This is a genomic window from Aeromonas sp. 30P (assembly GCF_051919805.1).
Taxonomy (GTDB): Bacteria; Pseudomonadota; Gammaproteobacteria; order Enterobacterales; family Aeromonadaceae; genus Aeromonas; species Aeromonas veronii.
In genome coordinates this window covers 2,306,243-2,421,585 of record NZ_JBQBEA010000001.1, presented here as the reverse complement: position 1 = coordinate 2,421,585, position 115,343 = coordinate 2,306,243, and the positions used below count along the sequence as shown (strand labels likewise).

Annotated in this window: 94 protein-coding genes, 1 tRNA gene and 3 pseudogenes (2 of these 98 running past the window's edge); 31 read left to right on the top strand and 67 right to left on the bottom strand. The window is 59.0% G+C overall.

The features are described from left to right. Nucleotides 1-155, top strand: a pseudogene (locus tag ACTG2B_RS11110) (ATP-binding cassette domain-containing protein); it begins 633 nt to the left of the window's first position. After that, nucleotides 155-796, top strand: a complete 642-nt coding sequence (locus ACTG2B_RS11105) for an ATP-binding cassette domain-containing protein (RefSeq protein WP_439995777.1) — start codon at nt 155-157, stop codon at nt 794-796. The pseudogene ACTG2B_RS11110 and the gene ACTG2B_RS11105 overlap by 1 nt, the downstream one beginning before the upstream one ends. A gap of 358 nt (nt 797-1,154) precedes the next feature. On the opposite strand, the gene hypB is transcribed toward ACTG2B_RS11105, so the two are convergent. Continuing rightward, a complete protein-coding gene (gene hypB / locus ACTG2B_RS11100; RefSeq protein WP_439996928.1) occupies nt 1,155-2,039 on the bottom strand; it encodes a hydrogenase nickel incorporation protein HypB in 885 nt (294 codons plus the stop codon). Between hypB and ACTG2B_RS11095 the strand changes: the two genes are divergently transcribed. Beyond that, complete coding sequence (locus ACTG2B_RS11095) at nt 1,926-2,288, top strand: hypothetical protein (RefSeq protein WP_439995775.1); 363 nt, start codon at nt 1,926-1,928, stop codon at nt 2,286-2,288. The two genes, hypB and ACTG2B_RS11095, sit on opposite strands and share 114 nt — an antisense overlap. Here the strand turns inward: ACTG2B_RS11095 and hypA are convergent. The 21 genes and pseudogenes from hypA to ACTG2B_RS10990 form a co-directional block, all read right to left on the bottom strand. After that, a complete protein-coding gene (hypA, locus tag ACTG2B_RS11090; protein ID WP_045526958.1) occupies nt 2,266-2,607 on the bottom strand; it encodes a hydrogenase maturation nickel metallochaperone HypA in 342 nt (113 codons plus the stop codon). The genes ACTG2B_RS11095 and hypA overlap by 23 nt on opposite strands. 69 nt (nt 2,608-2,676) lie before the next feature. Continuing rightward, nucleotides 2,677-3,681, bottom strand: a complete 1,005-nt coding sequence (gene hypE, locus ACTG2B_RS11085; protein WP_439995773.1) for a hydrogenase expression/formation protein HypE — start codon at nt 3,679-3,681, stop codon at nt 2,677-2,679. Beyond that, a complete protein-coding gene (gene hypD / locus ACTG2B_RS11080; RefSeq protein ID WP_439995771.1) occupies nt 3,678-4,790 on the bottom strand; it encodes a hydrogenase formation protein HypD in 1,113 nt (370 codons plus the stop codon). The genes hypE and hypD overlap by 4 nt, the downstream gene beginning before the upstream one ends. Further along, complete coding sequence (locus ACTG2B_RS11075) at nt 4,784-5,035, bottom strand: HypC/HybG/HupF family hydrogenase formation chaperone (protein WP_043819819.1); 252 nt, start codon at nt 5,033-5,035, stop codon at nt 4,784-4,786. The genes hypD and ACTG2B_RS11075 overlap by 7 nt, the downstream gene beginning before the upstream one ends. Nucleotides 5,036-5,040: 5 nt before the next feature. Next, nucleotides 5,041-7,479, bottom strand: coding sequence for a carbamoyltransferase HypF (gene hypF / locus ACTG2B_RS11070; protein ID WP_439995770.1), 2,439 nt, complete (start codon nt 7,477-7,479; stop codon nt 5,041-5,043). Next, nucleotides 7,476-9,370: pseudogene (gene selB, locus ACTG2B_RS11065) on the bottom strand (selenocysteine-specific translation elongation factor). Before selB ends, hypF begins: the two are co-directional and overlap by 4 nt. 4 nt (nt 9,371-9,374) lie before the next feature. After that, nucleotides 9,375-10,853, bottom strand: a complete 1,479-nt coding sequence (selA, locus tag ACTG2B_RS11060; RefSeq protein WP_439995768.1) for an L-seryl-tRNA(Sec) selenium transferase — start codon at nt 10,851-10,853, stop codon at nt 9,375-9,377. A 314-nt stretch (nt 10,854-11,167) separates the two neighbouring features. Further along, nucleotides 11,168-11,259, bottom strand: a tRNA-Sec gene (locus tag ACTG2B_RS11055). Nucleotides 11,260-11,472: 213 nt separating this feature from the next. Then, complete coding sequence (locus tag ACTG2B_RS11050; RefSeq protein ID WP_439995767.1) at nt 11,473-11,688, bottom strand: hypothetical protein; 216 nt, start codon at nt 11,686-11,688, stop codon at nt 11,473-11,475. Continuing rightward, nucleotides 11,670-11,963: a hydrogenase maturation protease gene (locus ACTG2B_RS11045; protein WP_439995765.1), complete on the bottom strand. Its 294-nt coding sequence runs from the start codon at nt 11,961-11,963 to the stop codon at nt 11,670-11,672. Before ACTG2B_RS11045 ends, ACTG2B_RS11050 begins: the two co-directional genes overlap by 19 nt. Beyond that, the gene (locus ACTG2B_RS11040; RefSeq protein WP_054544741.1) at nt 11,963-12,376 is read right to left on the bottom strand and encodes a formate hydrogenlyase maturation HycH family protein; all 414 of its coding nucleotides are present in this window, start codon (nt 12,374-12,376) and stop codon (nt 11,963-11,965) included. The genes ACTG2B_RS11045 and ACTG2B_RS11040 overlap by 1 nt, the downstream gene beginning before the upstream one ends. Continuing rightward, the gene (locus tag ACTG2B_RS11035; protein ID WP_005333324.1) at nt 12,369-13,184 is read right to left on the bottom strand and encodes an NADH-quinone oxidoreductase subunit B family protein; all 816 of its coding nucleotides are present in this window, start codon (nt 13,182-13,184) and stop codon (nt 12,369-12,371) included. The genes ACTG2B_RS11040 and ACTG2B_RS11035 overlap by 8 nt, the downstream gene beginning before the upstream one ends. Continuing rightward, nucleotides 13,184-13,762 carry a formate hydrogenlyase complex iron-sulfur subunit gene (locus tag ACTG2B_RS11030; protein ID WP_439995763.1) on the bottom strand — a complete coding sequence of 193 codons (579 nt, stop codon included), beginning with the start codon at nt 13,760-13,762 and terminating at the stop codon, nt 13,184-13,186. Before ACTG2B_RS11030 ends, ACTG2B_RS11035 begins: the two co-directional genes overlap by 1 nt. A 9-nt stretch (nt 13,763-13,771) precedes the next feature. Further along, a complete protein-coding gene (locus tag ACTG2B_RS11025; protein WP_040065714.1) occupies nt 13,772-15,490 on the bottom strand; it encodes a hydrogenase large subunit in 1,719 nt (572 codons plus the stop codon). A gap of 80 nt (nt 15,491-15,570) precedes the next feature. Next, the gene (locus ACTG2B_RS11020) at nt 15,571-16,524 is read right to left on the bottom strand and encodes a respiratory chain complex I subunit 1 family protein (protein WP_005345231.1); all 954 of its coding nucleotides are present in this window, start codon (nt 16,522-16,524) and stop codon (nt 15,571-15,573) included. Between the two features lies 1 nt (nt 16,525). Continuing rightward, the gene (gene hyfB, locus ACTG2B_RS11015; RefSeq protein ID WP_439995760.1) at nt 16,526-18,397 is read right to left on the bottom strand and encodes a hydrogenase 4 subunit B; all 1,872 of its coding nucleotides are present in this window, start codon (nt 18,395-18,397) and stop codon (nt 16,526-16,528) included. Then, nucleotides 18,397-19,062, bottom strand: a complete 666-nt coding sequence (locus ACTG2B_RS11010; protein WP_201885969.1) for a 4Fe-4S dicluster domain-containing protein — start codon at nt 19,060-19,062, stop codon at nt 18,397-18,399. The genes hyfB and ACTG2B_RS11010 overlap by 1 nt, the downstream gene beginning before the upstream one ends. A gap of 606 nt (nt 19,063-19,668) precedes the next feature. Then, a complete protein-coding gene (gene kup / locus ACTG2B_RS11005; RefSeq protein WP_104014706.1) occupies nt 19,669-21,537 on the bottom strand; it encodes a low affinity potassium transporter Kup in 1,869 nt (622 codons plus the stop codon). 540 nt (nt 21,538-22,077) lie between these two features. Further along, a complete protein-coding gene (locus ACTG2B_RS11000; protein WP_439995758.1) occupies nt 22,078-23,241 on the bottom strand; it encodes a DUF3800 domain-containing protein in 1,164 nt (387 codons plus the stop codon). Between the two features lie 132 nt (nt 23,242-23,373). Further along, nucleotides 23,374-24,228, bottom strand: a complete 855-nt coding sequence (locus tag ACTG2B_RS10995) for a hypothetical protein (protein ID WP_439995757.1) — start codon at nt 24,226-24,228, stop codon at nt 23,374-23,376. A gap of 181 nt (nt 24,229-24,409) precedes the next feature. After that, on the bottom strand, nt 24,410-24,736 hold the full coding sequence (locus ACTG2B_RS10990; RefSeq protein WP_439995756.1) for a hypothetical protein: 327 nt from the start codon (nt 24,734-24,736) through the stop codon (nt 24,410-24,412). Nucleotides 24,737-24,893: 157 nt separating this feature from the next. Between ACTG2B_RS10990 and ACTG2B_RS10985 the strand changes: the two genes are divergently transcribed. The 5 genes from ACTG2B_RS10985 (at nt 24,894) to fdhD (ending at nt 31,556) form a co-directional block, all read left to right on the top strand. Further along, entirely contained in the window at nt 24,894-25,493 is a 600-nt protein-coding gene (locus ACTG2B_RS10985) for a 4Fe-4S dicluster domain-containing protein (RefSeq protein ID WP_439995755.1), read from the top strand. 46 nt (nt 25,494-25,539) lie between these two features. Then, nucleotides 25,540-27,684 (top strand): formate dehydrogenase subunit alpha, encoded by a 2,145-nt coding sequence (gene fdhF / locus ACTG2B_RS10980; protein WP_439995753.1) that lies wholly within the window; start codon nt 25,540-25,542, stop codon nt 27,682-27,684. A gap of 96 nt (nt 27,685-27,780) precedes the next feature. Further along, nucleotides 27,781-28,179, top strand: a complete 399-nt coding sequence (locus ACTG2B_RS10975; RefSeq protein ID WP_181224240.1) for a hypothetical protein — start codon at nt 27,781-27,783, stop codon at nt 28,177-28,179. Between the two features lie 417 nt (nt 28,180-28,596). Beyond that, nucleotides 28,597-30,729 (top strand): sigma 54-interacting transcriptional regulator, encoded by a 2,133-nt coding sequence (locus tag ACTG2B_RS10970; protein ID WP_421285981.1) that lies wholly within the window; start codon nt 28,597-28,599, stop codon nt 30,727-30,729. Next, nucleotides 30,726-31,556: a formate dehydrogenase accessory sulfurtransferase FdhD gene (fdhD, locus tag ACTG2B_RS10965; RefSeq protein WP_439995751.1), complete on the top strand. Its 831-nt coding sequence runs from the start codon at nt 30,726-30,728 to the stop codon at nt 31,554-31,556. Before ACTG2B_RS10970 ends, fdhD begins: the two co-directional genes overlap by 4 nt. Before the next feature lie 105 nt (nt 31,557-31,661). Here the strand turns inward: fdhD and asd are convergent, their stop codons facing one another. Next, nucleotides 31,662-32,774, bottom strand: coding sequence for an aspartate-semialdehyde dehydrogenase (gene asd / locus ACTG2B_RS10960; RefSeq protein ID WP_439995749.1), 1,113 nt, complete (start codon nt 32,772-32,774; stop codon nt 31,662-31,664). Between asd and ACTG2B_RS10955 the strand changes: the two genes are divergently transcribed. Beyond that, entirely contained in the window at nt 32,688-33,062 is a 375-nt protein-coding gene (locus ACTG2B_RS10955; RefSeq protein ID WP_439996977.1) for a hypothetical protein, read from the top strand. The genes asd and ACTG2B_RS10955 overlap by 87 nt on opposite strands. Nucleotides 33,063-33,135: 73 nt before the next feature. Here ACTG2B_RS10955 and ACTG2B_RS10950 read toward each other — a convergent pair whose 3' ends face one another. The 3 genes from ACTG2B_RS10950 to ACTG2B_RS10940 form a co-directional block, all read right to left on the bottom strand. Then, nucleotides 33,136-34,443, bottom strand: a complete 1,308-nt coding sequence (locus ACTG2B_RS10950; protein ID WP_439996927.1) for a D-amino acid dehydrogenase — start codon at nt 34,441-34,443, stop codon at nt 33,136-33,138. A gap of 157 nt (nt 34,444-34,600) precedes the next feature. Continuing rightward, complete coding sequence (locus ACTG2B_RS10945; protein WP_439995748.1) at nt 34,601-36,121, bottom strand: cryptochrome/photolyase family protein; 1,521 nt, start codon at nt 36,119-36,121, stop codon at nt 34,601-34,603. Next, nucleotides 36,121-36,285 (bottom strand): DUF2256 domain-containing protein, encoded by a 165-nt coding sequence (locus ACTG2B_RS10940; protein ID WP_236563252.1) that lies wholly within the window; start codon nt 36,283-36,285, stop codon nt 36,121-36,123. The genes ACTG2B_RS10945 and ACTG2B_RS10940 overlap by 1 nt, the downstream gene beginning before the upstream one ends. A gap of 460 nt (nt 36,286-36,745) precedes the next feature. On the opposite strand from ACTG2B_RS10940, the pseudogene ACTG2B_RS10935 reads away from it, so the two are divergent. Then, nucleotides 36,746-38,130: pseudogene (locus ACTG2B_RS10935) on the top strand (tryptophanase). A 132-nt stretch (nt 38,131-38,262) separates the two neighbouring features. Here ACTG2B_RS10935 and cdd read toward each other — a convergent pair. The 3 genes from cdd to ACTG2B_RS10920 all read right to left on the bottom strand — a co-directional run bounded on the left by cdd (nt 38,263) and on the right by ACTG2B_RS10920 (nt 40,384). Then, the gene (cdd, locus tag ACTG2B_RS10930; RefSeq protein ID WP_005333283.1) at nt 38,263-39,147 is read right to left on the bottom strand and encodes a cytidine deaminase; all 885 of its coding nucleotides are present in this window, start codon (nt 39,145-39,147) and stop codon (nt 38,263-38,265) included. A 197-nt stretch (nt 39,148-39,344) separates the two neighbouring features. Next, the gene (locus ACTG2B_RS10925) at nt 39,345-40,031 is read right to left on the bottom strand and encodes an LrgB family protein (RefSeq protein ID WP_042658234.1); all 687 of its coding nucleotides are present in this window, start codon (nt 40,029-40,031) and stop codon (nt 39,345-39,347) included. Next, the gene (locus tag ACTG2B_RS10920; RefSeq protein WP_005333279.1) at nt 40,028-40,384 is read right to left on the bottom strand and encodes a CidA/LrgA family protein; all 357 of its coding nucleotides are present in this window, start codon (nt 40,382-40,384) and stop codon (nt 40,028-40,030) included. The genes ACTG2B_RS10925 and ACTG2B_RS10920 overlap by 4 nt, the downstream gene beginning before the upstream one ends. Nucleotides 40,385-40,545: 161 nt before the next feature. On the opposite strand from ACTG2B_RS10920, the gene ACTG2B_RS10915 reads away from it, so the two are divergent. Further along, nucleotides 40,546-42,255 carry a glycoside hydrolase family 36 protein gene (locus ACTG2B_RS10915; RefSeq protein WP_439995746.1) on the top strand — a complete coding sequence of 570 codons (1,710 nt, stop codon included), beginning with the start codon at nt 40,546-40,548 and terminating at the stop codon, nt 42,253-42,255. Nucleotides 42,256-42,333: 78 nt separating this feature from the next. Here ACTG2B_RS10915 and ACTG2B_RS10910 read toward each other — a convergent pair whose 3' ends face one another. Beyond that, on the bottom strand, nt 42,334-42,834 hold the full coding sequence (locus tag ACTG2B_RS10910; RefSeq protein ID WP_005333277.1) for a hypothetical protein: 501 nt from the start codon (nt 42,832-42,834) through the stop codon (nt 42,334-42,336). 155 nt (nt 42,835-42,989) lie between these two features. Further along, a complete protein-coding gene (gene sbcB / locus ACTG2B_RS10905; RefSeq protein WP_270656905.1) occupies nt 42,990-44,417 on the bottom strand; it encodes an exodeoxyribonuclease I in 1,428 nt (475 codons plus the stop codon). Nucleotides 44,418-44,757: 340 nt separating this feature from the next. On the opposite strand from sbcB, the gene ACTG2B_RS10900 reads away from it, so the two are divergent. The 3 genes from ACTG2B_RS10900 to ACTG2B_RS10890 are packed head-to-tail and all read left to right on the top strand — an operon-like array spanning nt 44,758 to nt 48,025. Further along, the gene (locus tag ACTG2B_RS10900) at nt 44,758-46,071 is read left to right on the top strand and encodes an anaerobic sulfatase maturase (protein WP_439995744.1); all 1,314 of its coding nucleotides are present in this window, start codon (nt 44,758-44,760) and stop codon (nt 46,069-46,071) included. Nucleotides 46,072-46,074: 3 nt separating this feature from the next. Then, a complete protein-coding gene (locus ACTG2B_RS10895) occupies nt 46,075-47,190 on the top strand; it encodes a tetratricopeptide repeat protein (protein ID WP_439995743.1) in 1,116 nt (371 codons plus the stop codon). A 34-nt stretch (nt 47,191-47,224) separates the two neighbouring features. Further along, complete coding sequence (locus tag ACTG2B_RS10890; protein WP_439995741.1) at nt 47,225-48,025, top strand: formylglycine-generating enzyme family protein; 801 nt, start codon at nt 47,225-47,227, stop codon at nt 48,023-48,025. Here ACTG2B_RS10890 and ACTG2B_RS10885 read toward each other — a convergent pair. From ACTG2B_RS10885 to ACTG2B_RS10850, 8 genes are all read right to left on the bottom strand, one after another. Next, nucleotides 48,022-48,957, bottom strand: a complete 936-nt coding sequence (locus ACTG2B_RS10885; RefSeq protein WP_439995740.1) for a LysR family transcriptional regulator — start codon at nt 48,955-48,957, stop codon at nt 48,022-48,024. The two genes, ACTG2B_RS10890 and ACTG2B_RS10885, sit on opposite strands and share 4 nt — an antisense overlap. 187 nt (nt 48,958-49,144) lie before the next feature. Beyond that, complete coding sequence (locus tag ACTG2B_RS10880) at nt 49,145-50,527, bottom strand: BatD family protein (RefSeq protein ID WP_439995738.1); 1,383 nt, start codon at nt 50,525-50,527, stop codon at nt 49,145-49,147. Beyond that, the gene (locus ACTG2B_RS10875) at nt 50,508-52,238 is read right to left on the bottom strand and encodes a VWA domain-containing protein (RefSeq protein WP_439995736.1); all 1,731 of its coding nucleotides are present in this window, start codon (nt 52,236-52,238) and stop codon (nt 50,508-50,510) included. The genes ACTG2B_RS10880 and ACTG2B_RS10875 overlap by 20 nt, the downstream gene beginning before the upstream one ends. Further along, the gene (locus ACTG2B_RS10870) at nt 52,235-53,278 is read right to left on the bottom strand and encodes a vWA domain-containing protein (RefSeq protein ID WP_439995734.1); all 1,044 of its coding nucleotides are present in this window, start codon (nt 53,276-53,278) and stop codon (nt 52,235-52,237) included. The genes ACTG2B_RS10875 and ACTG2B_RS10870 overlap by 4 nt, the downstream gene beginning before the upstream one ends. Beyond that, a complete protein-coding gene (locus tag ACTG2B_RS10865) occupies nt 53,271-53,723 on the bottom strand; it encodes a DUF4381 family protein (RefSeq protein WP_439995733.1) in 453 nt (150 codons plus the stop codon). The genes ACTG2B_RS10870 and ACTG2B_RS10865 overlap by 8 nt, the downstream gene beginning before the upstream one ends. Before the next feature lie 46 nt (nt 53,724-53,769). Beyond that, entirely contained in the window at nt 53,770-54,753 is a 984-nt protein-coding gene (locus ACTG2B_RS10860) for a DUF58 domain-containing protein (RefSeq protein WP_439995732.1), read from the bottom strand. 8 nt (nt 54,754-54,761) lie between these two features. Continuing rightward, the gene (locus tag ACTG2B_RS10855; protein ID WP_439995730.1) at nt 54,762-55,739 is read right to left on the bottom strand and encodes an AAA family ATPase; all 978 of its coding nucleotides are present in this window, start codon (nt 55,737-55,739) and stop codon (nt 54,762-54,764) included. A gap of 143 nt (nt 55,740-55,882) precedes the next feature. Then, on the bottom strand, nt 55,883-57,421 hold the full coding sequence (locus tag ACTG2B_RS10850; protein WP_223849303.1) for an arylsulfatase: 1,539 nt from the start codon (nt 57,419-57,421) through the stop codon (nt 55,883-55,885). An 844-nt stretch (nt 57,422-58,265) separates the two neighbouring features. On the opposite strand from ACTG2B_RS10850, the gene ACTG2B_RS10845 reads away from it, so the two are divergent. The 5 genes from ACTG2B_RS10845 (at nt 58,266) to rplY (ending at nt 65,627) form a co-directional block, all read left to right on the top strand. Beyond that, the gene (locus ACTG2B_RS10845) at nt 58,266-59,543 is read left to right on the top strand and encodes an HD domain-containing phosphohydrolase (RefSeq protein WP_439995728.1); all 1,278 of its coding nucleotides are present in this window, start codon (nt 58,266-58,268) and stop codon (nt 59,541-59,543) included. A gap of 120 nt (nt 59,544-59,663) precedes the next feature. Next, nucleotides 59,664-60,086 carry a CBS domain-containing protein gene (locus ACTG2B_RS10840; RefSeq protein WP_005333273.1) on the top strand — a complete coding sequence of 141 codons (423 nt, stop codon included), beginning with the start codon at nt 59,664-59,666 and terminating at the stop codon, nt 60,084-60,086. 239 nt (nt 60,087-60,325) lie between these two features. Continuing rightward, on the top strand, nt 60,326-64,240 hold the full coding sequence (gene hrpA / locus ACTG2B_RS10835; RefSeq protein ID WP_439995726.1) for an ATP-dependent RNA helicase HrpA: 3,915 nt from the start codon (nt 60,326-60,328) through the stop codon (nt 64,238-64,240). Between the two features lie 95 nt (nt 64,241-64,335). Continuing rightward, entirely contained in the window at nt 64,336-65,223 is an 888-nt protein-coding gene (locus tag ACTG2B_RS10830) for a hypothetical protein (RefSeq protein ID WP_439995725.1), read from the top strand. 116 nt (nt 65,224-65,339) lie between these two features. Continuing rightward, nucleotides 65,340-65,627 carry a 50S ribosomal protein L25 gene (rplY, locus tag ACTG2B_RS10825; RefSeq protein WP_005360320.1) on the top strand — a complete coding sequence of 96 codons (288 nt, stop codon included), beginning with the start codon at nt 65,340-65,342 and terminating at the stop codon, nt 65,625-65,627. A 106-nt stretch (nt 65,628-65,733) separates the two neighbouring features. Here the strand turns inward: rplY and ACTG2B_RS10820 are convergent, their stop codons facing one another. Beyond that, on the bottom strand, nt 65,734-66,126 hold the full coding sequence (locus ACTG2B_RS10820) for a MerR family transcriptional regulator (protein WP_129504111.1): 393 nt from the start codon (nt 66,124-66,126) through the stop codon (nt 65,734-65,736). A 122-nt stretch (nt 66,127-66,248) separates the two neighbouring features. On the opposite strand from ACTG2B_RS10820, the gene ACTG2B_RS10815 reads away from it, so the two are divergent. After that, a complete protein-coding gene (locus tag ACTG2B_RS10815) occupies nt 66,249-67,424 on the top strand; it encodes a thiolase family protein (RefSeq protein ID WP_439995724.1) in 1,176 nt (391 codons plus the stop codon). On the opposite strand, the gene ACTG2B_RS10810 is transcribed toward ACTG2B_RS10815, so the two are convergent. The 11 genes from ACTG2B_RS10810 to ACTG2B_RS10760 form a co-directional block, all read right to left on the bottom strand. Then, entirely contained in the window at nt 67,421-68,644 is a 1,224-nt protein-coding gene (locus tag ACTG2B_RS10810; RefSeq protein WP_005333249.1) for an EAL and HDOD domain-containing protein, read from the bottom strand. The genes ACTG2B_RS10815 and ACTG2B_RS10810 overlap by 4 nt on opposite strands. A gap of 115 nt (nt 68,645-68,759) precedes the next feature. Further along, complete coding sequence (locus ACTG2B_RS10805; protein WP_439995722.1) at nt 68,760-70,046, bottom strand: outer membrane protein transport protein; 1,287 nt, start codon at nt 70,044-70,046, stop codon at nt 68,760-68,762. 252 nt (nt 70,047-70,298) lie between these two features. Beyond that, entirely contained in the window at nt 70,299-71,636 is a 1,338-nt protein-coding gene (locus ACTG2B_RS10800; RefSeq protein ID WP_179901558.1) for an outer membrane protein transport protein, read from the bottom strand. Nucleotides 71,637-72,038: 402 nt separating this feature from the next. Continuing rightward, on the bottom strand, nt 72,039-72,818 hold the full coding sequence (locus ACTG2B_RS10795) for a DUF3379 domain-containing protein (protein WP_257123077.1): 780 nt from the start codon (nt 72,816-72,818) through the stop codon (nt 72,039-72,041). Then, nucleotides 72,811-73,410, bottom strand: a complete 600-nt coding sequence (locus ACTG2B_RS10790) for a sigma-70 family RNA polymerase sigma factor (RefSeq protein ID WP_257123076.1) — start codon at nt 73,408-73,410, stop codon at nt 72,811-72,813. Before ACTG2B_RS10790 ends, ACTG2B_RS10795 begins: the two co-directional genes overlap by 8 nt. Nucleotides 73,411-73,423: 13 nt before the next feature. Beyond that, entirely contained in the window at nt 73,424-74,935 is a 1,512-nt protein-coding gene (locus tag ACTG2B_RS10785; RefSeq protein WP_439995720.1) for a hypothetical protein, read from the bottom strand. Nucleotides 74,936-74,955: 20 nt separating this feature from the next. Beyond that, nucleotides 74,956-76,407 (bottom strand): VWA domain-containing protein, encoded by a 1,452-nt coding sequence (locus tag ACTG2B_RS10780; RefSeq protein ID WP_439995719.1) that lies wholly within the window; start codon nt 76,405-76,407, stop codon nt 74,956-74,958. Beyond that, nucleotides 76,398-77,390: a VWA domain-containing protein gene (locus ACTG2B_RS10775; protein ID WP_429200396.1), complete on the bottom strand. Its 993-nt coding sequence runs from the start codon at nt 77,388-77,390 to the stop codon at nt 76,398-76,400. The genes ACTG2B_RS10780 and ACTG2B_RS10775 overlap by 10 nt, the downstream gene beginning before the upstream one ends. Beyond that, complete coding sequence (locus ACTG2B_RS10770) at nt 77,387-77,926, bottom strand: DUF4381 family protein (RefSeq protein ID WP_429200397.1); 540 nt, start codon at nt 77,924-77,926, stop codon at nt 77,387-77,389. Before ACTG2B_RS10770 ends, ACTG2B_RS10775 begins: the two co-directional genes overlap by 4 nt. Further along, entirely contained in the window at nt 77,911-78,813 is a 903-nt protein-coding gene (locus tag ACTG2B_RS10765; protein WP_429200398.1) for a DUF58 domain-containing protein, read from the bottom strand. The genes ACTG2B_RS10770 and ACTG2B_RS10765 overlap by 16 nt, the downstream gene beginning before the upstream one ends. Then, on the bottom strand, nt 78,804-79,754 hold the full coding sequence (locus ACTG2B_RS10760; RefSeq protein WP_439995717.1) for an AAA family ATPase: 951 nt from the start codon (nt 79,752-79,754) through the stop codon (nt 78,804-78,806). Before ACTG2B_RS10760 ends, ACTG2B_RS10765 begins: the two co-directional genes overlap by 10 nt. Before the next feature lie 182 nt (nt 79,755-79,936). Here ACTG2B_RS10760 and fadI point away from each other — a divergent pair, with 182 nt between their 5' ends. Together fadI and fadJ are read left to right on the top strand one after the other, a co-directional pair. Then, complete coding sequence (fadI, locus tag ACTG2B_RS10755; RefSeq protein ID WP_439995715.1) at nt 79,937-81,247, top strand: acetyl-CoA C-acyltransferase FadI; 1,311 nt, start codon at nt 79,937-79,939, stop codon at nt 81,245-81,247. Beyond that, nucleotides 81,247-83,394, top strand: coding sequence for a fatty acid oxidation complex subunit alpha FadJ (gene fadJ, locus ACTG2B_RS10750; RefSeq protein WP_139459275.1), 2,148 nt, complete (start codon nt 81,247-81,249; stop codon nt 83,392-83,394). The genes fadI and fadJ overlap by 1 nt, the downstream gene beginning before the upstream one ends. Nucleotides 83,395-83,555: 161 nt before the next feature. Here fadJ and ACTG2B_RS10745 read toward each other — a convergent pair whose 3' ends face one another. The 4 genes from ACTG2B_RS10745 to ACTG2B_RS10730 all read right to left on the bottom strand — a co-directional run bounded on the left by ACTG2B_RS10745 (nt 83,556) and on the right by ACTG2B_RS10730 (nt 90,811). After that, complete coding sequence (locus ACTG2B_RS10745) at nt 83,556-85,076, bottom strand: SpoVR family protein (protein ID WP_421349539.1); 1,521 nt, start codon at nt 85,074-85,076, stop codon at nt 83,556-83,558. A 9-nt stretch (nt 85,077-85,085) separates the two neighbouring features. Continuing rightward, complete coding sequence (locus ACTG2B_RS10740; protein ID WP_005360363.1) at nt 85,086-86,357, bottom strand: YeaH/YhbH family protein; 1,272 nt, start codon at nt 86,355-86,357, stop codon at nt 85,086-85,088. A gap of 23 nt (nt 86,358-86,380) precedes the next feature. Continuing rightward, entirely contained in the window at nt 86,381-88,303 is a 1,923-nt protein-coding gene (locus tag ACTG2B_RS10735) for a PrkA family serine protein kinase (RefSeq protein WP_005333223.1), read from the bottom strand. Between the two features lie 591 nt (nt 88,304-88,894). Beyond that, entirely contained in the window at nt 88,895-90,811 is a 1,917-nt protein-coding gene (locus tag ACTG2B_RS10730; protein ID WP_439995713.1) for a RecQ family ATP-dependent DNA helicase, read from the bottom strand. Between the two features lie 355 nt (nt 90,812-91,166). On the opposite strand from ACTG2B_RS10730, the gene sstT reads away from it, so the two are divergent. Then, nucleotides 91,167-92,417, top strand: a complete 1,251-nt coding sequence (sstT, locus tag ACTG2B_RS10725) for a serine/threonine transporter SstT (protein ID WP_139473892.1) — start codon at nt 91,167-91,169, stop codon at nt 92,415-92,417. 564 nt (nt 92,418-92,981) lie between these two features. Here sstT and ACTG2B_RS10720 read toward each other — a convergent pair. The 3 genes from ACTG2B_RS10720 to pabB form a co-directional block, all read right to left on the bottom strand. After that, complete coding sequence (locus ACTG2B_RS10720; RefSeq protein WP_005345325.1) at nt 92,982-94,280, bottom strand: serine/threonine transporter; 1,299 nt, start codon at nt 94,278-94,280, stop codon at nt 92,982-92,984. Between the two features lie 216 nt (nt 94,281-94,496). Continuing rightward, a complete protein-coding gene (locus tag ACTG2B_RS10715) occupies nt 94,497-95,063 on the bottom strand; it encodes a CoA pyrophosphatase (protein WP_439995711.1) in 567 nt (188 codons plus the stop codon). A 42-nt stretch (nt 95,064-95,105) separates the two neighbouring features. Beyond that, the gene (pabB, locus tag ACTG2B_RS10710; RefSeq protein ID WP_439996925.1) at nt 95,106-96,389 is read right to left on the bottom strand and encodes an aminodeoxychorismate synthase component I; all 1,284 of its coding nucleotides are present in this window, start codon (nt 96,387-96,389) and stop codon (nt 95,106-95,108) included. Between the two features lie 294 nt (nt 96,390-96,683). On the opposite strand from pabB, the gene ACTG2B_RS10705 reads away from it, so the two are divergent. Further along, nucleotides 96,684-98,210 (top strand): fumarate hydratase, encoded by a 1,527-nt coding sequence (locus ACTG2B_RS10705; RefSeq protein WP_005351759.1) that lies wholly within the window; start codon nt 96,684-96,686, stop codon nt 98,208-98,210. Between the two features lie 203 nt (nt 98,211-98,413). On the opposite strand, the gene ACTG2B_RS10700 is transcribed toward ACTG2B_RS10705, so the two are convergent. After that, a complete protein-coding gene (locus ACTG2B_RS10700; RefSeq protein WP_005333203.1) occupies nt 98,414-98,992 on the bottom strand; it encodes a PhnA domain-containing protein in 579 nt (192 codons plus the stop codon). A 183-nt stretch (nt 98,993-99,175) separates the two neighbouring features. Between ACTG2B_RS10700 and ACTG2B_RS10695 the strand changes: the two genes are divergently transcribed. The 4 genes from ACTG2B_RS10695 (at nt 99,176) to ACTG2B_RS10680 (ending at nt 103,662) form a co-directional block, all read left to right on the top strand. Beyond that, nucleotides 99,176-100,396, top strand: a complete 1,221-nt coding sequence (locus ACTG2B_RS10695) for a methyltransferase (RefSeq protein ID WP_439995710.1) — start codon at nt 99,176-99,178, stop codon at nt 100,394-100,396. Nucleotides 100,397-100,703: 307 nt separating this feature from the next. After that, nucleotides 100,704-102,167 (top strand): chitinase, encoded by a 1,464-nt coding sequence (locus ACTG2B_RS10690; protein WP_439995709.1) that lies wholly within the window; start codon nt 100,704-100,706, stop codon nt 102,165-102,167. 468 nt (nt 102,168-102,635) lie between these two features. Then, a complete protein-coding gene (locus ACTG2B_RS10685) occupies nt 102,636-103,022 on the top strand; it encodes a GFA family protein (protein WP_115523031.1) in 387 nt (128 codons plus the stop codon). Between the two features lie 31 nt (nt 103,023-103,053). Then, nucleotides 103,054-103,662 carry a histidine phosphatase family protein gene (locus ACTG2B_RS10680; protein WP_429200404.1) on the top strand — a complete coding sequence of 203 codons (609 nt, stop codon included), beginning with the start codon at nt 103,054-103,056 and terminating at the stop codon, nt 103,660-103,662. A gap of 131 nt (nt 103,663-103,793) precedes the next feature. Here the strand turns inward: ACTG2B_RS10680 and ACTG2B_RS10675 are convergent, their stop codons facing one another. Both ACTG2B_RS10675 and smrB read right to left on the bottom strand, forming a co-directional pair. Further along, the gene (locus tag ACTG2B_RS10675; RefSeq protein ID WP_439995708.1) at nt 103,794-105,089 is read right to left on the bottom strand and encodes a sensor domain-containing diguanylate cyclase; all 1,296 of its coding nucleotides are present in this window, start codon (nt 105,087-105,089) and stop codon (nt 103,794-103,796) included. A 57-nt stretch (nt 105,090-105,146) separates the two neighbouring features. Next, complete coding sequence (smrB, locus tag ACTG2B_RS10670) at nt 105,147-105,671, bottom strand: endonuclease SmrB (protein WP_021230158.1); 525 nt, start codon at nt 105,669-105,671, stop codon at nt 105,147-105,149. A gap of 82 nt (nt 105,672-105,753) precedes the next feature. Between smrB and prmB the strand changes: the two genes are divergently transcribed. Both prmB and aroC read left to right on the top strand, forming a co-directional pair. Continuing rightward, entirely contained in the window at nt 105,754-106,689 is a 936-nt protein-coding gene (prmB, locus tag ACTG2B_RS10665) for a 50S ribosomal protein L3 N(5)-glutamine methyltransferase (protein WP_439995706.1), read from the top strand. A gap of 12 nt (nt 106,690-106,701) precedes the next feature. Further along, a complete protein-coding gene (gene aroC / locus ACTG2B_RS10660) occupies nt 106,702-107,790 on the top strand; it encodes a chorismate synthase (protein ID WP_005351780.1) in 1,089 nt (362 codons plus the stop codon). 111 nt (nt 107,791-107,901) lie between these two features. Here aroC and ACTG2B_RS10655 read toward each other — a convergent pair whose 3' ends face one another. Further along, the gene (locus ACTG2B_RS10655) at nt 107,902-108,732 is read right to left on the bottom strand and encodes a substrate-binding periplasmic protein (RefSeq protein ID WP_013723771.1); all 831 of its coding nucleotides are present in this window, start codon (nt 108,730-108,732) and stop codon (nt 107,902-107,904) included. 347 nt (nt 108,733-109,079) lie between these two features. Here ACTG2B_RS10655 and ACTG2B_RS10650 point away from each other — a divergent pair, with 347 nt between their 5' ends. Then, entirely contained in the window at nt 109,080-110,480 is a 1,401-nt protein-coding gene (locus ACTG2B_RS10650; RefSeq protein WP_439995705.1) for a DEAD/DEAH box helicase, read from the top strand. 118 nt (nt 110,481-110,598) lie between these two features. Here ACTG2B_RS10650 and ACTG2B_RS10645 read toward each other — a convergent pair whose 3' ends face one another. The 5 genes from ACTG2B_RS10645 to cra form a co-directional block, all read right to left on the bottom strand. Further along, nucleotides 110,599-111,249 carry a hypothetical protein gene (locus tag ACTG2B_RS10645; RefSeq protein ID WP_439995703.1) on the bottom strand — a complete coding sequence of 217 codons (651 nt, stop codon included), beginning with the start codon at nt 111,247-111,249 and terminating at the stop codon, nt 110,599-110,601. Nucleotides 111,250-111,365: 116 nt separating this feature from the next. Continuing rightward, complete coding sequence (locus tag ACTG2B_RS10640; protein WP_421300832.1) at nt 111,366-111,752, bottom strand: MAPEG family protein; 387 nt, start codon at nt 111,750-111,752, stop codon at nt 111,366-111,368. A 219-nt stretch (nt 111,753-111,971) separates the two neighbouring features. Continuing rightward, on the bottom strand, nt 111,972-112,529 hold the full coding sequence (locus ACTG2B_RS10635) for a hypothetical protein (protein WP_439995702.1): 558 nt from the start codon (nt 112,527-112,529) through the stop codon (nt 111,972-111,974). Nucleotides 112,530-112,780: 251 nt separating this feature from the next. Beyond that, a complete protein-coding gene (locus ACTG2B_RS10630; RefSeq protein ID WP_439995700.1) occupies nt 112,781-113,974 on the bottom strand; it encodes an aromatic amino acid transport family protein in 1,194 nt (397 codons plus the stop codon). Nucleotides 113,975-114,522: 548 nt separating this feature from the next. Continuing rightward, a protein-coding gene (cra, locus tag ACTG2B_RS10625) for a catabolite repressor/activator (RefSeq protein WP_439995699.1) crosses the window boundary here: on the bottom strand, nt 114,523-115,343 show its 3' portion. The gene runs 166 nt beyond the window's last position; the window shows 821 of its 987 coding nt (coding positions 167-987); its start codon lies beyond the right edge, outside the window; its stop codon occupies nt 114,523-114,525.

The window sequence follows — 115,343 nt, the reverse complement described above, 5'->3', positions numbered from 1 at the left end:
TCGCCGATCGCATCGTGGCGCTCCATCAGGGACAAGTAAGCGACACCTTGAGCTGCCACCATCTGCGTCAGGGGCAGGGGAGCGAGATGCTCCGCGCCCACTGGCAGGCGCTGCCGGAGTTCAACGCGCTCTTCTCTGTGCCGGAGGTTTCCTGATGTTGGAAGTACGAAATCTCACTATCGCTCAGGGGGAACGCCCCCTCTGGCAGAGGTTATCGCTGACGGTGAAAGCGGGCGAACGGCTCGGCATCTCCGCTCCGAGCGGTTATGGCAAGACCACCCTGGGGCGGGTATTGGCGGGTTGGCAACCGGTTGGGGCCGGCGGGCAGATCCTGCTGGATGGGCAGCCGGTGCCTGAGCAGGTAAAAGGCTATAACCCCATCCAGCTGGTGCCCCAGCACCCGGAGCTCACCTTCAATCCCTATCGCACCACCGGGCAGGCGCTCTGGGATGTATGGCGCCCCGATGACGCCATGCTGGCCCGCTTTATGGTCAAGCCTGTGTGGCTCGGTCGTAAACCCGGTCAGCTCTCCGGTGGCGAGCTGGCCCGCATCGCGCTGCTGCGCGCCCTCGATCCCCGCACTCGTCTGCTGATTGCCGACGAAGTGACCGCCCAGCTGGATCCGCAGATTCAGCGTCAGCTCTGGCAGGAGTTGATGATTGAGTGCGAGCTGCGCGGGCTTGGCATGGTCATCTTCAGTCACCAGCAGGCGCTGTTGCGCCAGATCTGCTATCGGGTGCTGCGCTTTGGTGAGCCGCCTGCGGAGCAGGAGGCGATGGCCCGTAGCGTCGCCTGAGGATTGGCTTCCCCCTCATCCCCAACCCTTCTCCCGAAGGGGAGAAGGGAGCGGAAGGTGCCATCTCACCACGCTCAGGGTTTAGGGTTTGGAAAATCTCGGGGTTTAAGAATATGGCTGGTTGTTTTGCTCGAAGCGCCCCCTGAGGCGTTTGAGGGAGTCGTATAGTTGCAGCATGCTGTCGGCATCCACAAACCGGTTCCCTCTCCCTGGGGAGAGGGCCAGGGTGAGGGGATGCGAGTATAAAACGCTGGCCATTCTGTACAGAGAGAACCGTTGGCAAAGTGCGCAGATAAAGAGAGGGAGGCATTAGCCTCCCTCTCTTGTTTTCTACCGTTATCAGCGGTGTTTAACCGGTTCAGGCACTGGCCAGCCAGTTCAGCCAGGCATCCATCCCTTCCCCCGTGGTGGCGCTGACCTGGATCACCTGGATATAGGGGTTGACCCGTTTGGCGTTCTCGATGCAGCGGGCCACGTCAAAGCTGACGTAGGGCAGCAGATCGATCTTGTTGATCACCATCAGCTGGGCGGCGGCGAACATGTCCGGGTACTTGAGGGGCTTCTCTTCCCCCTCGGTGACGGAGAGGATCGCCACCTTGTACTTCTCGCCGAGATCGAAGCTGGCGGGGCAGACCAGATTGCCGACGTTCTCGATAAAGAGGATGCCCCCTTCATTGGCGGGCAGCTGGTGGCAGGCGTCGTGAACCATTTTGGCGTCCAGATGGCAGCCCTTGCCGGTGTTGATCTGCACGGCAGGGACGCCAGTAGCACGAATGCGATCCGCATCGGCGCTGGTCTGCTGATCCCCTTCGATTACCGCGCAGGGGCGCTTGTTGGCCAGCTGGCGCAGGGTTTCGCACAGCAAGGTGGTTTTGCCTGAACCCGGGCTCGATACCAGATTCAACACCAGCTGGGCCGCCTCGTCGAAGTGTTCGCGGTTATGGGCCGCCAAGGCATTGTTCTTGGCCAGCACATCCATCTCGATGGCGATCAGCTGGCGCTGCCCCATACCGGGCACCGACAATCCCGCTTCCCCTTTGCCATAGTGCAGATCACCCTGCTGATGGTCATGGTCATGGTCATGGTCATGGTCATGGTCATGGTCATGGTCATGGTCATGGCAGTGATCATGGGGATGCGTGTGGGAATGGCCGTGCTCATGAGATTGGGCATGATCATGATGATGGTCGTGGGAGTGATCATGGTGGTGCTCATGGGGGTGATCATGACCCTCGTGGCTTATGGGAGCTCGCACCCCGTGGTAGTGGTGATGGACATCCCCCTGATGGTGATAGTGGTGGTGAATGATCAGGGTTCGCGGCGCACTCTGCTCGTGATCATGATGGTGATGGGCGTCATGACCATGATGGTGGTCGTGTTCATGACCATGTTTATGGTGATGTTCATGCTCGTGATCGTGCTCATGGCCGGCGATCCGCGCCTGGCCGCATCCGCATACGCTACACATATCAACTTACCTCGATGTCGGTGATGCGCAGGCTATCACCCTGCGCGACTCGTAATTTGTACCCACCACACTCGGGACAGGCCTGCCCGCGCTCGGTGAGGGTGACCGTCTGGTTGCAGTCGTAACACCAGGCCTCTGCCGCCTGGTGTTGAAAGTGAAGCTGGGCCCCTTCGACGGCGGTGCCCTTGGCGGCTGCCTCGAAACAGAAGGCAATGGTATCCGGGTCGACGCAGGAGAAGCTGCCGACCTCGAGCCAGAGGGCGGTCACCCTGGTAAAGCCCCGCTGGGTGGCCTGCTCGGCCGCCAGATCGATGGCGGCCATGGCCAGAGACATTTCGTGCATGGTGGCTCCTTAACCGATATGGGGAGGAGCAGTGACTCCTCCCTGTAATTGACGGAACGGCATGGCTGCTCAACAGATCCGCGGCAGCAGCTCCCCCTGCGGCAGCTCCAGATAGCGGCGGCTGCCCCAAGGGTTGCTCAGGATCACCTTGTGGCGATCGCTCGCCTGCACCACGCCGATCTGGCTGGCGGCGGAGTTGAATTGCCGCAAGATGCCAAGCGCGTCCTGCGCCTGTTCGACAGGCAGGGCCAGCACCATGGTTCCCTCGTTGGCGAGATCATGGGGCTCGAAACCGTAGAGCTCGCACAGGCCGCGCACCGGATCGCACACCGGAATGGCGGACTCCTCCAGCTCGATGGCCACTTGGGAGGCGCTGCTCCACTCGTTGAGCACGGCGGCAAGGCCACCGCGGGTGGCGTCGCGCAGGGCGTGAGGGGTAATCCCCGCTTTTAGCAGCGCTTCTACCTGCGGCCAGAGGGTGGTGCAGTCGCTCTTGAGATCAGATCCCAGTTGCAGGGCGTCGCGGGCCATCAGGATGCAGGCGCCGTGGCTGCCGATATCCCGCGACACCAGGATGGCGTCACCGGCTTTGAGGTTGCGCACCGAGATGCCCCGGCTCTGCTCAGGCAGCGGGAAGGTGCCGACCCCGCTGGTGTTGATAAAGATCTTGTCGGCTGCCCCCTTGGGCACCACCTTGGTGTCGCCGCAGACGATGCGGGCGCCGCTCTTGGCAAGCTCAGCCGCCATCGACTCGACGATGCGGGCCAGATCGGCGTAGGGAAAGCCCTCCTCGATGATAAAGCTGCAGCTCAGATACTCTGGCTTGGCCCCCATCATGGCGAGATCATTGACCGTGCCGGCGATGGCCAGCTTGCCGATATCACCCCCCTCGAAGAAGAGCGGCGAGACGGTAAAGCTGTCGGTGGTGAAGGCGACGGGGCCGCTCACCGGCAGCAGGGCGGCATCTTCACCGCGCAGCAGGATCTCGTTGCCAAAGTGGCGAAAGAATAGCTGGTTGATCAGCTGATTCATCTCGACACCGCCGCCGCCGTGGCTTAACTGAATTTCTCTCATTGGATCCCCATATATCGGTAGTAGGCATTGCAGGCCCCTTCGGAGCTGACCATGCAGCTGCCCATGGGCTGGGTCGGGGTGCAGCCCCGGCCAAAGACTTTGCACTGGTTCGGTTTGGCCAGGCCGCGCAGGATATCGGCGCACTGGCACGCCTTGTGGTCATCGATGGGAGTCTGATTGAGCGCGAAGTGACGCTCTGCATCGCGCTTGGCAAATGCATCGCGCAGGCGCAGGGCGGAGGCGTTGATATCCCCCAGACCTCGCCAGCGAAAGTGCTCGCGGGTCTCGAAAAAACGCTCAACCAGCTGCTGGGCGGCTTTATTGCCGCTGGCGGTGACGGCGCGGCTGTATTGCACCTCCAGCGCGTAGCGACCCTCCACCTTCTGGCGCACCATCATCAAGAGCGCCTCCATCACGTCCACAGGCTCGAAGCCGCTCACCACCACCGGCACCTGATAACGATCGACGATGGGCAGGTAGATATCGGCGCCGGTGATGACGCTGACGTGGGAGGGGCCGATAAAGGCGTTCACCTTGGCAACGCCGTCGGCCATCACCGCATGAATGGCGGGGGGCACCAGCACATGGTTGATATGAAACAGCAGGTTCAGGGCCCCTTGCTCTTCAGCTGCAGCCAGCAAGGCGGCGGTCATCGGGGTAGAGGTCTCGAAACCGATGGCGAAGAAGACCACGGTTTTCTCCGGGTTTTCTTTGGCGATACGCAGGGCATCGAGGGGGTCATAGACCGGGCGGATATCGCTCCCCTTGGCGCGCTGCTGGGCCAGCGTGCCTTTGGAGCCCGGCACCCGGATCATGTCCCCCAGGGTGACCAGAATGACGCTGGGCTGGCTAGCCAGCTCGATGGCCTGATCGATGCGCTCTTTTGGCATGATGCAGACCGGGCAGCCGGGGCCGTGGACAAACTCGATGCTGGCTGGCAGCAGCTGGTGTAGGCCGTACTTCATGATGGTGTGGGTATGGCCGCCACACACCTCCATCACCCGCAGCGGCTCGGGCAGATCCTTGGCCAGTTCTGTAATTTGGGCGGCGAGGGCACGGATCACCTCGGGCTGGCGAAAGCCCTGAAACAGGTCATTTAAGGTCAGCATGGCAAGATATCCTGTTTGGGCATCAGGGCCACCATCTGGCGGAAGCTCTCGAGGCTGGCCTGCGCCTCCTCTTCGTCAATCTTGCTCATCACAAAGCCGATGTGGAGCAGCACATAGTCGCCAATGTTGAGAGGCTCTTCGAGCAGCATGCAGCTGACGCGCCGCTGCACCCCCAAGGTATCGACGGTGACGCAGTTATCTTCGGGGTGCAGCTGCACCACCTGAGAGGGGATGGATAGACACATGGATTTCAGGACTCCGACAAGGTGGCACAGCCGGTGGTGACAGGCTGGTGCGTGGCAAGATGGTGGATGGCAAACCAGAGCTGACCGGCGGCGATGCCACCGTCATTGAGTGGCAGGGTTTCGCTGGTCAATACCTGCCGGCCAGCGGCTTCGAGAGCGGGCACCAGCTGGTCCATCAGCACCCGGTTTTGAAAGACGCCGCCCCCGAGCGCCACCGGATAGCCGGGGAAGCGTTCGGCCAGGGCAACCACCAGATTGCTGATGGCGCGGATAAAACCGGCGGCCAGGCTGGCGGTGGAGGTGCCTTGGCGCCGCTCGCTGACAAGGGTATTGATGAGCTCGGCCCACTCGATATGCAGTGGCCCCTCTGCTGATTGGCTGAGATCAAAGGCGAGGGGGAAGGGCTGTTCATCGGGGGTCAGCTGCAAGGCAGCCGCCTCTAGCAAGAGTCCCGCTTCGCCCTCGTAATCCGGGGTGTCGATCACCCCCAAGAGCGCCGCCACCGCATCGAACAGCCGCCCGATGGAACTGGTGTAGGGGGCGTTGCGACCCAACTGCCAGAGCTGGTGCAGATTGCTGATCCGCTTAACGGGCAGTTGCTTGATCAACGGAATATCGAGGGCACCGATCTGCTCAGGGCTGTGCGATTCAAACAGCAGCCCCAGCAGTTGACGTACCGGCTCGCGGATGGCCGCCTCGCCGCCGATCAGCTTGAAGGGGGCAAGGTGGGCAACCAGCTCAAATCCCTGAACGTCTGCGATCAGCAGCTCGCCGCCCCAGAGGGTGCCGTCATCGCCAAGGCCGGTGCCATCGAAGGCAACACCCAGCACCGGGCCTGTGATGTTGTGCTCGGCCATCACTGCCAGCAGGTGGGCGTGATGGTGCTGCACCTCGAGGTGGGTCGCACCCTGATCGCGGCAATAGCCCTTGGCCCACTGATGGCTGAGGTAGCCGGGGTGGCGATCCGAGACCAGAACTTCGGGTTTGAGATCGTAGAGATCGCGAAAGGTCGCCAGGGTCTGCTCGAAGTGCTCCTGCATCGGCAGGCTGTGCAGATCGCCTATATAGGGGCTGTAGATGCGCTGGCGGCTGAAGGCGAGCGCCAGCTGGTTCTTCTGTTGAGCCCCGACAGCCAAGAGCGGCGCCTTGACCGCCTCTTTCAGGCTGGGGGTGCAGGGGGCATAGCCCCGGGCGAGGCGCAACGTCTGGCGTCGCCCGCCTGCCCACTGCACCAGACTGTCGTCGCAGGGATGCAGGATAGGGCGGTTGTGATCCAGGATGCCGTCAATCTCGCGGCCGAGCTCCCTGACCACCGCCTCGCACTCGATAAGGATCGGGCTGCCGCGACCATTGGCGCTGGTGGCCACCAGCGGCATGGCGCAGGCATCCAGCAGCAGCTGATGGAGCGGGGTATAGGGGAGCATGATGCCAAGGTAGGGAATGCCGGGGGCGATCCCCTCGGCCAGCGGTATGGCCGACTGTCGGGATTCTGAGAGCCGATCATCGTTAATGCGCTTGCGCAGCAAGGTGATGGGTCTGGCCTGAGAGGTGAGCAGCTTCCACTCTGCCTCGCTGCCGGTGACATGCAATTTGGCCTCGGCCAGGGAGCCCATCATCACCGCCAGCGGCTTGCGTTCGCGCCGTTTGAGCATTCGTAATCTGGCAACACTCTGTTCATTGCGGGCATCACATATCAGGTGATAACCCCCCATCCCCTTGACCGCAATCAGCGCCCCCGCCTGCAGGGCGCTGGCAGCGGCCTTCAGGGCATCCTCGCGCTCGGCCAGGGCATCGCCGAGGCCGCTGCGCCAGGTCAGATGCGGCCCGCACTCGGGGCAGCTCACCGGCTGGGCGTGGTAGCGTCTGTCCAGCGGGTTTTCATAGGCCGCCGCACAGCGCGGGCACATGGCAAAGCCTGCCATGGCTGTGTGGGGGCGGTCGTAGGGGAGGCGGTGGATGATGGTGTAGCGCGGGCCGCAGTGGGTGCAGTTGGTAAAGGGGTACTGGTGGTGGCGATCGTTGGGGTTGGCCACATCCGTGGCACACGCCTCGCACATCCCCTGATCCGGCGAGATGGCGACCGTGGCCGCACTCTGCTGCTGGCTGGCTTTAATTCGAAACTGGCCATGAAATTGGCCATCGAAGTCGGGATCATGAGCAAGGGGCAGCTCCCGCTCGCTGAAATGATCGATGCGGCTAAGCGGCGGCGCCAGTTCCCGCAGTTCGCGGGCAAAGCTGGCGAGCTGCTCGGGCGATCCTTCGGCGCCAATGGTGACGCCGTTGGCATCGTTCAGCACATAACCGGCAAGGCTGTGGCGCAGCGCCAGTCCATAGACGAAGGGGCGAAAGCCGACCCCCTGCACTATACCGTCGATATGAAACTCGCGGCGTAGCCGGTTGGCCGCATGACTCGGAGAGATAGAAGGGGCAATGGTGGCGCTCATGCCGGCTCCATCTCATCTTGAGTCTGCGGCAAACGCAGCACCCGGCGCTCGTTCTCCTCGCGTCGTACCCAGCCATCCATCTCCATGCGCAGGCAGAACGGAATGGCGTATTTGCGCGACAAACCGGTGATCTCCTTGAGGGATGCCATGTCGATCAGATCTCCCACCTGCTGGCCCGCCAGCACGGCGGCGACCATCTGGTTGTAAAGCTCGGCGTCGTAGTAGATGGGGCCATCGAGCTGCACCAGATACTTGAGTCGCGCCAGATTGCGCAGCTGCTTTTGCAACGCGCCTTTTTGTTGCAAGCCCTGCTGCAGGGCTGCGGGCAGCTTGCGGGTGATAAAGGGATCCAGCTCCACGCCGCCGGGGCCCAGTTTACCGGGCTCGTAACCCTCCTTGCCTTGATCTCGCACCACCTTGAGCACCAGCTGCGCCTCTTCCCCCAGATCATCTTCCGACTCGCCGCTACCCGGTTGCCACTTGTCATGGTGCAGACGAATGAGCTGCTCGCTTTTGAGCTGCTGGAGCAGGGCCTGAGTGACCGGCAGGGCGATGCCAAAGCGGGTTGCCAGCTCGGCGGCACTCAGCGGTTCGCTGGCCAGCGTGGCGAGCAGCTGGTCGCGGCTTTGGGCCAGCCAGCAGTTATCCAGAAGCCACTCACCGAGGGGGGTGACCTGCTCTGGCCGCTGGTCAAAGCGGCTGGCCAGCACATAGCCATTGAGGCCAAGCTGCAGGGTGGCCGGGTTGTAGTGCTCGAGCTCATCAGGCAGCTCACCGAGCAGGGTGTGCAGCGCCTTGCGTCTGGCGGGGTGGATGTCGCCGCACCAGACGATGCGGGCGCCGTGCAGCAGTTCGCTGCTGCCGTGGCGAATGATGGCGAGCGGCTGGCCAAAGAAACAGGGGATGGGGCTGGTAAAGATCAGCCGCGCCAGCCGGGTATCCTTGATGGGAACAAAACGGGCCCGGCCATGCCAGCTGCCAAGGGCCACCTCGACCTCCTTGTTGTGCAGAGAGGGGCGCAGTGTCTTGCTACTCAGGCTCTCGGCGTTGAGTCGCACGATAAGGTGGGTTGCCGTCTCGCACTGGCCAGTGGCGCTGGTGAGGCAGTGACCGCGTGCCACCTCCTTGTGAGGCACTTTTTTAAGGCCCACCGCCACCCGGCAGACGGCGCCGATCTCGTCGACGCTCTGGTGATAGGCCTGCAGGGAGCGCACCTGCACCTCCCGATCGGCGGGGTAGAGGCGCAGCTGTCTCCCACCTTGAGGCTGCCCTGCTGCAAGGTGCCGGTCAGCACAGTGCCGGTACCGTTGGCGGTAAAGACCCTGTCTACATAGAGGCGCGGGGCGGCCTGCTCGCGGGGGACATGATGCTCGGCCATATCCCCCAACTGGCGCACGATGGCGGCGTGCAGGGCTGCCATATTCTCGCCGGTTTTGGCGCTGACGCTGACGATATCGGGCACCATGCCGCTTTCGTCCATTACCCGCTCCAGCAGGCTCTCTTCCAACAGCAAAAGCTCGTCGGGGGAGACCAGATCGCACTTGTTGATGCAGACCAAGAGGCGCGGCACCCCCATCGCCTTGAGCAGGCGCAGGTGATCGCCGGTCATCGGCATCCACCCCTCGTCGGCGGCAATCACCAGCAGCACCAGATCCAGACTCCAGAGCCCCGCCACCATATTGCGGATATAGCGCTCGTGGCCGGGCACGTCGATGACGCCTATGGTGTTGCCCTGACCGTCGTCGAAGTGGGCAAAGCCGAGATCCTGGGTCATGCCAATGGCCTGCTCGTGGGCACGGGCGGTGGTGATGCCGGTGAGGGCCTTGATCAGCAGGGTCTTGCCGTGATCCACGTGGCCTGCAAGGCCGATAACGGCGCGATAGGGGGTCATGGGATCAGGGCTCCTCGGTCGCATTTGTTGCATTGAACGGGGCGGGCAGCAGCAATTCCTTGAGTTGGGCGATCAGCAGTTCCATCTCGGTCGGCAGCAGGGTGGCCATATTGAGCAGCACCTTCTGCTGGCGCACGGTGGCGATGACCGGCACCGGCAGTTCGCGCAAATCGTCGAGCAGCTGCTGGGCCGGGCGCGGGTCGGTGCACTCCAGCGCAGGGGCCGGATAGAACTCGTCCGGCAAGGTGCCACCGCCCACCACCAGCTGGGCGGGGACCGGCACAAAACAACCGGGCAGGGCGGCCATCAGCTGGTCGGATCTCGCCTGCATGGCGGCCGGATTGCTCAGGGTGCGATGGGCGATACCCTCGCCGACGGGAGATTTGTTGAGCTTGTGAATGAGCAGGCGTTCGAGCAGGGAGTAGACGATGCGGCTCGGGCGGAAGGTACGCATCATGGGGTGCTTTTCCAGCCGCTTGATAAGGTCGCTGCGGCCGCTGATGATGCCCGATTGCGGGCCACCCAGCAGCTTGTCGCCGGAGTAGCAGACCAGATCCGCCCCCGCCTTGATGTACTGGCGCACCGAGGTTTCATCCGGCGCAAACTCTTCGGTGGTCAAGCCGGAGCCCTGATCCACCGCCAGCACCACGTGCTCGGGGAGGGCGCGGGCCACCTCGCCGATATCGGGGGATTCGGTAAAGCCGCGAATGGCGAAATTGGATCTGTGCACCATCAGCACCAGCGCGGTCTGATCGGTGATGGCATCGAGGTAATCTTTGGCGGTAGTGATATTGGTGGTGCCCACCTCCACCAGTTTGGCGCCGGAGAGGGCCAGAATATCGGGGATGCGAAAGCCGCCGCCAATCTGGATCTGCTCGCCGCGCGAGACGATCACCTCGCGCCCCTTGGCTACCTCCTGCAGCAGCAAAAAGAGCGAGGCGGCGTTGTTGTTGACCACCAGCGAATCCTCGGCCTGGGTGAGGCAACGTAGCAGGGGGGCGATCAGCCCCTTGCGTCCGCCGCGTTTGCCGGTGGCGAGATCCAGCTCCAGATTGTTGTAGCCGGTGTTGAGGTCACGCACCTCATCCCACAGTTCGGCACTTAACGGCGAACGCCCCAAATTGGTATGCACCAGGGTGCCAGTGGCGTTGATCACCCGGGTTTGACGCTGGCGCAACTGCTGTTGGCAGCGTTTGGCAATCAGCGCCTCGATCTGCTCGGGGGCAACGCCATGCTGGCGAAACGCCTCGCTCTGGCGCAGCTCGCTCAGGGTGTCGCGCACCGCCTGAGTCACCAGCGGGCGGCTCAGCGTATCGATAAACCCGGCGAGAAAGGGTTGCTGCAGCAGCTGTTCCACTTGTGGCAAACGGCGCGTTTGTTGCTGGCTGGGCTGTTGCTGAGAATCTGGCTGTGAATCGTCGGTAGCCTGACCTGATGCAGGCTGGCGGTGGGGGATGGCTGGCGCGTGAGACGAGTTCGGCATGGGATTACCAGTGCAGTGCGTGGGTTCGGGAGGCGCACCGGTTTGCCGATAGAGAGGCCGAGCTGACGGGTTATGGCACTGCTGGCGATTTGCGGATGACTGCAAACTGGATGCATCAATGAGCGGGTATAAATTAATGCTGCATCGATGCTGATAAATTAATTTTTGGCCAGCGAGATAACCTGAGTTCGGATTATATTGGCAAGCGGCAAGCACCTTTTTTAAGGTATTACTTCAAACATATTGAACAAACAATGGAAATAACATCCAGGCCGAAAAATTCAGCGAGAGAGTATTTGTTCAATAGATAAATTTGGCGGAAGAGGCAGGAATCGAACCTGCCAAAGCCTTCTCGGCTCACATCGGTTTTGAAGACCGAGGAGGCCACCAGACCCCATCAACTTCCGTAACGGTCGCCATTTTGTGGCAAATTTCTGTGACTGGCAACGCTTTTTTTGTCATAAAAAATCGAGAGTTAGCGATTTTTTGAAAAAAGCAAAGAACCTTGTTTTATATCAAGTTCAGCACAATTATCCCGATGTTTTTAATTTAACATCGGGCCTCGATCACATTGCCGGAACCGTCGGTCAATAACGGTCGTTAACAACTCGCTAAATAATCACCTCTTGGAATTGTCAATATTCCACTGCTCCAGTTTATCTATTAACAAGTCGGTATCTTTGGCTGCATCAAGATGCTGATAAAGATAATCCATCGCCTCGCTCACCATCTCGGTCATCGGGAAGGAAAACGCCACGATGGCCGGTTGTACCCCGACAAAGATCACCTCGGGGACAAAGGTCTTGAGCTCGTCGATCAGGAAATTGAGCGGCATATTGTGGGTCGAGAAGATAAACATTTCGGCGATGGTCTCGGGGGGATCACCTGCAGGGTTCCCGCCTTCTCGCCGATCTCGGCGGCATCCACCAGCACCACTCGCTCCGGTTGCAGCTCCCGCACCTTGTAGACCACATTTTCCGGCGCGATGCCGCCGTCGATATGGATCCAGCCGGGCAGGGGGGCGGCTTGCAGCTTGTCGGCGAGATAGGGGCCGGCACCGTCGTCCCCCATCATGGCATTGCCCACGGTCAACACGAGATTGCAGCCCATCAGCGGCTCCTTACCATCAGGTACATATGGGGGTCGTTAAAGAGGGCGGTGAGCTGATCCATAAAGGTGTTGGTCCAGCCCAGCTCCTGCTCATCGAGCACGCCTTCGGCTTTGCGCAGTCGGTCGAAGGCGCAGGCCAGCATATGGCAGTGCTCGCGATAGATGGTGATCTCGCCAAAGGTGAGAAACCCCTCCATCTTGCGGCGCGCTTCACTTCCCTCTGGCAGCTTGGCCACCCAGTCGCGATAACCGGTCAGCGAGCAGACCAGGTCTGCTCGCAGGCAATCGACGATGCCGAGGTGGTGGCCGATGGCGAGGCTGTAGTACATCACCTCCCTGGCCTCTTCCGGCACGTCGAACTGCTCGTCGACGAACTTGCGCGAGAGGCGATAGAAGAAAACCTCGTCAGCCATGTACCGCCTCTCCCTTGCCGGCCGCCCGGTTGAGACAGGCGTTTGCGAGGTTGTTGACGATCTCCGAGAGGCGCGGATCGTCGTGCTGATCGAGGTAGCTCTGGATGCGCAGATCCACATCCTGCTGGGTCGCCCCTTCGAGCAGGGCCATAAACTCGTCGGCGATGATCCGCCCCTGACGGTAACCGGCCATGCGGCGCGCTTCGCGTTCGATCATCACCCGGATTTCATTGGGGATGCCGGTGTGGCGCAGTTCGACCCGCTCACCCGGTTGCACCTCGTGGCTGGTGGCTTTGAGTTTTTGCTCAAGCAGGCCGAGCGCCACCGCAAAGCCGTAGATGGTGGCTGCCGGAGTGGGGGGGCAGCCGGGGATATAGACATCCACCGGCACGATCTTGTCGGTGCCGCCCCAGACGCAGTAGAGGTCGTGGAAGATGCCACCGTCACAGCCGCAGGCGCCGTAGGCGATGCAGATCTTGGGATCGGGCGCCGCCTCGTAGGCACGCAGGGCTGGCACCCGCATCGCCCGCGTCACAGCGCCGGTAAAGAGCAGGATGTCGGCGTGGCGCGGGGAGGCGACCACCTTGATGCCGAAACGCTCGGCATCAAACAGCGGGGTGATGGTGGCGAAGATCTCGATTTCGCAGGCATTGCAGCCGCCGCAATCGACCCGGTAGACATAGGCTGAACGGCGAATGTCCTTGAGCAGGGTCTTCTTGAGTTTGGTGATCTCGGGATCCTGTGCCAGCGGCACGGCGCGGGTATGGGCATGGCCGACAACCGGTTCTATGCCTTTGATCTTGCTCATCACATCCACTCCTTTTGTGCGGCCATCGGTGTGGCTATCGGTGTGATCAGGGCCGAGTCAGGCTGGCTCAGCATGCTCTGTTTTCGTTTGCAGTCGGGGCAGTGGTGCAGTCGCTCTGGCGGCGCTAGCGGCTTGGCATCGCGAGCCAGCGGCGTGCCTGCCTGCTTGAGGGTGTCCTCCACCAGCGCCACCAGCTTGCTCGGGGCAAAGTAGATGCCGCACAGGGTGCAGGGGGCCAGCGCGAAGCGGGCCTCCTCATAGAGATCCGCCTTGTTGGTTACCGCCAGCTCGAACTCGGGGGAGAGGGCGATGGCGCGGGTCGGGCAGACCTCCTCGCAGCGGCCGCAGAAGATGCAGCGCGCCATGGAGATCTCCCAGCGTCGTTCGCCGGTCTCCATATCCACTTCCATAACCAGCGCATTGGCCGGGCAGGCTTTGGTGCAGGCGGCGCAGGCGATGCACTGATCCGCCTGATATTTGGGTTTGCCGCGAAAATCCCGGTTCACCTCGTAAGGAGCGAAGGGGTACTTGGCGGTCGGGGTGCCAGCCTTGAGGATGGTCTTGAACAGCTTGATCATGATGACCCCTTATTTCAGCGGAGAGTTTTTGCGATCGATGCCGTAGCGCTCGATCTCCTTGTAGGAGACCACGGTGGATTTGCCCTTCTTGGGGTCGACCAGGGTGACCCGGTCGGTACAGGAGTAGCAGGGATCCAGACTACCGATGATGAGCGGCGCATCCGCCACGGTATTGCCGCGCAGCATGTAGCGCAGAGCAGGCCAGTTGGCGTAGGTGGCGGCGCGGCAGCGCCAGCGGAACAGCTTCTGGTTATCCCCGGTCATGCTCCAGTGCACGTTCTCGCCACGGGGCGCTTCGGTAAAGCCCAGCGCAAACTTGCCCGGCTGATAGGTGAAGCCTTCGGTCAAAAGCGGCCCTTCCGGCAGGTGCTCAAGACCAAACTCAATCATGTCGAGGGAGTCGTAGAGCTCGTGGATCCGCACCAGCACCCGGGATTGCACATCGCAACCCGCCTTGGTCTGGATCTCCATCGGCAGCTCGCGGTAGCCGGCAAAGTCGTGGACCCGGCGCACGTCGCGCTTGAAGCCGCTCGCCCGCACCATGGGGCCGACGCAGCTGAAATCGCGGGCAATCTGCGGCTCGAGCTTGCCGATACCGATGAGGCGGGAGGAGATGTTGGCGGTATCCAGCAGCATGGCCACCAGGGGTTTGAGCTCATCACGGAGCTCGCGCACCAGTTGGGCACCCTTGATGCGATCTTCCTTGAAGATGTCGCGGCGTACCCCGCCAATCAGGTTGAGGCCGTAGGTCTTGCGGGCGCCGGTGAGCAGCTCGGCCAGGGTCATGGATTTTTCCCGCACCCGGAAGAATTGCATAAAGCCGGTGTCGAAACCGGTGAAGTGGCTCGACAGGCCGATGTTGAGGATATGGCTGTGCAGGCGCTCCACCTCCAGCAGCACGGCGCGGATCATCTTCGCCCGCTCCGGCACCGGAATGCCCATGGCGTTCTCCACCGAGGTGGTGTAGGCGACGCTATGGGTAAAGCCGCAGATGCCGCAGACCCGGTCGGTCAGGAAGGCCACTTCGTTGTAGCCCATCCGGGTTTCCGCCAGCTTCTCCATGCCGCGATGGACATAGAAGAGGCGGTAGTCGGCATCGATGATGTCTTCCCCATCGACGAACAGACGAAAGTGGCCCGGTTCGTCCGAGGTGATGTGCAGCGGGCCGACCGGCACGATGCGGTTGGCATCACTGCCGAGCTCGTTGACGAAGGGGTAGGTCTCGGTGTCGGTGGTGGGCATCGGGCGCTGGCGATAATCCATGGCGTCCTTGCGCAGGGGGTGGATATCCTCCGGCCAGTCGTCCGGCAGTACCAGACGGCGTTCGTCCGGCAGGCCGATGGCGCGCAGGCCGTACATGTCGCGGATTTCCCGCTCGCCCCATACCGCTGCCGGAATGGTCGGGGTGATGGAGGGGTACTCCTGGGTATCGGCATCCACCAGCACCTTGACGGTGATCCAGCACTTGGTGTCGCCCTCCATGGAGAAGACGTGGTAGACGGCGAAGTGGCCGTTGAGGCTGCGCTCGTCATTGGCAAAGGAGAGCGGAAGCCAGCCCCCCAGCTGATGGAAGATCAGGCTGGCCGTCTCGACCAGACTGGTGGGTTTGACGGTAATGGTGGCCTGATCGGCGGTTTGCCACTCCTCGTCGACGATGGCGTGGGGCAGTTGTGCTCGCACCTGCTGGATGTAGTCGCAGCCGATGCGATCCGAAATGGCGATGGTCATGCAGTTCTCACTTTAATGTTCGGGAATGAGCATTCACAAATGATGAAATCGGAAAAAGTTGCTGTGCTGGCGGGCATGATTCAGATCCCGACCAGATAGGCGAGCAGCGCCAGCAGGGCCAGCCCCAAGCCGTAGCGGGTGAGCTTGTGGGTGCGCACGAACTGGGTACGTGCCATGGCGTTTTCGATGATGCCAGCCAGCAAAAAGGCCACCAGCAGCTTGCAGGCGAGGATCAGCGCTGCGCCGATGAGCGCAGGCAGACTCCAGTTGGCCGCCTTGCCGAAGGGGAGGAAAATCACCAGAAAGAGCTGCACTACCACCAGTTGCTTGAGGCCGATGGAGAGCTTGAGCAGGGCCAGCCCCGCACCGGAGTACTCGGTGAGTGGCCCCTCCTGCAGCTCCTGCTCGGCTTCGGCGCAGTCAAAGGGCAGTTTGCCCATCTCGACAAACACCGCGAAGGCGCAGGCGGCACCGGCCAGCAGGGTGGCGATGGGCGCGGCCAGTGGCTGGGTCGCCACATAGCTGCTGATGTTGCCCAGATCCGAGCTGCCCACCATCATCGCCATGATGAAGCAGGCGAGCACCAGAATGGGCTCTACCAGAATGCCGAGAGTCAGTTCGCGGCGGGCGCCGATCCCTGCAAACATGCTGCCGCTGTCGAGCCCCGAGAGGGAGAAGAAGAAGCGGAAGATGGCGAACAGATAGATATCGGTGATGAGATCCCCGGCGATGGGGAAGGGGGACTCGTGAGTCAGGGTCGGCAGCGCCATCCCTACCAGCAAGAGGGCGGCGATGAGTAGCGCAGGCATCAGGTTGAAGATGATGCCGGCAGGCTCGGGGGTCACCTCCTGACGGCGCAGGAGTTTGGCGATATCCCGGTAATCCTGCAGCAGGCCCGGCCCCTGACGGGAGTGCATCTTGGCTCGCAGCACCCGGTTGAAACCGGTGGCGAGCGGCGCCAGCGCCAGCATGGCGATGGCCTGGGTCAGGGCGAGGGCAACCATGCCCCAGCTCGGCATTTCAAGAACAGGCATATCAGACTCCTACAGCCATCAGGATAAAGAGCGCCAGCACCACGCCGTGCAGCAACCAGCCGGTTGTCCCGCTGGTATCGCTCACCCCGTGCAGGGCGCTGGCCAGATCGAGCTGCGGCTGCTTGCGATAGAGCGGCGCGCAGAGTCGGCGCAAGGTGTGGGTGACACCGCCAGAGGTGAGGCTCATGCGCTCCTCATAGGCGTAACCACAGGCCCACGGGGTGCCAGCGTGACGACGACCCAGCTTGGGGCCCTTGAAGATGGCCAGTACCAGCAACGGGATGAGGAACAGACCCAGCAAGGTGATGGCGATAACGGGCGGGGAGAGGATCGCCTGGCTGCTATCGAGTGGCAGCAGGGTGGCGCCGGTGGTCACGTTCATTTGGCCGCTTACCAAGGCTTGGCCATAGCTGGCGATATGGGGGGCAATCCAGGGGGCGCCCAGACCCAGCACCAGACAGACCGCGGCCAGCAGCAGGGTGCCTGCCACCATGGCGCCCGGTACTTCGCGGGCGTGGCTCGCCTTCTCGCTGCGCGGTGCGCCGCAGAAGCAGATGCCATACACCTTGACGAAACACATCACCGCCATGGCGCCGGTCACAGCCAGCATCACTACCGCGAGCGGCGCGACGACGGAGGTGCCGAGCTTGGCCATGGAGAGCAGCGACTGATAGATAAACCACTCGCTGACAAAGCCGTTGAGCGGCGGCTGCGCCGAGATGGCCATGGCACCGATGAGGAACGCCAGCGCAGTCCAGGGCATCAGCTTGGCCAGCCCCCCCATCTTGTCCATGTCACGGGTGTGCAGGCGGAACATCACCGAGCCGGTGCCCATAAAGAGCAGGCTCTTGAAGATTGCGTGGTTGAGCAGGTGATAGAGAGCGCCGAGCAGCCCCAGCACCACCAGTGCCGGCTGCTGGTTGGCGATGCCGATCATGCCGATCCCCATCCCCATCAGGATGATGCCGATGTTCTCCACCGTGTGGTAGGCGAGCAGCCGCTTGAGATCGTGCTCGGCCAGCGCAAACAGCACCCCGAGCACCGCCGAGCAGGCACCGAAGATCAGCACCACATAGCCCCACCAGAGCTGGCTGGCGCCGAGAAAATCGATGCTGACCCGCAAAATGCCAAAGAGACCCAGCTTCACCATGACGCCGGACATCAGCGCCGAGATATGGGAGGGCGCAACGGGCTCGGCCACCGGCAGCCAGCCGTGCAGCGGCACGAAACCGGCGCGCAGGCCAAAGCCGCAGAAGCTGAGCAGAAACACCAGAGAAGCCAAACCGCCCGTCAGATGGTGCTCGCGCAGCGCGGCGAACTCCAGCGAGCCAGATTCGCGGCAGAGCAGCCAGAAGGCGATCAGCATCAGCGCCATGCCGATATGGTTCATCACCAGATAGAGGCGGCTCTGTTTGGCGGCCTCGGGGTTGGTCTTGACCAGCCAGTAGGTGGTGAGGGTCACCAGCTCGTAGCAGAGCAAGAAACCGAGCGCATTGTCGGCCAGTACCATACCCACCATGGCAAACAGGAAGAGGTTCATTAGTGCGCCGATGGCCACATCGCCCTTGCCCTGATATTCGCGGATATAGGCAAAGGAGTAGAGGGCGACGGCGACGCCGACGGTGCTAATCACCAGCAGCATCAGCGCGGAGAGCATATCGAGGTGCACCGAGCCCAGCAGCCAGAGCTGGCCGTCGACGGGGGCGCCTTGGGCAAAGATCTGGAGGGCGGCGACCAGACCCGCGAGTGACCCCAGCAGGGCAAAGCCGCTATTGAGGCGGTTGGCCAGTGCGGGCAGCTTTTGCAGCAGCAAACCGGCGGCAGCGCCCAGCAAAAAGAGCAGGAGCGTGGCCATAACAAGGGGGGACAACATCAGCACGCTCCCTCTGTGGTGGATAAATCGGATGCAGGGAGCGCCGTGGCAGGCGCCGAGAAGGCAGAGGCCCCTTGCGGGTTGGTGTCGGCCGCTTGCTGGCGACGGATACGGGCGGCGCGTTCGGTGTCGCCGTCATTGACCAGCTTCAGTGCCTGGGAGGGGCAGGCACCGACACAGGCCGGGCCGTCGGCGCGAAACTCGCACAGGTCGCACTTGACGGCGATGCTGCGCACCCCCGGCTCCCAGCTCAGCAGATCCTCGCCAAAGCAGCGCAGGCCGGCGGAGGTGGAGGGGTTGCTGGAGCGGATGGAGCAGGGGATATAGGTGTCGTAACTGGTGGCCACGGCCACCGGACGGCTGCCGCCGCTCTGGATGGCGCCAAAGGGGCAGGCCACGGCGCAGAGATTGCAGCCGATGCAGAGTGACTCGTTGAGTTGCACGCAATCGCCGGTCTGGCGAATGGCCTCGACCGGGCACACCTTGATGCAGGGGGCATCGTCACAGTGACGGCACTGAACCGGCATGGTCGCCTGCTCGTGTCGCATAACGGTTAAACGGGGGGCTTGCTGCAAACCTTGCGCCTTGTGTACCTCGCTGCAGGCCGCCATACAGGTGCCACAGCCGATACAAAGCTTGGGGTCAGCGATAACGAAGCGGTTCATAGCCTACCTTGTCGTGTCGCGAACGGAGAAAGTAGGGGCAGGTTGGCAAGATACGGGCCAGATTGGTTTTTGCAGCGAAATTGGTTTTAAGTGGCTGTTTTTAAATAAATAAAAATATTCGTGTGGTTGGATGAACGCGCTGATGTGGCTGTCGAACTGTGACGTTCGTCACTTGTGACGAAGCCCCCAAGAGGGTTCGTCACCTTGGAAAACGCAGCATAAGCAGGGTGCAATGAACGCAGTGAATTGCACCGCTATCAAATATGTTCGCGGTGCACGGCGCTGCGCTTGTTGCACCCTACGGCGGTGGTCTGTTCGGATAGAGGCCGCCTGTTTTGAAACCGTAGGTTCGATTAGCGAAGCGTAATCGGACGCACGATAACGCAAATATATCGGCAGCATGCCGGGAACAGGGGCAATGAACGACGTGAATAGCACCGTTTGCAGCATATGGTCGCCGTGGTTTGCTCCCTTCTCCCCTTGCGGGAGAAGGGCTGGGGATGAGGGGGTCGGTCATTGGGGTTAACGGAAAAGAAGAGGGAGGCCAATGCCTCCCTCTCTATTTGCTGACGTTTTCAATGCCATCAAGAGGCCATCAACACGCCATCAGATATCCACCTGCGATCCCAGCTCGATAACCCGGTTGGGCGGGATCTCGAACTGATCCGGGGCCCGCAGGGCGTTGCGCTGCAGCAGCATAAAGAGCTTGCCGCGCAGATAGAGATACCAGGGGCGGTCTTTCATGATGAGCGACTCGTGGGCCATAAAGAACGAGGTCTCCATCATCCGGCAGCTGAGCCCCTCGGCGTTGCAGCGGTGGAAGATCTCCTCCACGTTCGGGGTCTCGCGCCAGCCGTAGCTCGCCACCACCCGCCAGAAGGTGGGGGAGAGCTGCTCGATGCAGACCCGGCGCACATTGTGGACGTAGGGGACATCCTCCACCCGCAGGGTGAGCAGGATGATCCGCTCGTGCAGCACCTTGTTGTGCTTGAGGTTGTGCAGAAGCGCATGGGGGATCACGTTGACCACCCGCGACATATAGACGGCAGTGCCGGCCACCCGGGTCGGCGGGGATTTTTCCAGCGAGGCGATCATCGGCTCAAGGGAGTTGCCGTGCTCGTTCAGGCGACGAATAAGCTGGAAACGCTCGCTCTTCCAGCTGGTCATCACGGTGAACATCACCGCGCCCAGAGTGAGCGGCAGCCAGCCGCCGGAGAAGATCTTGGCGAGGTTGGCGGCAAACAGCGGCACGTCGATACAGAGCAGCGCGGCAAACAGGATGGCCACCAGATACTTGTTCCAGTGCCAGCTGTTCTTGGCCACCGAGCAGGAGAGGATGGAGGTGAGCACCATGGTGCCGGTCACCGCGATGCCGTAGGCCGCCGCCAGATTGCTGGAGTGCTCGAAGCTCATGATGACGATCACCACCGAGATATAGAGCATCCAGTTGATGACCGGAATATAGATCTGGCCGGACTCCTGCTCGGAGGTGTGAACGATGCGAATGGGGGAGAGATAACCGAGCCGCACCGCCTGCCGGGTCAGCGAAAAGACCCCGGAGATCACCGCCTGCGAGGCGATCACCGTCGCCATGGTTGCCAGCAGCAGCAGCGGCACCAGCGCCCATTTCGGCGCGAGCAGGAAGAAGGGGTTGGCAATGGCGGCGGGATTGCTCAGCAGCAGCGCACCCTGACCGAAGTAGTTGAGCACTAGGGAGGGCAACACCACGATAAACCAGGCGAGGCGAATTGGATTCTTGCCAAAGTGGCCCATATCCGCGTAGAGCGCCTCCACCCCTGTGATGGCCAGCACCACGGCGCCGAGGGCAAAGAAGGAGGTGGTCTGGTACTGGACAAAAAAGCGCACCGCCCAGATGGGGTTGAGCGCACCCAGCACCTCGGGGTTGTGGATGATGCCGCGCAGCCCCAGCACCGCCAGCGTCATAAACCAGATCAGCATGATGGGGGCAAACAGCTTGCCCACCATGGCTGTGCCATGTTTCTGGATGGCAAACAGCAGGGTCAGCACCAGCACCGAGAGGGTGACGATATAGGGGTCGAGGGCGGGGGTGAGAATGCTCAGACCCTCGATGGCCGACATCACCGACATCGCCGGGGTGATCACCACCTCGCCATAGAAGAAGCTGCCGCCAATCAGGCCGAGGATGATCAGCAGCGGCGTCCAGCGGGTGGAGGCGTTGCGGGTCGCCAGCGACATCAGGGTGAGAATGCCACCCTCGCCGGCGTTGTCGGCCCGCATCACAAAGGAGAGGTACTTGACCGACACCACCAGGATCAGCAGCCAGAAGATCAGCGAGAGAAAGCCGAGAATGGAGGCCGGCTCGACGCCGAACCCGAATTGACCTGACAGGCACTCGCGCAAGGTATAGAGCGGGCTGGTGCCGATATCGCCATAGACTACGCCAATCGCCGCCAGCATGACGCCGGACATGGCTTGTTGTTTATCACAGTTCATGAGTTCATCTTGTCAGTTTGATGTTTACACGTTTGCCACAGCAGATCGCCCCGAACACATCAGGTATGTGTGGATACAACATCGGGGGAAATCAAAGGATTGCGATGGGAAGGGAGCTAATCGGATATAAAGATGCGTTTCATGGGACACAGTCTGTTCATCTGTCGTTAAGCTTATAATGACACACACTCTGCGGGTTCATGCTCAGGTATAAATAATCAAAACGTCCTTTTGAGTAAGGTTATTAATTGGCCGTTGATTGAAATATTCATGCGCTCTGCGGGCAACCGTTTGTTTTATCTGGGGAAGTGGTTTGGCCACTATTTTTTACCGGGTTGAGTGAAAAACAGACGATAAAATAGTGACTAATTAATTGCTGGCAGGACGGCAAAGGGGAGGGTGATGGGTAGCAATGGAGTCTTTATTTTGTCAGGGGAAAGGTAGGGTACAATGAATGAAAGAAATTGCAGCGCAAATTAAAAACGTAATAGGTGCAATGCACTGCACTTATTGCACCCTACGATAATCTACCGACACCAGTTAGTTTTTCTTATAATGATCTGCTTCTAAAGCTGCTGTAATATATCTAATAAACTCCCCGATACCTTCTGTCAAATTAATGCCATTTTTACTTCGGTCAACCAACTCATATAGTAAGACTAAATTCCTTTTTACCTCTAATTTATTTAGATCAATGTGATCGTAGTCGTGAAACACACTGCCGAATATTACACTATCTTCTATCATGTTACGCCATTTTATTGCATATTCATCAGTGTTGGTGTTGTCACATGCATAGGCAAATGCTGCAGCTATTGCATCTGCTAGTTGTACTCCGTGAACAATTTTAGAGTCTACTAAATTGAGTGGTTCTTTTAAGTTAAATGTGATGGGCGAGGCGATTCCAGCAATATGTGTAAACTGCTTATCTTCACGGTTTACCATGACATTAAAAATTTCTTGGTCATCACTTAATGGTTTGGAGTGGTCACAGTAAGCTGTTATCTCATCATATTTTTGCCCCCATTCTGCAAGGAGGCTAAATAGTGCGGTATTAGTTAAATCTAAAACCCATTTTCCTGATTTATCACCAATATAGCCATCAAGTTCATCAATTATCGATTTTTTATTATATATTGCGAATTCGCAAATTTTTTCTAAAACGGGGGTTATCCCTGAATCAATAGAGTCTGAAAACAAAGTGTTTAGCCCAGTAAAATCACCAGTTCTCATTAGTTTTTCAAAATCCTCAAAAATTTCTTCGGCCATTGCACCTTTGGTAGAAAATTCCAGGTAGAGTATATTACTAATAAATCTATGGAAGTTTATATTGTAAAAAATAGAGTTGACACTTGATATGGCTGGTTCAAAAATATACTCGAAAAACTTTCCTGCTAATGCATACTTCTTCTCGGAAACAGATACTTTAAACCTACCTCTAAAGTTTTGAACTATTTCATCTATAGCCCTTTTTCCGCGAGCTCCTTTTAGTAAATTACAGCCTTTAATTTCATTGTTCTGAATTTTATATTTTTGAATGATGTAATTGGTGAATACTTCAGCCTCTTCATGAGAACATTCTAAAGATGCATAGCAGAATATTTTTTGCTGTTTGTGAAGTAAATTATTACCAGTAAAGCCTGATTCATCAAAATGCAAAATAGCATGGGTCTGTATTATCTCATGACTACTTTTATTGTCCATTCTATGCTCTCTTATGTATGTTGATATGGTAAAGTCGTAGGGTACAATGAACGAAATTAATTTCATCATTAATACATGCTGACGATAGAGTTATATAACGCTGTGCATATTACACCGTACGATATTTATCAATTACGATTGTGAGCCAATTCCAATTATGTGTAATAAGTGGATTTCCTCACCACCAAATGGGCTTATAGCCAATTCAACTAAACAATTTAGTATTACAACAGGTTTTAACATTGAGTAAATATAATCAACATTATCTTGGTTTCCAAAAATAGAAAAACTATATTCACCTACAGGAATCTCTTGCCCTGCTACGCTGACATTTAGCTTTCCTGCATTCTTGTATTTATTGAAGTCAAAAACTTCGCAATATAACTCAATAGTATCTTTTTGTATTTTTGTTGGTACACGAAAAGCGTCACTATCCTCGGCTCCAAGGAAAATATCTTTCACTTCATTTTTAATCGGGCCAGCAGAAATCTCATTTAACTTGTTTTTTCCCAGCAATGCTGCAAGTTCTTGGTAGTTTGGAAGAGCCATCTTTCCAATTTGAATTACAGTGCCATGATAGTGATGAACTTCATCTCCTATATGCACTTCGGCATCTCCATCGTTGTTGAATTCGTAGACTGGCTGTTTGCCATTTTGCACAGCAGTGCAAACAGTCCTCAGAAAATTAAACGTATCCTTTGTCGCATCCCAAATGTTTTGAGGACCATATGCGGAAACAAAAGGTAGTCCTAATTGGACACCTTGTAGTGCAATGTCAAAGTAGGTGAGAAGTGAACCATGCTTAATCTCTGTTGTACGAATGAAAAATTTATCTCGCTCCCTCTGAGTAAGGCGTTTACTTCCACTTACACCTAGATATGATTTATCGACAATTTTTTGAAACTGATCTAATGCAGCAACCGCGATATGTAATGGAACACCGTCCTTTAATTTTTCACCATCAATTTTAAATTGCATTTCGCTCATCTTTATTCTCTTTACTTAATTTAAACATTCACACGCTGATACGCACATGCTCTCTAAAAGTTAATCGTAATATTTATCGGCAAGTTAAATGTCCAGTGTCTGGTTGCCAAGTGAGCCATAGTAACCGGACAGGTGAAAAACTAAATAGGCAGGGGCCTAAAACCGGCTCTGGCTCAATAAATTAGTCAATAAGTGGCTCACTTTTGTTCGATTTCACTTGATGATGACCTGCCAGCTCGATAGCAAAACCAAACAACTTGCCATTGCCCCAAGCGGCTTTTACGTGTTGCGCAGCCCATTTTTGGCCCTTGGTATGGCTTTTCTCCCCGGATGTCGTTGCTCCGCTTGTCCGGTTTGGGGCGGCCGATCCTGGCTGCCAACTCCTTCGAATGGCTTCGTTATATGGCTTGGGCAGGGGCTGGTCAGCCGGTGTCGAGCTCGTCACTTTTGTCGTGTCGATCACACTTCCCACCCCGTCGCCACCCTCGTCAGGGGTGATAAACAGCACGCTACGTTTTCTGATTACTTCTTTATTTTCAGTTGCTTGTGATTTTTTATCGCAACCTTGGCCCGTTTTGGTCTGATAAATGCTTTGTGGGGGGCTGGCCGCCTCTTTGCCTGTCGGCGGGCGGCCCGGTGTAACGAACCATTTAGGATCCCTCTCTATGAACAGCTTCGTGATTGCAGATCCCAGTCTCTGTATTGGGTGTCGTACCTGTGAGGTGGCCTGCGCCGTTTCACACCAGTCAGGGTCTTGCAGCGGGACCCTTGAGCGGGAGGGCGGCCTGCATCTTGCCATCGAGGATGGACATCTGGTCTCCAAGGACAGCTACTTTCAGCCGCGCCTGAAGGTGATCGTGGGCAGCAAGGTGACCACGCCGGTGCTCTGTCGCCAGTGTGAAGACAAGCCGTGCGCCATGGCCTGCCCGAACAATGCCATCGTCAGCGAGGATGGTTGCGTCAAGGTGTTGCAGGAGCGCTGCATCGGCTGCAAGTCCTGCGTGGTGGCCTGTCCTTACGGCGCCATGGCGGTGGTGCTCAAAGAGGTGGCACCCGCTGACGATTCGCTCTTCAAGCGTCCGCAGACCAAGGCGCAGGCGCTCAAGTGCGATCTCTGCCGTCACCGCGAGGCGGGCCCGGCCTGTGTCGAGGTGTGCCCGACCCAGGCGCTGCGGCTGGTCACGCCGGAGCATCTTGAAAACCTGAACCGGCAGAAACAGCTGGCCAGTGCCGAGGCACTGCTGGCGATGCCGGCGCGGGTGTGAGCGGGCTTGCCGAGCCGTTTTTCGTTAACAAACAAGAGTGTGAGTCATGAAAAAAGTCATTACCGTGTGCCCCTATTGCGGCACCGGTTGCAAAATCAACCTGCTGGTTGAAAACGACAAGGTGGTGGGGGCCGAAGGCGCCAACGGCCGGACCAACGAGGGGCAGCTCTGCCTCAAGGGCTATTACGGTTGGGATTTCCTGAACGACACCAACCTGCTGACCCCCCGTCTCAAGAGCCCGATGATCCGCCGCGAGCGCGGTGGCAAGTTCGAGGCCGTCTCCTGGGATGAGGCGATCGAGTTTGCCAGCAGCCGTCTCTCTGCCATCAAGGCGAAATATGGCCCGGACGCCATCATGACCACCGGCTCTGCCCGTGGCCCCGGCAATGAAGCCAACTATGTGATGCAGAAATTTGCCCGTGCGGTGATTGGGACGAACAACGTCGACCACTGCGCGAGGGTGTGACACGCACCCTCAGTCTCCGGTCTGGAGACAACTGTAGGCAACGGCGCCATGAGCAACGCCATTCCCGAAATTCAAGAGACCAAGTGCCTGCTGGTGTTTGGTTACAACGCTGCTGACTCTCACCCCATCGTCGCCCGCCATATCCTCAAGGCGAAGGCAAACGGGGCCAAGGTGATTGTGTGTGATCCCCGCATGGTGGAGACCGCCCGCATCGCCGATCAGTGGCTGCCGCTCAAAAACGGTTCCAACATGGCGCTGGTTAACGCTTTCGCCAACGTGTTGATCAATGAAGGGCTCTACAACAAGGCCTTTGTCGCCAACTACACCGAAGGGTTCGAGACCTTCAAGGCGACGGTGGCCAAGTACACCCCGGAATATGTCGAGGGGATCACCGGCCTCAAAGCCGCCGATATCCGCGCAGCCATTCGCACCTACGCCGAGTCGCCTGCATCCATGATCCTGTGGGGCATGGGGGTGACCCAGTACGGTCAGGCGGTGGACGTGGTCAAGGGGCTGGCGGGTCTGGCGCTGCTGACCGGCAACTTCGGTCGCCGTGGCACCGGTTGCGGGCCGGTTCGCGGTCAGAACAACGTGCAGGGCACCTGTGACATGGGGATGCTGCCGCACCAGTTCCCGGGTTATCAGTCGGTGGCCGATCCCGCCATCAGTGCCAAGTTCGCCAAGGCGTGGGGCGTGGAGTCGCTCTCCCAGAAACCGGGATACCGCCTGACGGAGCTTGGCCACAAGGTGGAGGAGGGCAAGTGCAAGGCCTTCTACATCTTCGGTGAAGACCCGGCCCAGACCGAGGCTGACTTGGGTCAGTTCCGCCGCACTCTGGCGGGGATGGAGCTGGTGATCGTGCAGGATATATTCATGACCCAGACCGCCGAGATGGCCGACGTCATTCTGCCCGCCACCAGCTGGGGCGAGCATGAAGGGGTCTACAGCTCGGCAGATCGCGGCTTCCAGCGTCTCTACAAGGCGGTGACGCCCCCTGAGAACGTGAAACCGGACTGGGCCATCTTCTCGTTGATGGCGACCGCCATGGGTTATCCCATGGAGTACCACAACACCGAAGAGATCTGGGACGAGATGCGTGCGCTCTGCCCGCTCTACGCCGGAGTCAGCTACGACAAGATGGCCGATCTCAAGAGCGTGCAGTGGCCTTGCCCGACCGAGGATCACCCGGGCACCAGCACTCTGTTCGAGGGGAATGTGTTCACCACCCCGAGCGGCAAGGGTCAGCTGATCGCCTCCGAGTGGCGGCCGCCGCTGGAGCAGCCTTGTGCGGAGTACCCGCTGGTGCTCTCCACCGTGCGCGAGGTAGGTCACTACTCCTGCCGCTCCATGACCGGCAACTGTTCGGCGCTGCAGACCCTGGCCGATGAGCCGGGCTATGTGCAGATCCACCCGAGCGATGCCAAAAAGCTCGGGGTGAAGGATCAGGCGCTGGTCTGGATCTCGTCGCGCCGTGGCAAGGTGATCACCCGGGCCAACTACAACGACCGGGTCAACGCCGGGGTGGTCTACATGACCTACCAGTGGTGGATCGGGGCCTGCAACGAGCTCACCATCGAGCACGTCGATCCCGTCTCCCATACGCCGGAGTACAAGTACTGCGCGGTGAAGATCGAGCGCATCGACAATCAGCCTGAGGCGGAAGTGTACGTCCAGACTGAATACAGCGCGCTCAAGGCGAAATTGCGCAGCGCAGCCAAAGGCTGATCGCCCTAAAAAAGAGGTTCTGCACAAATAAGGGAACCCGACTCGGATTTATCGAGTCGGGCACCCTTTTATTACCCAAAAAAAGGGGAGTAAATGATGCAACATGAAATTGGTCGCTTATTCGGACTTTTCTATATTGGCACCTATCTGGCGGCGATATTGCTGGGAATAGGTTGCTATATTTGGCGCGACGAGATGATATTTCTGCTGGGCTTCGGTTTTTTCGGCTGTTTTATGGCGGCGCGGCTTGCCATGAGCAGCGTATTTTCTGCCTTGAGTATTTCCAGTGCCTGGCTGATCGGGTTTATCTCCACCACCTTGATCAACTGCCTGCTGCTGGGGGTGATCACCCTGCTGGTCTACCTCACTCACCAGTGCGTCTCGGTTGAGCTTGCCGACAACGCCAGCTGGCTGCTGATGGCCTTCCAGAGCTTGTCGGCCCTCTTTATCTTCGGTGGCCTGAAGTGCTGCCACAGCCGGATCATCACCTCGTAAATTGCCGATGGATGGGCAGCAGGCGCCATCTTGAAACCCGCAGCCAGCGAAGAGGAAAGGGCAGATCTGACAGTTGACGGCAGCCCACTTTTCAGGCGCCTTAATTGAGATCAAGAACTGATGAAATAACCGGTTAAATATGGCCATCAGATATATTAAATCGGATTGTAATGAAATTTGAGCTCATCTATGATGAGTCGCCATTCCAATATATCCCCCGATAACGATGTTACTTTTTGTTGTCGTTCGTTAATAACAACTCTGGAATTGCAACATGCGACAATTTTCGTCACCGCTTTTCTTATTGGCAGCCGCTTTTACGGGCTGTGGCTATTTATTTTGGTGACGGGTGCTTGTCGTGATGCGATGGCATGGACAGCCTGACTGGTGACTAAATCGATATAACGTGAGGCCGCAATGCTAAATGTGAGTGCCATCCCCCTGGACGAGATCTCTCCCATCTGGGACGACGGTTTTCTCCTGCTCTCCAAATCCCTCCTGTCGGCCGTGACGCTCGATGATTTTATCCACAAACTCAACAAGATAGATGCCAGCTTCGGCGGCGTAACCCGGGTCAACCTGATCCTCAACATGGGTGCGGACGAGGAGGCCATCTTCTATTTCATGGGACATTCCGGCCCAAAGCATCTTGTCTGCCCCAAGGCAGAGCTGCACCTCTCCCCCCGTCCGACCAAAGAGACCCCGGAACAGGCCATCATTCTCGCTGCCGCCCGCTTTGAGAATCGCTGCCCGGCGCTGGATCGCGAAGGGGTCTACGGGGGGCTGCGCTCCTACTGCCAGCTCCCCATCACCACTGCCCGCAGCCACCTTGGCGGGGTCGAGTTTATCAACACCCAGCTCGACAGCTTCACCATGGAGACCCTGGCCAAACTGACCCAGCTGGCGGCCATTATCGCCATTGCGCTGGAGAACGTGCTCGACAAGGAGCGCACTCTGGAGCAGGCCAACTCCCTGCGTCTTGAGCGCGACAGCTGCAAAATTCTGGTGGATGTGACCAATGCAGTGATCAAACTGGTGCGCATCGCCGAGCTGCCCAAGAGCCTGTTTGCCATCCTGCATCACCACTTCGGTATCAGCAGCTTGTGTCTGGCCGAATACAACGCCACCTCCGACAGCTTCAAGAGCTATCTGGTCAATCAGCACCAGAGCGATCAGCCGGGCATCATCGATCACTCCTGTTTTGAAAAGAAGTGTCTGCAGGGGGCCCTTGGCCATAGCGAGCCGTTTTTTGTCTATCGCGAACATGGCCACGGCTGCAGCAATCGCTGCCGCTTTACCTCCCAGATCCTGCCGCCCGAGGCCGACAGCTCCTGCATTTTGCCGCTGCGCTATCGGGGCAACCTGCTGGGGGTGTTGATCCTCTCGCACCCCAACGCCGACTTCTTTGCCGATATCGATATCTCCTTGCTGGAGCAGGTGGCGGCGCGCACGGCCATTGCCATGAACAACGTGCAGGCGCAGCAGGAGATCTCCAACACCAACGGCGCCAAAGAGAAGACCATTCGCATCAACGAGCCGCAGATGCAGGGGGAGTTTCCCCACATCATCTACCAGAGCGCGGTGATGGAGAGCGTGCTGGAGAAGGTGCGGCTGGTGGCCGAGAGCGACAGTACCGTGCTGATCCTCGGCGAGACCGGTACCGGCAAGGAGCTGATCGCCCAGGCCATTCACGCCCTGAGTGCCCGCCACGACCACGAGATGGTAAAGGTGAACTGCGCCGCCATCCCCACTGGCCTTATCGAGAGCGATCTCTTTGGCCACGAGAAGGGGGCCTTTACCGGCGCCCTGACCCAGCGCATCGGCCGCTTCGAGCGGGCCCACAAGGGCACCCTGTTCCTCGACGAAGTGGGGGATATGCCGCTGGACTTGCAGCCCAAACTCTTGCGGGTATTGCAGGAGCACGAGCTGGAGCGGGTGGGTAACAGCAACCCCATCGCAGTGGATGTGCGGCTGGTGGCCGCCACCAACTGCGATCTGCTCTCCATGGTCAAGAACAAGCGCTTTCGAAGCGATCTCTACTACCGCCTCAATGTCTTTCCCATCGAACTGCCGCCCCTGCGGGAGCGGCGCGAGGATATTCCGCTCTTGGTCAACTTCTTTATCAAGAAGATTGCCAAGCGGATGCGCCGCACCATCACCTCGATCCCCGCCGATGCCATGAAGATGCTGGTGTCGCTGCCCTGGTACGGCAATATCCGCGAGCTGGAGAACGTCATCGAGCGCGCTGTGGTGATGACCCGCGGCCATGTGCTCAACCTCTCGCCCGATGAGCTGATGCCACTCAAGGGTTATCACAAGATTGAGACCCTGGTGTATGACGAGCCCGCCACGCCGCTCTTTGCCGAGGAGGGGCCGACCGATGAACGCGAGGCGATCATCGCCGCCCTGCGTGACTGCAACGGCATCGTGGCTGGCGAGCGGGGGGCGGCCAACCGCCTTGGTATGAAGCGCACCACCTTGCTTTCGAAAATGAAGCGGCTCGGCATTTCGGCCAGAGATCCCGAGATCATTGACGGGGTCGCACCATGAGAGAGCTACTTGAGCTGGAGGCGCAGAACGAACTGGCCCGCTGCGCCATCCACCGCGAGGTGGTGCACTACCGCGCCGATACACTGACCTGCGACAGCGAGATGGCGCTCCCCTCCGAGACGCCGGTGGTGCTGGTCTACAACGGCATCGCCCACAGCGTGATGATGTGCTCGGCCTCCGATCTGGAGGATTTTGCCATCGGCTTCTCGCTATCCGAGGGGATCATCGACAGCCTGCTCGATATCCACGACATTGAGCAGATCGATGGCTGTCAGGGGATTGAGCTGCACATCACCCTGGCCAATCGCTGCGTTTATCGCCTCAAAGAGAAGCGGCGCACGCTGGCGGGCCGTACCGGTTGCGGCATCTGCGGCAGCGAGAGTCTGGAGCAGGTGATCCGCACCCAGCCAAGCTTGCCCGACAGCCAGCGTCTGGCGGTGGGTCATATCGACAAGGTATTGACCGCACTGCGCCCGCTTCAGCTGCTGGGCCAGCGCACCGGCGCCACCCATGCGGCGGTGCATCTGGACGGGGAAGGCAACATTCTCGCCATCCGCGAGGATGTGGGGCGCCATATTGCGCTGGACAAGCTGGTGGGCCATCTGTGCCGCACGGGTCGGCGCGACGGTGCCATTCTGGTGACCAGCCGCGCCAGCTTCGAGATGGTGCAAAAGTGCGCCAGCGCCGGGGTGGAGATCTTGCTCGCCATCTCCGCTGCCACCGAGCTTGCGGTCGAGCGGGCCGAGCAGACCGGGCTGACGCTGGTGGGTTTTTGCCGCCCCGGACGGGCCGAGATCTACAGCGGCTGTCAGCGCATTCTGCTTTAAGTGACTGCAAGAGTGAGAGCCTGCTAAAGGGCTTATAAAAACTGGCAATAAAAAAGGGCGGGGAGTGTGACTCCCCGCCCTTGTTGTCTCTGCGTCTGTGGCGGATTAGCGCGCCAGCAGGATACGCAGCATGCGGCGCAGCGGCTCGGCGGCGCCCCACAGCAGCTGGTCACCCACGGTAAAGGCGGCCAGATACTCAGGGCCCATATTGAGTTTGCGCAGACGGCCCACCGGAATGCTGAGGGTGCCGGTAACGGCCGCAGGGGTCAGCTCGCGGGCGGTGATATCGCGATCGTTGGGGATCACTTTTACCCAGTCGTTGTGGGCAGCCAGCAGGGCTTCGATCTCCGCCAGCGGCACATCCTTTTTCAGCTTGATGGTGAACGCCTGGCTGTGGCAGCGCAGGGCGCCGATGCGCACACAGAGACCATCCACCGGAATGACGGCGTTTTCGATACCCAAAATCTTGTTGGTCTCGGCCTGACCCTTCCACTCTTCACGGCTCTGGCCGTTGTCGAGCTTGGTGTCAATCCAGGGGATAAGGCCACCGGCCAGCGGTACGCCGAAGTTGTCCACCGGCAGGGTGCCGGAGCGGGTCTTCTCGGTGATCTTGCGTTCGATGTCGAGGATGGCGGAGGCAGGGTCTGCCAGCTCGACCGCCACTTCGTCGCGCAGCATCCCCATCTGGGTAACCAGCTCGCGCATATGGCGGGCACCGCCACCGGAGGCCGCCTGATAGGTGGCTACGCTCACCCACTCCACCAGATCGGCCTTGAACAGGCCGCCTAGGGCCAGCAGCATCAGGCTGACGGTGCAGTTGCCGCCGACGAAGGTCTTGATGCCATCGTTCAGGGCCTGCTCGATGACGTCGCCGTTGACCGGATCCAGAATGATGACGGCATCTTTCTCCATCCGCAGGGAGGAGGCGGCGTCAATCCAGTAACCCTGCCAGCCAGCGGCTTTCAGGCGCGGATAGACATCCTTGGTGTAGTCGCCGCCTTGCGCGGTGATGATGATATCCTGCTTGGCCAGCGCCTCGATATCGAAGGCGTCTTGCAGAGTACCGGCATCGACGCCGAAGTTGGGCGCGGCCTCACCGGCCTGGGAGGTGGTGAAGAATGTGGGTTGAATATGGGCGAAATCCTGCTCTTCCTGCATCCGTCTCATCAGAACCGATCCCACCATGCCACGCCAACCGACCAAACCTACTTTTTTCATAATGTCCTACCCTGGATTGCTGCTAAAGAAACTCGCGGTGACACCCGTAACCCCTTGTCTGGCGACGCCTGTTTACAAGCGGTTTACAGGCCATTTAAAAAATATGCGCTGCGAAAAATGCGTCTATCCACATTACGGATTGTGACGGCTTGCGCAAGTCGAATTGCGCAATATTCTGTGCCGTTTGCTGCATTAACCGGCAGCCAGAGCACCGCTCAGGTAGACGGGGAGGGAGAAGGTCAACATCAGATGAAAAGGCCACCGTTTATGGCGGTGGCCTGTCAATAAAGCGGTTGAGAACGTCCTCTGCTGTTGTCTGAGGGCGTAGTTGGCGAGTGAAACAGCCCGACTGTGTGGGCGTCTAGCCGTAACGGGCCAGGGTCAACCCCTCATCGCTGATGGCGGGCTCGCTGCCGCTGATAAGATCGCACAGAAGCTGACCCGAGCCGGCCGCCATGGTCCAGCCCAGGGTGCCGTGGCCGGTATTGAGCCAGAGACCGGGAATGGGGCTGGGCCCCACCAGCGGGGTGCCGTCCGGCGTCATGGGACGCAGGCCGGTCCAGAACTCGGCCTTGCTGATATCGCCCCCTTCGGGGAAGAGATCCCCCACCACCATCGCCAGGGTGTCGTGACGTCTGGGGTTGAGGGCAAGATTGTAGCCCGACAGTTCCGCCATGCCGCCGACCCGGATCCGCTCGTCAAAACGGGTGATGGCCACCTTGTAGGTCTCGTCGAGCACGGTACTGCGCGGCGCGGCCTCGGCATTGATCATCGGCAGGGTGAGGGAGTAGCCCTTGACCGGATAGACCGGCAGCTCCAGCCCGAGCGGGCGCAGCAGCGGCCGCAAAAAACCGGTGGCATAGCTGCCGAGCGCACAGACGATGGCATCGGCGCGATAACGCTGCTCGCCCGCCCGCACCGCCACGGCGCGGCCGCGGGCTTGCTCAATCTCGTCGATATCGCAGTTGAAGACGAACCTGACCCCGAGCTTCTCGGCTTCAAGGGCAAGGGCCTTGGTGAAGCGGAAGCAGTCGCCGGTCTCGTCGCCGGGCAGACGCAAGCCGCCGACGATTTTGCCGCGCACCCGCGCCAGCGCAGGCTCTGCCGCTTCGCAGCCGCTGGCATCCAGCGACTGGTAGGGGACGCCGTACTCCTCCAGCACCTCGATATCGCGTTGACTGGCATCGAGCTGGGACTGGCTTCTAAACAGCTGCAGGGTGCCGAGCTGGCGCCCTTCGTAATTGATGTTGAGCTCGTCACGCAGCAGCTTCATGCAGTCGCGGCTGTATTCGGCCAGACGCACCATGCGCCCCTTGTTGGTGGCATAGGCGGTCGGGGTGCAGTTGGCGAGCATTCTGAGCATCCAGCGCAGCTGGAAGGGGTCGGCGGTGGGGCGCACGGTGAAGGGGGCATGTTTTTGCAGCATCCACTTGGCGGCCTTGAGGGGAATGCCGGGGGCCGCCCAGGGGGCCGCATAACCCGGGGATATCTGCCCGGCGTTGGCATGGCTGGTTTCAAGGGCGACGCCACCTTGTCGCTCCAGCAGGGTTACTTTGTGACCCGCTTTGGCCAGATACCAGGCGCTGGTTACCCCAATCACGCCGCCACCGAGAACCACTATCTCCATATCGTCTTTCCTTGACTGATCTCCTGATGTGGCCACCACCATAATCAGCCGCCACAGGATATTCAACCGCTCTGCGCAGGATTGGGATCTCCGTCTGCTTGCCTGTCACAAGCTGGTGTTTGGTGCGATGGTGAGCCTGATTGCCAGCGTAAATCGCTGCGTTGTTTTCAGGGGGCATGTGTCAGGGGGGGTGGCCCGCTTACAACTGTTCCAGCTTGATCAGGTAGTGCTCCGCCGTTGCCAGAATAGCCTGCTGTTGTTCCGCGGCTTGGCCATCCCAGTTGGCATAGGGGAGGGCGAGGCGGGGATTGCCGCCCAGTTTGTCCCGATTGCGCCAGAGAAAGTGCCAGTAGAGGCTGTTGAAGGGGCAACTTCCGTCGCCGTGGCGGGCTTTCACCTGATAGTGGCACCCCTTGCAGTAGTGGCCCATCCGCTCGAGATAGGCGCCGCTGCTGGCGTAGGGCTTGCTGCCCATCAGGCCGCCATCGGCAAACTGGCTCATGCCGCGGGTGTTGGGCAGCTCCACCCACTCGATGGCATCCACATAGATACCGAGATACCACTGATCCACCTCGTCAGGATCGATCCCCGCCAGCAGGGCAAAGTTGCCTGTCACCATCAGCCGCTGGATATGGTGGGCGTAACCGTGCTTAAGGGATTGCTTTATGGCGTGACGCACGCAGGCCATCCTGGTTTCTCCATTCCAGAAGAAACCGGGCAGCGGTCGGTTGGCCCCGAGAAAATTGGTCTGCTTGTAGTCGGGCATCTTCTCCCAGTAAAGGGCACGGACAAACTCGCGCCAGCCGAGGATCTGGCGGATAAAACCCTCCACCTGCGCCAGCGTGATGTCGGCCTGATTGGCCTGCCAGTGGGTCTCTGCGGCGCGGATCACCTCAAGCGGATGAAGCATCTTGCTGTTGAGTGAAAACGACAGACGGCTGTGAAACAGACTCCAGCCCCGCTCGCTCAGGGCATCCTGATAGCGGCCAAAGTGGGGCAAGCAGTGGGTGAGAAAATGGGCCAGCAGCTCACGACTCTGGCGTCTTGTGATGGGCCACGGCAGTTGGCTGGCATCCGCCTCGCCGATGGTACTGACCCCGTGGCGGGTCAGCATGGCGTCAATCTCGCTCACCTCGTTGGCAAAGGTGAGGGGGGCCGGGATCGGCTGACGCTCCGGCAGCTTGGCGCGGTTCTCGTCATCAAAATTCCAGCGCCCGCCAAGGGGTTGGCCGCGCTCATCGAGCAGCACTCGGTATTGCTTGCGCAGGGCGCGGTAGAAGAACTCCATCCGGCTGTGGGGGTAGCGCTGCCAGCCATCGCGGGGGGTGAGAAAATGCTCGCTCTCCACCTCGGTAGCAGGGATGGCAAGGCCCGTCGCCCAGCTTTTCAACTGGCTGGCGAGGCGCCACTCATCCGGGCTCTGCCAGGCAAAGCTGCTGGCCTGATGTGCTTCGAGCTGAGCCTCCAGCAAGCCGGGCAAATCGGGCCAGCGGGCGCTCTCATCAAGAGTCAGGTAACAGACGCGGTGGCCCGCTTGGGTGAGTGCCGCTGCGAAGGCGCGCATGGCGGCAAAGAAGGCCAGCACCTTCTGACGATGGTGGCGACAGTAGTCGGTCTCCTGCCGTAGCTCCGCCATCAGATAGCAGATTGCCGGATCCGGGGTGCGAAACCAGCTGTGACCGGCGTTCAGCTGATCGCCGAGAATCAGGCGCAGCTCCATCAGACTCGCTCCCCCTCAGGTTGCTGGCTGCGGTGACGAGCGTGGCGACAGCGTTCGCTGCAGTAGCGAACTTCCTCCCAACTGCGCGCCCACTTGCGGCGCCAGCTGAAGGGGCGCAGGCAGACGGGGCAGATCTTCTCGGGCAGATGGGGTTTGCGATGCATGATGGCTTCCGGCCCTGGCTGATGGGGGATGTGGCGTGTGGGTAGGGAGAATAACGAACCGGGGGCGCGAGCGGATCAACCTCACTGCCGGTTTGCCCCGCAGATGCCCACTTTGTGAGCGGGCGCACAGCCCGTCGGTGCGCCCCTTGTTTGCCAATTAACCAGCCGTTAACGTGGCGAGGCTGCCCGCTGGCAGCATCCATCTATGGATCTTGTTGGCCACCGACTGTCTACAACCGATATGGAGGGGAGTGATGCCAATCATGACAGCTACGCCCCGGGCAGCTTGCCTGCTCGCCCACTGGTATACCCGGGATCCCATTCTGACCCTCGACTTTCCTCACCGCTGATTGGCGGCACCCGCCGTTTGAATTTGTCAGCCGGACGACCCTGATCGCCCCGGTCTCTTTGCCAATTCCAATTTCAAACACACTGGCCTTGCGCCGGTGAGGAGTCTTTTATGCGTCGTATACCCGAGCCGTTTCGTATCAAGATGGTCGAGCCCATCAAACAGACCACTGGCGCCGAGCGCCGCGCCGCCCTCGAGGCCGCTGGCTGGAACCCCTTCCTGCTGCTGGCCGAGGATGTCTATATCGATCTGCTGACCGACAGCGGCACCGGCGCCATGTCCGACCGTCAGTGGGCCGGCATCATGATGGGGGACGAAGCCTATGCGGGCAGCCGCAACTTCGTCGAGCTGGAGCGCGCGGTGCGCGAGATCTTTGGCTACCAGCATGTGATGCCCACCCACCAGGGGCGCGGGGCGGAGCAGATCCTCTTCCCCGAGCTGGTCAAGCGCTGCCAGGGCAAGGCGCCGGTCTTCATCTCCAACTACCACTTCGACACCACCAAGGCCCATGTGGAGTTGGCCGGCGCGCGGGCCATCAATCTGCTCACCCCGAAAGCCCTCGACACCACGGCCCCTTACGCCTGGAAGGGGGATTTGATCTCCCTCGCCTGACCGACACCATCGAGACCTTGGGGGCCGACAACGTGGCCGGCATCATCATCACGGTGACCTGCAACAGCGCCGGTGGTCAGCCGGTCTCCATGGCCAATATGGAGGCGGTTTCCGAACTGGCCCGTCGTCACCAGATTCCGGTGGTGATCGACGCCGCCCGCTTTGCCGAGAACGCCTGGTTTATCAAGGAGCGGGATCCGGCTTATGCCAAGCGCAGCATCAAGGAGATAGTGCGCCAGATGTTCGCGCTGGGGGACATCTTCACCATGTCGGCCAAGAAGGATGGGCTGGTCAATATCGGCGGGCTCTGCTGCTTCAGGGAAGATCTCGACCTGTTCCGCGCGGTGCAGGTGCGCTGCGTGGCGATGGAGGGGTTTGTCACCTATGGCGGCCTCGCCGGGCGGGACATGGCGGCGCTTGGCATCGGCCTGCGCGAGGGGATGGATGAGGAGTATCTCACCTATCGCATCAGTCAGGTGGCTTATCTGGGTGAGCGGCTGGCCGAGGCGGGGATCCCGATCCAGACCCCCACCGGCGGCCATGCGGTCTTTGTGGATGCCAAGAAGCTGCTGCCCCATATTCCGGCCGAGCAGTTCCCCGCCCATGCGCTCGCCTGCGAGCTCTATCTGGAAGGGGGCGTGCGCGGGGTGGAGATCGGCTCCCTGCTGCTCGGGCGCGATCCCGCCACCGGCAAGCAGGAGGCGGCGGACTTCGAGCTGCTGCGTCTCACCATCCCGCGTCGGGTCTACACCCGGGATCACATGGACTATGTGGCCGACTGCCTGATCGCGGTGAAAGCGCGGGCCAGCGACATTCGCGGGCTCACCTTTGATTACGAGCCGCCGCTGCTGCGCCACTTCACTGCGCGGCTGAAACCGGTCTGATCAGCAATTGGTTAGATGTGGTGATCAACCGCGCCAAGCCGTGAAGATCACCGGCCGCTCCCGGTTAAATGGCCCAGTAAAAAAGCCCCCGCACCTTGGTGCGGGGGCTTTCGTTTATCGAAGCAAACTGGGTCAGACCGCTTGATACTCCAGCTCGACAGAGCCCAGCGCCTTGAGGGTGGACTGGGCGGAGTCACGCTGGCTGATTTGGCCGTTTTTGTTCTCCAGCAGTACGGCGCGGCGGATGGTGGCGAGATCTTCGCCGTTAAGCACCGCATGGGCGCAGGCCATCTGCATCGGCGGCAGGCTGGGGTTGAAGGCGGCGTTCTCGGCGTAGCGGCCAGAGAAGATGCGACCATCGGCAAACTGCAGCGCCACCGCGGCATAGCCCTGGCTATAGGGGGCATAACTTTGACGGGCGGCGGCCAGTGCGGCTTGCCACAGCGGGTCTTCGCTTTGAAGCTCAAGCTCTGCGTGATCCTGCGGGCTCATCAGCGCATCCGTGATGTCGAGATCCGCCGGGCCAAACGAGTGGGGCAGGAAGGATTGCAGGGCGCTCAAGTCATCGGGCAGAGAGACTTTCAGGATCTTGGCGGTGCTCAGCTCGTTCATGAACTGACGGCAGTGGCCACAGGGGGTGTAGTTGACGGTGATTTCAGAGATCCCGGTCTCACCGCCCAGCCAGGCATTGGAGATGGCGGACTGCTCGGCGTGGACCGAGTGGAACAGACCTTGTCCTGCAAACTCCATGTTGGCACCGAAGTACCAGGTGCCGCTCAGGCCGCAGGCGATGGCACCGACATAAAACTTGGAGATGGGGGCCACCGAGCAGGCGGCGGCCAGCGGCAACAGGGCGAGACGCAGAGCGCGATCATCAAGACCTGTGGCGGCTTTCAGGGTGGCGACTTGCTCCGGCGTGAAGCGGGCGTTGAAGTCGGCACTATCCAGCATGGGCTGCACGGCTGCTTTGAGCGGGGCAGAGAGGGTATCGAATGGCTTGGCAAAACGGGGATGCATAGTGTGTCCTCAAAGGCCAATTGGGCGGCCATTGTAGGGAGCTAGCTCGGGTAAATGTGTGAGCAGGCTCACGCCCTGACGGGCAAACGGAGGGGGATGGTAATGGAAACGTTTGTCTTGTGCAAATTGTGCGGCAGGTCGCACCCCGAGAGGCCAGCAGGCCCCCCGGAATGGTCAACAGGTGGTCAATGGGGTGATCAGATCAGCCAGTGATAGATGGCAAACAGCAGCGGCGCGACGGCAGCGGTGAGGATCCCGCACACCACCATGGCGAGCGATGCAAAGGCGCCCTGGGTGATCCCCTTCTCGGCGGAGGTGGCGGTGCCGATGGCGTGGGCACAGGCCCCCATGGCGAGCCCTTGCGCTTCCGGGTCGGTCACTTTCAGCAGTTTGAGCAGCGGGTAGCCGATCAGGGCGCCGACAATCCCCACCACCACCACCACGGCGGCCGCGATGGCGGGAATGCCGCCGATGGACTGGCTGACGCTCATGGCGAGCGGGGTGGTGATGGATTTGGTCGCCAATGAGGCGAGCAGTGCCGGATCTGTGCCCATAAAATGACCGATCAGCAGGGTTGTACACACCGAGATCAAGACGGAGGCGAGGGTACAGATTAGGATGGGCTTGAGCTTGGCCTGGATCTGGCGCGCCTGTTGATAGAGCGGCAGCGCCAGCGCCACCACGGCGGGTTCCAGCAGCATGGTAATGGGGCTGCTGCCGCGCTCGTACTGCTCAAGGGGCAGATCGAGCCAGAGCAGCAGGCCAATGATCACCGCGGTCGGCACCAGCACCGGATTGATGATGGGCCAGGGCAGGCGGCGATAGAGGGCGCGGGTGGCGAAATAGAGCGCCAGGGTCAGGGGAATGGCTAGCCAGAAGATCATTTGTTCATCCTCTGGTAGAGCCGACCGACGGTGGCGAGGATCAGCACGATCCCGAGCACGATGCAGAGCATGATGACGCCGAAGGATTGGCGCAGGGGCTCAAGCCAGGCCACCAGTCCGACCGCGACCGGAACGAACAAAACGCCCATGTGGCGCAGCAGCAGGCCAGCGCCCAGCTCGACCCAGTGCAGCTTGATCAGTTGCAGGGAGAGCAGCACGAACAGCAGCAGCATGCCGATGATGCTGCCGGGAAAGGCAAACGGCAGGATGGCTGCCACGGATTTGCCTGCCAGCAGGCAGGCGACGATGACCATAAAGTCACGAAAGTACAGCAAGGCGCGTTGCGCGATCACGTGAACCTCATCGACTGGGATGAAAAATCGCAGTTTACCAGAGAGGCCGGGTCGCGGCATTAAAACAATAACAACTGAAATCAGTTCGTTTGAAGCTGATTTGATTGGCAATTTTTGAAAAATTGTCTGATAGAACCCTTTTCGAACTTCAAGGAGTAGTGATGACATCCCTCTTGTCCCGAGTTCGCCAGCTGGCGAACGATAACGCGTTGCCACCCCATCTGCTGCAAACCCGTCAGTGGGAAGGGCCCCTGTGCCGGGTACGACTCGACAACACCGGCGCTGATGCCACCCCGGTTGAGCGCTGGGTGCTGTTTGACGGCAAGCTTGGCCTGCCGGTGGAGAGCGCCATCTATGGCGAAGGATTCCAGATGCTGGCCCAGACCATGGGTAGCTGGCAATTACCGCAACATGTCGGCCGTTGCCCCGATTCCAGCGTCTATCGCATAACCGATGACAATGGCTATCACACCATTCACAACCTGTTGCTGGTGGAGCATGGCAAGGGGTGGCTGCTGCTCGCCTTTGCCAGCTGCCACCGTTTTGGCGGGGAGTTTCGTCTCTATCCCGATGGCCGCTTGCAGATCCTGATGAACTGCGAAGGGCGAAAACTTGCAGCCGGTGAGCACTGGCAGAGCGAGGCGCTGATCTGCCTCGAAGGGGCTGAGCGCGAGGATCTGCTGGCCGAGTTGGCACGGCTGATCGAGGCCGAGCACGGCTCGCTGATCGGCAAGGTGAGTGAGCGCCCGAGCGGCTGGTGCTCCTGGTATCACTACTACGCCGAGGTAAGTGCTGCCGACATTCGCGAGAACCTGCAGGTGCGTGCCGAGCGTTTCCCGGTCCTGCGTTATGTGCAGATCGACGACGGCTATCAGGCCAAAATGGGCGATTGGCTCACACCATCGGCCAAGTTCGAGCAAGGCGTTGCTTCACTGGCTGCCGAGATCAAACAGGCTGGCTGCGAGCCCGCCCTCTGGGTCGCTCCTTTTATTGCAGAGCCCGGTTCACAGGTGTTTCAGGAGCACCCAGACTGGTTTGTGAAGGGGGATGACGGCCTGCCGTTGCCCTCCGAGCGGGTCACCTATGGCGGTTGGCGCTGCACCCCCTGGTATGTGCTGGACGGCACCCACCCCGAGGTGCAAGCGCACCTTGAGAAGGTGTTCCGTACCCTGCGCGAGCAGTGGGGCATCCACTACTTCAAGCTCGATGCCAACTTCTGGGGCGCTATCCACGGTGGCCGCTTCCACGATCCGGCCGCCACCCGGGTTGCAGCCTATCGACGCGGTATGGCGGCCATTGTGCGTGGTGCTGGTGAAGGTGCTTTCCTGCTCGGTTGCAACGCCCCCATCTGGCCAAGCCTTGGGCTGGTGCACGGCATGCGGGTGAGTGACGATGTGGAGCGCAATGGCCACCGCTATCGCCAGATCGCCCGTGAAGCCTTCTGCCGCGCCTGGCAGAACGACAAGCTCTGGGCCCTCGACCCCGACTGCATCTGTCTGCGGGATCTGCCGACCCAGCAGGCCAGCAAGGCTGAATACAGCTTCCATCTGGCAGCGCTGGTGGCGAGCGGCGGCATGATGCTGGCCGGTGATCGACTGCAGGATCTCGATGAGGAGCAGGCGGTGCAACTGCGCAAGCTGCTGGGTCTTTGTGCTGCTCGTGCACCCTCTGCCCGTTTCGAGTCGATGGACTTTGCCTGCGGCGAAGTAAGCCTGCCCGAGGGTGGTACTCTGCTCTGCCTGTTCAACTGGGAGGGGCAACCACAGGAGTTTCTGCTGCCGGAAGGGGGAACCGATTTTTGGCAGGGGCAGGCAGTCGGCACAACCGTGACCCTGCAAGGGGGCGAGGGGCGGGTGATCCACTACACCTGATCACAGCCTCACCATAAACAATTCAGGCTCCATCATGGAGCCTGAATTGTTTCAATTAGCGGTTATCAGTCACGTTTTTCAGTAACGCCACTCAAAACCAACGGCGTATTTGGCAGAGCCATAGCCCGGGATATCACTGCCGGAGGCGATCGCCTTGAGGGTTAGCAACGGGGTGATGGGCACCCCCAGACCAAAACCGATGGCCAGCTGATCATTGGGGTTCCCCATCAGATCGACCCGCATCACCCGATAAAGGGACATATCCTCGCTCAGGTGCATATAGGCTTGCGAAGCGCGGTTATAGACCTGACCAAACACCTCCAGCTGGAAACCTGACTGGGCGCTGATGGCCAGCGGTACCCCGACAAACTTGTAGAGATGCGAGCCGTTGAAGTAGCTGTTGGTGATCAGGGGCGTGAAATCAGTCTGCTGATAAAGGGAATTGAAGTTCTGTTCTACGATGCGATAGGTCTGCTCTGGCAGGCGAGCAAGATAGTCCGGCACATCGAACCGGTATGCGGCGTTGGCTGCCAGCGGCAGCAGGGCCAGTAATCCGAGCAGTGCGTGGTGACGAGGCATCAGCAAATGGCTTCCGTTCGGCCAAAAAGATCTCTTGCTTGGGAGACATCCGCTCAGGATGTTGCAAGATATTGGTTTTTGGGGAAATCCCCTTCGTCATTATGACCTGAAGAAGGGGACGGGCGGGAAGGATTTATTGTGAAACTACTCACAACTCATAAATCTTCCAGATAGTGGTAGAGACTCTTAAGAATCGCAAAGTTCCGTTCGTTACTCTGGTTCTGCTCGGCCAGCGCCTCGAGACGGGGCACGTAGTCCGGCAGACGGCGGCTGAAGTAGTCGCTGCAGTGCAGGCGCCAGCGTTTCTGCTCCGCTTCGCTCAAGGTGTGCGGCCAGTTGCGGGCGCGGTAGCGAAACAGCATCTCCGGCAGCCGGGCGTCGGTAAAGGCGAACTCCCGCTCACCCAGCAGATCCGCGGGGGTGGCACGCACCAGATCCATGGTGGACTTGTCGCCATGGCCAAAGAATCCGGCGTAGAGCTGGGTATCGGGGTCGCTCTCATTGTTGCCGGCGAACTCCTGATTGAACACCTCCACCAGTTTTTCCCGTACCTCGGGGTGGGCGCGCAGCAGATCCAGGCTCTTGCGGCACTGCTCCCGATCGATGCCGAGCTCGTCGGCGCGCTCCGCGGTCAGGGTGGCGGCCGGCGCCAGTACCGGGCACTTGTTGATGTGTACCAGTTTGACCGGAATGCCCGCCAGATCCCCCAGCTCCTCTTTCTTGGTGTAGAGGCGCTCGCGGATCTCCTCGCTCGTGAGCTCGATAAGCGGGGTGGGGTCGCGGGTCAGGTCCACCATGATCACCGCGTTCTGGTTGGTGGGGTGCCAGGCAAGTGGCGAGACCCAGCTTGCACAACCCTGCCAGGGGGAGAACATGCCGGAGACGTGCACCAGCGGCTTCATGGTCACCACGTCAATCAGCGCCTTCACCTTGTTTTTGTTACGCAGATCAAAGAGATAACCAAACAGCTTGGGTTGGGCTTTTTTCACCAGCTTGGCCATCTCGATGGTGGCCAGCACGTCCGAGAGTGCATCGTGAGCATTGGCGTGGGCGACGCCGTTGGCGACCGTCAGCTTCTCCAGCCGGAAACTCGGCTTGCCTTCATCGTCAAAGGCCCACTCTATCCCCTCCGGACGCAGGGCATAGCAGGCCCGCAGCATGTCGAGAATATCCCAGCGGGAGTTGCCATTCTGCCAACTGTAGGCATAGGGATCATAGAAGTTGCGATAGAGGGTGTAGCGGGTCACTTCATCATCGAAGCGGATGCTGTTGTAGCCCAGCACACAGGTATTCGGCGTGGCGAATTGCTCGTGGATCTGGCGAATGAAATCCGCCTCGCACAGCCCATCCTTCATCGCCTTTTGTGGCGTGATACCGGTAATGAGGCACGCCTCCGGATCTGGCAGGTAATCTGCCGGAGGCTTGCAATAGATGACCAGCGGCTCGCCAATGAGGTTGAAATCCGCATCGGTACGAATACCGGCAAACTGCGACGGCCTGTCCTTGGCGGGGCTGATGCCGAAGGTTTCGTAGTCGTGGAAATAGAATGTTGGCTCGTTGCCCGCGTGTGCTGTTTTGCTCATGTTGCTCGAGATGAGGTATCCGATGACGGCGGCTAGCGCCTGGGTGGGCGGTGCCAGGCACCACAATTGTGTGCATGGTAAACCATAGCGCAGGCAGAACGAAGGGCGAGCCGTGCAGGTGGCGGTTTATTGGGCGGTTGCTCCCGATATCTTATGCACTTCTGTCTGGCTCACCGGGACTATACGACCAATTTATCTCGTAGGATGCGATGATTTTTTATGACATCAAAATGTTAGCCTGGTCCCATATCCGCTGGTTATAAGGGGTATAACCAGCGTGTGACAGCGGGAGCCTTTAGACTGCAGGCCTCAAAACAGCAATTTTGCAGGTGGTGCAGTTATGGTGATTACTCAGGGTCCACAGTTCAACGGCAAGGCATCCAAGCGGATGCATGTGATGGCCAAACCTATCGGGGCCGTGTGTAACATCGACTGTACCTACTGCTACTACCTCAGCAAGCAGGATCTGCTGGAATACAAGAAGGGGTGTTCGCCCCAGATGGACGAGCAGACCCTTGAGACCTATATCCGCCAATATATCGAGGGGCAGAACACCCCCGAGATCATCTTCTCCTGGCAGGGGGGCGAGCCGACGTTGCTCGGGCTCGACTATTTTCGCAAGGTGGTTGAGTTGCAGCGCAAATACCAGCCGCAAGGGGTGGTGATCGCCAACGATCTGCAGACCAACGGAATCCTGCTCAACGATGAGTGGTGTGAATTTCTGGCCGCCAACAACTTTCTCATCGGTCTGAGCATCGATGGCCCCGAGCTGCTGCACAACGCCTATCGGGTCAACCGAGCCGGGCGCGGTACTTTCAATCAGGTGATGGCGGCGGTGGCGTTGCTGCATAAATACAAGGTGAAGTTTGCCACCCTGACCTGCGTGAACAACCTCACCAGCAAGAATGCGCTGGAGGTTTATCGCTTCCTGCGTGATGAGGTGAAGTCGCCCCAGATGCAGTTTATCCCTATCGTCGAGCAGAAGAGTTTTCGCACCACCGCGCCCCAGACCTGGCAACCGCAGGAGCAACTCAAGCAGGGGGACAAGCGCCTCAATCCCTGGCACAAAAATTCGGTGGTCGAGCCCTGGTGCGTCTCGGCCGAGGGGTGGGGGGATTTTCTCATCACCATTTTCGATGAGTGGGTGCAGCGGGATCTGGGACGGGTCTTCGTGCAATATTTCGAGGCGAGTGTCGAGACCTGGATGGGACGCAAGAACCCCCTCTGTACCTTGGGGGAGATCTGCGGCAAGGGGCTGGCGCTGGAGCCAAACGGCGATGCGTTTGCCTGTGACCACTATGTCTATCCCAAGTACAAGATCGGCAATATCCACCATCAGCCGCTCAGTGAGCTGGCGTATTCGCCCGCCCAGCAAGCCTTCGGCTTTGCCAAATCGCGCAGCCTAACCCGCCAATGCCAGCAGTGTGACTACCAGTTTGCCTGCTATGGGGAGTGCCCGAAGAACCGCTTCATTCGCACCCACGAAGGGGAGGCAGGTCTGAATTACCTCTGTGCCGGTTGGTACAAGTTTTTCAGCCATATCGATCAGTCGATGGCCTATATCCTGCGCCGTGCCGGTTATCCGGTGGCCCATGGCAAGTATAGTGATGCGGTGATGAATAACGGCGTCATGACACATGGTCAGAGGAAATAAGCGATGCAGAGCATGTTGAGTCGCCACGAGTTCCGTCACACCCGCTCCGGCACCATGGGCTCCTTGTGGCTGGCCCTTGGCATGACCCTGTCTGGCGCAGCGCTGGCGGTAGCCAGCCTTGAGCCGCCGGTCACCACATCAACGAATGAGGCCCCCACCGCATCCGTGGCGGCCAGTGCGCCCTCAGCCGCCCAGATCCAGCAGTGGGCCTACAGTGCGCAGGATATCTCTCTGCCAGAGGTGGAGCGGGCCGATGCCCTGCGCCAGCTGGCGGCTTATCCGAACCAGAACAGTCTGGTGGCGGTGGCCAGAAGCCTGCGTGATGAGCACGCATTGGTGCGCGAAGCGGCGGTGATTGCCGCCGATCCCTATCAGTTTGCGCACCGCTGGCGACTGCTCTCACCGCTGCTGGCTGACAGCAGTGCCGAGGTTCGCCGCGCCGCTACCCTCAATCTGGCTCGCGATTATGGCGCCATGAATGAGGGGCAACTGAGCGCCATTGGCCAGCCGCTGGCGGAGTTGAGCGAGTATCTCACCCGGCAGCAGGACCCTGCGCAACAGCTGTTGCAGGCAGATCTCTATCGCTGGACCCGGCAGTGGGACAAGGCGCAGGCAAGCTACGAGCAACTGCTGGCCAATCGGCCCGATAATCCCCTGGTCTGGCTTGGTCTCTCTGACAACTTGCGGGCTCAGCAACGGGATGCCGAGGCGCTGGTCTTGCTCAACAAGGGGATTCTTGCGCTGCCGCAGAATGCCAACCTCCATTACGCCAAGGCGCTGACCCAGGTACGCCTCGATCAGAAGAACGAAGCGGCAGTTACCATGGCACAGGCTGCGGAGCTCGCTGGCAATAACAGCTACTTCTGGTATCTCAACGGGGTGCTGCAAGAGCCGCTGGATCTCGAGAAAGCCATCGGTTCGTTCGAGCTGGCCTACCGGATCTCCGGCGCGCCGGAGCAGCTCTATGCGGTGTGCGATATCTACCTTCGCCACGATCACCCCAAGAGCGACGCCTGCATGAGTGAACTTGGCAAGATAGCGCCCCCCGAGGTGCTGGCCGAGCTCAATAGCAAGCGCGCGAGCAAGACGAGCACGCCGCCGGTTTCCGCTGGCCAGTGATGGCTGCCACTTATCTTACTGCACAGGTCAGGTTATGACGATCATACCGTTCAAATTCGCAATTCCGTTGCTGGCGACCACCCTGCTGGTGGCCGGCTGCACCCTCTCGGTCAAACAGGGCAACCAGCCGCTCCATCCGCTGCGACAGAAGATTGAAGCGGACATGGTGCTGGTGGAAGGGGGCCGTTTTGAGATGGGCTCCAACGACTCTGCCGCCAAAGCGAGCGAAGGGCCGCAGCATACGGTCTCGCTCAACAGCTTCTACATAGCAAAATTCGAGGTGACCCAAGCTCTGTTCGAAGCGGTGATGGGACCCTCCATCAGCTATTTCCAGGCACCGGATGTACCGGTCAACAACCTCAGCTGGCAACAGGCCAATCTGTTTGTGACAAGGCTCAATGAGTTGACCGGCGCTCACTACCGCCTGCCCACCGAAGCTGAGTGGGAGTATGCAGCCAAGGGGGGCAAGCTGAGTAAAGGTTATCGTTACAGCGGCTCCGATCAGATTGACGAAGTGGCCTGGTACAGCGGCAACGCCAAGAATCGCGCCTATCCGGTGGGGCTGAAAAAGCCCAACGAGCTGGGGCTATACGACATGACCGGCAATGTGGGGGAGTTTGTGGCTGATGCCTATGAAGAGACCTTCTATCGCCACAGTCCTCAAGAGAACCCGAACAATGCCCAGGAGAGCAAGAGCCACCTCGCCCATAAGTCGGTGCGAGGCGGCAGCTACGCCTATGAGGCTGAATTGTCTGAAAATTTCCGGCGTGATTTTGCCAGCCAGTCGGTGATGATGGCTGACATGGGATTGCGACTGGTGCGAGATGCCCGCTAGGGCTGATCGATGGAGGTGGTCAGCCCCAGCTCGCTGACCACTTCGAACAACTGCTGGCGCAGCCAGCGGTGGCCCGCCTCGGTGGTCCGGCTGGGGTGCCAGATGGCCGACAGGTTGAATACTGATTCCTCGAAGGGGAAGGGGAGTACCCGCACATCATACATGCCGGCAAAGGTATTTATGATGGAGGTGGGCAAAACCCCGATGATCTCGCTGCACGCAATGATGGGCAGCATCTCCATGGCGGTCGGCACCCGTACCACGATATTGCGGTTGGCCATTTGCGGCAGGTGCTCAGCGGTGATCATGCTGCCTCTGACCTGCCACTGGGCCAACGCCACATGCTCCTCGGTAAAATAGGCCTCCACCGTCAAGTTGCTGCCCAGTCGCGGGTGGTTGCTGGCACATACCACCTTCACCTGCTCCCCATAGAGCACCTCGCTCTTGAGCATGCTGCGCCCGCTCTGGGTCATGTCGATGATGAGATCATAACGCTGCATCCGCAGGTCACTCTCCATATCCTCGGTAAAGAGGGGATGCACCTCGAGCGAAATACCCGGGGCGTGTGCCCGGATCTTGCACAGCAGCGCCGGGACCAGTTGGGCGCTGATCAGTCTGACACAGGCTATGGAGAAGACTCGCTGGGAAGTACGTGGATTGAAAGTGCGCGAGGTCGAGAGGGTCGAGCTGAAGTTTTTCAGCGCGGCCGCCATCGCCGGATAGATGTCGATGGCAAACGAGGTGGGCTCCATCCCCACGACCTTGCGATTAAACAGAGGATCGCCGTAGATCTCCCGCAGTCGCTTGAGGGCCTTGCTGACGGCGGGTTGGCTGATCTCCATGCGTGTCGCCGCCCGGGAGAGGCTGCGCTCTTCATAGATGGCGACAAAGATCGGGATCAGGTTCAGCTCGGTACTTCGGATGTCTAACAAGAGAAGCCTCGTTACATGTTCGTGGAAAAATCACACTGCCTTGGCACTGCCGGGTAGCCGGAGGGGAGAACCTGCCACGCCAGTCAGGTGGCGTGGCAGCCAGCTGGTATCCCACTTTGGCAGTGTAATGAAGTGAGCAAAGTGGGACAACCAGTGCAGGGGTTGGTTGCTGCGTGGCGCACTTTATTTATCTGTTTGCGTTGCAGGATGATTGACCCGCTGAGGTCGGTTTGCCAGTCAGGGGGGTCAGTTCCGGCAGGGCCGCTTGCCAGCCGATGATGCGGCCCAACCGTGAACGGATGTTGCCAAGACTGGCGCCCCGTCGCCTTTGCAGGCGCACCAGCAGGTGCCAGCCCATCCTGAGCGCATCAGCCCGATCAAGGGGATCTTGCTGGAATACAACCTGTTGTTGCTGCCAAGCCGGATCGGAACTGACACGGCTAAGTTCCAGCCAACCCCTCTTGGCCCGCAGATAGCGATAGGCCAGTACCCGCACCGCCCCCCACTGCCTGCTCCAGATGGCGGCCCCATATTGCCAGCCGAGCGGACGAGGGTGGTGACGGTAGTAACGGGCCATAGCTAGGAGCGCCAGCACCAGCAGGGCTACACCACTGGCTACTCCAAGCAGCCGATGCCAGTAGGCCGCCAGCCAGGAGGCGGGAGTGTGGCGCACTTGCAGGGTCTGCCCAGGGAGGGTCAGGGTTTGCAGCTGGCCAGTCTGGCTGTTCCACCAGGCAAGCTCCAGCGCGGGCAGGGTCAACTCACCACCGCGCTGCACGATATAGGTAGTCTGATCTTCCCGTGTCGAGAGGTACTCCCCCCGATCCTGGGTATCGTTCAGTCGGGCTTGCGCCGGATAGGCCTGTACCCGCCCATCGCTTGCAAGCGGAGTGATCAGCGGCGGGATCAGCACCGAGAGGGTATCCTGCCCGCTGGCGGTCACGGTGCGGGTGATAGCATCCCCCACCCGCAGCTCGCCGTCAGCATGGTCATCCGCAGAGCGCTGCCAACGCTGGCTCAGGGTGAGATTACTGGCGCTAAGCCAACGCCCGCCGACCGTCAGGGCTGGGTCGGGCAGAGCGGCGGCAAAACGCTGAGTGTGGGTGGTAAGGGTGATCTGCCGGGAGCCCCCTTCAGGGCGCGCCACGGTGGCCCGTACCGCGATGGCGGGGATCTCGAACTGGCCGGATTGCTGGGGATAGAGCGTCAGCTCCCAGCGCTGATGTGACCAGGTCTCGCCATCGCGGCGCAGGGTGAAGTTGGTCGCCAGCTCGCTGCGCTGCTTGACCATGACCCCCGGCAGCTCGAACTGGCCGATGCGGGTACCCGCGGTAAACCAGCGGTTGGTCGCCAGCTCCAGATAGAGGGTGATCTGTTGGTTGACGGCATAGGGGCGCTTCTCCTCCCCCTGATCTTTCAACCAGCTCTTGAGGGTCACCTGAGTGGCGTCAGTCGCATCAGCGGCCTCGGCAGCCTGTGCTTCGACCGTGAGCAGCACGGCCCCGAGCAGGGTAGCGGTCGCCACATATCCGCACAGCCAGTGGCGGAGTTTATTGTGCCGGTTGCACATGGGTAGGCTCCTTGTGGGGGGCAGAACGAGGACGGACGGTTGCGCCCGTTTGCTGCGCTTGTAGCTGGAGGCGGAATTTGGCTTGCAGGAAGTCACCGGGATCAGACTCCACCCGGCGCAGCCACTTTTCGGCCTGCGCCGGATTGGCCAGGATCTGATCTGCGGTCAGGGTTTCGCGCGCCATCAGGGATGAAACCACAGTCTCTTCCGCCCCGTCGGCACTGCGTGGCTCATCATCGGGCAGTTCACTGGAGTGATCAGGTCCATCCGGCGTGCCGGTCTGGCTCTGACTGGCGCGGTTGATCTCGTCAACAATCCCGCTCATCACCTGATAGTTGTGGGCGGCTGATTGGCGCACGCTCGGGTCGCTGGCCTCGTCAGCCAGATTCCGGAACAGCCGGCGGGCGGCCAGATACTCACGCTGTCTGGCGAGGGCATTGCCGGCATAGAGCAGAGCCTGTTCTGAGTCGGCTTGCAGGAATGCTGACTGAGCCAGCGCAAACTCGGCGCCATAGTAGTAGGCCACCCCTTTGTAGAAGGGATCTTCATAGTGTTTAGCCGCCTCCAGATAGTCACCTTGCTGGAAGTACCACTGCCCCTGCTGATCCGGGGTGAGCCAGAGGTTGAACCACTGCTGTTTCAGCTCCTTTGCCCAGTGATTGATCGCAGGCTCTGTCGGCTCTACGGGCGCCAGCGAGAAGGTGGTGGCCTGCGCAGGCGTCGTCTGTAACAGGGAGAGACCGATGGCTGCCACCAGACCCCACTGCACCAGCCAGCCTTTGCGAAACCAGAGCAGCAGCAGGGCGACGACCGGAAAGAGCAGGTAGTAACCCATGTCTTGCCAGGGCATCAGGGAGTCGTTGTGGATCAAAAAGTTGCGTTCAATCCCCCGGTTGATGCGATCTACGTCGCCATTATCCACCGTCATGGTGAGCAGGGTGCCATTGCTGTCACTGGCCAGTCGCCGTAGTGAGGCAAGCTCCAGCGGGCGTTTGCCACTCAGGGCCGGGTCGCCAGCGGCCAGGATCAGCAACTGACGGGATTGACCACGGAAATAGTCAGCCAAGGGGGCGATGGCGGAGGGGCTGATGCCATCACTCACCAGCAAAACGGTGCTGCCAGTCTCATCGGCCAGAAGCTCGGTGAGCAGTGGGAGCACCTGTTCGGTGCGCTTGCCCGCTTTAGGCATGATCTCGGGACGGATGGCGGCGAGGATAGGGTCATAGACGGCATTATCACGGGTCAGCGGCATGGCGGTGTGGGCCGAGCCGGCAAAGACCACCAGCCCGTTGCGCCCGCCATCGCGGGTCGCCAGCAGATCGCTGATCTTCTGCTTGGCCCGCGTCAAGCGGTTGGGGGCGATATCCGTTTCCAGCATGGAGTCGCTGTTATCGAGCAGGATCAGCAGGGCGCCCTGATCTTCGCCAAAGGGGGAGGGTTCACGGCTCCAGGTCGGCCCTGCGCAGATCAGGATGGCGAGCCCCATCAGCAGCCCCAGCACCTTGAGGGGCAGGTTCTTTTTCCAGCCGGTTTCCCCCAGCGTCAGCGCCTCGCGCAGATGGGGCGGCAGCCGCTGTTGCCAGTTGTTCGCTTCATCTATGTGCCAGCGCAGCAGCAGAATGGCGACAAGGGGGAGCAAGGCCAGCAGCCACCAGGGGCGCAGAAAGTGGGCATTCAGCCAGAGCTGTTGCCAGTAGAGAGGATCCATCATGGCGTGTCTCCTGAGAGAGCAGTGCGCAGGCGGTTGCGCCTGAGGGTCAACAGGGAAATGAGAGTGAGATAGAGGTCGACGCTGACGGCGATGAGGTAATGGTGCAGGCTTTTGCGAGTCTGAAAGCGGGTGCTTTCGTAGCGTTGTGGCTCCAGCTCACCGATCACCTGATAGGCGCGCGTCAGCTGCGCCTCATCAAGAGCCTGAAACAACTGGCCGCCGGTCAGGGTCGCCAACTGTTGCAGGGTATCGAGATCGAGTGCCTGTTCGCCGACGGTGGCCGGATCCCCCATGGCGATAGTATGCAGCCGCACACCTTTGACCGCGGCTACCCGGGCCGCATCCCGCGGGCTGACAAAACTGCCGGTGTCGTTGCCATCGGTAAGGATAATGGCGACTTTCTCCCGCTTGGCGCTGTTCTGGTCTAGTTGCCCGTGGCGATCACTGTTGTTGAATACTTTGATTGCCAGACCGATGGCATCCCCCAGATGGGTGCTCTGGCCTGCCATGGCGACATCGGTCTCCTGCAGCAGGGTTTGCCAGGTGTCGAGATCGGCGGTAAACGGCGCCTGGAGAAAGGCGGCATCCCCAAACAGGATGAGTCCGAGTCGATCTCCTTCGCGCGTTGCAGCAAATTGTTTAAGCACCTCTTTGGCGGCGTCGAGCCGACTGAGGGACTTGCCGGGGTCGGGGGAGAAGTCGGTCTCGGCCATGGAGCCGGAGAGATCCAGCACTATCATCACATCCCGCCCGAACCGCTCGCGCACCTGAGGCGGGCCATAGATGGTGGGCTTGGCCAGCGCCAGCACCGCTAACAGCCAAACGGTGATCAGGGCGATCCGCTGCCACCAGCTGGCAGTTAGCTGGGTTGCCCCCTCACGCGGCGGTTCATCCAGCAGGTCGATCAGCAGATCGAAGAAGGGCACCTTGATGACACTCTGCCGGGTGCGATAGGCCGGAATAAGGCGAAACACCAGCAACGGCAGGGGTAGCAGCCAGAAACAGTGGGGGTGGGCAAACTCGAGACCGGCATCAAGCATGATGGGCCTCCGTCGCCAACGAGGCTGCTTGTATTGGAGTCTGGTGGTGGGCAAGCCAGTCGTTGCAGAGGGAAACGAGGCAGAGCTGATCACTCACGCTTAGCACCACCTGATCACAGACCAGCGATACCAGCCAGCGCTCCCCCAGTTCGGTCGCGAAACGGGGCTGCCTATCAGCCATGGCATTGTCGAGGGTCTGCAGCAACGCCATGCCAAACAGCTTGCCGTACCGGGGATCCAGGTGGGTCAACACCTGCTTGATCAGGTGAAACAGCGCCAGACTAGCCCCGGCATCAGACCAGTTGATCGTGCGCAGGGCCGCCTGCGCTTCACGGCGGTAACGCTGTTGCCACCAGCGCTGTGCCCGGTGATAGAGCCAGAGCAGCGCCAGCAGCAGCCAGCCTGCGGTTTGCGGTTGCCAGCTGATGGTGGGTGGTACGGTCACGTCTGCAATTCGCGCAGCATATAGGTGCCGGGCAGCTTGTGGTTCATCAGTGATCTCCTCCCAATGCGGTAATGAGGCGGGCGAGGTGGTGGCCACCGGTGTCGAGGGTGATAAGCGGCAATCCCTTGAGGGCCATCAGTCGCAGCAGTTGATCTTTTTTCAGCTGCTGCTGACGGGCTAGCCCCTGATCCAGCACAGGGATCTGGTGGGGAGCAATATTGAGCTGGTACTGGCCATCGCCGACTACCCAGCTGGCGTCAGCGGCAGTGGTCGACAGGGTCGACTCGAGGGGATCGGCGATGTGCAGTGCCACTACATCGTTGTGCTGCTGCAAGTAACCGAGGCGGGTCAGGTCGGCCTCGGTTACTCCAGCCCAGTCGCTAAGAAAGATCAGGGTGGTATTTTTCAACTTGAGGCGGCCCAGCATCGCCAGCAGGGGGGCCAGACCGGTCGCCTCGCTGTCGCGGCTGGTGGCCGAGAGAGCATGATTGGCGGCACAGAGCTGGCGCAGCCCTGCCAACCAGTGGCCACGGGAGCGCTGGCCGCGCAGCCACGCCACGCCATCGCAGTGCAAAATGGCGAGCCCGACCCGATCGCTCTCTTTGAGTACTTGCCAGCCGAGCAGGGCAGCCACTTCGGCGGCTACCACCGACTTCATCACCTCCACCGAGGAGAAGAACATGCCGCTGCGCTGATCAACGCAGAGGATCACGTGACGATCTTTCTCTTCGCTATAACTGCGCACATGGGGGCGGCCGGTGCGCAGGGTCACTTTCCAGTCCAGGGTGCGAATATCATCCCCTTGCTGATAGTGGCGCAGCTCTTCAAAGTTGAGTCCACGGCCGCGAAAGCGTGACGGGTGACGCCCGCACAGCAGGTTGCCGCTGTTTAGCCGGGGCAGCAGTGAAAACTGGCCGACCAGCCCCTGAAGCCGGACCAGTGTCAGGTAGTCGCAGTGGATACGGGAGTCACCACTGGGCGGTTTCCCGCCCTGTGTCAGCCTGTCATGGAATAAGGAGCGAGGTGTCATGGTATTGCTTACCCGATGACGACGTGATCGAGCAGAGTCATCACCACCTGCTGGTGATCCACCCCATCTGCCAGCGCGTCATAGCTGAGGGTAAAGCGGTGACCAAGCACGCTGGGCACCATGGCGCGCACATCGTCGGGCAGCACGTGGTTTCGCCCTTGCAGCCAGGCATAGGCGCGTGCGCACTTGTCCAGAGCAATGGATGCTCGGGGACTGGCGCCGACCGCAATCCACTGTGGCAGCCCGGTGGCTGGGTAGCGATTGGGGTGTCGGGTCGCCATGACCAGCGCAATGATGTAGTGCTCCACCAGCGGTGAGACCGTCATGGCCGATAGCTCTGATCTGGCCTGCAAGATGAGTTCAGGGGAGAGGGGGGCGAACCCCTCGTTCTGCTGGCGGGTACCGCGCTCTTCGGCCCGCACAAGCCGAATGATGGCAAGCTCTGCCTCATCATCGGGGTAGGCGACCGAGACCTTGAGGGCAAAACGGTCCATCTGGGCTTCTGGCAGCGGGTAGGTCCCCTCCTGCTCGATGGGGTTCTGGGTGGCCAGCACCATAAAGAGCTCGGGCAAGCGATGGCTCTTGTCACCGACGGTGACGGTGCTTTCGGCCATGGCCTCCAGCAGCGCCGCTTGTACCTTGGCGGGGGCGCGGTTCACTTCATCGGCCAGTACGATGCTGTTGAAGATGGGGCCTGGCTGGAAACGCAACTGGTGGGCTCCGTCATGCTCCTGATACATCTCGGTGCCGGTCACATCGGAGGGGAGCAGATCGGGGGTGAACTGAATGCGGCCGAAGCTGGTATTGAGGGCTTCTGCCAGCGCCTTGACCGAACGGGTCTTGGCGGTGCCGGGCAAACCTTCAAGGAGCACGTGGCTATTGGTCAGCAGGCCGATGACCAGGGCGCGGATCACATGGGACTGGCCGACCACACTGTGACCAACCTGTTCGATGAGTTGCGAGATCTGTTGTTGCAAGGGGTTCATAGGGTTTTCCACAGGGTACATTTAACGAGACAGAGATTGGGCTAGGAGGAGCCAACGGGTTTTCACTTTCCTGCTGGTTCGGGGCGAGCCGGCTGGAAATTGAAAACGCCCACCAGAGAGTGATGGGCGTTGGAGTCACCGCCTTACTTGATGGTGGCGACTTTTTGTTTGAGTGCGTCCAGCTCTGCCAGTTTGCCCTTGAGCATCAGGCTCTGGGAGCTAATGCTGGCAGGGTTCATCTGGAAGCTCTGCTGCATCGGGTAGTTGGGCAGAGTGTCGAAGAACTCTTTCAGGATCCCCTGTGCAGGTACGAACAGCCACATGTTGTCTGCCATCCAGCGCAGATACATGCCTGACTCATGCGGTGCCTTCTCGAACGGGTCAGCGCGCAGGTTGATGATCTGCGGCCAGTTCGGAGTCACACGTGCCGCGTCGGTGATGTTGCCCTCCATGGTGGCAAAGTTAAGCTTGAAGTCATTCCAGCGCACGGCGTTGAGTTCGCCGTTTGAGGAGAAGTAGAGCATGGAGTTGCGCGGGGAGGTGTCGGCTTTTCCGGCGAGGTACGGCATGAAGTTGTAACCGTCCAGTTTCACCCGCCACTGTTTGCCGTTGGCCTTGTAGCCCTTGGCCAGCTTCTCTTTCACATCCGGTACACCGGCTGCGGCCAACAGGGTCGGCATCCAGTCCTGATGGGCCATCATGGCGTTGACCTTGGTGCCTGGCTTGATCACGCCCGGCCAGCGAACCAGTTGCGGAACCCGCATCCCGCCTTCCCATGTGGTGCCTTTTTCGCCATAGAAGGGGGTGGTGCCGCCATCCGGCCAGCTGACGGTCTCGGCGCCGTTGTCGGTGGTGTAGATCACGATGGTGTTGTCGGCGACCCCCAGCTCGTCCAGTTTGTCGAGCAGGATCCCCACCTGATCATCGTGCTCCAGCATGCCGTCGGCATAGATGCTGACGCCGGATTTACCCTGATACTTCTCTTGCAGACGAGTCCAGACGTGCATGCGGGTGGCGTTGTGCCAGATGAAGAAGGGCTTCTTGGCCTTGACTGCTTTCTCCATGAACGCCAGCGAGGACTCGAGGAACTCTTCGTCAGCATGCTCCATGCGCTTGCGGGTCATGGGGCCGGTATCTTCAATCTTGCCGTCGGCAGAAGATTTGATGACGCCGCGTGGGCCGAACTTCTTCTTGAACTCCGGATCTTTCGGGTAGTAGTAGGTTTCCGGTTCTTCTTCTGCATTGAGGTGGTAGAGGTTGCCGAAGAACTCGTCGAAGCCGTGCTTGGTCGGTAGATGCTGGTTCTGATCGCCCAAATGGTTCTTGCCGAACTGAGCCGTCATGTAACCCTGCTCTTTGAGCAGATCACCGATGGTGGGGGCCCAATCCGGAATGCCGTGGGTGGATCCGGGCATGCCGATGGTCAGCAGACCGGTACGGAATGGCTCTTCACCGGTAATGAAGGCGGCGCGGCCAGCGGTGCAGGATTGCTGACCGTAGTGATCGGTAAAGAGGGCCCCTTCATTGGCGATCCTGTCCAGGTTCGGGGTCTGGTAGCCCATCATCCCCTGGTTGTAGGCACTGATGTTCCAGTAGCCGATGTCATCGCCCATGATGGCAAGAATATTGGGCTTGGCGGCTGCTGTGGCACTACCAGCGGTGGCCATTAAGGCAAGGCTCATGGCTATTTTGTTTATTTGAATGGCCATTATTGGCTCCACTCCTAATCTGATGTGAATTGGTACACAAAATGGGCGATGAAAGCAGCGTGCGTTTAACGCGGTGGAAATATCATCCCGTGCAGGCTGTTGGAGGGGATGGAATACCCGGATGGGCACATTCCCCTTTATCGCTGTCGTTATGACCTGCAAAGAGTGATATGACCTGAATAGCCCGAGTTAACCGCAGCTTGAAAATCAGCTTTCAACAGTTTCACTCTATAAATCCCGTTTATCCTTGTCGCCTTATAGCGAATATAACCGCTGGTTATCCGTTATTTTTCTCCAACTCTTCGGTCGCAGGCTATCGGGTGGGCTGCGAGCGAGCATGGGAAGCTGTATCCAGAAGGCGGAGGTGTCTACCGCTATCGATGGCGACAAGGCGAATAAATGGGTGATGGAGTTCACAGTTCGGCTAATCAATTTAGGGGATGAGAGCTGTTATGAGCGTTGTGGTCTGCCTTTATTCAAATATCTTACTGGCAAGTCGAGCACTCTTTAATTCTGATTAAGTCATAATTAAGTAAAGTGGAGGTGTTGATTGTTTCGTTTAGATATGAGCTTTTAAAACTGCTCACAATCTAATCGCGAGATTTAAAAAGTCTACTCGCATATTTTTGAACGGATAAATATAACTTGAGTGGGAGTGGCCAAATAAATCCAGCTGTGATCTTTGTCTTTTCAAGGTGCTAGGGTCATAAATGCCTATAAAAACAAGGTAAAAGGCTCGGCTATTGACTAAGTTGATAGAAGGCGAAGCATAAAACAGCGCCAGTTTGATACGACAACATCGCATGGGACCCGGATCATGGACAGAGCGCAGGGCGCAGCCCCCTTTTCGTTGCAAGTGGATCTAAGGCAGGTGGTGTATGCCCTGTCAGCCTCGCTGGATCTGGTGGGCATTGGCGATGTGGCCCACGGTAAACGGGTCGGGATTATGGCTGCCGAGTGCAGCCGGGAGCTGGGGATGAGTGAGGCCGAACGCTGTCTGCTGTTCGAGCTGGGGGTGCTGCATGATATCGGTGTCTCCTCGACCATCACCCATCACCATCTGGTCAGCGAGTTCGATTGGGAGTCCTCCCAGCGCCACTGCGAGGTGGGATATCAGCTGCTCAAAGATTTCCGTTTGCTGGCCCCACTGGCCCTGCCTATCCGTTATCACCACACCCACTGGCACCTGCTGCGCGAGATGGCTGATGTGGACCCCAATGTAGCCCGTCAGGCCAACCTTATCTTTCTGGTGGATCGCTGCGATGCGTTGGCGGCGCCCTACTATGGCGATGGTTCATTGTTGATGCATACCAACGAGATCCGCGCACGCCTGCAGGATTTCCGTGAGGAGTTCTTTGCCCCCGAGCTGGTAGATGCCTTCTTCAAGGCGTCTCGCTCTGAGGCATTCTGGCTGCAGCTGGAAGCGCGCTCCATCAATGATTACATGCTGGAGATGCTGCAGGTGCGGGAGCCTTGCCTGACCTTCAACGGGGAGCTTAAAGCGCTGGCGCAGATCTTCTCCGGCATTGTCGACGCCAAAAGCCCATTCACGATGACGCATTCACTCGGTGTGAGCAGGTTGTCTCGGGCATTGGCCGAGCAGATGGGAGTCAGTGCCATCCATTGCGACATGCTGGAGATCGCCGGTTTGCTGCATGATCTGGGCAAGCTCAGGGTGCCGGACGAGATCCTCGACAAGCCTGCCAGCCTGACGAAAGAGGAGCGGGCCATCATCAATACCCACAGCTTCGAGACTTACCAGATCCTGCGTCATATCGAAGGGTTTGAGGAGATTGCCTGTTGGGCGGCCTATCACCATGAGGAGCCTGACGGGGAGGGCTATCCGTTCCACCTGCCGGCATCCGCCATGGCGCTCGAAGCGCGGATCCTGCGGGTCGCTGATATTTTTCAGGCAATGGTGCAGGACAGGCCTTATCGGCGCGGCCTGCCTGCCCGTGACGCATTGACCTTTATGCAGCAACTGGCGGATCAGGGGCGGGTCGATCCCGCTGTGGTGGCGGTGCTGGCCGATCACCTGCCGCAGATGATGATGGCAGCCATTCCGGATCGCGAGCCGGATCATGCCATCAATTGAGGGAGAGGCTGGCCGCTGACTCATACTGCCGTGAGCCAGCTATGCTTGGAACAAGCCGAGCATGGTGCCGGTACCGGCGCACAAGACGCCAGCTTGATGGACTACCGTAGGGGAGCAGATATGGAATCGCTAAAAGCCAAGGATTATATGCAGAGCAGACCCATCACCTTCACTGCCGACATGATGGTGCAAGCTGCGGTCGAGAAATTTCTGAACAGTCATCAGCTCGGTGGCCCGGTGGTGGATGGGCAGGGCCATCTGATTGGCTGGATCTCCGAGCAGGATTGCATCGCAGTGCTGCTTAAGGAGGCCTATCACTGCGAACAGGTGGCGCAGGTCAAGGATGTGATGCGCAAGGAGGTGCTGTCGGTGGGACCCGATACCAGCATTTTGAGTCTGGCGGAGATGATGATGGGACAAAAGCCGAAGATCTATCCGGTGGTGGAGGAGGGACGCCTGCTCGGTGTCATCAATCGTCACAATGTCATGCAGGCCATTCATGCCCAGCTCACCACCTGTTTTGTCCATCACACCCACGGTTAACCCTGTTTTTCTCTCTCCCAAGGCAAGCTTCGGCTTGCCTTGGTTTTTCATATGCTGCCATTTATTCATGTTATGCCATCTTACAATGATTGTTTTGTCATGTATGAGGATCGGCCAATCTCTCTGTCTTCCCATAGATAACGCTACGTTAAGGCTTGCACCGTTCCCGCTCGCTCTTTAGGATCGCTCGCAGCTAATCGATATGGCCCCTCTGGGCACCTATTTAAGGAATTCGTACCTTGTCTCTCTCTATCGAGGCGCTGCGCCGCCGTCTCTCTGCCTGCATGAACCTCGACGCCCGCCGCCTTTCCAGCCGTCTGCACGGGGTCAAGAAGCTGCCTGAAGGCAAACAGGCCGCCGTGCTGGAGACCATCGCCGCTGATTTGGCCGCCGCCGAAGTGCGCTATCAAACCCGTCTGGCCGGAGTGCCCAAGGTCACTTATCCGGACAACCTGCCGGTCAGCCAGAAGCAGGCGGAGATCGCCAAGGCCATTCAAGAACATCAAGTGGTGATCATTGCAGGGGAAACCGGCTCGGGCAAAACCACCCAGATCCCCAAGATTTGTCTGGCGCTCGGGCGCGGAGTGAAGGGCTTCATCGGCCACACCCAGCCGCGCCGTCTGGCGGCCCGCACCGTGGCGGCCCGTATTGCCGAGGAGATGGAGTCCGAACTCGGTCACTACGTGGGTTACAAGGTGCGCTTTACCGATCAGGTGAGCGAGCAGACCCACATCAAGCTGATGACTGACGGTATTTTGCTGGCGGAGATCCAGAACGACCGGATGCTCACCCAGTACGACACCATCATCATCGATGAGGCCCACGAGCGCAGCCTCAATATCGACTTCATCCTGGGCTATCTCAAGCAACTGCTGCCCAAGCGCCCCGATCTCAAGGTGATCATCACCTCGGCCACCATCGACCCGCAACGTTTCTCCCGCCATTTCAACAAGGCGCCGGTGATCGAGGTCTCCGGCCGCACTTATCCGGTGGAGGTGCGCTACCGTCCGCTATTTGTTGATAAAAAAAGCAGTGACAAGAGCGAAGGGCTGGAAGAGCGCGACGAACTGCAGGGGATCTTCGATGCGGTGGAAGAGCTGGCTCGCGAAGGGCTGGGGGACATCCTCATCTTCATGAACGGCGAGCGGGAGATCCGCGATACCGCCGATGCCTTGCGCAAGCTCAATCTGCGCGATACCGAGGTGTTGCCGCTCTACGCCCGTCTCTCCAACGCCGAGCAGAACAAGGTGTTCCAGCAACATGCCGGGCGGCGTATCGTGCTCGCCACCAACGTGGCGGAGACCTCGCTGACGGTGCCGGGCATTCGTTACGTCATTGACCCGGGCACCGCCCGCATCAGTCGTTACTCCTGGCGTACCAAGGTGCAGCGCCTGCCCATCGAGCCGGTCTCCCAGGCCAGTGCCAACCAGCGTAAAGGGCGCTGCGGTCGGGTGGCGGATGGTATCTGTATCCGCCTCTACTCGGAGGAGGATTTCAACGGCCGTCCCGCCTTTACCGATCCCGAGATCCTGCGTACCAATCTGGCCTCCGTCATCCTGCAGATGCTGGCGCTCGGCCTTGGCAATATGGAGGCGTTCCCCTTCATCGAGCCGCCAGAATCCCGCCATATCAAGGATGGCCTGACTCTCTTGAAAGAGCTGGAGGCGGTGCGCGAGCTTCCCGCCACCGGCGATCGTGAGGCCAAACTGCAGCTGACCGAAACCGGTCGCCAGCTCTCGCGCATCCCCCTTGATCCGCGTCTGGCGAAGATGGTGATCAGCGCAGCGCAGACTGGCTGCCTGAGCGAGGTGATGGTGATCACCGCGGCCCTCAGCATTCAGGATCCCCGCGAGCGTCCCATGGAGAAGAAGCAGGCCGCCGACGAGCAGCACAGACGCTTTGAGGACAAGGATTCCGACTTCCTTGCCTTCGTCAATCTGTGGAATTACCTGAAAGAGCAGCAGGATCTCCTTGGCAGCAACCCGTTCCGCCGCATGTGCCAGAAGGAGTTTCTCTCCTACCTGCGGGTGCGCGAATGGCAGGACATCCATTTCCAGCTGCGTCAGACGGTCAAGGAGCTGGGTTTTAAAGCCAACCATGAACCTGCAGATTTCAAGACGGTACACTGCGCGCTGCTGACCGGCCTCTTGAGCCATATTGGCAACAAGGATCTGGAAAAACCGGAGTTTCTCGGCGCCCGCAACGGCCGCTTCCACCTATTCCCGGCCTCGGGTCTGTTCAAGAAGCCGCCCAAGTGGGTGATGGCCGCAGAATTGGTGGAAACCTCGCGCCTCTACGCTCGCATCAATGCCAAGATTGAGCCCGAGTGGGTAGAACCGCTGGCAGGCCACCTCATCAAGCTGCACCACAGCGACCCCCACTGGTCGAAGAAAAACGGCGCCGTAATGGCCAAGGAGAAGGTGACCCTCTATGGTCTGACCTTGGTCAACGAGCGCACCATCAACTTCAGCCGTATCGATCCGGCGCTGTGCCGCGAGCTGTTTATCCGCCGCGCCTTGGTGGAGGGGGATTTCGAGACCCGTCACCGCTTCTTCAGCGATAACCGCAAGCTCCTGGCCGAGGTGGAGGCGCTGGAGCACAAATCCCGTCGGCGCGACATCCTGGTGGATGACGAGGACTTGTTCCGCTTCTACGATGCTCGTTTGCCGGAGGAGGTGATCTCCGCCCGCCACTTCGACAAGTGGTGGAAAGAGGCGCAAAAGCGGGATCCCGAGCTGCTCAACTTCGAAAAAGAGATGCTGATGAAGGGGGATGCGGCCCACATCAGCGATCTCGACTACCCCAACTTCTGGCAGCAGGGGCGCCTCAAGCTCAAGCTGACCTATCAGTTCGAGCCGGGAGAGGCCGCCGATGGCGTGACCCTGCATATCCCGCTGCCGCTCCTGAATCAGGTGGAGGTGAAGGGGTTCGAGTGGCTGATCCCCGGGCTGCGCCACGAGCTGTTGGTGGCCCTTATCAAGTCGATGCCCAAGCCGATGCGCAAGAACTTTGTGCCGGCGCCCAACTATGCCGATGCGCTGCTTGCCAGCATCAACCCCGAGCAGGGACCGCTGCTGGACGAGATGGAGCGCCAACTGCGCCGCATGACCGGCGTCACCGTACCTCGCGAATCTTGGGACTGGGCTGCGGTGCCCGATCACCTGAAACTCACCTTCCGCGTGGTGGATGATAAGCACAAGAAGGTGGCTGAAGGGAAAGATCTGGAAGCCTTGAAAGAGTCGCTGCGTGGCAAGGTACAGGAGACCCTGTCACAAGTGGCGGACGATGATATCGAGCAGTCCGGCCTCACTCTGTGGAGCTTTGGTGAATTGCCTCAGGAGTACAGCCAGAAGCGCGGCGGCTTCGAGGTGAAAGCTTATCCGGCGTTGGTAGACGAGAAAGATTCGGTCGCCATCCAGCTGGTGGAGAGTCCGGTGGTGCAGCAGCAGCTGATGTGGGCGGGCCAGCGCCGGCTGGTGCTGCTCAACGTGCCATCACCCATCAAGTATCTGCAGGAGAAGCTGCCCAACAAGGCCAAGCTCGGGCTCTATTTCAACCCGTTTGGCAAGGTGGCGGAGCTGATTGATGACTGTATCGCCTGTGGCTGCGACAAGCTGATCGAGCAGCATGGCGGGCTGGCCTGGGACGAGGCCGGTTTCGAGGCGCTCAAGGAGTTTGTCCGCGCCGAGCTCAATGATGCGGTAGTGGAGGTGGCCAAGCAGGTGGAAGCCGTGCTGACGCTCTCCCATGAGATCAAGAAGCGGCTCAAGGGCAAGATGCAGCTTGATACCGCCTTTGCCATGTCCGATATCCAGCAGCAGCTCGGCAACCTCATCCACAAGGGCTTTGTCACCGAGACCGGCTGGCAGCGGTTGCCTGACTTGCTGCGTTACCTGCGGGCCATCGAGCGTCGCCTGGAGAAGCTGGCTATCGATCCCAACCGGGATCGGGTCTACATGCTCAAAGTGCACAGCGTGGAGTCGGAGTACAAGGCGCTGCTGGCCAAGATCCCCAAATCCCAGCTTATTCCCACCGAGGTGGCCAATATTCGCTGGATGATCGAGGAGCTGCGGGTGTCGTTCTTTGCCCAGAATCTGGGGACCCCTTACCCGGTCTCAGATAAACGGGTGCTTAACGCCATTGCTCAGTGCTAAGCTGCTATCTAACTGTTTTAACAGCATGATAGCGGGTGATGAGAAGGGGTTGCCGGTCAGGTCGCTCCTTCAAACCGCAAGTCAGGGAGGCAAGGATGCTGGGGATCTGTTTGAGTGTGGCGCAGGTAGTGATCAGCGGTTATCAACCCATCGCGGAACAAACCTGGGTGCAGTTGAACCCGGAATATTACCCGCTGGCGCGCACGCCGCCTGCGATGTTTGTGGCTTGGCGTGGCAATCAGTTTCCGCCGCTGGCCCAAAAGCAGAAGCAGGGTCGCTGGCAGATCCTCTTTCCAGCCAGGTTGGTGCCCCCCTTCGATCTGTTCGAGGGGGAGGCGCAGCTCTCCAAAACCTATCTGGCAAGGCTGCGGCGCATCGACGAGATGGCTTACGGGGTCGTCTCCGGGCAGGCTGTTGCGGCTGGTGCAATCGTGCAGCAGGGGAGTGGATCCCCTGCTTATCATGCGCAACCTGTCGCGCCCTTTATCGCCGAGTTCCGCACACCCCAAGACGCGTTCGGTGGTGTTGATATGCCCAGCGACCCCGACGAGAGCGAGCCTCTGCTCGCTCAACTGGGGGTGACCTTTCGCACAGCGGGGATGAGTGGTGCCCAAGGATATGAGGGAGTACCGAGCGCCGATATGGCCCTGGCCAGCCACACGGCTAGCTTATCTGCAGGCAGTGACGTCATGCTTACCCTCTCGGCTCCTGCTGCCGGCGGTCCACAAACAGTGTGTCATCAGGTCGCGGCAGGGGAGACCCTGTGGCGTATAGCGAATCAGTTATCCAGCGCCCGGGGAGCAGATACCTACAGCTATTTGCTGGCGCTGGTGGCAGAGAATCAGCCGCGGCTTGGCAAGAGCATTCGGGTCAGAACGGGGGAGGGACTCTACTGCCCGCGCGCCGAGACCCTGGCGCGGTTTGATGCCCTGAGCCCGGCTCAGCGTCAGCAGCAATTCGCTCGGTTGGAGCAGGGGCGCTAAATGCAGAGTCGGTACCTTGTATCCGAATTTGGCCCGTGGTAGTATTCGCGCTCGTTTTGCGAGGTGCTGACCGGTCGCAGTTAGCACCATAAATTCATCCAAAAGAGATACATACTATGTCTTTCGTATTCCAAGCTGAAGTCCGTTCTGACCTGGGGAAAGGTGCGAGCCGCCGCCTGCGTCAAGCTGACCAAGTTCCTGCCATCGTTTACGGTGCAGGCAAAGAAGCTCTGTCCATCACTGTTGACCACAAGAAAATGATCCTGGCTCAAGAGAAGCCGGAATTCTATGAGTCTGTACTGACTCTGGTTGTCAACGGTGAAGAAGTTAACGTAAAAGTGAAAGCTATCCAGCGTCACCCGGTACGTTACAAGCTGATCCACCTGGACTTCGTTCGCGTTTAATAGCGAACCGTCAGGTTGAAGAAAAGCCACTCTCAGGAGTGGCTTTTTGCTATCTGGCATCTTGTGAGCAGGCTGAAAGGACTTGCCTGATAAGCCAGCAAGGCGGTTATCCCAGCTGGCTAAGGGCTTGTTGGCAACGCTGCTCGGCAGCATCTAGCTCCAGCAGCACCATCCTGATATCTTCCATCTGCTGTTGTAGTGTCTGCCGTTTCTCCTCAACCAGTCCCAGCATGGTCTGTAACTGGGTGCGGCTGCTCTTGTCGGCATCATAGAGATCAAACAGCTCGCGGATCTCGGCGAGGCTGAACCCGAGCCGCTTGCCGCGCAGGGTGAGCTTGAGGCGAACCCGATCCTGCTTGCTGTAAATGCGGGTTTGTCCCTCTCGTGCGGGATTGAGCAACCCCTGATCCTCGTAGAAACGGATACTGCGCGTCGTAATATCAAATTCCCGGGCCAGCTCACTGATGCTGAAGCGCCGTCCTTCATCCTTGTTGTTCATACAGACTTCTTGGCGAACTAAATCCTGTCTGCACCTTACCTAAACGTAAACTGCACTGCAACTCTTGTTCCATCGCGTCAGAACCCCTATGTTATGGCCATGTAACAAACAGAGGCAGGCAAATGGATATTGCAATTGTGGCGGCAAAACGGACTCCGATGGGGGCGTTTCAGGGGGCATTGGCAGAGGTAACTGCGCCTGAGTTGGGAGCCTGTGCCATTGAGGCGGCACTGCAGCAAAGTGGGCTGAGTCCGGAGCAAGTCGATGAAGTGTTTATGGGCAATGTGCTGGCGGCGGGCGTGGGGCAAGCGCCAGCCCGGCAGGCGTTGTTGAAAGCAGGGTTGCCAGATAGTGTGCCTGCTACCACGGTCAACAAGGTGTGCGGATCCGGCATGAAAGCAGTGATGCTGGCGGCGGATACCATCCGCCTTGGTGACAACAGGGTGGTGGCCGCGGGGGGGATGGAGAGCATGAGCCGTGCCCCCTATCTGCTGGATAATGCCCGCAGCGGCTTTCGGATGGGGCATCAAAAGGTGTTGGACCACCTATTCCTCGACGGTTTGCAAGATGCCTATGATGGCCAGCTGATGGGGGTACATGCCCAGCACAGCGCCGATCAGGCCGGTTTGACCCGCAGTGCCATGGATGAGTTTGCTCTTGCGTCGTTGCAGCGTGCGCGCGATGCGCAGCAAGCCGGCGCGTTTGCATCCGAGTTGACAAGCGTCTATCGCGGTGAGCGCTTGTTGCTGGCTGAAGACGAACAACCCGGCAAGGGCAGACCGGAGAAGATCCCTACCCTGAAGCCTGCCTTTGGCAAGGAGGGCACCATTACGGCAGCAAATTCGAGCTCTATCTCGGACGGTGCGGCGGCGCTGATATTGATGGATGGCGCCACGGCGCAAGCCTGGCAGGTACCAGTGCTGGCACGGATCGTCGGTTATCAGAGCCATGCAGCATTGCCTGCCGAGTTTACCTCTGCGCCCATTGGCGCCATTTCACGCTTGCTGGTGCGTCTTGCATGGTCGGTGGAAGAGGTGGATCTCTTTGAGATCAACGAGGCCTTCGCCATGGTCACCATGCTGGCCATGAGCGGGGTCGGCATCCCTCATCACAAGGTCAATGTGCATGGTGGGGCCTGTGCACTCGGTCATCCGTTGGGGGCGAGTGGCGCGCGTATTCTGGTGACGCTGATCGCCGCGCTGCGGCAACGGGGTCTGCGGCGAGGCGTAGCCGCGCTCTGTATCGGGGGCGGGGAGGCGACCGCTATCGCGGTCGAGGTGAATGACGAGACGAATTAATTGGTGGCTTCCATCGCCAGCAGTTGTTCCGTGACCCAGGTGGTGGCGGCCAGATAGAGGTGACTCACCTTATCCTCGCTCAGCCCCAGGCGGGCTGTTCTGGCTGTTACCCGTGACCAGTTGGCGCTCTCGTAATCTTCACAAAACGCGAGGTAGAAACCGAGATTGCCTTTTCGCTCCAGCAGCGCCAGCCGAATATCGTCGATAAGAGGGATAGTGCCGAGCAGTTTGTCCATCGGCTGCTCCATCAGTACATCCAGCAGGGAGAAGAGACCGGTGATAAAGGCCTGTTGTGCCTGCTGGCTCGGGGCGTGGGCGTGGGCCAGCAGTTCACAGAATCGGGCTCGGATCATCGACATCTGGTAGAGCTCGGCGCTTTTGCCCTTGCCGGCGCTGGTCGCGGCTACCAGCGAGACAAAGCGCTTTAGCTGGGTGTTGCCCAGATAGATGGCAGCCTGGCGAAATGACGAAATAGGGTTGGTGTGACCTTTGAGATGGTTGACATAGCGCAACAGCTTGAGAGAGAGGGAGATATCCTGACCGAGTAGCTGCTCAATCTTGTTAATATCAGGCTCTGCCTCGTTGACCACGTTGAGCAACTGCATCACCACGACTTGTGCTGGCTCCATGGTGGCTTGCTTGACCATCTCGGGTCTGCTGAAGAAAAAGCCCTGGAACAGCTGGATCCCCAGCTGTTTGACCCGCTCGAACTCCGCCTTGTCCTCTACTTTTTCCGCCAGATAGGTGAGCCCCAGCGTCTGATGCCGCTGGATAAACACTTTGATCTGCATCAGGGGGGTGGCACGAAGATCAAACTTGATGATGTGGATAAAGGGGAGGAAGCGCTCCCAATCCGGTGACATGGTGAAGTCATCGAGTGCCAGTTGATATCCCAGCTTGTGCAGCTGTTTCACCTTTTCCAGCAGGGCATCATCCGGTGGGGAATCTTCCAGGATCTCAATCACCACTTTTTCGGGCGGCAGGCACTCTGCCAATCCCTCCAGCAGCAGTGAGTGGGGAAAATTGATAAAGCAGGGGCGGCCCCCTAACAGCTGATCGATATTTTGTTGCAGAAACTGTTCGACCACCAGGCGTGACGTCGCCTGCTGGGAGGAGATACTCGGGAAGACATTATTCAGACTATCGCGAAAGAGCAGCTCATAGGCATGAGTTTTGAGGTCTCTGTCGAGGATCGGCTGTCTTGCTACGTAGGAATACATGCCTTGCTCCAGTAAAGGTACTGGGTTGATTTTATGGTGTTGCAGAACACTATGCCAGTGTTCACCTTATTGAGTAAGGCAATAATTGGCATAGCGTTTTTTGCAGGGAAGGAATTTAGAAGAGATAGCTCAATTGTGCACCAGCCAGCCAAGCATCCCCTTCGGAAGTGCCGTCAAAATTGGACTGGTAGTGGGCCCGAACGCCGTTGGGCAGGCGAACAGATTGCGTGAAGGATTCATGTACCCCCACTTTTTTGCCATCGATCAGGGTGACGCCCACATCGACCGAGAGCGCCTTGCTGTACTGATATCCCACTCCCAGGCTGTACCAGATGCGATCCGAGTCAGGGATGGAAATGGTGCGATTAGCCGCAGGGACCGGACTCTCATCGTAGGCAATGCCGGAGCGCAGTTGCCACTTGGGCGCCACTTGATAGGTCATGCCGAGCGCATAGCGCCAGCTGTCTTGCCAGTTTTCATCCTTGATGTGCATCGGCCCCTGATGATCCAGACTGGCATCCAGCCCGACAAACTTGCTCCAGTTAGTCCAGTTGACGCTGCCATGGAGCGCGAGCTTGTCTGTGAGCTGCTGGAAGAAGGCAAGTTCGGCAGTGGCAGGCAGTGGCAGCACCAGATTGCCGGTATCTTTGAACGTCTGTCCCTGGTCATCTACCCCGACGGCATCCCCCTTGAGCTTGAGATCGACCCCGTTGCGATAGGTGAGACCGATACGGGTCCGCTCGCTTGGGGTGAGCAGCACACCGATATTCCAGCCAAGCTCGTTCCCTGTGCCTTCGAGATGCTTGGCGATCTTGTCCTGGTGGGGGAAAGTGCCACCTACTTCCCCCTCGCCACGAATAAGGGAAAGCCCCATGCCTGCGGAGAAGAAGGGGGTGAACTGATAGGCCAGGGCCGTGCCGAGCTCGACCGTCTTGATATCGGACACATTGCCAAAGTGGCCGGCGCTGTACCCTTTTGGCATCTCGATCCCGAGCCCGTATTGGGAGGAGAGGGAGAGCCCCAGGCTGAGCAGTTCATTCAGGGGGGTGACGACATAGAGGTTGGGTACCCAGGCATCACCCGCTACGTCGCTGGCGTCGGCGGACTTGTTGCCGATGGGCAGGCTACCCACTGGGGTCACGAACTTATCGCTCACACGCCCTTCGATATCGACCCGGGGGCGAATATAGATGAAGCCGCCGGAGAAGGCGGTCTGTTTGAAGCGGGTAATGGCACCCGGGTTGCGGCCCAATACGGAGGCGTTGTCGGCAATGGCGGCTTCACCGGCAAAGGCGCGTCCCAGGCCTGTAGCGGACTGTTCAGCCAGCTGGAACCCGGCGGCATGAGTCTGACCTGCGATCACCAGCAGGGCGATGGCGGACGGTTTGATGATGGGATGCATGGCAAAATCCTTGCTGTTACCCGAAGGTTCAATCGGTCATATGAATGGAGGCAGGATTTTATATGGTATGACCAGTAAGGCAACGGTAATGGCCTGTATCTGGATAAAACAAGATTAAATGCTGGGATGATGCACTCTAATGGCTTGATTAGAAAAGAAAAATAAACACGTGTGCGCTACATGTGTGCGCTGAGATGGTTTTGTGGGATAAAAAAAGAGCGCCTGGCGGCGCTCTTTCCATTCTATCAATAATCAGAACTTCATGTTGAACTGGGCAGAAGCTAGGAAGGCGTTGCCGTGGGAAGTACCTTGCCAACGTGGGTTGTTGATGGTTCCATCGTGGCTTACCAAGCCCTCATTAACATCGACCTTCTTGCCATCAAGGTAGGCCATGCCAAAGTCCACGCTCATATCGGTGTTGATATGGTAGGTGGCGCCAGCGCTATACCAGATACGATCTGAGTCCGGAATACTCAAGCTACGGTATTCAGCTTCAATCGGGGTGTTGTCATAGGCGAAGCCCAGACGTGCTTCCCAAGCCGGATTGATATACCAGGTACCACCGATGGAGTAGCGAGTAGAGTCTTTGAACTTTTCATCTTTTTGCAGACATACACCGTTTTTGCATTGAGAGCTTGTGGCTTTCAGCTCTTCAAATGCACTCCAGTCTGTCCAGTTGACTGAATAGTGGACTGCGAACTGTTGGTTTAGACGATGGTAACCTGCAAATTCAGCTTGAGCAGGCAGGTCGAGTTTTAGGTTCCCGTCAACGGTTTTATAGCCGGAAGTGGTGCCTTTAAAGTCACCATCAAAACTGAGATCGACTTGGGAACGGTAAGTCAGCGCGAAACGATGATTTTCGTTTACTTCATAGAGTGTGCCAACGTTCCAGCCAAAGCCCCATGTATCACCCTTCAAACTTGCAATTTTTGTATCGGCAGAATGCGGAACACCAGTTCCACCAGCCTTAACAGGTTGAGACAGCACTGGAGCCAAGACACCAGCGTAACGATTCAGTTCAGCCTCTGCGTATACAGCATTGATACCAGCACCAATACTAAATTGCTTGTTTACGCGATATGCAATATTCGGGTTGATATTGAAAGTTAAAAGCTCTGTATCGCCAGCACCTGAACCAGCAGCAAAATTCTTGTCATACTCGGTAGACAGACCGTAGTTAGAGAAAAGCCCAATACCCCATGCCCACTGATCATTTAGTGGCTGGATAAAGTAGGATGCGGGAACAAAGGCTGCAGGTGCGATATCTGAAGCCGATGCATCACGATTGAAGTAGTTTGGAACAGTTCCTGTTGGGGTAGTGAGGTTACCGCTAGTTTTGCCCTCCACATCCACATCCGGTTTGATGTAGGTACCGGACACAGAAACCGCCATCTTGTCGAAGGTAGTCATGGCAGCCGGGTTACGGGCCAGAACGGAGGCGTTGTCGGCGATAGCTGCTTCACCGGCATAGGCGCGACCCAGACCGGAGGCCGAGTGCTCGTTCAACTGGAATGCCGCGGCATGGACTTGACCGGTGGCCAGCGCGATGGTGGCGGCAATCAGGCTCTTTTTGAAAATTGTTGTCGTCATGGTGTTCTCTCTTGTAGGCAGATTTTTTTGCCGATATTGGCTGCACGTTCAATGCAAACCTCGACAAAATCCGTTTTTATTTCAGCTTCTTCCCAATCAATTCTGGCGTGATTCTATGGATCTGGTAGGAGGTAAGAAATCAGACCAGTGACAGCAGAATACATAAAAGTGATCGATGTGTTAATCATTTGTTTTAACTTGCTGTTTAATTCATCATTTTGAGGGTGTAAAGGTGGATTATTGACCTGGATTGCCGATCTCCGTCACAAAAATAATTTTGTCAATTTTTCGAAATCTTGAGGCAAATGAGTGACAAAGGGGAGTAATCAGGGGGGGAACAGGCAGCGGCTCGTGACCGCCGCCTGCTATTGAGGATGGATCTGAGGTTGTTAACCGGCGATGTTAAATGTCCCACTGCAGACGTGACTGCAGGGCGTTGGCAACGGGGGCAAGTGGCTCTTTCATCTCGCCAATCAGTACCATATTGGCGCCTTTGAGCTGGACTATCTCCCCTTTGAGGGTGCCATCTTCAAAGGTGGCCTGTTGCAGGGTTAATGGAACATGTTTGGGCACTAAAAAGAGGGTGACAGGCCCCATCTTTCCCTGGATCACCATGTGCAAGGCAGGTCCCTGATAAAACGAGCAGTGATTGACATAGGTCACCTTGAGCCCATCCATCCCGCTTAAGGTGGCGCCATACTTCTCCATCTTGGCATTTATGTTATGCAGATTGACCTGCTCATCGACACCTTCAATAAAGGGTTCTTCGCCATAGACATGAGCCATCGCCACCTGTGCGAGGGAGAGGGCTGCAGGAGCCGTTTCTGGCAGCGTGATCCAGCGGGTGCTCATTCCCAGCAGGAAGGCGACCGATGCAGCCAGGGCGATCTGGCGCCAGGATGTCGATGTCCGGATCTTGACCGGCGCCGTGCCAAGGGGGCGGGATGGCGGCAAATCATCTGGCGCGTCACTGTCTTGCTGCATGGCTTGCCTGAGCAGGATCCGCTCGGCCAGTCCGGCGGGAACCTCTACCTGCATGGCGCGCTTGAGGCTTCTGTCGAACTGCTTCATCTCGTCGAGATAGTTCCGATTGGCCTGGCTGGCTTCAGCTGTTTTGAGAAAATCCGGCAGTTGATCGTGGGGCTGGATCATGGCGTTGCGGCGAAATTCGAGTTCATCCATGTCCGTGTCCTCTTGCTTGGTTCTTCTGCTCCATCGCCTCCTTGATCTGGTTGCGGGCGCGGAACAGTCGAGTCATGACGGTGTTCTTGTTGAGGCCGAGCATCTCGGCAATCTCCTCACCACTGAATCCTCCCACGACTTGCAGCAGCAGTGGCTCCTGGTACTCCTCGGGCAACCGGGCGATGTGACGGTGCAACCACTCGTTCTCCATCTCCTGTTCACTGTGCAGCGCATCGTACTGGGGTTGAGGGTGATCGTCGAGATCCACCAGCTCCAGCTGTTTGCGTTCAAAGCGGCGGGCGTTCTCCCGTCTGAGGATGGTGATCAGCCACCCTTTGGCCGCCTTGTCATCCTGCAGGGTGTCGATCGCCTTCCAGGCACGAAGGAAGGTCTCTTGCACCAGATCTTCCGCTACGTTGGGATCCCGGGCCAGCCAGTAGGCATACCGGTAGAGATCGCCATGCAGCGCATGAACCAGTGCTTCAAATTTGGTTTGTTTGTCAGCCATGGGATCAGAGACCGGCGAAGTGGCCGGATCATTTCCACCAATATGCTGCTGAGCACGTTTTTTTCTAAAAAACAGCAGTGCCATAGGGCAATCCTTGTCAGGGGGCGTGGCGGCGGGAGCGGGAACTCCCGTGCGCCAGCAGGTAAATCAGGTACGCAATACCGGCCGTTTCATCAGCCCTGAGGGTACGCGCCAGAGCGCGCCACTCGATGGGCGGGCCAGAAGAGGGCCGTGCAAAACAGGCTCGCTCGAGTGCGGCGAGCGCGTTGCCGAGCCGATTATGCCCAGCGTCAGGCAACTGGCCTAATTGATAATAGGAGACCTGCCAGCGCATGGTCGCCCACTTGATCAGCGCCTTGCGACTGGCATCCGGCTGGTGTTGGGCAAGGGCACGTTGCAGTTGATAGAAGGCTCGCCAGCGGGGCCAGTGGCGCCATAGCGTACGCAGCGCCACGGCCAGCACGACCCACCAAAGGCTCTCTCGCAGTGCCATCTGTGATGTCTGCTGATCAGGTTGCCGATTTGTTGTTGCCTGAAACGTCAGCGTGATGGCAGGGAGGCTGGCCTGCTCAATCCGGCCGCTTTGGGTATTAAACCAGGGCAGATCAATGGGGGGTAGCTGATAGTCGCCGCTCTGCTCCGCGACCAGAGTCTGGCGCCACTGTCGCTCAAACAGCAGCTTGCCATCGCGGTAACGCTCCTGCTGTTGCTCGCCATCAGGATGTGCCTGTATGCCGTTTGGCAGTTGATGGGCCATCAGGGGGGCAAGCTGGATCTGGCCGCTGTCACCATTTTCCATGGTCAGGGTGAGGATACGGATCAGCGGTTCACCCACTTCCCCCGTGGAGGCCGGTTCAAGCCGTTGACTCAGGGTCAGCTGGGTGGCCACCGGCGTGGCGGGGGCCTTGTCGACCCTTACCTCGAGCGGTGCCGCGCGGGCCGAGAGTTTTTGCGGCTTGCTCCCTTGCTGCGTGAGCTGCCCCTGCAAGCGGGGTGAGTCGAGGTGCCAGAGTCCCGGCGCTTTTGCCTGAACGAGCCAGCTGCGGGTGAGCCTGCCGGGCAGACCTGCCTGAGCGGGGGCGATCCACTCGTCGCTACCGAGGCGACGGATGGTGAAGTGGGCAGAGCTAAGCTCGCTTAGCGCCGGGTTTTGCATACTGGTGGGCAGCCACAGTGTCAGCCGGTAGATCACCGGCTGGCCGGGATAGAGCGGGCCCTGATGTTCAAGGCTGGCCTGCATCTCGAGGGGCGAGGGGGCTGCGGGTTGCGGCAGCGCCGCTGTTTTCACCTCTCTCAATGGCAGGGTGAGCGAGGGAGTGAACTCATTTCCCAGCTTGAGCGGGGCAATCACCACCTCTGTATTTGCGGGTGAATTGCTCTGGTGCAGCGGGATCTGCCAGCGAGTCAGTTGTTGTACCGGGGTCGTGACCCGGCTCATGGTCACTCTGCCCACTGCAAACTGGCGTAGTAGGGGGGTGATCTCCAGTTCGCTGCTCTGGCGCTCGCCATCCGCTTCGATGATCAGCAGCCAATCGCTGGGGTCGGCCCCCGGCAGCAGCTCTACCCGAGGGGGCAAAGCCCAGCAAAGTGGACTCGCGAGTGCGAGCAACAGCCCCCATCCTGCCCGTGTCACCAGGGCTCCTCCACCTTGATCAGGTCCCGGCGTAGTGCATCTTTGCGCAGTCGCTGCTCCAGCAGCAACACAGGGGGAGAGGGGGGCAGGGGCATTGCTGCTGCCTGCTGTTCAGCCGATGGTTCGGGTTGCTTGCTGGTGCTGGTATCGGGAGCGGCGGCCGCACCGCCTTGCAACAGAGAGAGGTTATAGAGCGCATCTTCATGGCCGGGTTCAAGCGCCAGAGCGGCCAGATAGGCCTCTTTGGCTGCGGCAAACTCCCCCAGTTGCAGCAGGGCATTGCCGCGGTTGTAGTGGGCGGTGGCACTCTCTGCTTCCTGATAGGCTGCGATGGCTGGCCGGTAGGCACCAGCCCGATACCAGGCGTTGCCGCGCCAGACTGGATCGTTGAAGGTGCGAGCTGCCCGCTGAAAATCCCCCTCTTGATAAGCCAGCATCGCTTGCAGATCCCCCCTCTCTGTTGCTTGCAGATCTTGTGGCGCAAGCAGCTGAGCTCCCACCATCAGCGCCATCATCAACCGGGCGCCGACTCTGGCCAGCAAGGCCAGTGGTAACAAGGGGATCAGCAGCCAGGGGCCAAGATCCAGTGGTGCCGGGGTGAGGGCCGAGGTGGTGGTGGGCAGCGGTGCAAAGTGAGGGACATCGCTATCAAGCCATTGCAGCTCACCGCCGAGGCGATTGGCCAGTGCGGCAATGGCCTGACTATCGGGGGCGGGCAACTGCGCGGGCATGCGGGTGGCAAACCCCAACTCATTGGCCGGAATGGCGGGCATGGGGGCCGGTTGACCGCTGCTGGCAAGCAGAATATCGAGGCGTGACGACTGGGTATGGCGGCAAAGAAGGCGTTGCTGGCAGGGCCACAGAGCAGCGATTTGGGTCATCTGATTCCGGGTGAGGTCGTCGGTGATCAACAGCAGACGGGCTTGTTCTCCAGGGGCCAGCTGCTTCATGGCAAGTTCCACCGCCCGTGCCGGGTTGCTGCCCTGCAACGGCATGATATCGGGGCGCAAGTCGGGTAGTAGAAGCGAAAGGGCCTGATGATCCCGGGTGGGCGGCATGGCGAGGTAGGCATCGCCCGCGTAGAGGATCAGCGCAATGCGCTCGCCCTTGGCGCGGCTCAGCAGCTGCTGTAATTGCCATCTGACCCGGGTTGCCCGATCCGGTTTGAGATCGGTGGCGGTCATCGAGCGTGACAAGTCCAGTAGCCAGATATCGAGCGGTGCTGCAGGCTGCTGTTGCAGCTCACCGCGCAGTGCGGGACCACTGAGGGCCAAAATGACGGGCAGGGTTGCCAGCCAGAGCCAGGGACGTTGAGGACGGGATGCTGGCAGCAGATAAGCCTGCATCGCAGGTGCGAGCAGCGGGGGCTGGCGACGACGGTGCCACCCTTGCCAGAGCCAGGGGATGAGTGCGATCAGCCACAGAGGGCGGAGCAAGATCAGCTCCATCTGCGCGCGCCTCGTACCAGCCAGTTACGCACCATGCGAAACTCCAGCCTGCCGTGCCCTGACGGCAGAAGCAACAAGCCACAAAGCAGTGCCAACGGCCAGGGGTAGAGCTCGATCACCGGCTGGTACTGGGCAATCGGCATGGGGGCAGGTTCAAGGGCATTGAGAGTCGCGTTGATGGCATCGAGATCGCTTTGGGTGCGTGCCCGAAAGTAACGACCCTGGCCTGTCTGGGCCAGCTCTTTCAGGAGCAGCTCGTCCAGTTCGCTGCTGGGATCGGCCTGACCGCTGCCTGCCTCATCGTAGGGTTGGATAAAGGTATCGGGATCGGCCCCGACCCCCAGCGTGTAGATCCGTATTCCCTGCGCTGCGGCGAGTTTTGCCTCCTGCAGCGGGTCGGCATTGCCTGCGGTATTGCGGCCATCAGTGACCAGCAGCAGGGCGGTGGGGCGACCCGGATCTCCATGCTGACGTGCCAGCTGGATGGCTTCGCCAAGGGCGGTGGTTCGGCCGACCAGATCAAAATCGAGCTCGTCGCTCAAGGTCAACAGCGCCGGGATCTCCTGAGTGAGGGGAGAGAGCAGGTAGGCGTGATCGGCAAATACGATGAGGCCCACCCTGTCTCCGGCCCGTTTAGCGATCAGCGCCTTGATCTGCTGGCGCACCGCCGTTAGCCGTGCTTGCTGCTCGCCGTTATCGAGCATATCCGGGGTGCGCATGCTGTCTGACAAATCCACCGCCAGCAGCAGATCCCGACTCCCTTCATATTGAATAACCGGTTCCCCCCACCACTGGGGGCGGCAGAGGGCGAGGATAAGGGCGCACCAGAGCAGCATGGCCCGCCAGAGCGGCAATCCGGCCTGAGGGCGCAGCAGCGCAAACCCGGGGTGAGCCAGATAACCGCGGCGCAGGGGCGGCAAGCCGAATCGCACCAGCAAGGGCAGCACCAGCGCCAGCGCAAACCATGGCCAGGCCAGGATCATGAATGCCTCCGTGCGGCTTTACGCCCCGAGCGGGGAGAGCGTTGCAAGAAAAGGGTCTGACCCCAGCGGCGATAATGTTGCCGAAGCAGCTCGCACTGTTCGCGAGTCGGGTTCTGGCTGCCATAGAGCCAACTGCTCCAGTGAGACGAGAACTGGCTAAAATTGGTGCCGCCGTGACGATCGACGAAGGCGAGCCACGCCTCTCCCTGCAACTGGCGCGCCTCGGGCCAGCGTTGCAGTGCTTCATGACGCAGGGACTCCTGTATGCGTGCCACCAGCAGTGCCGGATCTCCCTCCAGCTGACGACACCAGCGGCGGTAACGTATCACCCTGAGGGCAATCAGGACGATCAGCAGCAGAAGAAAACCGGCGATCAGGAGCCACAATAGCGCCTGCACCCGGGGATCAAGACTCTGTTCAATAAGATCCGGCCCCGGGTGAATATCCCGCATCAGGGCAGCCAGCGGCGGGGTGATGGCCTCGGAGGCGGGGCTGGCACTATCGAGTTCGGCGGGCGTGATCATCCCTGATGACATAACCCCTCCTGCCACTGCTGTTGCAGCGTCTGGCTGTTATCGAGCAGATAGAGACGCTGCACCAATGGCAACAGCAACTGTTTGCCGTGGGCCAGCTGCTGCTCGGCGGCATGCCGGTAGCGCTGGGAGAAACCGGCATGGCCCCCATCCAGCCAGCCCTGATAGTGCTGCCCTGGCCGATCGATGGCCACTGGCAGCTGGCCGTCAGGGGGAAGGGCTGCCTCGAGGGGGTCACGGATCTGCCAATAGTGAATATCATGGCGCCGGGAGAGCAGTTGCAATTGCTGACAGAGCACCGACTCGCAGGGTCTGTGATCGGTGATGATCGTCAGCTTGGCACCGTGAGGCAGCTTCACGCCGGACAAGGTGTCGGCCAGAGAGTGAGAAAGCGCCCGGCGTGCCAGCCCTTGCTGATAGTGATGGCAGAGGGATTCGAGCAGGGGCAGCACGCTGCCGCGCTGGCTCTGGTGATGGGGGATAAGCCCGTGGCAGATCAGGGTGTTGTGCTGCTTCTCCCCTTGCCAGATCAGGGCTGCAGCCAGCTCGCACCCCAGACGCGCCTTGAGCTGCAGCGTGGAGCCGAAATACATGGCAGGAGAGAGATCGAGCAGCAGCCAGTGCGCTTGATCGAGCTCCTCGCTATAGAGGCGGGTATAGGGACGACCGAGGCGTGCGGTCACTCGCCAGTCGATATGGCGTACCTCGTCACCAGCCTGATAGGCGCGCAGCTCCCGAAACGTGAGTCCGGGAGAGCGACCCGGTTTGCCGCGTTCGCTGCTGCTTCTGCCTGCGTGAGGTGGCTGCCTGGCCTTGGCCCAGAGCCGGATATTGAGCAGCCGTGGCAGTGACAGGGCGATATCGGGATGCAGACCGGGTTCTAGGGACATGGCACCTGATCCAGCAGTTGGGCGATCAGGATATCGTTATCCAGATTGTCGGCCAGTGCCTGATAGCTGGGAATAAGGCGGTGGCGCAGCACCGGATAGGCTTGCAGCTGGATATCTTCCGGCAGCACATAATCACGTCCGGCGAGCCAGGCGCGGGCGCGGGCGGAGCGAGCCAGCCCCAGCGTAGCCCGAGGGCTGGCTCCCACGGCAATCAATGGCTCAAGGGCATGGCACAGGCCGCTGCCCGGGCGAGTGGCGCAGACCAGCTCCACCAGATAGTGCTCCAGTCTGCTTTGCATGGTCACCGCCAGCACTTCGTTGCGAGCACCTTGCAAGGTGGTCTGGCTCAGAGTCACCGGTGCCGCGCCAAGCTGTTCGCCGCTGGCGTTGAGCTGCAAGATGGCGAGTTCCATGGTGGGGCTCGGGTAGTCCACCATCAACTTGAGCAAAAAACGGTCGAGCTGAGCCTCCGGCAGGGGATAGGTCCCCTCCTGCTCGATGGGATTCTGGGTAGCGGCCACCATAAAGAGAGGCGGCAGCCGCCAGCTCTTTTTGCCCACGGTTATCTGGTGTTCAGCCATGGCTTCAAGTAGTGCTGATTGCACCTTGGCCGGCGCCCGGTTGATCTCGTCCGCCAGCACCAGATGGTTGAAGAGGGGGCCCGGTTGGAATACAAAACTGGCATCCTGCGGATGAAACACCTCGCTGCCAGTGAGATCGGCGGGAAGCAGGTCGGGGGTAAACTGGATACGGGAAAAGCGTCCCTCGACGGCGCCAGCGAGCGCCTTGACGGCGCGGGTTTTGGCCAGCCCGGGAGCCCCTTCGATTAACACATGTCCTTCACATAACATGGCAATCAGGAGTCCTTCAATTAGCTCCTCCTGCCCCAGGATCTGACTGCCAAGATAGTCCCTAAGCGCTCTGAACTCCGCCGCTGCCATGCGATAAACCCGTTGTTTTTATGGAAGTTGATCTTTTTATACTCCAGTTGCTCCCCAAGGGCGAGCAAAGGGGCCTTGCCGTGCTTAATTTAGTTTCAATCAGCTGTATGAAACTTGTGATTGGATTGTTAAGATGTGGCGCAATGAGGTCAGACCTCTGCCTTTTAAACCAAGGAGCCAGGATGAAACAGCCATTGAAACTGACGACTCGCCAGGGCGAACGGATTGCCGTCGTGGCGGGGCTGCGTACCCCCTTTGCCAAGCAGGCCACCGCCTTTCATGGCGTGCCTGCAGTCGATCTCGGCAAACTGGTGGTGAGCGAGATGCTCGCCCGTACCGATCTCGATCCCAAGCTTATCGACCAGCTGGTGTTTGGCCAGGTGGTTCAGATGCCGGAAGCCCCCAACATTGCTCGCGAGATCGTGCTCGGTACCGGCATGAGCGTCAATACCGATGCCTATAGCGTCTCCCGCGCTTGCGCCACCAGTTTTCAGGCGGTGGCCAACGTCACCGAATCCATCATGGCCGGTACCGTAGACATCGCCATCGCCGGCGGCGCTGACTCCTCTTCCGTGCTGCCCATCGGGGTGAGCAAGAAGCTGGCCCGCGCCCTGGTGGATCTCAACAAGGCGCGCAATCTGCAGCAGCGCTTCAATATTCTGCGGACATTGAGGGTCAAGGATTTGCTGCCGGTGCCGCCTGCGGTGGCGGAATATTCGACCGGTCTCTCCATGGGACAGACCGCCGAGCAGATGGCCAAGAGTCACCATATCAGCCGCGAGGCGCAAGATGCGCTGGCTCATCGCTCCCACACCCTGGCTGCAGAAGCGTGGGCGCAAGGCAAGCTCAGTGGCGAGGTGTTTACCGCCCATGTGCCCCCTTACAAGTCACCGCTGGAGCGGGACAACAATATCCGTGAAAGCTCCGATCTGGCGAGCTACGCCAAGCTCAAGCCGGTGTTTGACCGGGTCCATGGCACAGTCACTGCTGCCAATGCCACCCCGCTCACTGACGGCGCCGCTGCCGTGCTGTTGATGCGGGAAGGGCGGGCGAAAGAGCTGGGCCTCGAACCGCTTGGCTATATCCGCAGCTTCGCTTTTTCGGCCATCGATGTGTGGCAGGACATGCTGATGGGGCCCTCCTATGCCACGCCGCTGGCGCTGGACAGAGCCGGCATCACGCTCGGTGATCTGACCCTGATCGACATGCACGAAGCCTTTGCCGCCCAGACTCTGGCCAACCTCAAGATGTTCTCAAGCCACGAGTTTGCCCGTGACAAGCTGGGCCGCGATCAGGCCATCGGCGAGGTGGACATGGAGAAGTTCAACGTCCTCGGCGGTTCGCTGGCCTATGGCCACCCCTTTGCCGCGACCGGTGCGCGGATGATCACCCAGACCCTGCACGAGCTGCGTCGTCGCGGCGGGGGATTGGGGCTCAACACCGCCTGCGCGGCGGGTGGATTGGGCGTGGCTATGGTGTTGGAGGTTGAATAATGAGCGCTAAGACTTTTTCCCTGGATGTTCGCAAAGATGGCATCGGCATCCTCACCATGGATGTGCCGGGCGAGAGCATGAATACCCTCAAGGCTGCCTTTGTGGAGGAGATCCGCACCGTGCTGGCCGAAGTGAAACGCAACAAGGATTTGATCGGTCTGGTGATCACCTCCGGCAAGAAGGACTCCTTCATTGCCGGTGCTGATATCACCATGCTGGCTGCCTGCACCAGTGCCAAGGATGCCGAGACACTGTCACGAGAAGGGCAGGAGATCTTTGCCGAGATCGAGGGACTGACCATTCCGGTGATCGCCGCCATTCACGGCCCCTGCCTCGGAGGAGGGCTGGAGCTGGCTCTTGCCTGTCATGGCCGGGTGGTGACCGATCACGGCAAATCTGTGCTGGGATTGCCGGAAGTTCAGCTCGGTCTGCTGCCGGGCTCTGGCGGTACCCAGCGTCTGCCGCGCCTTATCGGGGTGGCCAAGGCGCTGGATCTGATGCTGACCGGCAAGCAGGTGCGGGCCAAACAAGCCAAGAAATTGGGGCTGGTGGACGATGTGGTGCCGCCGTCAATCTTGCTGGATGCTGCCATCAAGCTGGCCAAGAAGGGCAAACCGCGCCATCAGTTGAAACGTGATCTGCAGGGCAAGGTGCTGGAGACCAACAAACTGGGTCGAAAGGTGCTGTTCGATCAGGCCAGCAAGGGGGTTAAAGCCAAGACCCGTGGCAACTACCCGGCGCCGGAGCGGATCCTGGACGTTGTGCGCATTGGCGTGGAGGAGGGAATGAAGGCCGGTCTGGCCGCCGAGTCCCGCCACTTTGGCGAGCTGGTGATGACTGCTGAGTCTGCCGCCCTGCGTTCCATCTTCTTTGCCACCACCGAGATGAAGAAAGAGGTCACCTATCAGGGGGCCGAGCCGCGCAAGGTGGCCCATGCCGCCGTGCTGGGCGGTGGTCTGATGGGGGGCGGCATTGCGTTCGTCACCGCTACCAAGGCGGGAGTGCCGGTGCGGATCAAGGATGTGGCAAGTAGTGGCATCGGTAATGCCATGCGCTACAGCTACGACATTCTGGCCAAGAAGCTCAAGCGTCGTCACATTCTGCGCAGCGAACTGGAAAAACAGATGAGCTTGCTGACCGGCACCCTCGACTACTCCGGTTTCCACCGGGTCGACATGGTGGTGGAGGCGGTGTTTGAAGATCTCGCGCTCAAACACCAGATGGTGAAGGACGTGGAGCGTGAGTGCGGTGAGCACACAGTGTTTGCATCCAACACCTCCTCCCTGCCCATCAACCAGATTGCGGCAGAGGCGGCGCACCCAGAGCGAGTCGTGGGGCTGCACTACTTCAGCCCGGTGGACAAGATGCCGCTGGCGGAGATCATCCCCCACGCTGGTACCAGTGCCGAGACGGTCGCCACCACTCTGGCCTTTGCCCGTGCTCAGGGTAAAACGCCTATTGTGGTGAAGGACGAAGCCGGTTTCTACGTCAACCGCATCCTGGCGCCCTACATGAATGAGGCGGCAAGACTGGTGCTGGAAGGGGAGCCGGTGGAGGTGCTGGACAGCGCGCTGCTGGACTTTGGTTTCCCGGTTGGCCCCATCACCTTGCTGGACGAGGTGGGGATCGATGTGGGCGCCAAGATCTCCCCCATTCTCGAGAAAGAGCTGGGCGGCGAGCAGTTCCAGGCGCCCAAGGCGTTCGACAAGCTGCTGCAAAATGATCGCAAGGGACGCAAGAACGGCAAGGGCTTCTACCTCTATGGCAAGGCGGCACCGCGCAACAAGCTGACCGGCAAAGAGGGCAAGAAGACGGTGGACGAGAGCGTCTATGGCGTGCTCGGCATCAAGCCTTCTGCAAAGCTGGCCCGTCAGGAGATAGCCGAGCGTTGCGTATTGTTGATGCTCAACGAAGCGGCCATGGCGCTGGATAGCGGTGTGGTGGCGTCGGCCCGTGATGGTGATATCGGCGCCATCTTCGGCATCGGTTTCCCGCCTTTCCTTGGCGGCCCGTTCCGCTACATGGATACCCTCGGGATCGATCATCTGGTTGGCCGTCTGGAGTATTACCAGAAGCGCCACGGCGACCGGTTTGCTCCCTGTGCCCGCCTCAAGGCGATGGCCGCAGAGCAGCAGACCTTCTACTGATAACCGCTGCCGATTGACCGCAAGGCAAAGAGGCCCGCACACCATGCGGGCCTCTTTCTATGTTGTGGTTTGTTCCGGTTGTGCTGCGATGATGCAAGCAGAGGCAAACGCTGATAAAAAACGGCCCACCGAAGTGGGCCGTCGAGATATCACGTCACGGATCAGATCCCCGGTTTGCGCTCCGGGCAGCGGCCGATAATATCGGGTGGCAGTTCACCGTTGTCCTGCTCCAGCACTACATCAAACCCCCACAGCTGATGGAGGTGTTTGAGCACCTCATGGCGTGAGTCGCCAAGGGGTATGCGGTTGTGGGGCACATAGCGCAGGGTGAGGGAGCGATCCCCCTTCACGGCAACGTTGTAGACCTGAATATTGGGTTCCAGATTGCTGAGGTTGTATTGGGCCGACAGGGTATTGCGCACCTGACGGTACCCTTCGTCATTGTGGATGGCGGAGACCTTCAGATAGTTCTTCAGATCGTCGTCATCAATAGCGAACAGCTTCATATCCCGCATCACTTTCGGGCTTAAGAACTGGCTGATAAAGCTCTCGTCCTTGAAGTTCTGCATGGCAAAGTGGAGGGTTTCGACCCAGTTGCTGCCGGCATAGTCGGGGAACCAGTATTTATCTTCCTCGGTCGGGTTCTCGCAGATGCGGCGCAGGTCGGTAAACATAGCAAACCCCAGCGCATAGGGGTTGATCCCCGAGTAGTAGCGGCTGTTGTAGGCCGGTTGATAGACCACGTTGGTGTGGCTGTGCAGCACCTCCATCATGAAGCGATCGCTCAGCTTGCCCTCGTCATAGAGGTGATTGAGGATGGTGTAGTGCCAGAAGGTGGCCCACCCCTCGTTCATCACCTGGGTCTGCTTTTGCGGATAGAAATACTGGCTGATTTTGCGCACTATTCGTACCACTTCCCGCTGCCAGGGCTCCAGCAAGGGGGCATTCTTCTCGATGAAGTAGAGAATGTTCTCCTGGGGCTCTGCGGGGTAGCGCCTGTCCTCCACACCAGCGGCTTTATGCTGCTTGGGCAGGGTACGCCACAGCTCGTTGACCTGAGTCTGCAGATAATCTTCCCGCGCCTTCTGGCGCCGTTTCTCCTCTGCCATCGAGATCTTCTGGGGACGCTTGTAGCGATCCACCCCGAAGTTCATCAGGGCATGGCAGGAGTCGAGCAGCTGCTCCACCGCCTCGATGCCATGCTTCTCTTCACACTGGGTGATGTAGTTCTTGGCGAACAGCAGGTAGTCGATGATGGAGGAGGCATCGGTCCAGGCCTTGAACAGGTAGTTGTTTTTGAAGAAGGAGTTGTGGCCGTAGCAGGCGTGTGCCATCACCAGCGCCTGCATCGGCATGGTGTTCTCCTCCATCAGGTAGGCGATGCAGGGATCGGAGTTGATGACGATCTCGTAGGCCAGTCCCATCTGGCCGCGCTTGTAGTTGCGCTCGGTATGGATAAAGCGCTTGCCGAACGACCAGTGTTGATAGCCGATGGGCATGCCGACGCTGGAGTAGGCATCCATCATCTGCTCGGCGGTGATCACCTCGATCTGGTTGGGGTAGGTATCCAGCTTGTAGAAACGGGCGACCCGGGCGATCTCCTGGTGATAGGTCTCCAGCAGATCGAAGTTCCAGTCTGGTCCGTCATCCAGTGGCGCTACACGTTTTTCTGTTTCGATCATGTGACCTCCTCACGCCGCTTGTTTCTTGAACAGCTCGCGGAACACCGGATAGATATCCTCGACCTTGCGAATGTGCTCCATCGCAAAGTGGGGGAACTGGCTGGCTACCGACTCATATTCGTGCCACAGGGTCTGGTGGGCACGGGTGGTGATCTCGATGTAGGAGTAGTACCGCACCCTTGGCATGATGTCCCGCGCCAAGATCTCCCTGCACTGCGGTGAGTCATCAGCCCAGTTGTCACCATCCGATGCCTGCGCCGCATAGATGTTCCACTGGTTGGCGGGATAACGCTCATTGATGATGTCATTCATCATCTTGAGGGCGCTGGAGACGATGGTGCCGCCAGTCTCCTGGGAGTAGAAAAACTCGTGCTCGTCTACCTCCTTGGCTTGAGTGTGGTGGCGGATATAGACCACCTCGACGTTCTTGTAAGTCCGGCTCAGGAACAGATAGAGCAGGATATAGAAACGTTTGGCCATCTCCTTGGTGGCCTGATCCATGGAGCCCGAGACGTCCATCAGACAGAACATCACCGCCTGACTGGAAGGGACGGGCCGTTTGACGAAGTTGTTGAACTTGAGATCGAAGGTGTCAATAAACGGCACCGCATCAATCCGCCGTTTCAGCTCCCTGATCTCCTTCTCGAGCAGGGCTATTTCGGCAAAGTGCTCGTTGGGATCGGTGGCCAGCAGGGCCAGCCGATCTTCCAGTTCATGCAATTGGCGTTTCTTGCCTGCTTGCAGCGCCATGCGCCGCGCCAGCGAATTTTGCAGGGAACGCACCACGTTGATGTTGGCGGGCACCCCGTTTGAGGTGTAGCCCGCCCGATAGGTTTTCACCTCCATCAGCTGGTTGAGCTGGGTTTTCTGCAGCCTGGGCAGCTCCAGATCTTCAAACAGCAGATCGAGATACTCATCCTTGGAGATCTGGAACACGAAATCATCGGCCCCTTCACCCTGATTGGATGCCTGTCCCTCGCCGGAACCCTGTCCGCCGCCCCCTCCTTTGGGACGGTCAATCTTGTCGCCGGAGACGAACTGGTCATTGCCGGGATGCACCATCTCCCGTTTACCACCGTGCCCCTGATGAAAATGGGGCTCGCCGATATCCTTGGTCGGGATGCTGATGCTCTCGCCCTTGTCTACGTCCTGAATGCTGCGCTTGGAGACAGCATCCGAGACCGCTTGTTTTATCTGCTTCTTGTAGCGGCGGATGAAGCGCTGCCGATTGACAGCGCTTTTGTTTTTGCCGTTGAGCCTGCGGTCGATAAAATGCGCCATAACTCCCCCTTGAACAGTCAGGGTCAGGATGACTTGCGTACCCTGAGATACCATTCGGAGAGCAGTCGCACCTGTTTGCGGGTGTAGCCTTTCTCCATCATCCGTTCGACAAAGTTATCGTGCTTCTTCTGCTCCTCGGCCGAGGTTTTGCTGTTGAAGGAGATAACCGGCAGCAGCTCTTCCGTGTTGGAGAACATCTTCTTCTCGATCACGGTGCGCAGCTTCTCGTAACTGGTCCAGTTGGGGTTACGGCCTGCATTGTTGGCCCGGGCACGCAGCACGAAGTTGACGATTTCGTTACGGAAATCTTTCGGGTTGCTGATCCCGGCGGGTTTTTCAATTTTCTCCAGCTCGCTGTTGAGGGACGCTCTGTCAAACAGCTGGCCGGTTTCGGGGTCACGGTACTCCTGATCCTGGATCCAGAAGTCGGCGTAGGTGACGTAGCGATCGAAGATGTTCTGACCGTACTCGGAGTAGGACTCGAGATAGGCGGTCTGGATCTCCTTGCCGATGAACTCCACATAGCGCGGGGTCAGATAGCCCTTGATGAACTCAAGGTAGCGATCGTGCAGCTCTTGCGGGAACTGTTCGCGCTCGATCTGCTGCTCCAGCACATAGAAGAGGTGCACCGGGTTGGCGGCCACTTCCGCGTGGTCGAAGTTGAAGACGCGGGAGAGGATCTTGAACGCAAAACGGGTAGAGAGACCATTCATCCCCTCGTCCACACCGGCGTAGTCGCGATACTCCTGATAGCTCTTCGCCTTGGGATCGGTGTCTTTGAGGCTCTCGCCATCATAGACCCGCATCTTGGAGTAGATGCTGGAGTTTTCCGGCTCTTTCAGCCGTGACAACACCGAGAACTGGCCCAGCAGTTCGAGGGTACCCGGGGCGCATTTGGCCTCGGTCAATTCGCTGTTGATCAGCAGTTTCTCGTAGATCTTCACCTCTTCGGAGACGCGCAGGCAGTAAGGCACCTTGACGATGTAGACCCGGTCGAGGAAGGCCTCGTTGTTCTTGTTGTTGCGGAACTGCTGCCACTCGGATTCGTTGGAGTGAGCGAGCAAGATGCCGTCAAAGGGGAGGGCTGAGAGCCCTTCGGTACCGTTGTAGTTACCCTCCTGGGTTGCTGTCAGCAGCGGGTGCAGTACCTTGATAGGCGCCTTGAACATCTCCACAAACTCCATCACCCCCTGGTTCGCTTTACAGAGCGCACCTGAGTAGGAGTAGGCATCGGCGTCATCCTGGGCGAAGTGCTCCAGCATGCGGATGTCGACCTTGCCGACCAGTGAGGAGATGTCCTGGTTGTTGTCATCACCGGGTTCAGTCTTGGCAATGGCGATTTGATCGAGGATGGAGGGGTTGACCTTCTCCACCTTGAACTTGGTGATGTCGCCGCCAAACTCGTGCAGACGTTTGGCCACCCAGGGGGACATGATGGGACGCAGGTAGCGGCGCGGGATGCCGTACTCTTTTTCCAGGATCTCCCCATCCTCTTCGATGTCGAACAGGCAGAAGGGGTGATCGTTGACCGGTGAGCCCTTGATGCGATAGATGGGCACCTTCTGCATCAGGGATTTGAGTTTCTCTGCCAGCGAGGATTTACCGCCGCCAACGGGGCCCAGCAGATAGAGGATTTGTTTCTTCTCTTCCAACCCTTGGGCGGAGTGTTTGAGGTAGGAGACGATCTGTTCGATGGCCTCTTCCATCCCGTAGAAATCCTTGAAGGCGGGATAGCGTGCCACGACGCGGTTGGAGAAGAGTCGGCTCAGTCTGGGGTTGGCTGAGGTGTCTACCATCTCCGGCTCACCAATGGCGGTCAGCAGACGCTCGGCTGCGGAGGCGTAGCAGGCTTTGTCCTGCTTACACATATCCAGGAACTCCTGGATGGTATATTCCTCTTCTCTCGCTTTTTCATATCGCTGTTGGTAATGCTCGAATATGCCCATAACTTTGCCCTCGTTATAGTCGCTTACCCTGAAAAAAGTGGATGACTGCTTTTGTGTTGTGCGCTTTTAAAGCCTAGTCAACAGACTCCAGTAATCCATCACGGTTGATAGGTTAAATTCTGAAGAAACCTGCCCGATCCTTGTGCGGGGAGGGTCAGTCAACAACACCGCTATGTTACTGACTGTTAAATTATTTTTGCCACGATAGTGAGGTAAATGTCAAAGACATAAAAAATAAATGTTTATGGGAAAGAGGGAACTTATTGCGAAAAGATTAAGGGGTTTGACGAAAGGCAATGGGGCTGCGGGTTGGCGGGGTTATGGATGATAATGTCATTACGTGAACGTCAACGTAAATCACTTTGTTTGGGTTTTTTGCTCTAATTTTTACATTGACGCTACATTTTGAGTGCCCTAGATTGGCGATGTGTGAGCAGCAAGACGCTTTAGCAAGAGAGTTGACTGTTGCCTCACCAAGCTCTGTTTAAGCACGTTTCCGTTGGCTTGACCCTCGCAACCGCGAGGGTCTTCTTTTTCTGCGTCTGTAAACGCTTGTTTCTGCTGGTGGCTATTGACGCCGCCGGCACTCATCTAGCAAGGGTAGGCTTGTTGCACTGCCGCCAGGACGCTGGCAAACGGGTGTGCGGCCAGTTGGCCTGCGCCCGCCAGCGATTTGGCCTTGATCCGGCTGGTCAGCGGTGTGGTGATGCCACACAGGAAACGGGCCAGAACACGAACATCCACCGAACCTGTCTTGGCAATCAGCGGATCGCACCAGGCGCGGATCCCCGCCTCGTTTGGCATGGTCAGTGAGGGTAGGGGCGGGAGATGCGCCACCTCGCTGCGACAAACCGAACAGTGGCCGCAATGAACCGGCACCACCTCATCGGCAAAATAGCGGGCGAGGCGGTGGCTCAGGCACTCACTTGAGGTGAAAAAGTCGAGCATGGATTGCAGTCTGGCCAGCTCACTTTGCTCTTTTTGCAGGAACAGGGTGTGCAGGGCTTTTGCCTCCTGCTCGTTGTCCCACCCCTGACGGGTGATCCGGTAGACCTCGGTCATCTGTTTGCTTTCAAGCTCGATCCAGCCTTGCTGCTGCAGGTAGTCGAGCGCCGCAACGGCCCGCTGCCGCTCCCCCTGATAGCCCTGCCAGAGGGCGTCAAAGTCCATGGTGCACCAACTGCGGGCTTGCGGGGCACAGGCAAACAGCTGCTCCAGAAACTGGCGGCGACTCGGATTGAAGCGGCTCACTATCTCGCCTTTATCCAGCACAAATTTGAAGCGGTAGTCGGCGTAGTAGCTATAGGCCGGGGTGATGATGCCTGCCATCTCCAGATAGACCAGCAGGGTTTTAAGGGGCAACTGGCGAATATTGGTGTCGTTGGAGAGGCGCAGCAGGGTGAATTCCCACTCGCTCCCGCTCTGCTTGATGATGGCAAGGAGCTGGAGGATGGCACTCAAATCCGGCGTATCGCCGTAGACGAAGTTCTCCAGCACCGGCAGCTGGCTCTGGTTGGCCAACACGATACAGCGCGATGGCTGGCCATCCCGTCCGGCGCGGCCAATCTCCTGGCTGTAGTTCTCGATGGATTTGGGCAGATCGTAGTGAATGACCCGCCGGATATCCGCTTTGTCGATCCCCATGCCAAAGGCGATGGTGGCGACAATGCAATCCACCTTGCCCGCCATGAAGTCGTGCTGGATCTGGCTGCGCAGCGCCGAGTCGAGTCCGGCATGATAGGCGCGGGCGTTGATCCCTTCTCTAATGAGTTGCTCGGCGCAGGCTTCTGCGGTGTGTTGCAAGGTGACGTAGACGATGGTGGGGGCCGCCGGAGCGTTGGCCAGCTCCTGTGCGAGCCAGCTATCCCGCGCGTCGGGCGACAGGGGAATGACCGCCAGATCAAGATTGGGGCGGTAGAAACCTGTGACCACGACCCCCTCCGGCGCGATGCCGAATTTGGTCTGCATATCCTGAATAACCGCCGGTGTGGCGGTGGCGGTGAGCAGCAGCACCTGCGGGATCTTCAGATCATGGCGATAGCTCGGCAGCTTGAGGTAGTCGGGGCGAAAGTTGTGGCCCCACTCCGAGATACAGTGCGCCTCATCGACGACCAGCAGCGAGAGCGGCACTTGCTGGATAAAACGGCGAAAACGCTCGTTCTTGAGTCGCTCTACCGAAATCATCAGGATCTTGAGCTGTCCATCCAGCGCCTGCTGCATCACTCGTCGGCTCTCCTCCGGGCTCTGGCTTGAGTCGAGGGTAGCGGCGTTTATTCCCTTGCTTTTAAGGAAGGCGAGCTGATCGTGCATCAGCGCCAGTAGCGGCGAGATAACCAGGGTCAGGTGAGGCAGGGCGAGGGCAGGCAGCTGATAGCAGAGGGACTTGCCGGAGCCGGTGGGAAAGATGGCGGCGGCACTCTGACCAGCAAGCACCCGGCTGATCACCGCCTCCTGACCAGGTCTGAGTGCGGAGAAACCAAAATATTGGTTGAGCAGGGATGGGATCATGGCAAGGCTCCGCGGCAAATGGGGGATGATAGCACAGCGACGCCGGTCACGGATGACACAGGAATGGTCGTGAGGGAAAGGGCAGAGAGTGTCGATAAAACGTACAAAAATGGGTGGTTGCGCTGTAGTTAAGGTTTTGTTGCGGTTTTTTGTGATGGAAACGGGATATTTTTTGGTGAGTCTCTGGAAAAAAAAGATGGCGAATGGGATATTCCGTCATGCAATCCGGTGACTGGCGGATCGGCCCGACAGAAGGCTGGCCACAGACACCACATTCGGACGACAGGGGTCTCCCGATGAGTGGTTGCAGACAGGACTCATGATTCATGCACTACGGTGCTTAGGGACTTTTTTGATGACACAACAACACCCCCTCCTTCGGCTGGTCAATAGCACCAGTCTGGTCAGCCAGATCCTGGTTGGTCTGGTATTCGGTATCTTGCTGGCACTTTTTGCGCCCGAGTGGGCGAAAACGGCGGGTCTGCTCGGCAGTCTGTTCGTTGGTGCACTGAAAGCGGTAGCCCCGCTGCTGGTATTCGTACTGGTGATGGCGGCCATCATTGGTCACAAGCAGGGTCAGAAGACCAATATTCGCCCGCTGCTGGCGCTCTACCTGTTTGGTACCTTCTCTGCGGCCGTGGTCGCGGTGATTGCCAGCTTCCTATTCCCCTCCAACCTCCATCTGGTGGCCAATACTGCCGAGATCACCCCGCCCGGCGGGATCACCGAGGTACTGCAGACCCTGCTGTTCAATGTGGTGACCAACCCGGTCAAGGCGCTGATGGATGCCAACTATATCGGGATCCTGGCGTGGGCCATCGGTCTGGGTATCGCCATGCGCCATGCCAACGAGAGCACCAAGGCGCTGATCACTGACCTGTCTCACGGTGTCTCCGCCATCGTGAAAGCGGTGATCCGCTGTGCTCCGCTCGGGATCCTGGGTCTGGTTGCCTCCACGCTGGCAGAGACCGGTTTTGACGCCCTGTTTGGCTATGCTCAACTGCTGGTGGTGCTGATCGGCTGCATGCTGTTTATCGCCTTCGTGGTCAACCCGTTGATCGTGTTCTGGAAGATCAAGCGCAACCCCTATCCGCTGGTGCTGACTTGCCTCAAAGAGAGCGGTGTGACCGCCTTCTTTACCCGCAGCTCTGCCGCCAACATCCCGGTCAACATGGCGCTGTGTGAAAAACTGCGCCTGCCCAAAGATACCTACGCTGTCTCCATCCCGCTGGGTGCCACCATCAACATGGCGGGTGCGGCCATCACCATCACTGTGCTGGCCATGGCGGCGGTACATACCCTGGGGATGGAAGTGGACATGGCAACAGCCGTGCTGCTCTCCGTGGTTGCCACCATCAGTGCTTGTGGCGCATCCGGTGTCGCCGGTGGTTCCTTGCTGCTGATCCCGCTGGCCTGCAGCCTGTTTGGCATCAGCAACGACATCGCCATGCAGGTGGTTGCTGTCGGCTTTATCATCGGCGTGTTGCAGGATTCTGCCGAGACAGCCCTTAACAGCTCCACCGACGTGTTATTCACCGCCGCAGCGTGCATGGCCGAAGATGAAACCCTGCTGGATGTGGCTCCGGTACCGAGCCGCGAAGCCTGATCTCCTAACGCGCAGTTTCGCAACACACTTGCGCCCTCTTCGGAGGGCGCTTTTTATTGCCGGATTTGCTCTCTTTTCCTCTTTGATCAATCTCATTGGCTGATGTGCCGGACATTCTGTCGCCCTTGTCCAGGGGGCTGCCTTATCTTTATCCCTTTGAGTCGTGCTTACTCCCTCTGTTGTGCGTCACACACCTTTGTCTGCTCTGCCAAGAGCCGATTGCTATGGCTTACCCCAGATCTTCAGGACAATCACAGCATCACAGCATCACAGCATCACAGAAGAATGGAGGTGGCTGGCTGCGGCAGATGAACCCGTCCTATCAGATACGCCATCATGGTTTGGTGAGGGGGAGTAAATGTGTTGGCGATATTGAGCTGCGGGCATGGGGGGTTAATCATGTTGATACCCGATGTGCTCTGCCATGGTGCTGGTGAGCATACAGATATCCAACAAAGGGAGTAATAAGGAGAGAGCAGGGTTATCGCGGTGGCACAGAGTGCAGAGATAAAAAAGCCAGCCGACTATTCGGCTGGCTTTTTGCTATCAGCGGCAGGTAGGGGATTAACCGACCAGCTGATAGAGGATGGCGGAGATGGCGATCATCCCCATCACAGCGACAAATACGTTGCTGATATGGCCCTGATATTTCGCCATGGCCGGTACGCGCTTGATGGCGTACATCGGCATGATGAACAGGATGGTGGCGATGATCGGGCCGCCAAGAGATTCAATCATGCCCAGGATGGAGGGGTTGGCAATGGCAGTGCCCCACAGGGTCAGGATGAAGAAGGCGATGATGAACATCTCGACTTTCTTGGCGTTCGGCTCTTTGCCGGACTTGCGCATGTTCTGCACGATCATCCCTTTCAGACCTTCACGGGCACCCAGATAGTGGCCGAAGAAGGAGGAGACGATGGCGACGAATGCAACCAGCGGACCAAAGTAGGAGATGATGGGGCTGGCATGCTGGTTGGCCAGATAGGAGAGCACGGCGATGTTCTGAGCCTTGGCTTCTGCCAGCTGGGCCGGTGTCAGGCTCATCACGCAGGAGAAGACGAAGAACATCACGAAGCCCAGCAGCACCATGGCGGTACGCTTGAGGATGGCATCGGCTTTCTCGACAGCCTGATCACCGTGGTCGCGGCGTTGGGCCAGGGAGAAGCTGGAGATGGCCGGGCTGTGGTTGAAGGAGAAGACCAGTACCGGGATGGTCAGCCACAGGGTAGTGGCGAAATCCTTGGCAGAGGGCACTTGCTCCAGCGCGGCACCGGTCCAGTCCGGGATCAGGTACAAAGAGATACCGGCCAGAATGGCGATCAGCGGATAAACCAGCAGCTCGGTCACTTTCAGCATCAGCTTTTCACCGGCAAGCATCACCGACATCATGCCCATGATCAGCACGATGGAGAGGATCCAGCGCGGCGGGGCACTCATCTGCAGCTGGTTGACCATGAAGCTTTCGACGGTGTTGGTGATACCCACGCCGTAGATCAGCACGATGGGGTAGATGGCGAAGAAGTAGAGCAGGGTGATTAATTTACCGGCACCCACGCCAAAGTGCTCTTCCACCACTTCGGTGATGTCTGCATTTGGCTTTTTGGAGGAGAGCACGAAGCGGGCAAGGCCACGGTGGGCCAGATAGGTCATGGGACCTACCAGCAGCGCCATGACGACTAGCGGCCAGAAACCGCCCATACCCGCGTTGATCGGCAGGAACAGGATCCCCGCGCCAACTGCGGTCCCGAACAGACTGATGACCCAGGTAGAGTCGCGTTTTTCCCAACGAGTGGTTTGAGTAGAGCTGATCCCTTGCTCTGTTGACGCCGCAACTCCCTGCGTGCCAGTGACTGTGTTTGACATCTATCTCACCCCGAATGTGTGGTTCTTATTAAGTCGGCGCAAGGATACGGTTTTTCTAATCAAAAATGTTGATCAAATTCATCTTTACGGCACGAAAAACCGCACTTTCTTATGGAAATGTGATCAAAACAAGAAAAATTCAATTATTGTTTATCAATTGGCACGTTATTTTAGTGTTAATGATTAAATCTCGCTCAGCCAAATATAGGTAAATTGTTATTTTGCGAGATGCTGGGCTAGCTGGTTGATCATGCTGGCGGTAACCCCCCAGATAAAGTGCTGTTGCCAGGGGATCCAGTAGATGGTGTGTGCTTTCCCCCCTCTGGAAAGGGTCAGGGGGATGTGGTTGCGCCGATCCAGCAGATGGTTCAGCGGCACTTCGAAGGCGTGATCCACCTCATCCGGACTCAGGATGAGGGGATAGTTGCCATCGAGCAGCCCCAGCACCGGCAGTACCTCGAATCGTGACACCGTATTGAGCGGGTTGAGGGTGCCGATCACTTCAATCAGCCGGGCCGGAATGCCGAGCTCCTCTTCGGTCTCCCGCAGCGCCGTGGCAATCAGGTTCTCGTCGCCGGGATCCTGTCGCCCGCCGGGGAAGCTGATTTGCCCCCCATGATGACGCAGCCGGGGACTGCGCCGGGTCAATAAGACGCTGAGCCCCTCATCGCGCATCACCACAGGGATCAACACCGCCGCCGGGCTGAGCCCGCCAATGGCGAGGCGATGGGCCGGGGCGGGTTGCTGCAACTGGAAGCGGGTCAGCAGTTCGTGGCGATCCATGGCGGGGAGCTCTCCTGTGCGTTGTCCAGACAGTGGGGAGGGTTACAGCGCCGACAGCGGCGGCAGGATGCGGGCGACCTTGTCATAGGTCTCCTGATATTCGCTGTCGGCGTCGGAGTCGGCGATGATGCCGCCACCGGCCCAGCAGTGCAGACGACCCGCTTCGGCGATCAAAGTGCGAATGCAGATGCTGGTATCCATCCGGCCATGCTGGCTGAGATAGCCGATGCTGCCGCAATAGGCATTGCGGCGCTGGGGCTCCAGCTCTTCGATGATCTCCATGGCGCGGATCTTGGGGGCGCCGGTGATGGAGCCACCCGGGAAACAGGCCCGCAGCAGATCGACTCCTTGCCAGCGTGCATCCAGCTCACCATGGATGGTGGAGACCAGATGATGTACCGCCGGAAACGACTCCACCGTAAAGAGATGAGGCACGCTGACCGAGCCCGGCCGGCTGACCCGACCGATATCGTTGCGCAGCAGATCAACGATCATCAGATTCTCTGATCTGTCCTTGTCCGCCTGCGCCAGCTCCAGCGCGACTTGCTGATCGGTGGCCGGATCGGGGTGGCGAGGGCGAGTGCCCTTGATGGGTTTGGTTTCGATATGGCGGCCATCAAGCAGCAGGAACCGCTCGGGGGAGAGGCTCAGCAGCGCGCTCTCTGGCAGACGGATAAAGGCTGAGAAGGGGGCCTTGTTGGCGGTTGCCAGCAGGCAGTAGGCCTGCCACTCATCCCCCTGATAGGGGGCGCTGAAACGCTGGGTCAGGTTGATCTGGTAGCAATCCCCCGCGGCAAGGTATTCCTGAATGCGGGCAAACTTTTCGCCATACTCGGCGCGGCTCATATTGCTCTGCCACGACCCCTGCAAGACAAAAGCGGGGGCCGGTTTGGCCTGTTGTTGCTCAAGCCAGGCCAGCCGGTTGGCAAGTCCCGCTTCATCCCCCCAGTGCACCAGTTGCCAGTCGCCGGTCGCCACATTGCGCAGCAGCGCCCAGTCGTAGATGCCCACCGCCATGTCCGGCACCGCGATATCGGCGGCGGCCTGCACTGGCAGTCGCTCGAAGCGACGGCCGAGATCATAGCCAAACAGGCCGAGGGCGCCGCCAATAAAGGGTAGGTGAGTGGCACATAGATCCAGCTCCCCCAGCAGCTGTCGCTGGGTATGGGCCAGCAGGGCGAGGGGATCTTCGTGGTGTTTGCTGATATTCGCCCCGACACGCAGAGTGGTCACCTCGCCGCGGGTTTCGAGGGTCGCCAGCGGATCGGCAGTGATGATATCAAAGCCGTTATCGGCACCGAGTGGTCCCGCCGACTCCAGCAACATGGCCCACGGCTGATGTTGCTGGCGGGCAAAAAGCTGATGGAGTTCAGCACTATGGTCTAGATGATGGATATGAAGTGTTGGCGTCATTTTATGTTACACAGGCAACAGTTTGGTTCCCGAACCCTAGTCGGTGCTGGTGGGCAAGCGTATCATAGGTGTCGGTGACTTAAGAAAAAACTGCCGTGTCGTTCGTTTTTTGCTGGTTGATAGTTTTTAGCCAGCACGTCAGCACGGCCCATCATATGGAAGCCCTTGCCCTGCTCCGTGGCAGAGACAAGGACCAGTGAGGATGATATGAGCATTATAAAAAAACAGGATTTCATCGATTCTATCGCAGATGCCCTCCAGTACATCTCCTATTACCACCCGTTGGATTTTGTTCAGGCTGCCAAAGCGGCGTATGACCGTGAGGCCAACCCGGCCGCCAAAGATGCGCTGGCCCAGATCCTGATCAACTCCCGCATGTCCGCCGAAGGTCATCGTCCGCTCTGCCAGGACACCGGCATCGTGACCTGTTTCGTCAAGATTGGCATGCAAGTGCAGTGGGACAGCGACATGACAGTGCAGGAGATGGTGGATGAAGGAACCCGTCGTGCCTACACCAATCCTGACAACCCGCTGCGCGCCTCCGTGCTGGCCGATCCGGCTGGCAGTCGCAAAAACACCAAAGACAACGCCCCTGCCGTGGTCCATATCGACATGATCCCCGGCAACAAGGTGGAAGTGAGCATCGCGGCCAAAGGCGGCGGCTCCGAGAACAAATCCAAGATGGTGATGCTCAACCCCTCTGACGATATCGTCGAGTGGGTGCTGAAAACCGTGCCGACCATGGGCGCAGGCTGGTGCCCGCCCGGCATGCTGGGCATCGGCATCGGCGGTACTGCCGAGAAAGCGGCGGTGCTGGCCAAAGAGGCTCTGATGGAGCACATCGACATTCAGGAGCTGATCGCCCGTGGCCCGCAAACCACCGAAGAGAAGCTGCGGGTCGAGCTCTACGACAAGGTCAACAAGCTGGGGATCGGTGCCCAGGGTCTGGGCGGCCTCACTACCGTGCTGGATGTGAAGGTCAAATCTGCGCCGACTCACGCCGCTTCCAAGCCGGTGGTGATGATCCCCAACTGCGCCGCCACCCGCCACGTTCACTTCGAGCTGGATGGTTCAGGGCCCGCCGAACTGACTCCGCCGAAACTGAGTGACTGGCCGGAGATCACCCGTGAAGCGGGTGGTAATGTGCGCCGCGTCAACGTCGATGGCATCACCAAGGCCGAGCTGGCCAGCTGGAAGAGCGGTGATACCGTGCTGCTCTCCGGCAAGATCCTCACCGGTCGCGATGCCGCCCACAAGCGTATCGCCGACATGCTGAAAAATGGCGAAGGGCTGCCGGAAGGGGTCGATTTCACCAACCGCTTCATCTATTACGTTGGCCCGGTCGATGCGGTGCGTGACGAAGTGGTTGGCCCGGCTGGCCCCACCACCTCCACCCGGATGGACAAGTTCACCGACATGATGCTGGGTGAAACCGGCCTGATCGGCATGATCGGCAAATCCGAGCGTGGCCCGAAAACCGTCGAGAGCATCAAGCAGCACAAGGCCGTCTATCTGATGGCCGTCGGTGGCGCAGCCTATCTGGTGGCCAAGGCCATCAAGAAGGCCCGCGTGGTAGCCTTTGCCGATCTCGGCATGGAAGCGATCTACGAGTTTGAAGTGGAAGATATGCCGGTGACCGTTGCGGTCGACTCCGAAGGCAACAATATCCACGAAACCGGTCCGGCCTACTGGTCTGCGAAAATTGCAGAGCTCGATGGCAAACTCTCCTCCTGAGTGACCGTTTCCGCTGCCGGTTAACGGCATCGGCCATGTAAACAAGGCGCGTCCATTCGGATGCGCCTTTTTGCTTTGGCTGGCTTGTTATGGACTCAGGTTGGCCGTTTGCGGCAAGCGGGTATAAAAAAGGATGGCGTGACGCCATCCTTTTTCGTTGTGCTTGTGCTCTGGCAGCAGACAGTAGAGCAATTGCCCTAGGCTTAGGCCTTTTTCAGGTAGGCAGCAACCAGTACGATCTGCACGCCATTGACCTTGCCTTCGATATGAAGCGGGTTGTTGGTCAGACGGATGCCCTTGACCAGGGTGCCGCGCTTGGCGGTGAAACCGGCGCCTTTCACGTCCAGATCCTTGATCAGGGTAACGGAGTCGCCCTCTTGCAGCACGGCGCCGTTGGAGTCAACGGTCGGTACGCTGTCGTCATCTTCGTCAGCAATACCAGCTTCAGCCCAAGCCTTGGCTTCGTCTTCCATGTACATCATGTCCAGCAGATCCTGAGCCCACACTTCACCCTTGCCGGAGAGAGCTTTCAGCTGGCGCCATGCCATCACCTGCACCGCAGGCACCTGGCTCCACATGCTGTCACTCAGGCAACGCCAGTGGTTGACCACTAGGGTATCCGGTTGTTCCAGCTGACCACGGCAGGTGTCACAGATAGCAACGCTGTGATCATCGTCGCTGGCGGGGGAGTGAGGCACCACGAAGGCGGTCAGCGCCTGCTCGGCGCTGCACAGTTCACACTTGGCGCCCGCGCGCGCTTGCAGAATGGCGTTGATGGTCATGTTGTTGGTCCCATAGCTAGTGTAAAGCGACCCGCGTTGGGCGGGGCGCGTGAAAGAGGGGGCGGAATATAGCATAAAACCCCGTACTTTGTCAGGTCTGCCCTGGCTCACAAGGTTGGCTGTGCTGTTGCGCGGCGCTGATCGTTTGGTATTGAGAGTGCAATTTGAAGCGGGATCGCTAGAATGAGCCTCCTTTTTGACTGCAAGGCAGGGGCATTCGTGCTGGCTCAACGTTTTCAACAACTGGATCGACTGCTCACCCGCTACCGACGCTGGTGGCAATATCAGCCATATCATCATCTGACCATGGCCTTTGCCGATGAGGCGCCCGAACTGGCGGCACTGCTCAATGGGCTGACCCTTGCCCAGTTGGCAGAACTCGATGCAGATATGGGCGCCCTCAGCAGTCTGCTTGCCCCCTGGATTGCCGAGGGAGCCGAGCTGCAGCAACTCAGCCAGCTTGCCCCGTTTACCCCGGAGCCCATCAGCTGCAGCAAGGAGATGGCGCTGCATATGCCGGGGCGCAAGCAGGCCCAGATCGAGGCGTTCACCGCCTGTTTGCCGGCCCATCAGGGCCCCTATCTGGAGTGGTGTGCCGGCAAGGGCCACCTTGGGCGGCTGGTGTCACTTCATCGACAGGCTCCTATCCTCAGTCTGGAGTTGCAAGGGCAGCTTTGTGACGAAGGTCGGCTGCTGGCCGAGCGGGATGGCGCGAATATGACCTTTACCTGCGCCGATGCTTTTGCCCCCGAGTCGGCGGTGCTGATCGCCCCCGAACATCACGCTATGGCACTCCATGCCTGCGGCGAGCTCCACACCCATCTGCTGGAGCGGGTGGCCGAGCGCAGTGCCAGCGGCGTGACCATCTCTCCCTGTTGTTACCACCTGATCCGTACCAGCCACTATCGCCCGTTGTCAGCCGCGGCCAGCGCCAGCGAGCTGGTGTTGAGCAAGGCGGATCTCAAGTTGCCGTTACAGGAGACGGTGACTGGCGGTGCGCGGATCGCCCGCCTGCGCGAGCAGGAAGTGGTGTGGCGGCTCGGGTTTGACTGCCTGCAGCGTCAGGTGCGCGGTGTGGATGAGTATCTGCCGGTGCCCAATATGCAAAAGAGCTTGCTGACCGGCACGTTTGAGGCATTCTGCGTTTGGGCTGCAGAGCGCAAAGGGATTGTGCTGCCAACAGGGCTCGACTATCCCGCCTGGTTGGAACACGGGGAGCGCCGCTTTGGTGATGTCGCCCGCATGGAGCTGGTGCGCCACCTGTTTCGCCGTCCCCTCGAGATCTGGCTGGCGCTGGATCGCGCGCTCTTTTTGCAAGAGCAGGGCTATCGGGTCGAAGTGGGGGAGTTTTGTGCCAAACCCATGACCCCGCGCAATATCCTGATCCGTGCCGTGCGTGCCTGACATCCGGCTATTTTGAGCATTTTTCTTGAACATTGATGATGGCTGACAGATTGAGCCTGTCAGCCATTTTTTTCATCACGAACAATGACCGTATGGCAGGCCACCTGGCCGTCTCAACTGTTCTAAAAATGGGCGACAGATCATGCTCTGACGTTTTCGTTTGGGTTCTTTTCCTTTGTTTCAGCTGCACTGAATATCACAAGGTGAAATGGCTCACAAATTCTGCTTATTTCTTAATTCTCATCGTGAATTTAGTTGTTGAAACACCTACTCTTGGAACGCATTAATTCAAACAAGGACGATAAACATGTTCAAACCCAAGCGTTGTGCCTGGCTGATCGCTGCCGCCTGCGCATTGCCAAGCTATGCCGCAATGAGTGCAGCCATGAATATTCAACCCGATCCGCAAAATGCGGGAGGATATGTGATTGCGGCCCCGGATCTGGCAGCCATGGAAAAAGCCAAGACGGCCAATCCCATGTATGCAATATGGGCCAAGGCATTGGCGACCCGGTCAAATAAAATCGTTGATGCCATTGAACCGGGTCTGGCAAGCAATCCTGACAACGTAAAACGGGTTGAACGAGTATTTCCCCAATCTGAATGGGAATATTTAACCCAGATGGCAGCGCCGGAATATACTTATGTCCGCTTCTTGCGAGCCATCGGTAAATTCCCTGCGTTCTGTGGCGAATATACTGACGGGCGTGATTCTGATGCGATCTGTAAAAAATCCATCATGACCGCCTTTGCCCACTTCTCTCAGGAGACCGGTGGCCATATTGCCAAGGAGAACGTCTCCGATAACCCGCTGGGGCTGGAGGAGTGGCAACAGGCGCTGGTGCATGTGCGGGAGATGGGCTGGTCAGAGGGACAGACCGGCTATACCACCGGCTGTGGCCAGAACGACTGGCAGAACAAGAAGTGGCCTTGCAGCACGGGTCAGGGGTATTTCGGCCGCGGCGCCAAGCAGCTTTCTTACCACTTCAACTACGGCGCCTTCTCCGAAGCGATGTTCGATGGCGATGCCTCCGTGCTGCTCAACAACCCGGGGCTGGTGGCTGACTCCTGGCTCAACCTCGCTTCTGCCATCTGGTTTTTCCTCACCCCGCAGGCCCCGAAACCGGCCATGTTGCACGTGATTGATCGCACCTGGGTACCCTCCAAACGGGAAGCTGACGCCGGTATCGGCTATGGCTTTGGTACCACCATCAACGTCATCAACGGCGGCATCGAGTGTGGTGAACAGAACAAGGACAAGGGGCAGCCGGTCAACCGTATTCGCTACTGGGAAGGGCTGGCCAACCACTACCAGATCCCGATCAAGGCGGATGAGAAGAACACCTGCTGGCAGCAGACTCCCTATGGCAGCCTCAATCTCAACGGCGCTACTGACGTGCTCTACACCAACTGGGATGGCAACTGGAAATATTATCCGGATCGCCCGGGCGGTTACTCCTTCGAGTGCGAGCTGGTGGGCTTCCAGACCGCTTATTCTGCGCTGGTGCCGGGTGACTACGAGAAGTGCGTGACCAACTTCTACGGCTCCCACGCCAACTGGCCGAAAGTGCGGGTTGTGGACAAACTGACTCCACCACCGGTCGATCCGAGCGAACCCCCCATCGGTGGCAACCCGGCCTGGGAAGCGACCAAGGTCTACACCGCGGGCAGCAAGGTGAGCTACAAGGGAGCCGTCTATCAGGCCAAATGGTGGACGCAAGGGGATGATCCCGCCAAAGGTGGCCCCTGGGTTGTAGTTCCTGCCAAATAAGATGGCGTAATTTAACTCCCAAAGAGGAGAGGGCGGATAACGCCTTCTCCTCGTTAATTATCAGCAGTGCATCACTGAATATTATCTTGTATTTTCAATGGTGCTTATGTTCTAACTGATAAGGTAAGTTTTTATCTGAAAATTGAAATAAAATAGTGTTGAATCAAAGTTGAGAGTGAAATTTATATTCAGGTTCGTTAGCCTCCATAAACTAGCGTCTTCTGATGAGCTTAGTACGCTACTTATGAATTCATTTTTCACCATAAAATGAAACCTCTCATTGCGAATATGAGGAGTATCTTCTCTATTGGTAAACTGTCATTTATCACCTGAAATGGTGAGGTCTTGCTATATCACTCAGCTTTATCTCGGTACATTGTCGCTTATTCCCTTGAGAAAATAGATGTAAACGGCCGGTTTATATTGGTAATCTCTTTGGCTTGTGCAAAATTGCAACGAGGGGGCAAGATGAAGGGGGGTTGTCATTGCGGGGCAATCCGTTATGAAGTACTGACTGCACCTTTTGCGACCGATTTTTGTCACTGTCGGGATTGCCAGCGCACCACGGGTGCACCGGTCGGGGCCTGGATGGACTTTCACGCCGAACAGGTGCAGTGGTTATGCGGCAAACCGACCGAGTATGCGTCTTCAGATTTTATCCGACGGGGGTTTTGCGCCGAGTGTGGCTCCACCCTCACGTATCGCAGCACCCAGTACCCTGACTATCTCACGTTGGCTATCGCCTCTCTCGATAATCCAGAGGCCGTTGCGCCAACCTACCACATCCATACCGACAGCCAACAGCCCTGGTTGCCGATCCAGGACGATCATCCCCGTTATCGCAAAGGGAAGTAAAACCAGGGTAGCCCCAACAAAGGAGGTTGGCATGGAGCTGGTCGTTATCCGCCATGGTGAGACGCAAGCCAATGCGGAAGGACGGTATCAAGGTGCACTGGATATCGGGCTTAATGAGAGTGGCCAGAGGCACATTGCCCGATTGGCTGACGAGGTAGCGGCCACTCAGGCCCCGTTCGATCGGCTGCTGGCGTCACCCCTGCTGCGGACAAGGGTGAGCGCTGCCATTTTGTCTTGTCAGTTGGGATTGCATGTGGAGCTTGTGTCAGCCTTTCGTGAGAGGGATGTCGGCCTATTTGAAGGGCTGACGCAGGCAGAAGCAAGGGATCGCTATCCCGAACTGTGGGCGCGCAATATCACCCGGCGCTGGGCTGAATCTCCACCCGGTGGTGAAACCATTGATGAGGTGATTGCCCGGGTCTCGCAGGGACTCACGGAACTTGCTTCGACCATGCAAGGGGAGCGGATACTGCTGGTGGCGCACGGTGTGGTCGCCAAGGTGATCCGCGCCGTCACGATTGCCGGATTTGATGACTTCTTCGAGTGGCAATTGCCCAACGGCGGCATGCTGTCAGTGAGGCTCTCTCTGGCTGATGGCGGCCCACTGCGCCTTAGCCGTCCCCTTGATGGTTGTGATTGAAAAGTGCCCCAAAAGCAGAATGAAACAAGCAGCGCTACCGAAGAGAGTAGCGCAGCTTTTTGTGTACGTTGTGGTTGGTTATCTCTGCTAGCACAGGTTAGCTGTGTCACCAGAGGATAGGGGGGGCGCCATCAGGTCGGTTCCGGCTCCTCTTTGCGGCAGCAGTTGCGCCCCTGCTTTTTGGCCAGATAGAGGGCGGTGTCGGCCCGTCTAACCATCTTCTCTACAGTGTCATGGCTGCCCTTGCTGGCGCTGATCCCGATACTGATGGTGAGGGAGATCTCAAGAGCCCCCTCCAGTGCATGGTGCTGGGCTTCGATGGCGAGCCTGATCCGCTCGGCGCTGGCCCAGGCGAGCTCGAGGGAGGTTTCCGGTAGCAGCACGATAAACTCCTCGCCACCCCAGCGACCCAGCATGTCCACCTCCCGCAGCTGTTTGCTGATCCGTTTCACCAGACTCAGGATCGCCAAATCCCCCTGCTGATGGCCAAAGGTATCGTTGACTTCCTTGAAGTGGTCGATATCGATCAGCAGCAGGCTCATGGTATGGCCAAAACGCTGGCAGCGTTGCATCTCGGCGTTGACCAGCTCGTTGAACCGGCGCCGGTTGGCAATGCCGGTGAGAGGATCCGTGGTGGCGGCGACCTTCAACTCCTCCACCAGTCGGGCTCGCTCAGAGATATCCCGCAAGATGGCGGTCATCTCGGTGGTCGGGCCCAGATTGATCTTGGCGATGGTCACCTCCAGCGGAAATTCGCTACCGTCGCGGCGCAGACCCATCACCGAGGCGCGGGCATGCATCGGGCGCGAATTGATGGGGGAGCTGCTGAAGGCTTTGAAATAGGTTTCGTGATTGGCGCGAAAACGCTGGGGAAGCAGGGTTTCCAGCCGCTTGCCGAGATAGCTTTCGTCGATGCCGAACATCTCGCAGGCGGCGGTATTGATAAGCTCGATGCGTGATTCGCTGCTGACACTGATGATGCCGTCATAGGCGGAGTTGACCACCGCTTCGAAGCGACGGCGACTGGTGGTGAGCGCCTCTTCCAGCTGCTTTTTGGCAGTGATATCGATGGCGGTCACGATGATCCGGTTGATCCGTGCCTGCTCGGGGATGATGGGGGAGAGAATAAAGCGCCACCAACTGGTGCGCGATAGGCTGTCGATGGGCAGCTCGCTCTCGAGCCCTGTCTGCATGCGCACACATTCGTGCATTGGTGGCTCGATGGTATTGGTGATGTAGCGGGGAAACATCTCGCTCAGCTGTTTGCCAATGCTGCCAAGGACATCCAGCTCGAACGCCTTGGCAAAGGTATCGTTGGCAGAGACCAGCACAAAGTGATCATCCTTGTCGAGGCTGAACACCGCCACGGCTGCGCCGATGGCGTCGAGAGATGACTTTATGTCGGCATGGGAACCCTGTGTAAACATGCGACCTCCACGGCGAATAACATATTGATATTCAGTATAGTGTGGTCGTTTGGCTAACTACTCTTCGATATCCAGCAACACCAGAATGGCGCTGTCGCCGCCCCATTCGCGGGGAGCCTGATGGAAGGCGCGAACATTGGGGTGCTGGGCCAGCCAGCTGGGAATGCGCTGCTTGAGAATATGTTTGCCGATGCCGTGCATCACCGAGGCGACGTGAATGTTCTCTTTTTGGCAGAGGGTGAGCAGGGCGGCCAGCTCCTGTTTTGCCTGCTGCTGGTTCATGCCGTGCAGATCGAGGTAGATCTCCGGCGGATAAATGCCCCGCTTGAGCTTTTTCAGCTCAAATTTTGACACATCTTCCCGCACATAACGGGTCGGCCCATCATCGTCGAGATGGGGCTGATACTCATCGCTGAAATAGTGGTCAACCCCAAGCTTTTCGCGGGTTTCGCGCATTTCGCGTTTCTGCTTGACCGGGCGTAACTCGGCCCTTATGGTATCTTGCTTGATTTTCCGGGTACCTTTTATCGCATCGCGGAACAGCAGGGTTTCCTCGTCTGTCGGTGAGGGCGTTTTTTTCATCAGATGCTCATGTATTAGGTATGCGTCTTGCCCGTCAGGTAAACGGGGCTCGGGCCGGATATTACTCGACTTGGAGGTGGATTTGGACAAGATATTTATCGATGAGGTGGTTGCCGAGATGCACACCATCCAGGACATGTTGCGTTGGGCCATGAGTCGTTTCAACGACGCCGGGATTTTTTACGGTCATGGAACCGACAACGCCTGGGATGAAGCTGTGCAGCTGGTACTGCCCGCGTTACATCTGCCACCGGATGTAGACCCGGCCATGCGCCACTCCCGTCTCACCAGCAGCGAGCGTCACCGTATCGCCGAGCTGATTATCCGACGCGTACAGGAGCGGGTACCGGCCGCCTACCTGACCAATAAGGCCTGGTATGCCGGTTGGGAGTTCTACGTGGACGAGCGGGTGCTCATTCCCCGTTCCCCCATTGCCGAGATGGTGGCCAACCGTTTCGCACCCTTCCTCAAACATGAACCGACCCGGATCATGGACTTGTGCACCGGCTCCGGTTGCATCGCCATCATCATGGCCCACGAGTTCCTTGAAGCGGAAGTGGATGCCATCGACATCAGCATTGATGCACTGAACGTGGCCGAGCGCAACATCAACGATCACGGGCTGGAGCAGCAGGTCATTCCGATCCGCTCCGATCTGTTCCGCGATCTGCCGGCGGGCGACAAGTACGATCTTATCGTCTCCAACCCGCCCTATGTTGACTCCGAAGATATGTCGGATCTGCCGGACGAGTTCCGTCACGAGCCCGAGCTGGCGCTGGCGTCCGGCACCGATGGTCTCAAGCTGACCAAGCGTTTGCTGGCCCATGCGGCAGATTTCCTCAAGGATAACGGTGTGCTGGTGGTCGAAGTGGGCAACAGCATGATCCATCTGGAAGCCCAGTTCCCCGAGATCCCCTTTACTTGGGTTGAATTCGAAAACGGCGGCCACGGCGTCTTTGTGATGACCCGTGACGAGCTGGTGCAGTATCAGGATCATTTCGCCATCTACAAGAACTAAGCAGGAGCGCGCATGGCAGGGAACAGTTTTGGTCAACTCTTTCGGGTCACTACCTTTGGCGAGAGTCACGGCTTGGCGCTGGGCGCCGTGGTCGATGGTTGCCCGCCGGGGCTGGAGATCAGTGAGGCGGATCTGCAGGGGGATCTGGATCGGCGCAAGCCGGGCACTTCTCGCTACACCACGCCGCGCCGTGAGCCGGACGAGGTGAAGATCCTCTCCGGAGTGTTCGAGGGCAAGACCACCGGTACCTCCATCGGGCTGCTCATCGAGAATACCGATCAGCGCTCCAAGGATTACTCCGACATCAAGGATCTGTTCCGGCCGGGTCACGCTGACTACACCTACCACCAGAAGTATGGCCAGCGGGACTATCGTGGCGGTGGTCGCTCCTCCGCCCGGGAAACCGCGATGAGGGTAGCGGCGGGGGCCATTGCCAAGAAGTACCTGAAACAGGTGCATGGCATCGAGATCACCGGTTTTCTCTCCCAGCTCGGCCCCATCAAGGCGGAAGGCTTTGACGCGGCGCAGATTGAGCAGAATCCCTTCTTTTTCCCCGATGCGGGCAAGCTGGAAGCGCTCGATCAATACATGCGCGACCTGAAAAAAGAGGGCAACAGTATCGGTGCCAAGGTGCAGGTCATTGCGCGCAATGTGCCGGTGGGCCTGGGTGAGCCGGTGTTTGATCGCCTCGACGCCGACATTGCCCATGCCATGATGGGCATCAATGCGGTGAAAGGGGTGGAGATCGGTGACGGCTTTGCGGTAGTGGAGCAAAAAGGCTCCGAGCATCGCGACGAGATGACCCCGGCGGGCTTTGCCAGCAACCATGCGGGCGGCATTCTGGGTGGGATCTCGTCAGGTCAGGATATCGTGGTAAGCATGGCGCTCAAACCGACTTCCAGCATCACTGTGCCGGGCAAGACCATCAATACCGAAGGCGAGGCAATCGAGATGATCACCAAGGGTCGTCACGATCCTTGTGTCGGCATTCGCGCCGTGCCCATCGCCGAAGCTATGCTGGCGCTGGTGTTGATGGATCATCTGCTGCGCCATCGCGCCCAGAATCAAGGGGTGTTGACCCATACCCCGCAGCTGCGCTGATCGCTATTGCTGCTCATCGACTGATCGCTCCCTGTTCGGGGAACAAGTTCGACAATACCAAAAAGGCGACCTTCGGGTCGCCTTTGCTATTTCAGGTGGCGGCTTATCCCGTCAATGCTTGCGGAGGGTGCGGGTCAGCAGATCTGCGGCGCCCGGATCGGCATTGAGGCGACACCTGGGGGGCGAGAACTTGTTGTGGGGTTTGGGCAAGGCATGAATGGCCTCGTTGACTTTGAGGATCTGTTCTTCGCTCACGCTGTTTTTGGCAAACATCAGACTGACCGGCTGGTGGTGTAGCAACAGCTGGCAGCTGATAAACTCTTCGGCTCCCAGCTGGGCCAGCCGGTAGCGGGCATATTGCCACTCCATGATGATGCCATCGAGGCGGCGAGCCAGCAGCAGATCGATCATCCGCTCATCGGCGTTGTATTCGGTCGCCATTTTAAGCGCCGGGCAGCTATCCATCTGATGCATGGGGCGGGTGCCGCGTAACTTGCCTATCTTGAGCCCTTTCTCGTTGCACAACGCGGGCAGATTATCGAGCTGCGCCCAGCGATCCTGATGGCCGGGAATCGGGTCATTGCTCAGCAGCACATAGGCACTCTGGCGGTAGGGGGTCGAGAAGCGGGCATAACTCTGGCGCTCCGGCAGAGGGAGGGCGGCCATCGCCACATCCAGCTGATCGTGTTCTACCAGATGCAGTGCCCGCGCCCAGGGAAGCTCGCGAAACTTGGGGGCAAAGCCCGCCTGGGTGAGGATCTGGCGGGTCAGGCTGACATCCAGCCCATCCAGCTCACCTCGGTTGTTGATTTGGCTGAAGGGGGGCCAGTGGCTCCAGGCCACGGTCAGAGTCTGACTGGCCTGCAGTGCTGGACTTAGCAGCAGAAGCAGCAGGCCAATCCTTGCCTGCCAGCTGCCGCGGGGACGATATGACGTGGTCATAGTTAAACCTCGTTATTGTGTTCTTTATCCCGTGCGTTTGCCCCGCGAGCCATGCCTGCGAGGGCTGATATTGTGTTGCCAGTTAATAGTGTGGTGCGTGCTACATCAATCAACGGGATTATTCGGGGGGCAGGAGGGGGATTTTCTGTTCGTGCTGGGAGGAGCATCACATTTTTCTCGTTTATCCCGGACAACTCCGTTAGACTGCGCCTCTATTCTTTCCCCTTTGCTCTGCTCCCCGGGGAAATCGTTGTTTTCTCAATAGGCCCAGATCTTGTGAGATGGCATCGGCTCAGCAGAGGAGCCCCACCACAAATCCCCGGCGCCCCTATCTCTAGCAGGTAATTATGAGTTTTACTTCCCTCGGTCTGGCCGAACCCTTGTTACGTGCCGTTGCCGAACAAGGCTACGACACCCCGTCTCCCATTCAGCAGCAAGCGATCCCCGCCGTTCTGGCTGGCCGCGATCTGATGGCGGCGGCCCAAACAGGGACCGGCAAGACCGCAGGCTTTACCCTGCCGATGCTGCAACGTCTGATGGAGAGCAAGCGCAAGGTTTCTCCGAACCGCATTCGTGCGCTGGTGCTGACCCCGACTCGCGAGTTGGCCGCCCAGGTGGGCGAGAGCGTGCGTAACTACGGCAAATACCTGCCGATGCGCAGCCACGTAGTCTTCGGCGGTGTTAGCATCAATCCGCAGATGATGGCGACTCGCCGTGGTCTGGACGTGCTGGTGGCCTGTCCTGGCCGCCTGATGGATCTCTATAACCAGAACGCCGTCAAGTTTGACGAGGTTGAGATCCTGGTACTGGACGAAGCGGATCGCATGCTCGACATGGGTTTTATCCGCGACATCCGCCGCATCCTGGCCCTGATGCCGAAGAAGCGCCAGAACCTGCTCTTCTCCGCCACCTTCGCCGACGAGATCCGCGAACTGGCCACCGGTCTGCTGGATAACCCGGCAGTGATCGAAGTTGCCCCGCGCAACAGCACCGCCGAGCGTATCGAGCAGCTGGTGCATCCGTGCGACAAGGCCAACAAGATCGCGCTGCTGAGCCATCTGGTCACCAGCAACAACTGGCAGCAGGTACTGGTGTTCACCCGTACCAAGCACATGGCCAACCGCGTTGCCGAAACCCTTGACAAGAACGGCGTCAGCGCCGCCGCCATCCACGGCAACAAGAGCCAAGGTGCCCGTACTCGTGCACTGGCCGGTTTCAAGGATGGTAGCGTCAAGGTGCTGGTGGCGACCGACATCGCCGCCCGTGGTCTGGACATCGACAAGTTGCCGCAGGTAGTCAACTTCGAACTGCCGAACGTGGCGGAAGATTACGTGCACCGTATCGGTCGTACCGGCCGTGCCGGTGCTGCCGGTCACGCCATCTCGCTAGTGGCTGCAGATGAAGGGAAGCTTATCAAAGCCATCGAGCGTCTGACCAAGCAGAACATCCCCTGCGAGCAGGTAGCCGGTTTTGAAGCCTCCCGCGAGACCTTGGACAACATCGCCCGTGGTATCGGCGCGCCGCTGCGCAAAGAGCCTCGTGATCCGAGCGAGCAGCGCCGTGCGCCGCGTCCGCAAGGTCAAGGCCAGAGTCAGGGGGCCGGTCGTTCCGCCTCCAATGGCAATGCGGGTGGTGCCCGTACCGGTAACGGTGGCAAGCCCAAACCGCAAGGTGGTCAGCGTCCGGCTGATGGCGCTGGCAAACCTGCTCAGGCCCGTCGTCCACGTCGCTCTACCCACAACCAGTAAGCGGCTCGGGAGCTTGACTCCCCAGCTATGCGGTTGACTGAAAAGCCCTGCCAATCTGGCAGGGCTTTTTGTTTTTTCAGCCATGTAATCGGCACTGTGTGGTGCTGCGAGAACCGCGCTAGATGGCGGAGAGGTACTGCTTTTGCATCGCCAGCCAGCGGCCGTTATTGATAAACGCCAGCTGTACCTTGAGCAAGGCCGCAATTTCCGCGCGGTGCTTTTTATCGAGGTAGAGAAAGACCTGCTCTTTGGTGATCTTCTGCCAGGGGGACGCCAGTGCAGGTTGAGAGGCGGGGCGCATCTTGATGAGCCAATCCACTTTGCCTCGTTGCAGTTGGGCAAGCCCCTGCTTCTCATCGTTCAACCAGATGACCTGATAGTTGCCGAGGAAGCGCTCGCACCACTGGATGCCACGCAGGCAGCCAATCACGGTACCCTTGGCAGGGGGCCAGCTCGGGTTATCCCTTGGCTGACCATAAATCGCCACCTCCGAGATGGGGGCACCGATCTGCAGCAAGTGGGGATAGGTCTGATCAAAGCCCTTGATCCGGGCCATATCGCCATCGACGGCATGGTCAGCCTCAATCAACTTTTCGCAGCGGGCATAGGAGCAGGGGATCAACTGAAAGTCGATGCCGGCCCGGCCAAACCAGTCATGAATAAAAGGGCGCAATATCGCAGTGTGCTCGACCGCTGCCGCCAGCTTTAGCGGGGTTGCGTGGGCAACGGGAGTCAGCCCGACAAGCAGTAACCAGCCAATCCACTTCATATAGCACTCCTGAATCGTGCTTGTTCAAGCAGAACTGTTGCGACTATCTGTGCAGTGAAGAATAGCCGATAGGGATGGCTGCCAGACCGCTTCGCCAGCTATTCGTGACGGTCGGGTCAGGGGAGCAGCGCCGTGATCAGAATATGGGCCGCGCTCACCAGGATCACTGTGAAGGTCAGCCCCATTCCCGCCACCCGATAACGGAAGTTCTCCGGCGTGCGGCTCATGCCAAAGGCGTGGCAGAGTCGGCCAAGCAGCAAGGCAATCCCCAGCAAATGAACCAGCCAGGGGGCATGGCTGCCGGTTTCAACGAAATAGACCAGCAGCAGGGCGAGGGGGACATACTCGGCAAAGTTGGCGTGTACCCGCATGGCGCGCAACATGGCGGGGTCATCCCCATGCCCCAGCGCCACCTTGCGGCTATGGCGGGTGCGAATGGTTCGAATGCTCAGCAACACAAACAGCAGGGCGAGCAGGGCCGCGTAAACAGGCAGTATGGTCATGGTATCTGGCTCCTTGTGTGATGATGTCAGAGGCTAGTGCTGAGAGACGCGATATTGCTCGGCATCTCAATGGCTTGCCTTGAGGGTAGCAGCAAACTGCCTTGGCACGAGCGTCATCCACTCACTCGCCATCGGCCAAGCGCAGGCGCAAAACAAACAGCCCTGCCGAGGTGGCAGGGCTGTATTTTGACCGTGTTGATGGTGGGCTGCGCCCCGTCATTACCCCTCGTAAGGGAGGGAGGAGTGGTGCAGCACGATGCGCACCTTGCCATCATCCCCCTTCTTGAAACCCCAGGTCTTGTCGACAGTGGTCTCCTTGTTATCTCGATCTACCAGATGCACCTTGCCCATGGTCAGCGCCATGTCGCCGTTGATATAGACGGCGGCATTGTCATAGCGATAGCTCTGCCAGTTTTTCAGGGCGAACCCTTTGTCGGTGGGGTAGGCGCTGTTGTTGCCGACAAAGTAGGCCAGCGCCCCCTCGCGGTTGGTGCGAAAGGTCTGCTCGCCACCGGCAAGAGTGGGTTTGAACAGCACCGGCCCCTGCTGGTAGCCATAAGCGCTGTCGAGCACCGACTCGGCAGTCGCCTTGGCGCGCTCAATCCCACCGGCGCGATAGTCATCGCTTATCTTGATGAGCGCCGCGCCCCAACCATCCTGCGCGGCCTTGATCTCCGCCTCAGTAATATTGTTGTTGGTGATTTCGGCCGCGCTGAGGGCGCCGCTGGCTGCCAGCAGAACAAGGGCAAGGGAACTCTTCGTGAGATGCAACATCATTGTTTTCAAACTCCTGATAGCGATAAACGAGCGGGCAGTGTAGCGAGCGGGCATGAACGGGTTTTGAACTGATTATTCAGGGTTAGGTAGTAAAAAGGCGGTATATAGCTGAAGGTTTGGGTGTTTGTTTGGTAAGGGTCGCACTCTTAATTAATGGCGGATGCCTGTATCCAACTTGATTTCTTTTCCTACAAAAAGCCCCGCCAAGTTAATTGGTGGGGCTTTGCTATTTGGGCATTCAGTATCGGGGATTACAGCGCTGGCAGCATTCCAAGGCTGACGCTGATCTGTACGCCGACAATCAGCACCCCCATGGCGGCGGCCAGTCCCAGCGCTACTACGCCACCCGGGGCGCGGTAGTGGTGGGCAGGGGCCTGTTTGCGGCTCTGCCACACCAGCGCCACCGGCAGCAGTACCGCGAGGATTGCCAGCGCAATGGCAGCGTAGCCCAGCGCCATGATAAAGCCCTGCGGGAAGTAGAGGGCAAACAGCAATGGCGGCACGAAGGTGATAAGGCCAGTCTGAGTGCGGCCCTGCCAGTTGTCCTTGCGGCGGGTTGCCTTGGCCATAAAGTCGAACAGCCCCAGCGTTACCCCGAGGAAGGAGGTGGCGAGAGCCAGATCGGCAAACAGGTGCATCGCCTGATTAAACGCAGGCCAGCTCACCAGCTTGCCGACGTTGGCCAGCAGGCTGTCCAGCGCGCCGCCGGTTTGCAGCAGGGCTTGCTGGCCGAGCAGACCGAGGATCGCCACCTGCCACAGCACGTAGAGGATCAGCGGCAGGGCTGAGCCCCAGACAAAGACCCTACGCAGCTGTTTTGGGCAGTCACCGAGGTAGAGCATCACGCTCGGAATGGAGCCGTGAAAGCCGAACGAGGTGAAGATGACCGGCAGGCCCGCCAGCAACAGGCCCTGACCCAGCGGCATCGAGAGCAGATGCTGCCCTTCGGTGCGGGGCAGCAGCAACGCCAGCACCACCACCATGATCACCAGTTTGACGGTGAACATCAGCCGGTTGAGGTAATCCACCGAGCGGGTGCCGACACAGACCATGCCGCCAAACAGCAGGGTAAAAGCCCAGGCGGCCTGCTCTTGGCTGAGGGTCATGCCCGCATCGGCCAGTGCCTGTGCCAGCAGGCTGCTGCCGCCGCTGATGTAGGCGGAGGCCAGCGAGTAGAACAGCATCAGGATACAGAAGGAGGCGATGCGCTTGCCCCAGGGGCCGAGCAGATGATCCGCCAGCTGGTGCAGGTACCACTTGCCGGTGTTGAGGCTTGCCTCTACTTGCAGCATGGCGGTGAAGGCCATCAGGGCCCAGAGGCCGACCATCAACATCAGGGTGGCGGGGCCGCCGAGGGAGGAGGAGGCCAGCGGCAGGGCCAGCATGCCGGCGCCTATGGAGGTGCCGGCAATCAACAGGGTACAACCCAGAGTCTTGGTGTTCATGTTATCCATCCGAACGTAGCGGTGTCAGTGCAAACAGGCGATGTCAGCAGTGACGTCAACAAGAGGGGGCCGATTGGCGTTATCAGAAGGTGCCTCCGGTGATAGGGCCGGAGGCTAGCAATATCGGAACGGGAACATCTGTACCTAAAACCTGTCAGTTGTAAAAGATGGTTGCCACGTTAGCGGATCAAAATAGCGGAAACAACCCCTTTTATACGGATCTTGTGCTGGCTTGTGGCAACAAGTGGAAATAAATGATGACAGCGGTAGCTGATTGCAGAAAAAAGCACCGAAAAAATGATTGGCAGGGGCTCATTGATACAGGTCAGCCAAGTGGTTGCAGCACGGATGGGGGAGTGCCTTGTCGTGGCGTTGGCGTTTAGTTGCGGGGTGAAAGGAGTGTGGAGGCCCGGCCAGACGGTAGAGAAAGCAAAACGGGCGGGTAGGGTTGTGGGAAAAAATAATAAGGCTGCCAATCCTGGCAGCCTTATTGTCATCTGTTCGTTTTACCCACCCATTGACAGCAAATCGGGTCTGCTTCGAGCAGGTTAGCGACGGCGCTTGAGGGTGCGGCTCACATAGTGCAGCCCGCTCTGGTAGTTGCCGTTCACCGCCTTGAGTGCCAGCTCCAGCGCCTGGCTCGCCAGCGCGTCGTGCTGCTGGGGTAGGGAGTTGATGCCAAAGGGGAGGAAGTCGAGCAGCCGATCGTCCCCGAAGGTGGCCATGGCAAGCTGGCTCATATCGATCTCTTGCTCCAATAGATAGTCCAGCACTCCCTCCATCAGGATATAGGAGGTAGTGATCAGTGCTTCGGGCAACTGGCCCAGCTGCTGGTGCAGATCCTTGATCAGGCGATACCCCTCAAGACGGGAGAAGTGATCCCCCTCGCACAGGTGGCGAGTCGCGCTATGGCTGGCGACCGCCTGCTCGAAACCGGCTTTTCGCTCCTGACTGATCGTGAGTGCTGGCAGCGCGGTGATCAAGGCGATATGACGCAGAGTCGGGGTGAGCAAGGAGCTGGTGAGATCAAAGCTCGCCTTCTCGTTTTCACTGGCGACGGTGACGAACTTGTCGGCGGCCATCGCCCGATCGATGGCGAGGATCTGGCTGCCTTGCGCCTGCAATTTGCCGTAGAAGGAGTCGTCCGGCGGCAGGCAGCTGGCCACCAGCAGGGCATCCACATGGCGGCTCACCAGCATCTGGGCCAGCTCTTTTTCGGTAGCGGGCTCATCTTCCGAGCAGACAATGAGCAGCTGATATCCCTGCGCCCGGGCCCCCTGTTCCAGCCGTTTGGCCAGCTTGGCGTAACTGGCGTTCTCAAGGTCGGGCAGGATAAAGCCCAGAGTCTTGGTCTGGCCGCCGCGCAGGG

Excerpts from the sequence above, each read along its gene's own strand:
- ACTG2B_RS11030 (WP_439995763.1), bottom strand. The coding sequence starts at position 13,762 with ATGATCAAGCTGTTCAAGACCATCCTCAAGGCTGGCACCCCGACCGCC.
- rplY (WP_005360320.1), top strand. The coding sequence starts at position 65,340 with ATGTCTTTCGTATTCCAAGCTGAAGTCCGTTCTGACCTGGGGAAAGGT.
- asd (WP_439995749.1), bottom strand. The coding sequence starts at position 32,774 with ATGAAAAAAGTAGGTTTGGTCGGTTGGCGTGGCATGGTGGGATCGGTT.
- aroC (WP_005351780.1), top strand. The coding sequence starts at position 106,702 with ATGGCAGGGAACAGTTTTGGTCAACTCTTTCGGGTCACTACCTTTGGC.
- ACTG2B_RS10650 (WP_439995705.1), top strand. The coding sequence starts at position 109,080 with ATGAGTTTTACTTCCCTCGGTCTGGCCGAACCCTTGTTACGTGCCGTT.
- ACTG2B_RS10870 (WP_439995734.1), bottom strand. The coding sequence starts at position 53,278 with ATGCTTGATGCCGGTCTCGAGTTTGCCCACCCCCACTGTTTCTGGCTG.
- ACTG2B_RS10915 (WP_439995746.1), top strand. The coding sequence starts at position 40,546 with ATGACATCCCTCTTGTCCCGAGTTCGCCAGCTGGCGAACGATAACGCG.
- ACTG2B_RS11000 (WP_439995758.1), bottom strand. The coding sequence starts at position 23,241 with ATGGACAATAAAAGTAGTCATGAGATAATACAGACCCATGCTATTTTG.
- ACTG2B_RS10795 (WP_257123077.1), bottom strand. The coding sequence starts at position 72,818 with ATGGATGAACTCGAATTTCGCCGCAACGCCATGATCCAGCCCCACGAT.
- ACTG2B_RS10765 (WP_429200398.1), bottom strand. The coding sequence starts at position 78,813 with ATGTCCCTAGAACCCGGTCTGCATCCCGATATCGCCCTGTCACTGCCA.
- ACTG2B_RS10730 (WP_439995713.1), bottom strand. The coding sequence starts at position 90,811 with ATGATCCCATCCCTGCTCAACCAATATTTTGGTTTCTCCGCACTCAGA.
- ACTG2B_RS11050 (WP_439995767.1), bottom strand. The coding sequence starts at position 11,688 with ATGCCGCTCAATTTCCTGATCGACGAGCTCAAGACCTTTGTCCCCGAG.
- ACTG2B_RS10790 (WP_257123076.1), bottom strand. The coding sequence starts at position 73,410 with ATGGCACTGCTGTTTTTTAGAAAAAAACGTGCTCAGCAGCATATTGGT.
- ACTG2B_RS10645 (WP_439995703.1), bottom strand. The coding sequence starts at position 111,249 with ATGAAGTGGATTGGCTGGTTACTGCTTGTCGGGCTGACTCCCGTTGCC.
- ACTG2B_RS10975 (WP_181224240.1), top strand. The coding sequence starts at position 27,781 with ATGCAACATGAAATTGGTCGCTTATTCGGACTTTTCTATATTGGCACC.
- ACTG2B_RS10850 (WP_223849303.1), bottom strand. The coding sequence starts at position 57,421 with ATGAGCCTTGCCTTAATGGCCACCGCTGGTAGTGCCACAGCAGCCGCC.
- ACTG2B_RS10780 (WP_439995719.1), bottom strand. The coding sequence starts at position 76,407 with ATGGAGCTGATCTTGCTCCGCCCTCTGTGGCTGATCGCACTCATCCCC.
- ACTG2B_RS10695 (WP_439995710.1), top strand. The coding sequence starts at position 99,176 with ATGAGCCTCCTTTTTGACTGCAAGGCAGGGGCATTCGTGCTGGCTCAA.
- ACTG2B_RS10655 (WP_013723771.1), bottom strand. The coding sequence starts at position 108,732 with ATGACCACGTCATATCGTCCCCGCGGCAGCTGGCAGGCAAGGATTGGC.
- ACTG2B_RS10760 (WP_439995717.1), bottom strand. The coding sequence starts at position 79,754 with ATGGCAGCGGCGGAGTTCAGAGCGCTTAGGGACTATCTTGGCAGTCAG.
- ACTG2B_RS10800 (WP_179901558.1), bottom strand. The coding sequence starts at position 71,636 with ATGACGACAACAATTTTCAAAAAGAGCCTGATTGCCGCCACCATCGCG.
- ACTG2B_RS11025 (WP_040065714.1), bottom strand. The coding sequence starts at position 15,490 with ATGACCATCGCCATTTCGGATCGCATCGGCTGCGACTACATCCAGCAG.
- hypF (WP_439995770.1), bottom strand. The coding sequence starts at position 7,479 with ATGAGCGCCACCATTGCCCCTTCTATCTCTCCGAGTCATGCGGCCAAC.
- ACTG2B_RS10745 (WP_421349539.1), bottom strand. The coding sequence starts at position 85,076 with ATGATCGAAACAGAAAAACGTGTAGCGCCACTGGATGACGGACCAGAC.
- ACTG2B_RS10690 (WP_439995709.1), top strand. The coding sequence starts at position 100,704 with ATGTTCAAACCCAAGCGTTGTGCCTGGCTGATCGCTGCCGCCTGCGCA.
- pabB (WP_439996925.1), bottom strand. The coding sequence starts at position 96,389 with ATGTTGCTGGAGTCGGCGGGACCACTCGGTGCCGATAACGGCTTTGAT.
- kup (WP_104014706.1), bottom strand. The coding sequence starts at position 21,537 with ATGAACTGTGATAAACAACAAGCCATGTCCGGCGTCATGCTGGCGGCG.
- ACTG2B_RS10880 (WP_439995738.1), bottom strand. The coding sequence starts at position 50,527 with ATGTGCAACCGGCACAATAAACTCCGCCACTGGCTGTGCGGATATGTG.
- sstT (WP_139473892.1), top strand. The coding sequence starts at position 91,167 with ATGACACAACAACACCCCCTCCTTCGGCTGGTCAATAGCACCAGTCTG.
- ACTG2B_RS10830 (WP_439995725.1), top strand. The coding sequence starts at position 64,336 with ATGCTGGGGATCTGTTTGAGTGTGGCGCAGGTAGTGATCAGCGGTTAT.
- ACTG2B_RS10720 (WP_005345325.1), bottom strand. The coding sequence starts at position 94,280 with ATGTCAAACACAGTCACTGGCACGCAGGGAGTTGCGGCGTCAACAGAG.
- ACTG2B_RS10875 (WP_439995736.1), bottom strand. The coding sequence starts at position 52,238 with ATGATGGATCCTCTCTACTGGCAACAGCTCTGGCTGAATGCCCACTTT.
- ACTG2B_RS10810 (WP_005333249.1), bottom strand. The coding sequence starts at position 68,644 with ATGTATTCCTACGTAGCAAGACAGCCGATCCTCGACAGAGACCTCAAA.
- ACTG2B_RS10950 (WP_439996927.1), bottom strand. The coding sequence starts at position 34,443 with ATGGTGGTGGCCACATCAGGAGATCAGTCAAGGAAAGACGATATGGAG.
- ACTG2B_RS11040 (WP_054544741.1), bottom strand. The coding sequence starts at position 12,376 with ATGGCTGACGAGGTTTTCTTCTATCGCCTCTCGCGCAAGTTCGTCGAC.
- ACTG2B_RS10895 (WP_439995743.1), top strand. The coding sequence starts at position 46,075 with ATGCAGAGCATGTTGAGTCGCCACGAGTTCCGTCACACCCGCTCCGGC.
- ACTG2B_RS10770 (WP_429200397.1), bottom strand. The coding sequence starts at position 77,926 with ATGTCATCAGGGATGATCACGCCCGCCGAACTCGATAGTGCCAGCCCC.
- ACTG2B_RS10635 (WP_439995702.1), bottom strand. The coding sequence starts at position 112,529 with ATGATGTTGCATCTCACGAAGAGTTCCCTTGCCCTTGTTCTGCTGGCA.
- ACTG2B_RS10925 (WP_042658234.1), bottom strand. The coding sequence starts at position 40,031 with ATGATCTTCTGGCTAGCCATTCCCCTGACCCTGGCGCTCTATTTCGCC.
- ACTG2B_RS11035 (WP_005333324.1), bottom strand. The coding sequence starts at position 13,184 with ATGAGCAAGATCAAAGGCATAGAACCGGTTGTCGGCCATGCCCATACC.
- hypA (WP_045526958.1), bottom strand. The coding sequence starts at position 2,607 with ATGCACGAAATGTCTCTGGCCATGGCCGCCATCGATCTGGCGGCCGAG.
- ACTG2B_RS10640 (WP_421300832.1), bottom strand. The coding sequence starts at position 111,752 with ATGACCATACTGCCTGTTTACGCGGCCCTGCTCGCCCTGCTGTTTGTG.
- ACTG2B_RS10705 (WP_005351759.1), top strand. The coding sequence starts at position 96,684 with ATGAGCATTATAAAAAAACAGGATTTCATCGATTCTATCGCAGATGCC.
- ACTG2B_RS10740 (WP_005360363.1), bottom strand. The coding sequence starts at position 86,357 with ATGGCGCATTTTATCGACCGCAGGCTCAACGGCAAAAACAAAAGCGCT.
- fadJ (WP_139459275.1), top strand. The coding sequence starts at position 81,247 with ATGAGCGCTAAGACTTTTTCCCTGGATGTTCGCAAAGATGGCATCGGC.
- ACTG2B_RS10700 (WP_005333203.1), bottom strand. The coding sequence starts at position 98,992 with ATGACCATCAACGCCATTCTGCAAGCGCGCGCGGGCGCCAAGTGTGAA.
- ACTG2B_RS10735 (WP_005333223.1), bottom strand. The coding sequence starts at position 88,303 with ATGGGCATATTCGAGCATTACCAACAGCGATATGAAAAAGCGAGAGAA.
- ACTG2B_RS10900 (WP_439995744.1), top strand. The coding sequence starts at position 44,758 with ATGGTGATTACTCAGGGTCCACAGTTCAACGGCAAGGCATCCAAGCGG.
- ACTG2B_RS10845 (WP_439995728.1), top strand. The coding sequence starts at position 58,266 with ATGGACAGAGCGCAGGGCGCAGCCCCCTTTTCGTTGCAAGTGGATCTA.
- sbcB (WP_270656905.1), bottom strand. The coding sequence starts at position 44,417 with ATGAGCAAAACAGCACACGCGGGCAACGAGCCAACATTCTATTTCCAC.
- selA (WP_439995768.1), bottom strand. The coding sequence starts at position 10,853 with ATGCCGAACTCGTCTCACGCGCCAGCCATCCCCCACCGCCAGCCTGCA.
- ACTG2B_RS11075 (WP_043819819.1), bottom strand. The coding sequence starts at position 5,035 with ATGTGTCTATCCATCCCCTCTCAGGTGGTGCAGCTGCACCCCGAAGAT.
- ACTG2B_RS10910 (WP_005333277.1), bottom strand. The coding sequence starts at position 42,834 with ATGCCTCGTCACCACGCACTGCTCGGATTACTGGCCCTGCTGCCGCTG.
- smrB (WP_021230158.1), bottom strand. The coding sequence starts at position 105,671 with ATGAAAAAAACGCCCTCACCGACAGACGAGGAAACCCTGCTGTTCCGC.
- ACTG2B_RS10675 (WP_439995708.1), bottom strand. The coding sequence starts at position 105,089 with ATGTTTACACAGGGTTCCCATGCCGACATAAAGTCATCTCTCGACGCC.
- ACTG2B_RS10985 (WP_439995755.1), top strand. The coding sequence starts at position 24,894 with ATGAACAGCTTCGTGATTGCAGATCCCAGTCTCTGTATTGGGTGTCGT.
- ACTG2B_RS10630 (WP_439995700.1), bottom strand. The coding sequence starts at position 113,974 with ATGAACACCAAGACTCTGGGTTGTACCCTGTTGATTGCCGGCACCTCC.
- ACTG2B_RS10995 (WP_439995757.1), bottom strand. The coding sequence starts at position 24,228 with ATGAGCGAAATGCAATTTAAAATTGATGGTGAAAAATTAAAGGACGGT.
- fadI (WP_439995715.1), top strand. The coding sequence starts at position 79,937 with ATGAAACAGCCATTGAAACTGACGACTCGCCAGGGCGAACGGATTGCC.
- ACTG2B_RS10820 (WP_129504111.1), bottom strand. The coding sequence starts at position 66,126 with ATGAACAACAAGGATGAAGGACGGCGCTTCAGCATCAGTGAGCTGGCC.
- ACTG2B_RS10715 (WP_439995711.1), bottom strand. The coding sequence starts at position 95,063 with ATGGATCGCCACGAACTGCTGACCCGCTTCCAGTTGCAGCAACCCGCC.
- hyfB (WP_439995760.1), bottom strand. The coding sequence starts at position 18,397 with ATGTTGTCCCCCCTTGTTATGGCCACGCTCCTGCTCTTTTTGCTGGGC.
- ACTG2B_RS10955 (WP_439996977.1), top strand. The coding sequence starts at position 32,688 with ATGGGCGAAATCCTGCTCTTCCTGCATCCGTCTCATCAGAACCGATCC.
- ACTG2B_RS11020 (WP_005345231.1), bottom strand. The coding sequence starts at position 16,524 with ATGCCTGTTCTTGAAATGCCGAGCTGGGGCATGGTTGCCCTCGCCCTG.
- fdhD (WP_439995751.1), top strand. The coding sequence starts at position 30,726 with ATGAGAGAGCTACTTGAGCTGGAGGCGCAGAACGAACTGGCCCGCTGC.
- ACTG2B_RS10775 (WP_429200396.1), bottom strand. The coding sequence starts at position 77,390 with ATGATCCTGGCCTGGCCATGGTTTGCGCTGGCGCTGGTGCTGCCCTTG.
- ACTG2B_RS10940 (WP_236563252.1), bottom strand. The coding sequence starts at position 36,285 with ATGCATCGCAAACCCCATCTGCCCGAGAAGATCTGCCCCGTCTGCCTG.
- ACTG2B_RS11105 (WP_439995777.1), top strand. The coding sequence starts at position 155 with ATGTTGGAAGTACGAAATCTCACTATCGCTCAGGGGGAACGCCCCCTC.
- ACTG2B_RS11045 (WP_439995765.1), bottom strand. The coding sequence starts at position 11,963 with ATGGGCTGCAATCTCGTGTTGACCGTGGGCAATGCCATGATGGGGGAC.
- ACTG2B_RS10945 (WP_439995748.1), bottom strand. The coding sequence starts at position 36,121 with ATGGAGCTGCGCCTGATTCTCGGCGATCAGCTGAACGCCGGTCACAGC.
- ACTG2B_RS10685 (WP_115523031.1), top strand. The coding sequence starts at position 102,636 with ATGAAGGGGGGTTGTCATTGCGGGGCAATCCGTTATGAAGTACTGACT.
- ACTG2B_RS10840 (WP_005333273.1), top strand. The coding sequence starts at position 59,664 with ATGGAATCGCTAAAAGCCAAGGATTATATGCAGAGCAGACCCATCACC.
- ACTG2B_RS10855 (WP_439995730.1), bottom strand. The coding sequence starts at position 55,739 with ATGAACCCCTTGCAACAACAGATCTCGCAACTCATCGAACAGGTTGGT.
- ACTG2B_RS10680 (WP_429200404.1), top strand. The coding sequence starts at position 103,054 with ATGGAGCTGGTCGTTATCCGCCATGGTGAGACGCAAGCCAATGCGGAA.
- ACTG2B_RS11095 (WP_439995775.1), top strand. The coding sequence starts at position 1,926 with ATGGGGATGCGTGTGGGAATGGCCGTGCTCATGAGATTGGGCATGATC.
- ACTG2B_RS10970 (WP_421285981.1), top strand. The coding sequence starts at position 28,597 with ATGCTAAATGTGAGTGCCATCCCCCTGGACGAGATCTCTCCCATCTGG.
- hypD (WP_439995771.1), bottom strand. The coding sequence starts at position 4,790 with ATGCTGACCTTAAATGACCTGTTTCAGGGCTTTCGCCAGCCCGAGGTG.
- ACTG2B_RS10805 (WP_439995722.1), bottom strand. The coding sequence starts at position 70,046 with ATGCATCCCATCATCAAACCGTCCGCCATCGCCCTGCTGGTGATCGCA.
- ACTG2B_RS10815 (WP_439995724.1), top strand. The coding sequence starts at position 66,249 with ATGGATATTGCAATTGTGGCGGCAAAACGGACTCCGATGGGGGCGTTT.
- cdd (WP_005333283.1), bottom strand. The coding sequence starts at position 39,147 with ATGCATCCCCGTTTTGCCAAGCCATTCGATACCCTCTCTGCCCCGCTC.
- ACTG2B_RS11010 (WP_201885969.1), bottom strand. The coding sequence starts at position 19,062 with ATGAACCGCTTCGTTATCGCTGACCCCAAGCTTTGTATCGGCTGTGGC.
- ACTG2B_RS10860 (WP_439995732.1), bottom strand. The coding sequence starts at position 54,753 with ATGACACCTCGCTCCTTATTCCATGACAGGCTGACACAGGGCGGGAAA.
- ACTG2B_RS10890 (WP_439995741.1), top strand. The coding sequence starts at position 47,225 with ATGACGATCATACCGTTCAAATTCGCAATTCCGTTGCTGGCGACCACC.
- hypE (WP_439995773.1), bottom strand. The coding sequence starts at position 3,681 with ATGAGAGAAATTCAGTTAAGCCACGGCGGCGGCGGTGTCGAGATGAAT.